Source organism: Bifidobacterium sp. LH_558 (genome assembly GCF_056356295.1).
This window is the reverse complement of sequence record NZ_JBKETZ010000001.1, coordinates 172780-288122: the sequence shown is the minus strand read 5'-3', so window position 1 is coordinate 288122 and position 115343 is coordinate 172780. Positions and strand designations below refer to the sequence as shown.

The window sequence follows — 115343 nt, the reverse complement described above, 5'->3', positions numbered from 1 at the left end:
GATCCCGCTCAGAATCCGTTGTATGGACATTGGGACGCCTACGCGGTGATCTCCTTGATTCTCGCGTTGTTCTTCCCCGTGCCCGTGCTGTCCGCGCTGATGGGCGGGCTGGCGATGTGGCGGTGCCGCACCTTCCATATGAAGGGATTCTGGTTGGGATTCGCCGCCGTGGTGATCAACGTGCTCTACACCATCGCCGTGGTGTGGATGATGGTGAACGGCATCGATGCCATGAGCCTGTACCAGCAGATGCTTGAGCAACTGCAGGGCGGCGGATCGACGCCGGGTAGGGTGACCTATCCCGCCTGACGCGCACGCCACACGCCTGTATGCATAATTATGCATAAGTCTGCATACAAGTGTATACTGAAGCCTGATTTCGTTGTCGTGAAGGACTGATTATGGCGAAGTATACGGTTGCCGTGGCCGGTGCCACGGGATACGCGGGTGGCGAGGCGCTGCGCATTCTCGCCGCGCACCCTGATTTCGAAGTGGCATGCGTGGCCGGGCATTCCTCGGTGGGGGAGTCCATGGCCAAGCATATGCCGCATATTCCCCAGCTGGCCGACATGGTGGTGCAGGACACCACCGCCGAGGTGCTGAACGGATACGACGCGGTCATCCTCGCCCTGCCGCATGGCGCGTCCGGCGCGTTGGCCGCGCAGCTCGACGATAACGCCGTGGTGGTGGATCTGGGCGCCGACCATCGTCTTGAGGAGCGCTCCGCATGGGATGCGTTCTATGGTGGCGACTTCTACGAGCATTGGACCTATGGCATGCCCGAGCTCATCACCGGCAAAGCCGCCGACGGCTCGTACATACGCCAGCGCGCGGCGTTGCCCGGTACCAAGCGCATCGCAGGGCCCGGCTGCAACGTGACCGCCACCACGCTGGCGATGCAGCCCGGCGTGGCCGAAGGACTGGTCGAGCCGAAAAGCATCGTGGCCGATCTGGTGGTCGGCTATTCCGGCGCGGGCAAGGCCCTGAAGCGCACCAACCTGCTGGCTTCGGAGGCTTTGGGCTCCGCCCTGCCCTACGGCGTCGGCGGCACGCACCGCCACATCCCCGAGATTCTGCAGAACTTCGCCCACGCCGCGGGACTGACCGCGGCCGACGCGGACCGGTTCACGCTCGGATTCACGCCGATTCTCGCCCCCATGTCGCGAGGCATCCTCGCCTGCGTGAGCGCGCAGATGACCGACAAGGCGCGTGACCTGAACGATGACGAGATCCGCGCCATCTGGACGAATGCCTACTCGGACGAAGACTTCATGGTGATGCTGCCCGAAGGCGCGCTTCCCGCCACCGGCAATATCGTCGGATCGAACGCCGCGCATCTGCAGGTCGTCACCGACCGCAACGCCGGGCGCATCATCGCCTTCGCCGCTATCGACAACCTCAACCGCGGCACCGCCGGACAGGCGGTGCAGTCCCTGAACATCGCACTTGGCCTGCCCGAAGACGCAGGCCTGACCAAGATTGGAGTAGCACCGTGAGTGTGACATTCGCACAAGGATTCTCCGCCGCCGGCGTCGAGGCGGGCATCTCCGCAGTCGAAGGTAAAAAAGACCTGGCGCTGGTCGTCAACAACGGCCCGCTGGACGCGGCAGCCGGCGTGTTCACCTCGAACCGCTTCTGCGCGGCCCCCGTGCAGTGGACGCGCTCAATCATCGCCGACGGCCACGTCAAAGCCGTGATTCTGAACTCCGGCGGTGCGAACGCCTGCACCGGGCAGGCCGGCTACGAGCAGTCGCAGGCCACCGCGCAACACGTGGCCGAACTGTTGGGCGCCGCGCCCGAAGACATCGCCGTATGCTCCACCGGTCTGATCGGCGAGCTGCTGCCGCTCGACAACGTGCTGGCCGGTGCCAGCGCCGCGTTCGACGCGCTGGCCAGCACCGCCGAAGCCGGAGCGGATGCCTCGCATGCGATCATGACCACCGACACCAAGCCCAAAACCGTCGAACTCGAAGGCAACGGCTATCGCGTGGGCGGCATGGTCAAGGGCTCGGGCATGATCGCCCCGCAGCTGGCCACCATGCTTTCCGTGATCACCACCGACGCGGTCGTCACCGCCGGGCAGGCGCAGGCCGCCCTGCTCGCCGCCGTGGACACCTCGTTCAACCGCATCGACGTGGACGGCTGCCAGTCGACCAACGACACCGTGCTGCTGCTCGCCTCGGGCGCCTCCGGCGTGGAGCCCGACCCGGACGAGTTCAACGCGATGGTCGCCCAGGCGTGCGCTTCGCTCGCCCGCCAGATCATCGGCGACGGCGAGGGCGCCAGCCATGACATCCGCATCAGCGTCACCGGTGCCACCAGCGTGGACGCCGCCCTGGCCTGCGGCCGTGCCGTTGCCGCGTCGAATCTGCTCAAATGCGCCATCTCCGGCAACGATCCGAACTGGGGCCGCATCGTCAGCTCCATCGGCACCGTGCCAGCCAGCGTGGCCCCCTACGACGCCGACAAGGTGACCGTCGACGTCAACGGCGTGCGCATCTGCGAGAACGGCGGCGCGGGCCGCGACCGCTCCGAAGTCGACATGACCCCGCGCGAGGTGCATATCGACATCGACTTGAACGCCGGCGACGCCGAAGCCACGGTGTGGACCGACGACCTCACCCACGAATACGTCCACATCAACGCCGACTACGAAAGCTAAGTAAACCGGGTGTCCGGGGCTGCCGGCCTATATTCATCGTCCGACACGCTCCGGGCCGCTCAGGCCAAGTCTTTACGGTCTGACAATGAATATAGGCCGACAGCCCCTCGTGGCGTCGGTCCGTAAGGTAAAGGGAAAAATGGCAGAGTTAAAGGGACCAGGATTCCATTTCGACGTGCATACCGACCTGCGCGCCGACCAGAAGGCTGAGGTGCTGATCGAGGCGCTTCCGTGGCTGGAGGAGTTCGCCGGGCAGCGCATCGTCGTCAAATACGGCGGCAACGCGATGGTCGATGAGCATTTGAAGCAGTGCTTCGCCGAAGATATGGTGTTCCTGCGCCAGGTGGGATTGCATCCGATCGTCGTGCACGGCGGAGGCCCGCAGATCTCCCACATGCTCAAGGCCCTGAACATCGAATCCGAATTCAAGGGCGGCCTGCGCGTCACCACGCCCGAGGCGATGGATGTGGTGCGCATGGTGCTCACGGGAAAGGTGTCGCGCGAGCTCGTCGGTCTGATCAACTCGCACGGACCTCTGGCCGTGGGCCTGTCTGGAGAGGACGGAGGCCTGTTCTCCGCCATGCAGCGACGCCCGATCATCGACGGCAAACCCACCGACATCGGCCTTGTGGGCGATGTGGTGAGCGTGGACGCTTCGGCGGTCGAGGATCTGGTCGCGGCCGGGCGCATCCCTGTGGTCTCCTCCGTGGCGCCGAACGAGGAGGACGCCACCGAGGTGCTGAACGTCAACGCGGATTCGGCCGCCGCCGCGCTGGCCGCGGCCGTGGGCGCGCACAAGCTCATCATCCTGACCGATGTGGATGGCCTGTACGCCGACTGGCCCGACCGCAATTCGCTGATCGGCCGCATCGGCGTGGAGAACCTGCGCGATATGCTGCCCGACCTCGAATCGGGTATGCGACCGAAGATGGAGGCATGCGTGCGTGCGCTGGATGGCGGCGTCATGCAGGCGCATATTATCGACGGCCGCAAGCCGCATTCCATTCTGAATGAGATTTTCACCACCGCAGGCATCGGCACCATGGTCGTGCCGGACGGTGGCGTCGAGATGAGGAGCTCGTATGGCTACTGAGAACAAGGAAACGTTGGGAGTCGAAGGAACCCGGCTGCTGGGGGAGTACTCCCAGGTGCATATGAACGTGTTCGGCACGCCCCTGCGCGTGATGGACCACGGCGAAGGCGCGCATGTGTGGGACGTCGACGGCAACGAATACCTCGACTTCCTGGCGGGCATCGCCGTCAACTCGCTCGGATACGCGCATCCCGCATGGGTGAAGGCCGTCTCCGAGCAGGCCGCCAAGGTGGCGCATGTGAGCAACTACTTCGCCACCAAGCCGCAGATCGAGCTGGCCGCCAAACTCGTGGAGCTGGCCGGCGCGCCCGAGGGGTCGCACGTGTACTTCGGCAATTCCGGCGCGGAAGCCAATGAGGCGGCGCTGAAGCTCGCCAAGCTCTACGGCCGCACGCTGCCGGGCGCGGCGCCCGCCATGGGAGGCAAGCCTGCCCGCATCATCGCGCTGACCAACAGCTTCCACGGCCGTACGCTGGGTGCGCTTTCCGTCACTTGGAAGCCCGCCATCCGCAAGCCCTTCGACCCGCTGATGCCGAATGTCGAATTCGTGCGCGCCGGCGACCCCCTCGCCCTGTACGAGGCCTTCGCCGCGACCGGACTCGGCCACTACGGCAAGGGGCCGGTGGCCGCGGTGATCCTCGAACTCATCCAAGGCGAGGCCGGCGTCAAGCCGTTGGGCGCGGACTACATTAAGAAGGTGCGTGAGATGTGCGACATCAACCACGCGCTGCTTATCGTCGACGAGGTGCAGACCGGCATCGGCCGCACCGGAGAATGGTTCGCCTTCCAGCGCGAGGACTTGTCCGGCGGCGTGAAGCCGGATATGGTCACCTTCGCCAAGGGCGTGGCCAGCGGCTTCCCGATGGGCGGCATGATCGCCTTCGGCGGAAAGCTCTCCGCCCTGTTCACCCCCGGTTCCCACGGTTCGACCTTCGCGGGCAACTCGCTGGCCGCGGCCGCCGCCCTCGCCACGCTGAATGTGATCGAGGACGAGGGTCTGGTGGCCAACGCCGAGGCCCGCGGCAAGCAGCTGCGCGACGGGCTGATGTCCTGTGGCAATCCGCTGTACGTCTCCGTGCGCGGCCGCGGCCTGCTCGACGCCGTGGAACTCGCCCATCCCTGCTCGCATGCGGTGATGAACTGGGCTCTTGAGCACGGGCTTATCGTCAATGCGGTGCGCCCCGACTCGCTGCGCTTCGCGCCGCCGCTGAACGTCACCGAGCAGGACGTCGACCAAGCGCTCGCCATCCTCGCCCAGGTGCCCACCGACCTGCAGGACGACTGATCTGCCCGCAGGCCGCGACCATACGAAGAACGAACACTGTGCTGAAAGACAAGGAGCCACCAATGACCGGACAATTGCGTCACATGCTGCGTGACGACGATGTGAGCCATGAGGAGCAGAAGCAGATTCTCGAACTCGGTATGAAGTTCCGCGAGAACCGTTTCTACCGGCAGCCGTTCGCCGGGCCGCAGGGCGTCGCCGTGCTGTTCGACAAGCCCAGCACCCGCACCCGCACCAGCTTCTCCATCGGCGTGGCCGAACTCGGCGGCTATCCTCTGGTGATCGACAAGTCCGGCTCCCAGCTGGGCCGCGGCGAGCCGGTGGCCGACACCTCCCGCGTGCTCTCCGGCATGGCCTACGGCATCGTCTGGCGCACCTTCGGCCAGGATCGTGTCGAGGAGATGGCCCGGTACGCCAACTGCCCGGTGGTCAACGCCCTCACCGACCAGTTCCACCCCTGCCAGATCCTCGCCGACTTCCTCACCATCGCCCAGTTCCGTGGTGGAGTGGACGCGCTGGCCGGCAAAACCATCGCCTATCTGGGCGATGCCGCCAACAATATGGCCAACTCGTATCTGCTCGGCGGCGCGGTCGCCGGCATGCATGTGCGCGTGGCTGGCCCCAACGGCTTTCTGCCGGATAAGGCGATCGTGGCCGACGCGGAGCGCATCGCCGCCGAAAACGGCGGCTCGATCCTCGTCACCACCGATCCGAAAGAGGCCGTGGCCGGCGCCGACTGCGTGTTCACCGACACATGGGTGTCGATGGGCGAGGAGGCGGAATACGCGATCCGTTCCAAGCCGTTCTGGCCCTACCAGGTCAACGACGAGCTGATGGCTCTGGCCAAGCCGGACGCGCTGTTCCAGCACTGCCTGCCCGCCTATCGCGGCAAGGAGGTGACCTCTTCGGTGATCGACGGACCTCAATCCGTGGTGTGGGATGAGGCGGAGAACCGTCTGCATGCGCAGAAGGCGTTGCTTACCTGGCTTATCGGCCAGCAGCGCGGCGACGACACGTTGCTCGCCTGATGTCATCCGGATCCATTGACGAGTCTCGCACGAGAAAGACGCGGATGATGAGCGAAACCGGTCCGTCCTTGCAGCGTCCCGCGACGCGGGCCGCGCGATTAAGCGCCATCGAACAGGCGTTGCTGCATCATGTCATCACCTCGCAGTCGCAGCTGTCGCAGATTCTGCTCGACGAGGGATTCGACGTGACGCAGGCGACGCTCAGTCGCGACCTCGATGAGGTGAACGCGGTGAAAACCCGTCTCAAGGACGGTACGGTGGCCTATACGATCGCGGACGCGTCGTCGGGAATTTCGACGGCGGACGCGTCATCCGGCCGCGTCGAGCAGCAGATGTCCCGCGTGCTGTCCGGATTGGTCACCTCCGTGGCCGCCGCGCGCAATCTCGTCGTGGTGCACACGCCTTCTGGAGCCGCGCAGTATGTGGCCAGCGTCATCGACAAGCAGCCGCTTGACGATGTGCTGGGCACCATCGCGGGCGATGACACCGTGATGATGATCTGCTCGGACGACGAACCGGCGAAGCGCCGCGCGCGATGGCTGTTGGACATCGTCTCGAAAACCCAGCAGTAACGCCACGCGCCCGACGCGACGCACCGAAGTGAATACTTATACATACCTTTGCATATACTCGTGCATAACGATGTGACAAGAAAGGCAAACCATGGCAGATAACAATCGTCTTGTGCTGGCGTATTCCGGCGGTCTTGACACCTCCGTCGCCATCTCGTACCTCAAGGAGCGCACCGGCAAGGATGTCGTCGCCGTCTCCCTCGACGTCGGACAGGGCGGCGAGAGCCTGGAGACCATCCGCGAGCGCGCGCTGGCGTGCGGAGCGGTCGAATCCTATGTGGTCGACGCCCGCGACGAGTTCGCCAACGAATACTGCATGATGGCCCTGAAGGCCAACGCCATGTACGAGGGCGTGTACCCGCTGGTCTCCGCCATCTCCCGTCCGCTGATCTCCAAGCATCTGGTGCGCGCCGCCCACCAGTTCGGCGCCGACACCATCTCCCACGGCTGCACCGGCAAGGGCAACGACCAGGTGCGTTTCGAGGTGTCCATCGCCTCCATCGATCCGACCCTGAAGGCCATCAGCCCGATTCGCGATCTTTCCCTGACCCGTGACGTGGAGATCGCGTTCGCCAAGGAGCACAAGCTGCCGATCGTGCAGACCGAGAAGAGCCCGTACTCCATCGACCAGAACGTGTGGGGCCGCGCCATCGAAACCGGCTTCCTCGAGGATCCGTGGAACGGTCCGACCAAGGACTGCTACTCCTACACCGACGATCCCGCGTTCCCGCCCGTCGAGGACGAGGTCGTCATCGAATTCAAGCAGGGCATCCCGGTCAAGATCGACGGCCGCGACGTCACCCCGCTGCAGGCCATCGAGGAGATGAACCGCCGTGCCGGCGCGCAGGGCATCGGCCGCATCGATCTGATCGAGGATCGTCTGGTGGGCATCAAGTCCCGCGAGCTGTACGAGTGCCCGGGCGCCGTGGCGCTGATCACCGCCCATCAGGAGCTGGAGAACTGCTGCCTGGAGCGCGAACAGCACCGCATCAAGCGCGACATCGACAAGCGCTGGGGCGAGCTGGTCTACGATGCGCAGTGGTTCAGCCCGGCCGTCAAGTCGCTTAACGCCTTCATCGAAGACACCCAGCAGTACGTCTCCGGCGAGATCCGCATGATCCTGCACGGCGGCCGCGCCGTCGTGACCGGTCGTCGCTCCGACACCTCGCTGTACGACTACAACCTGGCCACCTACGATTCCGGCGACAGCTTCGACCAGAAGTCCTCCAACGGCTTCATCGACATCTACGGACTGCCCAGCCGTGTGGCCGCGGCCCGCGACGTCAAGTTCGGCAACGGCATCGAAGTGCCGAACAACACCGTCGAATAATCGTCCCTCTCTCGTCATTTCGAGTGAAGCGCGTTCCTTCTCTCGTCATTTCGAGCAGGGCGTAATTCCCTCTCGTCATTTCGAGTGAAGCGTAGCGGAGTCGAGAAATCCCGATACCCTGAAGGGGAGGATTTCCCGGCTCCGTTTTTTCAATCCGCAGCCGAACCGACGGCATCGCTAGACCCAACATAAGGACCACCATGACCGAAACCAATAGCAACGAACATCTCGCCCTGTGGGGCGGGCGCTTCTCGTCCGGCCCTTCGCCCGAGCTTGCCCTTCTGTCCAAATCCACCCAGTTCGACTGGCGTCTTGCCGACGACGACATCGCCGGCTCGCGCGCCCACGCCCGCGCGCTCGGCCGCGCCGGTCTGCTTACCGATGACGAGCTCGAACGCATGGAGGCCGCGCTCGACGAGCTGCAGCGTCAGGTCGATTCGGGCGCGTTCGCGCCGGTCGAGGACGACGAGGACGAGGCCACCGCGCTCGAACGCGGACTGCTGGCCATCGCCGGCGACGAACTCGGCGGCAAACTGCGCGCCGGACGCTCCCGCAACGACCAGATCGCCTGCCTGATCCGCATGTGGCTGCGCCGCCACGCACGGGTTATCGCCGGCGAACTGCTCGCACTCGTCAACGCGCTGATCGAACAGTCCGTCGCGGCTGGTCGCACCGTGATGCCGGGCCGCACCCACATGCAGCACGCGCAGCCTGTGCTGCTCGCCCACCAGCTGATGGCCCACGCCTGGCCGCTGCTGCGCGACGTGCAGCGACTGGTCGACTGGGACGCGCGCATCGACGCCTCCCCGTACGGTTCCGGCGCGCTCGCCGGCAACACGCTCGGCCTCGACCCCGAGGCCGTGGCCCGCGAACTCGGCTTCTCGCGTGTGACCGACAACTCCATCGACGGCACCGCCTCGCGCGATCTGGTCGCCGAATTCGCCTTCGTGGCCGCCATGGCCGGCGTGGACATCTCCCGCCTGAGCGAGGAGATCATCATCTGGAACACGCAGGAATTCGCGTTCGTGCGTCTCGACGACGCCTACTCCACCGGCTCGTCGATTATGCCGCAGAAGAAGAATCCGGACATCGCCGAACTGGCGCGCGGCAAGTCCGGCCGCCTCATCGGCGATCTGACCGGCCTACTGACCACGCTTAAGGGCCTGCCGACCGCCTACGCCCGCGACCTGCAGGAAGACAAGGAGGCCGTGTTCGACCAGGTCGACACGCTCGAGGTGCTGCTGCCCGCCTTCACCGGCATGGTGCGCACCATGGTGTTCGACGCCGAACGTCTTGAGGCCGAAGCTCCCACCGGTTTCGCCCTCGCCACCGACATCGCCGAATGGCTCGTTAAGAACGGCGTGCCGTTCCGCCACGCACACGAGCTTTCCGGCGCATGCGTGAAGATCGCCGAAGGCCGCGGCCAGGAATTGTGGGATCTGACCGACGAGGACTTCGTCGCCACCTTCGACGGCTTCCTGCCCGCCGAACTGGCGCCGCAGGTGCGCGAGGTGCTCTCCAGCCACGGTTCCGTCGATTCGCGCAACGGCAAGGGCGGCACCGCCTACGACCGCGTGGTCGAGCAGCTTGAGGACGCCAAGCGTGCCGTCGCCGAACTGACGGCCTTCGCCGAGTCCACGTCGGACGGTTCCGCCTACAAGGTCCCCGGCACCTTCTGATTGGAGTTTTCGACGCGAACGCCCCGCCATCCAAAACTCAAGGATGGCGAGGCGTTCGCATGTCGTCATCCTGAGCGGAGGCGGAGCCGGAGTCGAAGGATCTCCAGCATTCGGTTGGGATTCTTCGACTCCACTGCGTTCCGCTCAGAATGACGGGTGAGTGGGGTGTTTCGCTCAGAATGACGACGTTTCGGCGGACTGGTGTTTGCGACTGGGAACGAAACCGCGGATCCAATGGTTCTTACCGCGGCTTTTCACATAGATGAAGCCGAATACGCAGAACACGGCGGCACCGATGAAATTCACGATCAGATCGTTCATCGTGTCGCGCAAACCGATGTCGAGATAGCCGTTGATGCCCAAATCCTGTCCGTTGACCATGGTGGAGGTGATGCCGCCGATGGTGACGGTGGCCGAGTTGCGGTCCGGATTGAGCAGCACGGAATGAATCGAAGTCACCACGGAGTCCTTCTGCATATCCCAGCCGAAGAGATTGTCCATCGTGTATTCGAAGAACTCCCACAGCACGCCGATGGTCATCGAGAAGCAGAATGCCACCAGCGACAGATACGACGGCGAAAGACTGAACTTCGCGCTTTCGCGTCGGTTGAGCAGATCCACCAGCGAGAAGCCGATAGCCGCCGCCAAAAAGCCGTTGATCGTGTGCAACACCGTGTCCCAGAAGGGGAACAGTTCATAGAACGAGCTGATCTCGCCCAGAATCTCCGCAGCGAAGATGAACACAAGGATGATGATCTCCAAAGTGGAGGGGAACTCGATTTTGAACGTCACCTGCACGAAACTGGGCGCGGTGAGCAGAATCAGCGTGAGCACGCACAGGAACACGTTCTCGTAGTTGCCGTTGAGGAACTGCAACACCATGGTCACCAGCACCAACGTGCGCAGCACCATATAGACGATGAACGAGCTTTTGTGCTCGCGGATCTCCACTCCCATCGCCTTGCGGGTGGCCCTCATCCTCGCGCGCAGGCCCTCGCGCTTCGTACCGTTGCTATCCATGGCGGTTCCTTTCTCCGCTGACAGTCTATCGGTGGCGCTGACCGCGGAACCACACGACCGTCATCCAAAGGCAGGAAAAGAACATCATTCGACCGGATGAGAGCGACCGCCCACACCGTTGCGTACAATCATGGGCGGGACAATCCGACAACCACCACAAGGCGGCCGCGCAAGCCTAGCCGCACACAAGGGGAAACGACGTGCTGAGCAGACACCAGATCCGCACACTGGTACACCATCATGGACATGACATTCTTGCGCACGAGCGCATGCAGATTCAACGCGACTGCTATCAGCACGGCGCCGTCACCACCTACGCGCATTCCATCCGCGTGGCCTGCCTGGCCGTGTATTTCGCCGACCGGTTGCGCCTGTGGCGCAGGGTCAATCTGCGCTCGCTGATCCGCGCGGCTCTGTTGCACGACTATTTCCTCTACGACTGGCACCGCTGGGACAACGGCGAACACCGCTGGCACGGCTTCACCCACGGCGGCCGCGCGCTCGCCAACGCCATGGAGGATTTCGAGCTCAACCATATCGAACGCGACAGCATCGCCAACCACATGTTCCCTCTGACGCCGCGTCCGCCGCGCTATATCGAGGGGTATCTGGTCACCATGGCCGACAAGATCAGCGCCACGCGCGAGACGGTCAGCCTCGAACGTTTCCGCAAGGCCGAACTGGCCGCGGCCCGTAAGGAGGCCTGATGATCGCCGTCGCACTGTCGCATCTGTTTCTGTGGTTTCTGTTCTACAGTTTCGCCGGCTGGGTGTATGAGACGATTCTCGTCTCCGTGCGCGAACGTCGCTTCGTCAACCGCGGCTTCCTCAACGGCCCGTTGTGCCCGATCTACGGAACCGGTGCGGTGATGGCCATCGTGCTGTTGCGTCAGATCGACAACGCGGCCGTGCTGTTCCTGGTCTCCGCGCTTGGCGCGAGCGTGCTGGAATACGTCACCTCGTGGGGGATGGAGAAACTGTTCCACGCCCGATGGTGGGATTATTCCCACTTCCGCTTCAACATCAACGGCCGCGTATGCCTGCTGGGTGCGGTGGTCTTCGGCATCGCCGGCGTGGCGATCGTCAAGCTCGTGCATCCGTGGGTGGCCTCCGCCACCGACATGCTGCCCCTGCCGGTCGTGCATTGGCTGACCTTCGTGTGTTTCGTATTGGTGGTCATCGACTGTGCGGTCACCGTGGCCGGCGTGATGGACTTCGAACGCCAGATCGCCCTGCTCGCCGAATTCGTGCAGACACATGCCGAGAAGGCCGGGGACTCCTGGGAATGGGGCAAGGACGCGTTCGCCGACAAGCTGCACGACTGGTCCAGCTCGTCGCAGGAGAGGCTGTCCCGTCTGCGCGGTGCCGTCACGTCGGTGCTGGGACGCCAGCAGCAGCGTATGATCCGCTCCTTCCCGCACTTTAGGCCTGTCCGCTACGGGCAGGTGGTCGACACCATCCGTGAGATCATGCGCCGCGGCGAGCGCTGACGCTCACAAGGTCGGTGGGATTCCTCGACTTCGCTCGGAATGACAGTGGGACGCTTATTCCCGTCATGCTGAGCGCAGCGGAGCGAGGCGCAAGCATCTCCATCCGAACGACGGTGTGTCGGAACGGATGCCTCTCAACGCACTGTCTGTGTGTTCTGCGAAACTGTAGGGTGCTGAAAAAGCGGCAGAATATCCAACAATTCGATAGGGAGAAGCGACCAGCTATGGCTCACGTCACCAATTTCAAGGAAGCGGGATTCGACACCCTGCTTGATGAACTGGAATGGCGCGGGTTGGTTTCCCAGTCCACGGACAGGGAACGACTCGCCAGCGCGTTGAACGGTGAGCCGATCACCTATTATTGCGGCTTCGACCCAACCGCCGCCTCCCTGCATATCGGCAATCTCGTGCAGCTCATCAATATGCGCCACCTGCAGCTCGCAGGGCATCATCCGATCGCTCTGGTGGGCGGCGCGACCGGTCTGATCGGAGACCCGCGCCAGTCGGGCGAGCGCACGCTCAACCCGAAGGACGTGGTGGCCGAGTGGGCTGAGCGTCTCAAGCGGCAGATCGGCGGCATTCTCGACACCACCGGCGACAATCCGGTGCGTTTCGTGAGCAACTACGACTGGACCGCCTCGATGAGCGTCATCGACTTCCTGCGCGACGTGGGCAAGAACTTCCGTTTGGGCACCATGCTCGCCAAGGACACGGTGGCCCGCCGACTCAACTCCGAGGAGGGCATCTCCTTCACCGAGTTCAGCTATCAGGTGCTGCAGGGCAACGACTTCCTGCATCTGTACGACGAGTACGGCTGTACGCTGGAACTCGGCGGCTCCGACCAGTGGGGCAACCTCACCTCGGGCCTCGACCTGATCCACAAGATGCGCGGCGAGGACGTGAACGTGTTCACCAGTCCGATCATCACCGACGCGCAGGGCAAGAAGTTCGGCAAGTCCGAGGGCAACGCCGTGTGGATCGACGCCACGATGCTCAGCCCGTACAAGTTCTACCAGTTCTGGATCAACCGCCCGGATGTGGAGATGGAAAGCCTGCTGAAGGCGTTCACCTTCCTGCCCAAGGCCGAGATCGAGCGCTTGGTGGAGGAATCCAAGACGAATCCGGGCGCGCGTGAGGCGCAGAAGACCCTCGCCTGGGAGGTCACCAGCTTCGTGCACGGCGAGCAGGCCACGCAGGCCGCCATCGACGCGTCATCCGCCCTGTTCGGCCGCGGCGGCGCTTTGGAAGACATCGACGCGGACACGCTTGAATCCGTGCTCGACGGCTTCAAGGTGCCGGGGGAGAACGGCGAACATGTGTTCCCGCAGGCCTCGGCCGGCGACCGTCTGATCGACGCGGCGCAGACCGCGGGTCTGTTCAAAACCGCTTCCGAAGCCCGTCGCGCGATCAAGTCCGGCGGCGTGTACCTCAACAACAACCGAGTCGAGGATGAGGAGCTCACCCTCGACGACCATGACTTCCTGCAGGGGCGTTTCGCGTTGATCCGCCGAGGCAAGAAAGCCCTCGGCGCGGTCGAACGCCGCTAAAGCACGGCCCGGTATGTCCTCATCCGGGCATCGACATCGAGACATCAACGGCGCATAGCGCAGACACAACACAAAGGGATGAGTATGACTCAAGACAACAATCACGGATCGCGCGACGGCAAGTCCTACGGCGGCAACGGCCGCGGCCGGTCCTATGGCAACGGCGGCTCCCGCGGCGGCTATGGCAAGTCCGGCTCCCGTGGCGGCAAATCCTACGGTGGTGGCCGCGGCTTCCGCAAGGACGGGCAGCGTTCCGAAGGCGGTTACCGCAAGGACGGCTTCCGCCGGGACCGTGACGACAACCGTGACTTCCGTTCCGAGGGCGGCGAGCGTCGCGAGGGCGGTTACCGCAAGAACTTCCATAACGACGACCGTCGCGGCGGCTACCGCAAGCACGATGGCTACCGTAAGGACGGCTTCCGCAAGGATCGTGACCGCGACTTCCGCCGCGACGGCGAAGGCGGATCCGAGGGCGGCGAGCGTCGCGACTTCAACCGCGGTCCGCGTCGCGATGGCGAGCATGGCGGCTACCGCGGCAACGGCCGTGGCGGCGAGCGCGGCGGTTATCGCGGCAATGGCGGCTACCGTGGCCGTCGTGACGGCGACAATCCGCGCTACCAGCATGGCGACAAGCCGTGGCGCAAGGACGGCGAGGACCGCGGCGAGCGCCGCGATGGCGAACGCCGTGACTATCGTCGCGATGGCGACCGCCGTGATTTCCGTCGTGACGGGGACCGCCGCGACTTCCATCGCGATGGCGAGCGTCGTGACTTCCACCGTGACGGCGACCGCCGTAACGACCGTCGTGACAACCGCTACGGCGGCGACCGTCGCGACAACCGTTACGATCGCGACCGTCGCAATGACCGCCGTGACGACAACCGCCGTGGCGAGCGTCGCGAGTTCACTCCCGAGGAGCGCGCCGAATACCGTGAGCGCAAGAACCGCGAGTATATGGATCGTCCCCGTCGCAATTCCGACGGCACGATGAGCTTCCCCTCGCAGAATCCGTACACCGCGCGCCGTCCCGACGAGCCGAAGATGCCCAAGGGCATGGAATGGTCGATGCTCTCGAAGGATGAGAAGGAGCGTCTGCGCGGTCTGGCCAAGGAGCACGCCGAGAACATCGGCCTGCATATTCTGGCCACCTACGCGCTGATCGATGACGACCCGGCGGCGGCGCTCGAGCATGCCAAGTGGGTGGCGCGTCAGGCGTCCCGCATCGACTTCGCCCGTGAGACGCTCGCCTTCGTGGCCTACCGCATGGGCGACTACAAGCTCGCCCTGCGTGAGTTCCGCACCGCGTTCCGCATGAACGGATATCCGGACTACCTGCCGTTCATCGCCGACTGTGAACGCGGACTCGGCAACCCGAAGAAGGCCATTGAAATGGCCGTCTCCGACGAGGCCAAGATGCTGCGCGGCGATGCCAAGGCCGAGATGTTCCTGGTGTACGCCGGCGCGTTGGGTGATCTGGAACTGTGGGACAAGGCCATCGAAATCGCGCATACGCTGGGCCGTTCCCAGGGCATCTCGGGCGGCTACCGCATGCGTGCGATCCAGGCCGAGCAGCTGTTCCTTGAAGAGGCGGGACGCGACGACGACGCGGCCGCCCTCGACGGTCTGCTCGACAAGCTGGAGATGCAGTACGCCGATGAGGATCTGGATGAGGAATCCGACGACGTGGTGATCGACCATGATCTTCAGGGCCTGACCGATGACTCCGACGTGCTGGAGAAGCTCGGCATCGACCCGTCCATGGCCCAGTACGCGCCCGAACCCGAGTATGAGGACGAGGGCGATTACGAGGACGACTACGACGAGGATGACGACCTCGACGAGTCTGATGAGTCCGACGACAATCTGGACGAGGACGACGAGAACGAGGTCGAATCCTTCGCCGACGACGTCATCGAAGAAGGCGAAGCCACTCCGTCCGACGATGACGAATCCGAACTGCCCGCCGAAGAGGCGCTCGAAGGCGTGGAATCCGACGTCGAACCGGCCGCTCTGGCCGAAGGCGACGAATCCGGCGACATCGAAGGCGACGAATCCGAAGAGGAGTGATGAAACGGTGACGCGCATGCTTCTGGGCACCGACAAACCGTTGGCGCAGGCCTACCAGCTGGCGCTGCTGGATCTGGACGGCGTGGTGTACCGCGGCAAAAACCCGGTCGACCACGCCGCCGAAAGCATCCGCCAGGCCGAGGCGAGCGGCATGACCATCGAATACACGACGAACAACTCGTCGCGGTTCCAACAGGTGGTGGCCGACCAACTCAAAGGATTCGGTTTGGAAGTCGAAGCCTGGCAGGTCATCACCTCATCGGTGGTGGCGGCGCGTATGGTCGCCCGGGCCGTGCCCGCCGGCGCGAAAGTGCTGGTGGTGGGTGCCGAACATCTGCGTCAGGAAGTCGCCGCCCAAGGGCTGACCGTCGTCGAGAAAGCCGCCGACGGGCCCGACGCGGTCATCCAAGGCTGGTATCCCGACATGACCTGGTCGATGCTGGCCGAAGCCTCATACGCTGTCGAGCATGGCGCCACCTATTTCGTCACCAACCGCGACCTGACGATTCCCCGCGAAATGGGCATCGCGCCCGGCTGCGGGTCGATGATCCAAGCCGTGATCAACGCCACCGGCGTCGAACCGGTCGCCTCGGCCGGCAAGCCCGAATCGTTCATGTACGACGAGGCGCGTGCGCTCAACGCGTCCGACGGGCGCGACCTGGTCGACAAGGCGGAGTCCATCGCCATCGGCGACCGTCTGGACACCGACATCGAAGCGGGCAACCGCGGCGGCTACGATTCGCTCGCCGTGCTCACCGGCGTGACCAATCCGAGCGAACTCATGCTGGCCCCCGAACATCTGCGCCCCACCTACATCGCCCGCGATCTGCGCGCGCTGGCCGAGTCGCAGCCCATGCCCGCCCGACAGGCGGACGGCTCATGGCGTTGCGCCGACGCCTCGGCATGGCTGGAGGCCGGCGGTCTGCGCGTCAGCGACGGCGGCGACATCAACGCGCTGCGCGCAGCCGTATGCCTGATGTGGGAGGCGGCCGACCAAGGCATGGACGTCACCGACGTCACCTTGCCGCAGTGGACGTTGTAAACGCTTGTGTCCGATAAGGAGAGTGTGATGACGCAGCCGGAAACGCAGGGCGAGCGTGCCTCGGTGGTTTCGCGTTTCCCCGAACTGGAGCGAATCGACCAGATCCAGCCCGACCAACAGATCGAAACCTTCCGCCATGTGCTTGACGAATTGCAGCGTGAGCTCGATGACGAACGCCGCTGACCCGATCGGCGGCGAACCCCGCAGACTCGACATGCTGCTGGTGGAGCGCGGGTTGGTGCCCAGCAGATCCAAAGCGCAGCGGCTGATCAAAGATGGCGCGGTACTCGTCGACGGTATGCCGGCGGTCAAACCCGCCGCTCTCGTCGCCCCCTCCGCAGTGATCGACGTCGACAAAGGCGACGATTACGTATCCCGCGGCGCCTACAAACTGGTGGGCGCGTTCGACCGGTTCGCCGCGCACGGACTACCCAGCCCGTCGGGTCTGAATTGTCTGGATATCGGCGCTTCGACCGGCGGATTCACGCAAGTGTTGTTGCGTGGCGGTGCCGCGCAGGTGATCGCCTTGGATGTGGGGCATGGCCAGCTTGACCCGCGCATCGCATCCGACGAGCGTGTCATCGAAATGAGCGGCGTCAACATTCGCGACGTCGACGAGGACTTGTTGCCGTTCCGCCCGCAGATGATCGTCTCCGATGTCTCCTTCATCTCCCTGACCTACGTGATGCCGGTGATCGCCCGCATCGCGCGGACGCCCGCGCATATCGTGCTGCTGGTCAAACCGCAGTTCGAAATGGACAACCGTTCCCTGCTGGGCAAGAACGGCGTGGTCGACGACCCGGCGGCGCGTCAGGCCGCGTTGGACCGTGTGACGCGCCGAGCCGGAGAATTGGGACTGCGTGTGGTGGCCACCGCGGACAGTCCGATCGAAGGGACGCATGGCAACCGCGAATACCTGCTGTACGCGGTGCTAGGCGGCGAGTTCGCGACGGGCGATTCTATGGTTGCCGCCGACCAGCAGCAGTGAGGACGAACTGTCCGATGTGAGCGCGCGCTCGCAGGTGACGTTCTCGATGCGGCATCCGTCGATCAATGTGGCCTGTTCGGCATGCAGAGCCCTGCACACCAGCCTATGCGCCTCGATCTCGTCGGCGATCACCTGCTTCGCCGTGTTGTCGCCGTCGAAACCGGACATGCGGAAACGGTCGACCAAGCCGCTGCGCAACGGACGCAGCCTGAGTTGCCTGGCGCGCACGGTGGAGGCTTTCATCATGCCGGAGATGCGCATGACATCCGCATTGACCTGGTGGGAATTGAGCAGCATGCCGTTGATGATCAGCTCACCGGCGCATCGGATGGTTCCCGAACAGCGCACCATGCCATTGAACGTCAACGAATCGCAGATTAGATCGCCGTCCACGTTCAATTGGCCGCTGCCACGCACTTTCCCAACCCGCATGTCATGCGCGCATGTGATGGTGGCGGTTTTCGACACCACCTCATCTCCGGTGATGGAAGGCGCGAACAGAACGTCATGCGCCAGCAGGGTGTCGAAACGTACATGCGCGTCAAAACGGCACGGCATGGCGGCGACGACGGTGTCGTATTCGCCCGTACGGACGAAATCGGTGGCGGAATGGATGGACATGGGACTTCAAACTCCTCTCTCTTGTGGCCCCCGAGGTGGGGGTTTATCGCACGACTCTCTCTTGGAACGCGATATCTCCCATCATGGCGGATATGACGCATTCGGGGGAATATATTGATGATGGGGTTCTGGAAGATGCAAAAACACGCCTAAAACATACGCCTGAGCGACTGAGGGGGTGACTGAAACCCCTGTTGGAGTGTTGCTGGGGGTGTGTCGTTTTCCCTGAAGCCGACGGTGCGGGCGGATGCGGGACGATGGAAGCCGGGCGCGTGTTCGGCGGCTCGATTAGGATAATCGGTAGATATTTCCGGACTCGTGGTGAGGGGCAGACATGGGCAGCAAGCGACAAGCGGTGGTGGTGACGCATAGCCGTCTGCGCGAAAGCGGCACGGTGGTGTCCGAAGCAGTGGAACAGCTGCGCGCGTGTGGTTTCGAGGTTTCCATCATCGACAACGTCGAAGCGCCCGAATTCGGCGTGCAGCCGCCGGTCGTTTCGGACGATACGGAAATCGTTGTGGTGCTCGGCGGCGACGGTACGATTCTGCGTGCTGCGGAACTCGTGCACTGCACGCAGGTGCCGATTCTCGGCGTGAATCTGGGGCATGTGGGCTTCCTCGCCGAATTCGAAAGCTTCCAGATGGAGGAGGCCATCCGCCGTATCGCCACCCATGACTATTCGATTGACGAACGTATGATCGCCCATGTGGATGTGTGGCTGCCGGGGCATTCCACGCCAATCGAGGACTGGGCGTTGAACGACATCACATTGGAGCGCGCCGACCGGGGCAAAATGGTGGAGCTGTCGATTCGCGTCGACGACGTGGAAATGAGCTCCTTCGGTGCGGACGGCGTGATCGTCTCCACGCCCACCGGCTCCACCGCATACGGTTTCTCCGCGGGCGGGCCGATCATCTGGCCGAATGTGAAGGCCCTGCAGTTGGTGCCGCTGGCCGCGCACGCCCTGTTCGCGCGGCCTCTGGTGATCGGCGCGGAATCCACCTTCACGTTGGATATCCTCGACGATTCGATGTCGGGCGGATGGATCTGCTGCGACGGCCGCCGCCAGCGCGCCCTGCCGAAAGGCACCCGCGTCGAAGTGCGCGCCTCCCGCGACACCCTGCGTCTCGCCCGCCTCTCCGGCGTGCCCTTCACCGAACGACTGGTCAGCAAATTCGATCTGCCAGTGGTCGGATGGCGCGAACACGCGCGGGCCACCCATGACGGAATGCGGACGCATCACGGACATGTGTTCCCCGCCAGCGCCGACTCTGCGGATGGTTCCGCACCAGGTGCGGAAGGGAAGGACTGAACGCATGCTGGACGAGCTTGATATCCGCAATCTCGGTCCCATCCGCGAGGCGACGATCGCGCCCGCCCCAGGCATGACCGCGATCACCGGCGAAACCGGTGCCGGCAAATCCATGCTGTTAAGCGCCATCCGTTTGATCTCGGGAGACGCGGCCGAAGCGGGGCGCGTCGCCGCCGGTGCCAGTGAGGCGTGGGCGCAGGGCGTGTTCACGGTGGCGGATGACGCGGCCGCCGCTGCGATCGCGCATGAGGCTGGAGTCGAACCGGAGGATGGCGAACTGTTTCTTACCCGCACGGTGCCCGCGTCGGGCCGTTCTCGCGCGGTACTGTCGGGCCGTTCCGTGCCGCGTTCGGTGCTGTCGGCGCTGGCCAGCGAACTGGTGACCATCCACGGACAGGCCGACCAGCTGCGCATCGCCTCGGCGGCGAAGCAACGCGAATTCGTGGACCGGTACGCGGGCGACGAGCGGGAGCTGGGGGAGTACCGCGCCGCATGGAACGCGCTGCGTCAGATGGACGAGCGGCTCCACGCCCTGACCTCGCAGGAGGCGACGGCGCGCCAGCAGGCCGACTATCTGCGCGAATCCATCGAACGAATCAACCGCGTCGACCCTCAGCCCGGCGAGGACGTGGAACTGCGCGCCAAACGCGAACGCATCGAAAACGCGGCCGAAATCGCCTCCGGCGTGGGGCGGGCGCTGTCGGCTTTGGACGCCTCGCAGATGGGGTCCGACGCGGACGGCATGTCCGCCATCGACCTGATCAATCAGGCCGTGCAATCCCTGCGTTCCATCCGCTTGGACGGCGTGTTCGCCGAACAGGCCGACCGGCTGGACGCCATTGTCAACGACCTGTCCGATGTGGTGTTCACGTTGGCGCAGGAGCTCGACGTCGAAGGCGACGTCGAGGATTTGGACGTGCTTAACGCCCGCATCCACGAGCTGGGGGAGCTGACCCGCCGGTGGGGGCCGGAATTGTCCGACGTGATCGCATGGCGCGACAAGGCCGTGTTCGACGTCGAGGACCTCGACGCCTCGCCGGAGAAGATCGCCGAACTCGAAGCCGAACGTGGGCGTCTGTACGCCGCCGCGTTGGATGCCGCCGCCGCGCTGAGCGAGGCGCGTTCCGCCGCCGCGGCCGAACTCGCCGAGCGGGTCACCGCGGAATTGGACGCGCTGGCCATGCCGGGCGCGCGATTGGACATCACGGTCACGCCGCGCGGAACGGCCGCAGGCGCGGGCGGTTCGACCGATTCCGCCGTCCGTTCCCGCGGGGCGAAAACCGGCAATCGCCGGAACGAAGACCTTGCTGACATGGGCGTCGGGCCTCTTGACGCGCACGGATGGGACGATATCGCCTTCCTGTTCACACCATTCCCCGGATCCGCGCAACTGCCGATGGGCAAAAGCGCGTCCGGCGGCGAACTCAGCCGTCTGATGCTCGCCTTGGAACTTTCGGCCGCCGACAAGCGTGCCGCACGGCGCGCCGATGGGCGGGACGATGAGGCCGGCGACGACATGACCTTCATTTTTGACGAAGTGGATGCCGGCGTTGGCGGTAAAGCCGCCGTCGAGCTCGGCCGCCGTCTGGCGCGGCTCGCGCGGTCTGCCCAGGTGATCGTCGTCACCCACCTGCCGCAGGTAGCCTCCTGGGCCGACGTGCAGTTCGTGGTGAGCAAGGCCGTCGGCGGCGATGAGACGCTTACCACGGTGGGCGAGGTACGCGATGACGGGCGCGTGCGTGAGATCGCCCGCATGCTTTCCGGCAGCGAATCCGACGCCTCGCTCGACCATGCGCGCGAACTGCTCGTGCAGTCCACGCTTGCATAACGCGCGTTTGGTGTGCGAAAGGATTGTCGCCCGTTCGGCCGGCGTATGCCCAGCGAAATACGGCGAAGCCGAGAAGACAAGCGAAGAACTCCCAAGCAAGGATGGTTCGATGAACGGTACCTATGGCGAACCCACCGCCGCCGCTCCCAAAGGGGCGATTTTCGATTTGGACGGCACGCTGCTCGATTCGATGGGCGTATGGGACCAGGTGGACGCGGATTTTCTGAGCAAGCGTGGGTTGCCGGTGCCCGACGATTACGCGACCACCGTCGCGGCCATGCAGTTTCAACAGGTTGCCGAATACACCATCGCGAGATTCAATCTGCCTGACACCGCCGAAGAGGTGATGGAGGAGTGGGATGAGATGGCGCGCGTTATGTACGCCACGGTCGTTCAGGCCAAGCCGGGCGCGGTCGACTATCTCGCGCGGCTTAAGGCGGCCGGCGTGCGGATGGCGGTCGCCACGTCGCTGCCGCCGCAACTGCGCGAGCCTGCGATGGAGCATGTCGGCATCCGCGGATTCTTCGACGAGGTCGTCAGTGTCGACGATGTGGGAGACGTGGGCAAGGACCGGCCGGACGTGTATCTGCATGCCGCGAGACTGCTGGGCGTCGAGCCTGAGGATTGCACCGTGTTCGAAGACCTGCTGGTGGGCATGAAATCGGCCAAGTCCGTCGGCATGGCCGTCTGGGCCATGCACGACGATTCGTCGGCGGGGGATTGGCCCGAAATCTGCGATCTGGCCGACGGCGTGCTTTTCGATTTCCACACTGCGCCGGTCGAGTTGTAGCAGCGGACAAATAAGATTCCGTGCGCAATGCGGTCAAACTGTTATATGACACGCCATAACAGTTCGCCGTAAAGTGTGATACTGTTCTATATGACAGCTAAACAGTTGGCCGTCATGTCGACACTATCCATCCACCAACAGAAAGGACGCGGCGTGAAACTGATCATCTCATCCGTGTCCGGCGAACCCATCTACGAACAGATTAAAACGCAGATCCGCGAAGCCGTGCTCAGCGGCGAGCTCAAAGCGGGAGAGGCGTTGCCCTCCCTGCGCAAACTCGCCAAAGAACTGCGCGTCTCTGTGCTCACCGTCACCAGAGCGTACAACGAACTGGCCGACGAGGGCATCGTGCAGAACGTGCAGGGCAAGGGCAGCTTCGTCATGGACCGAGGCAACGAGGTGATGAGGGAAAGCCTCATCGCCCAGACCAAAGGGCATCTCGACGATGCCGTCACCGCCGCCAAAGCGGCCGACCTGCCGCTGGCCGATCTGCATGACCTGCTCGACGACGCGTATCGCCGTGCAACACATCCCTAAGGAACCATCATGATCACACAACTCTCCGGCGCGGGGCCGATGGCGTTGTCCGTCACCGGTGCGACCAAACACTATGATTCTGGCTTCACGCTCGATGACGTGACCTTCGACCTGCCCGCCGGCTACATCATGGGCCTTATCGGTCCCAACGGCGCCGGCAAGTCCACGCTCATCAAGCTCATTCTCAATATGATCCGCCGTGACGCCGGCCAAATCCAGATCCTTGGACTTGACAACCTCGCTGACGAAGAGGCCGTCAAACAGCAGCTCGGCGTGGTGTTCGACAGTTCGTACTTCGTCGAAACATGGACGGTGAACGACGTCGGACGGGTGATGGCACCCATGTATCCCGCATGGAACAAAACCGCGTTCGCTGATCATCTCGCGAAGTTCAAACTCGAACGCAAGAAGAAGATCAAGGAGCTTTCACGCGGCATGCAGATGAAACTCATGCTCGCGGTCGCCCTAAGCCATGACGCGAAACTGCTGATTCTCGACGAGCCGACCGCCGGCCTCGACGTGCTCTCCCGCGACGAGCTCATGGACACGCTGCACGCCTACATCGAGGACGGCGAGCATGCGGTGCTGTTCTCCACGCATATCACCACCGACCTTGAACGCGCCGCCGACTTCATCACCTACATCAACGGCGGACGCCTCTACTACACCGGCCCCAAGGACGAGTTCGAGGACTCCTTCCGTGTGGTCAAGGGCGGCCCCGACGAACTCGCGGCGGTGAAGGACGTCGCCATGGGATTGCGTCGTTATGGCACCGGTTTCGATGCACTGGTCCGTGCGGAGAACGTCGCCAATCTCGCGGGCGTGGCGCTCGTCATTGAACCCGCTTCGATCGACGACATCATCCGTCTGACCAATACCGGTGAGGTTTTCGATACGAAGGAGGTGCTGTGATGAACACCGCAATGCAGAAGCGATTCCGGAACCATGCGGTTCATCCGATATTGAATGCGTTCCGTCTGGACTGGCAGCGACTGAACAGCGGCGGCAAGTCGTCGATGGCGGTCTATCTGGTTATGCTGCCGGCGCTGGCGTTGCTGTTCGGCTTGCTGTCTGAAGGTGGCGGCTCGTCGGATATGATGCCCGTGCTGGGCGGTATGGCTTCCGGTGTGTTCGCGATGATGCCGGTCTACATGTTCGTCTACGAGACCCAGGGTCTACACCGTTGGATGAACGGTATCATTCCGGTTCGCCGCGGGCATCAGGTGGCGGCCCGTTATCTGATGCTGCTGTCCGTGGGGGCGCTGCTGGCCGTCGAGCTGACGGTGTCCGCCCTGGTCATGGCGGTGGCGTCGGATGCCGGCTCGTGGCGTGCGACGATGGGCGAATACGCCGCCAGCATAGCCGTCATCCTGGTGATTTATCTGTTGATCGAATCACTGCTGTTCCCGTTGATGTATCGCATGTCTTTGCAAAAGGCGATGCTGGCGGTCTTCGGTGTGGCCGCAGGATTGTTCGGCATCGGCTGGATTACGGTGGAACTATGCTCCAACGTGTTGAGCGTCGACCAGATGGCGGTGGTATTCAGTGCGCTCGAGACGCTGGCGAATCTGGAATACGGCTGGCTTGCATTGATCGCGGCCGTCATCGACATCGTCGCCTTGGGCATATCCTACGTCTGCTCGCAGCGCATCTACCGCGCCAAAGAATTGTAAGGAGATGTGATTCTGCCTCACGAGATGCGTCTTGCGCGTCGCGTGATGACGTGGTCTGATAGGACGGGCGGTGCGGTTGGCATCGCCCGTCCGCTATTCATGGAGAAGGGAAGGAAAGCTATGACCGACGGATTGATGCGCGAAGTCGAAGGGGCCTCGTTCGCCGCGAGCCTGTACGAGGCGGCCAAACCCGTGTGGGAGGCTGGATTGCGCCAGCCGTTCCTCACCGAATTGGCCGAGGGTACGCTGGAGCGCGAACGGTTCGCGTTCTATCTGAAGCAGGATTATCTGTATCTCGATGACTACGCCAAAGTGCACGCGCTGGCCTTCGCCAAATGCGATGACGCGCAGATTGGCGAGCGTCTGGCCAACACGATTATGAACGTCGCCCGCGAGAAGGCCGGCATGCACGACTACTATCGCCGTGCCTACGGCATCACGCCCGAAGAGCTGGCCACGGCTCGCCAGTCCGCGTTCGCCCGCGCCTACACCACGAACATCCTCACCACCGCCTACACCAAGCCATTGGTGGACATCCTGATCGCCGTGCTGCCCTGCGCGTGGGTGTACGCCGACTACGGCACCCGACTGTCGGCGGAATACGGCGACAGACTGGAAGGCAATCCGTACCGACAGTGGATCGAAACCTACCGGACCGACGACTTCTGGCAGTCCTCCGTCTGGCTGATCGAAGCGCTCGAACGCCTGACCGCGGGAATGAGCGAAAGCCGCCTGGCCGAGTTGCGCCGCGAATTCGTGGTCGGTGTCGAACACGAATACATGTTCTGGTCCAGCGCCTACGACCTCCAACAGTCCTGGCGCCCCGAATGGAACACCCTGGCATAGGAATGTCCTAGACTAAGCCGGCGGTTTCACTCATACGCAATGAGGCTCCCCACGGGGAGCCTCATTGGTTTACGAACAGTCGAGCGTGCGGTTATGCGCAGCGTACCGCTTACAGGCGGGCGGCGGACTGCTTGACGAAATCGGTCATGCCGGCGATATCGACCACCGCGTCGAAGCGGGTGTCGGCGGTTTCGAGTCCGCGCAGCGCGGCGGGAGCGGTGGTGCCGGTCGCCTCGGCCAGCACATCCATGCACGCGAAGTCGGTGCCGTCGGCGGCCAGTCCCAGCGACTCGTTCACCACGCGCGGGAACTTGTACGGCGAAGCGGTGGCCAGCAGCACGCGCGGGGTCAGCGGATCGCGCGGCATCTGCCGCATCACGAAGTAACCGCAGGCGGTGTGTGGGTCGATCACATACTTGTGCTTCTCCCAGCAGTCGGCGATGGATTCGCGCACCTGGTCCTCGTCGGCCCAGCCGGTGCCGAAGACGCGGCGGATGCGAGCCAGCAGCTCTTCGGGAATCTCATAGCAGCCGTACTCCTTCAGATCGTTCATCAGCATGGCGATCAGACGGGCGTCCTTTTCGGACAAGTAGTAGAGCATGCGTTCCAGATTCGAGGAGATGAGGATATCCATCGAGGGGGAGATGGTCTGGAAGAACGGGCGGTTGCGGTTGTATGAGCCGGTGGTCAGGAAGTCGAACAGCACGTTGTTCTTGTCGGAGGCGACCACCAGGTGCTTCACCGGCAGGCCGAGCAGCTTCGCGTAGTATCCGGCGAGGATATCGCCGAAGTTGCCGGTCGGCACCACGAACTCCACCTCGTCGCCCACGTTGATGACCTGCTGTTCCAGCAGCTGCGCGTACGCGGAGAAATAGTAGACGACCTGCGGCACCAGACGGCCCACGTTGATCGAATTCGCGGAGGAAAGCACCACATGCTCGTCCGCGGCCAGCGATTCGGCCAGCTCACGGTCGGCGAAAATGGATTTGACGGCGGACTGCGCGTCATCGAAGTTGCCGCGCACGGCGGCCACCTGCACGTTGCCGCCCAGCTGCGTGGTCATCTGCAGCTCCTGCACCTGGCTCACCTTGCCTTCCGGATAGAAGACGGTGATCGCGGTGCCGGGCGCGTCCGCGAAACCGGCCAGCGCGGCCTTGCCCGTGTCGCCCGAAGTGGCGGTCAGAATCATGATCTTCTCGTCCGCGTCGCCATCGGCCGGCGTGGTGCGGGCCATAAAGCGGGGGAGGATCTGCAGGGCGACATCCTTGAATGCGGAGGTCGGGCCGTTGAACAGCTCCATCACGAAATCGTCGCCCAGCGGCTTGACGGGGGTGATGCGCTCGTCCGACCACTGCTCGCCATACGCTTCGGCGATGCAGTCGGCCAGTTCGGCCTCGGTGAAGTCGGGCAGCAGCGCGCCGAGCACGCGGGCGGCGATGGCCTGATAGCCCATGCCGGCCAGGTCGTCGATCTGCACCTTGGTCTCGCCCAACGAATCGGAGACGAACAGGCCGCCGTCGTCGGCGATGCCCTTGCGGATCGCCTGCTTCGAGGTGAGCGAATCGGTGGTGCTGCGGGTGCTGTGGAACGTGGTGGTCACGGTCAAATCCTTCACGCTAACGGTCAACGAAACGTCCCTAAGTCTATCGTCAGGACTGGGCAGGGGAGCGGGCCATCCCTCTATGTGGGCGGGCGGTCCGGCAACCGAATCGGATTCCATTCCGTCCACCCCTGTTCCGACTGACGATTCGGCCGTGTTTTCGAGAGTCACGCCCATCGTATGGCTCGCAGCCTTTGTTCCCGTGCAAGGTCATGTTTCACCTGTTCCACCAATTGAGGCATATGTTGCGCCGACGTTTCCTCTTCTGGCATGGTTGCGTTATACATGGCTTGTAGACTCGCGCGTCACAGCCGACCGCACACAGAAAGGCAGGAGCCCGCTATGGCCGAACCCACCCTCGCGCAAACCCCGAACGACATGTTCAACGCGCCCATCGCCGACGCCGATCCCGAAATCGCCGCGATTCTCGACGCCGAACTGCACCGCCAGCAGGATGGTCTGGAGATGATCGCCTCGGAGAACTTCGTGCCGCGCGCCGTGCTGCAGTGCCAGGGATCCGTGCTCACCAACAAGTACGCCGAAGGCTATCCGGGCCGCCGCTACTATGGCGGCTGCGAACAGGTCGACAAAATCGAGACCATCGCGCGCGAACGCGCCAAAGCCCTGTTCGGCGCCGAATACGCCAACGTGCAGCCGCATTCGGGCGCGCAGGCCAACGCCGCCGTCTATCAGGCGCTCGTCAAGCCCGGCGATACCGTGCTCGGCCTCGCGCTCGACCACGGCGGACACCTGACCCACGGCATGAAGATCAACTTCTCCGGCCGCTTCTACCATGCCGAAGCCTACGGCGTGAACCCCGAAACCTTCCGCATCGACCCGGAGATCATCCGCCAGCGCGCGCTTGAGACCCGCCCTGCCATGATCATCGGCGGCTGGAGCGCCTACCCGCGTATCGAGGACTTCAAGGCGATGAAGGAGATCGCCGACGAGGTGGGCGCGAAGTTCTGGGTCGACATGGCCCACTTCGCCGGTCTGGTCGCCGCCGGCCTGCACCCCAGCCCCGTGCCCTACGCGGACGTGGTCAGCTCCACCGCGCATAAGACCTTCGGCGGCCCGCGCTCCGGCTTCATCCTCGCCAAGGAGGAATACGGCAAGAAGCTCAACTCCGCCGTCTTCCCCGGCCAGCAGGGCGGCCCGCTCATGCATGTGATCGCCGGCAAGGCCGTCAGCTTCAAGGTGGCCGGCACCGACGAGTTCAAGAACCGCATGGCCCGCACACTCGAAGGCGCGAAGATCCTCGCCGAACGACTCACCGCCGACGATGTGAAGGCCAACGGCATCAGCGTGCTCACCGGCGGCACCGACGTGCATCTGGTGATGGTGGATCTGCGCAATTCCGAGATGGACGGTCAGCAGGGCGAGAACCTGCTCGCCCAGTGCGGCATCACCATCAACCGCAACACCGTGCCCTTCGACCCGCGCCCGGCCTCGGTCGCCTCCGGTCTGCGCATCGGCACCAGCGCGCTCGCCACCCGCGGTTTCGGAGCGAAGGAATACGAGGAGGTCGCTGACATCATCGGCACCGCGCTCGCAGCCGGCGCTTCGGCCGATGTGGAGGCGCTGAAGGCCCGCGTCGACAAGCTCGCCGAGGACTTCCCGCTGTATCCCGAGCTCGACCAGATCCACTGATCCGGCGTTGGGCGCCGCTACCGCGGCGAGATCCTTCGACTTCGGACTACGCCCTCCGCTCAGGATGACAAACTATAGAGCATCGAAGAGAAGACATGTTCCTCTCTTCTCGTCATCCCGAGCGGAGCGGAGCGAGGCGCAAGGATCTCGGATCGCACATGGAATCATGGGGCGCGAATGCCTTGATTTGCGGTAGGCTAGGGCACATGGAGAATTACGCAGTGTTCCACGCCGTACGCATGCAGGCCGACGCCGCGGCCGCCGCCCAGAAGCGATTGGCCGAAGCGACGGCCGAATCGAAGAACGCGCTATTGCTCGCCATCGCCGACGCTTTGGACGAGCATGCCGGCGAGATTGAATCCGCCAACGCCCAGGACATGGAAGCCTCCCGAGAGGCGGGCATGGACGCGGGCAAACTCGACCGCCTGCTTTTCGACACGCCCCGCGTCAACGCCGCTGCCGAGGGCGTGCGCCATGTGGCCACCCTGCCCGACCCGATCGGGCAGATCGAACGCGGCTACACACTGCCCAACGGCATCCGCCTGCAGCAGACGCGCGTGCCGATCGGCGTGATCGGCATGATTTACGAGGCTCGGCCGAACGTCACCGTCGACGTGGCCAGCCTGTGTCTGAAATCCGGCAATGCGGCCATCCTGCGCGGAGGCCACGCCGCCGAACGCACGAACGCCGCCACCCTGCGCGTGATCGCGCAAGTGCTGGACGCACACGGCTTCGATAAGGCCCTGGTGCAGTCCGTCGACGAATACGGCCGTGACGGCGCCACCGCGATGATGGAGGCACGCGGCTATATCGACGTGCTGGTGCCCCGCGGAGGCAAAGGCCTGATCCAAGCGGTGGTTTCCAAGTCCAAAGTCCCGGTGATCGAAACCGGCGCGGGCAACGTGCATATCTACATGGACGCCACCGGAGACGCGGCCAAAGCCCTGCCGATCATCCTCAACGCGAAAACCCAGCGTGTGGGCGTGTGCAACGCCGCCGAAAAACTGCTGGTGCACAGCGCCGTCGCAGAAGAATTCCTTCCTCAGGCCGCGCGTGTTCTGGCTGAGCGGAACGTGGAACTGCATGCGGACGAACGCGCCTATGCGATCATCGAGGCCGCCGGCATTGAAGGGGTGACGCTGGTTCCCGCAATAGAAGAGGATTGGGACACCGAATATCTGGCGTTGACGATGGGCGTGAAAGTGGTCGATTCTCTGGACGAGGCCATCGACCATATCAACAAGCATTCCACCGGCCACACCGAATCGATTATCGCCGAGGACTATTCGGCGGTCGAAGCCTTCACCAAGCGCATCGATTCGGCGGTGGTGATGGTCAACGCCTCCACACGCTTCACCGATGGCGGCGTGTTCGGATTCGGCGCGGAACTGGGTATCTCCACGCAGAAGATGCACGCCCGCGGACCGATGGGACTTGCGGAGATGACCACCACGAAATGGGTGGGCTACGGCATGGGGCAGGTGCGCGCATGAGCGAGGAAATGACGAACGACATCACCATGGAAGACATGCCGCTGCAGGCCGCGCTGGACGACCAGAAACTGGGATTGGGCATCGCCGCAGAACGGTTGAGCATCGTGCGCTACGTGTTCCTCGTGCAGATCGAGGACGGCATCGCCTCGGCGGCGCAGCGCGCCTCGCTGGAATACGCCGACGCCGTGCTGATCGGCTGGCCCGAAGCGGATTCCGCGGAGGTGGTGGAGCTTACCGCCGACCAACTCGACACCGTGCGCGAGCAGATGACGATGATGGAGGAGTACATCCGCCGTTTCTCGGCGATGGAAAGCAAAGGCGACATCGATGGTATGACCGATACCCTGATCCGCGTCACCGAACGCGTGGCCGAGGTGCGCCGCCTCTACCAGCCCGGCTTCCCCCTGCCCACCTTCGCGGAGATCCGCCGCGTCGTGCAGGACGAATGGGATGAGGATATGGACAAGATCGACCCCGGACAGGGCGAGGTCACCGCCGAGGAGATCAGTCAGGAGGCGCAGGAGCAGGCCTCGGAGGAGCGGTCGTGAGCGCGCCGGCCGAATCCCCGCGCCGCATGTCGGACCTGTCTTCGGATGGGGATGGCGTTATGGTGGTCGCTCCCGGCATCGGACGCCGCTCCGCGCGCGGCAACTGGCATGCGCGCCCGCGCATCGGCATTATGGGCGGCACCTTCGATCCGATCCACAATGGCCACTTGGTCGCGGCCTCCGAAGTCTCCTGGGTGTATGACCTCGACGAGGTGATTTTCGTGCCGACCGGACGGCCGGTGTTCAAACTCGACAAGAACGTCACCAACGCCGAGGACCGGTACTTGATGACCGTGATCGCCACGGCTTCCAACCCGAAATTCACGGTCAGCCGTGTGGATATCGACCGACCCGGCGTGACCTACACCATCGACACGCTGCGGGACATCCGCGCCCAGCATCCGGACGCTGAGCTCTTCTTCATCACCGGTGCGGACGCCGTGGCCGAGATCATGCAGTGGAAGGACGCCGATCAGATGTGGGATCTGGCTCATTTCGTGGCCGTCACCCGCCCCGGATACTCCACTCCCGACGGTGTGCACCTGCCCGAAGGCAAAGTCGACACGTTGGAGATTCCCGCGCTGGCGATCTCGTCGACCGACGTGCGTCTGCGCGCCGAACACGACGAACCGGTGTGGTATCTCGTGCCCGACGGCGTGGTGCAATACATCGGCAAGCACGGGCTCTACCATCGTGCCTAGTCGTGGGAGGGGCCGGCCGTAGCGGTCTCTGACCGTCGGCGGCTGACGATCGTAAGTCAGCCTTCCGTGGCCAGTCCCATCTCGTATTTCAACGTCATCACCCGCTGGGCCGAACGCGTGACCTTATCGGCGAACTGAGGGTCGGAGGCGGTGCGCTGGCGCAGGCCGTCGAGAATCGGCTGCACGTAATCCAGCACACCCACGCAGGCCAGGTCGCCGCCGGCGTCGACCAGACGCACGCCCAACTGGTCGGGGGAGTATCCGCCGAGCGCCGCGGCGGAGAGCGAATCCGAAGTGACCACGCCCTCATATCCCACGGTTCCACGCAGATGCTGGTCGACGATCGCGGATGAGAACACGGCGGGATTGTTCGGATCGATGGCCTGATACGTGGCCAGCGACATCATCACCATACCCGGATCGGATTGCGTGATGGCGGTGTCGAAAGCGCCGATCTCCACCCCATCCAGGGTGGTGGTCGTGTCGAGGATGCCGTCAGCGGTGAAATCGGTATTGCCGTTCACCGAACCCAGACCGGGGTAATGCTTCACCGACGTGGCGACGCCGACGTCGCGCATGCCTTGGATGAACGCGATGCCATGCTGCGCGTTGCCGTCCGCGTCCAAACCGAAATCACGGTAAAGCATGCCAACCGGCTCGTTCGCCATCCTATCGATGGTCACCGTGCCCAGCACCGGCGCCAAATCCACGTTGATGCCCGCCTGCGCGAGTTGGGAGCCCCAGACCGCGGCGGACTGGCGCAACTGGTCGACGCCCATCATGCCCTGTTCGACGGCCGACGGCATGGCATCGAAACCGGGCCCCTGCAAATGCTGCACAAGACCGCCCTCCTGATCGGTGGTCATCAGCAGACGGTTGGATTGCGGCGCATAGCTTTGCAACGCGTCCGTCGCCGCGCGCACGCTGGAGACGCCGTCATTCCAGTTGCCGATGATCAGCACGGAACCGACATGCTGGTTCGCGATCAGATCCCACAGCGCGGACGGGTCGGTTCCCGCGTACAGCGGGGCCATCACCAGCTGTCCCACGCGCTCGTCCATGCTCATGGCGGCCACGGCACGCCTGGCCTTGGCCTCATTGGAGGTGTCGGGCGTGGGGGATTGGTCGCGCGGCAGCTCGTCATGCGAGGGCGCGGCGTCAGTGTCGCTGTGCGCGACGTTCGTGCCGTCCGGCTGCTGCAGCCGCTGCGACACCCGCGGCCATACGATGATGGCGGCGATCACCAAGGCGACGGCGACGAACGCGGCGATAATGGCGAGCGCGATATGCGAGCCGCCACGCTGGGAATTTCGAGACATGGCCACGATTATCCCATGACGCGCGTATCGAGCGCTCCGCAGACCGCACGAATATGCCCCGAACGGGAAGATCGTCGTGGGCGGCCGGTCGGCTCAGGGCGGAATGCATTCCCTACCTGACTGTACGCTGGAAACCATGTCATTCTTTGATTCTTTTGGTTTTATGTTCGACCCCGATGACGATCCGCGACGCCGCGGAACCGGCCGCTCCGCCGCGAACGGACAAGGCGACGATCCGATCATCCTCAACGTCGAAACCGACGGCGACGAGCCCAAGCGCGCGGGCGCTCCCCGAGGGCCGCAAGGTCCCCAAGGGCCTCGTTCGCCGCGTATCGCCAGCCGCCCGAGCGGATCCGGCTCGTCGCGCGGCACCAAAATCCTCATCGGCGTGGTGCTTGCGCTGGCGATTGTGATCGGCCTGTTCTTCGCGCTGTCCCGCTTCATCACCGATCTGATGTGGTACGGACAGCTTGGCTTCCAGTCGGTGGTCTGGACGCAGCTCGGCGTCAAAATCGGCCTATGGGTCGCCTACGCGGTGCTGATGGCGCTTGTCGGCTTCGTCTCCGCCGCGCTCGCCATCCACGCGCGGCCCGACTCGGCCGACGGCTCGACCATCCGCGTGAACGGCGACGTGATTGAAGTGGGCAAGGGCGTGAGCTCGAAAACCGCGCGTCGTGTGGCCGTGGCCATCGCGGCCGTGGTCGGCGTGATGTTCGGCGCGCAGTTCAACGCCAACTGGAGCGAGATTCTGCTCATGTTCAACGCGCAGAGCTTCGGCACCACCGACCCGCAGTTCGGTCTCGACAACGGATTCTACGTGTTCGTGCTGCCCGGTCTGCGTCTTGTGATGACCGCGGTGTCCATGCTGCTGCTCATAGGATTGGTGTTCTCCGTGGTGACGCATGTGATGATGGGCGGCATCCGCCTGACCATGCCCACCAGGGGCCGCGGCATCCTCAACGTCACCAAGCGCGCCCGCCGTCAGATCGCCATCTGGCTGATGATCAACATGTTCGCGTTCGCCGCGCAGATGGTGCTGGGTGTGTTCGGCCACCTCACCTCGCAGGGCAGCCGTATCACCGGCGCCGAATACACCACCGTCAACGCCACCATCCCCGTCACCTTCGTCATGGCCGCTTTGGTCGCCATCCTCGGCGTGGTGCTCGGCGTCTGGGTGATGCGTTCGCATGCGCTCGAAGGCAACGCCCCTGTGGGCGTGCGTGCAGCCGTCGCGCTCAAGGCGTGGCGCACGCCGGTCGTGGCCATCGCCGTCGTGGTCGTGGTTGGGCTTGTGCTCACCGTGGCCTGGCCAATGGTGCTGCAGCGCTTCAAGGTCAACCCGAACGCGCAGGAGATGGAATCCACCTATATCCAGCGCAATATCGACGCCACGCGCGCCGCCTACGGACTCGACAACATCACGGTCGAACAGTACGAGGCCACCACGGAGGGCGAGTCCGGAGCGTTGAGCGAGGAGGCGGAGTCCACCGCGCAGATCCGCTTGCTCGACCCGCAGGTCGTCTCCCCGACGTTCAAGCAGCTGCAGCAGTCGAAGCAGTACTACACCTTCGCCGACACCCTCGCCGTCGACAAATACGAGATCGACGGCGTGAGCCAAGACACGGTGATCGCCGCCCGCGAGCTCAACCTCGACGGCAACGACAACCGCAACTGGGTCAACGACCATACCGTGTACACGCACGGCTACGGCGTCGTGGCCGCGTACGGCAACAAGGTGACCGCCGACGGCCAGCCGGAGTTCTTCGAATACGGCATCCCCACCCAAGGCAAGCTCACCGAATCCCAGCAGTACGAGCCGCGCATCTACTTCTCGCCCAACGCCACGGAATATTCGATCGTCGGCGCTCCCGAAGGCACCGAATCCTGGGAATTCGACTATCCGACCGGCTCCGAGGGCGCGCTGACCACCTTCGACGGCGACGGCGGCCCATCGGTGGGCAACCTGTTCGCCCGCGTGCTGTACGCGATCCGCTTCGGATCCGACCAGATCCTCTTCTCCGACCGCGTGACCAGCGAATCGCAGATCCTCTACGATCGTTCCCCGCGCGAACGCGTCGCCAAGGTCGCTCCGTACCTGACGCTCGACGGCCGCGTGTATCCGGCCGTGGTGGACGGCCGCGTCAAGTGGATCGTCGACGGCTACACCACATCCGACGCCTATCCGTATTCGCAGATGACCGATCTGGGCGAGGCCACCGAGGACTCCACCACCGTCACCTCCGACACCGTGCAGGGACTGGGAAGCCAGGACGCCAACTACATCCGCAACTCGGTCAAGGCCACGGTGGACGCCTACGACGGCTCCGTGGACCTGTACGTGTGGGATGAAAGCGACCCGGTGATCAAGGCGTGGCAGCAGATCTTCCCCGGCCAGTACCACTCGCTTTCCGAGATCTCCGGCGATCTGATGAGCCACCTGCGCTACCCCGAAAGCCTGTTCAAGGTGCAGCGCGAACTGCTCGCAAAATACCATGTGACCTCCGCCAGCCAGTACTATTCGGGCGAGGACTTCTGGCAGACGCCGGTCGACCCCACCGAATCCGAGGCCCAGCAGGAGCAGGACATCCTTCAGCCGCCGTACTATCTGACCCTGCAGACCGGAGGCAGCTCCGAACCTGTGTTCTCGCTGACCTCCACGTATATTCCCGCCGGCACCTCGACGCGAGAGATCCTCACCGGATTCCTTTCGGTCGACTCCGACGCGGGCAACGAGGCGGGCGTGATAGGGGAGAACTACGGCACCCTGCGATTGCAGGAGCTGCCCAAGGACTCCAACGTGCCGGGCCCGGGGCAGGCGCAGAACAACTTCAACGCGAACGCCGACGTCTCCAAGGAGCTCAACCTGCTGCAATCCGGCTCCACACAGGTGGTGCGCGGCAATCTGCTCACCCTGCCGCTCGGCGGCGGACTGGTGTATGTGCAGCCCGTGTACGTCAAGTCGTCGGGTGCGACGAGCTTCCCGCTGCTGAAGAAGACATTGGTCGCCTTCGGCGATCAGGTCGGATTCGCGGACACCTTGGATGAGGCGTTGAACCAGGTGTTCGGCGGCGATTCCGGCGCATCCGCGGGCGACGCGGAGAACGCGGCCGACGATTCCGCATCGTCGTCATCAAGCTCTTCAACTGGCGATGATGGAACTTCCTCTGGAACAACCGATGGCGATGCCGACACGACGGACGGCGACACGAGTGATGGCTCGTCCGGTTCGTCGGAATCCAACAGCGGATCCGGCTCGACCGGCGGCACGGCGCTCCAGCAGGCGTTGCAGGAGGCCGCCCAGGCCATGAAGGATTCCGACGCCGCCATGAAGAACGGCGATTGGAGCGCCTACGGCGAAGCCCAAAAGCAGCTCGAGGAGGCCCTCAACAAGGCGCTCGAACTCGGCGAGTGAGATGCTTCGACTCCGCTCAGCATGACGATAAAGTCGTCCTTGAGCGGAGCGGCGGTTCCTTTTCCGTCATCCTGAGCGGAGCGAAGCGGAGTCGAAGGATCTCTTCGGCTCCGCTTCGCTATACTCATAACCGTTCACTAGGGGAGGAGCGCAGATGAGCATCATCATCCGAAACGTCGATTCCACATCCGACGCCGATATCCAAGCCGTCACCGACATCTACAACGAGGCGGTGCTCGCGCGTTCGTCGTCGGCCGACATCGAACCGCGCACGCTGGAGCAGCGCCGCGCATGGGTGGAGGCGCATGATCCGCGCACGCTCTACCCGGTGGTGGTGCTCGAAGACGAGGAGACCGGACGTATCGCCGGATTCGGCTCCTTGTCGCGCTTCCACGAACGCGCCGGCTACGACGGTGTGGTGGAGCTGAGCTACTACATCGGCGCCGAATGGCGTCGCCAAGGCCTTGGTGCGCGGATGGTGACCTGGCTGCTTGACGCCGCGCGCGAACGCGGCCACCGCATGGCCACCACGCTGATTTTCGGCGACAACGCCGGTTCCAACGCGTTGATGGAACGATTCGGCTTCACCCGATTCGGGCTGCTGCCCGGCGCGGTCCGTCTGCCCGGTTCCACCCACGACGTCGCCTACTGGTACCTCGACCTGTAAGCCGCCAGCCCAATCCGAGGTGGCGGGTAGAATCTTTCCGGCAAGAAACGAGTGGAGGAACGAAACGATGGCATCGGAATTCTGGCTGATCGTAGGGTTGGGCAATCCCGGCAAGAAATACGAGGACACCCGCCACAATATGGGCTTTATGGCGGCCGATCTGCTGGCCGAACGCTGGAGCGTGCATTTCGGCGACCATAAAGGCATCGCCATGCTCGGCAAAAGCGTGATGAACCTTGCGGGCCGCAACGTGAAGTTCTTCCTCGCCAAGCCTCTGACCTACATGAACGATTCCGGCAACGCCGTCTCATCGATCGCCGCCTACTATCAGATCGAACCGGACCATATCATCGTCATCCACGACGATATGGATCTGGACTTCGGCCGCATCAAAGTCAAGTCGGGCGGCTCCGCCGGCGGCCACAACGGCATCAAATCCATCGACCGTTCGCTGGGCACGCCCAAGTACGCGCGCGTGCGCATGGGCGTGGGCCACTCGCGCCGCGGCGGCAACGCGCACGACAACACCATCAACTGGGTGCTCGGCGGCTTCGGCCCCGACCAGCGCAAGCAGCTGCCGGAATTCCTCGCCGACGGCGCGGATGCCACCGAAGACATCATCTTCCAAGGGCTCTCCAAAACCCAGGAGAAATACAATGGCCGTTGATCCCGTCAACGGTTCGCTGGTCGGTATCCTCGCCCAACTCAATGACGATCCGGCCTTCCGCGACCTGATCGCCGGCGAGATCGAACCCGCCGAAGGCGCGGCCGATCCGGCGATCACGGTCGGCGCGGCCGACGGCGTGCGCCCCGCCTTGGCCGCGGCCGCCGCGCAGATGCGCCCCGTGGTCCTCGTCGTCGCCTCCGGACGCGAAGCCGAGGAGACCGTGGACGCGCTGCGCTCCTGGTACGACGGCGATCCGAACGACATCGCCCAGATGGAGGCGTGGGAGACGCTGCCGCACGAACGCCTCTCGCCCCGCTCCGACACGGTGGCCAACCGCATGGCCGTATTCCGCAGGCTCACCCATCCAAGCGACACCGACCCCATGTTCGGTCCCATCCGCATCCTCGTCATGCCGGTGCGTTCGCTTATCCAACCGGTGACCGCGCATTTGGGCGACGTGGAGCCGCTCGTGTTCACCGCAGGGCATGATCTGCCGCTCGACGAGGCCGCGAGCCGACTCGTCGAAAACGCGTACACGCGCGTCGAACTCGTGATGGACCGCGGTGAATTCGCCGTACGCGGCGGCATCCTCGACGTCTTCCCCCCGACCGCGGCGCATCCGGTACGCATCGAATTCTTCGGCGACGAAATCGACACCATCAAGGAATTCCACTCCTCCGACCAGCGCACCTACGGCGAGGGACTGACCACCATTTGGGCCACGCCCTGCCGTGAGATGCAGCTCACCGAAGCGGTGCGCGAACGCGCCCGTTCGCTGATCGGCAGCATTCCCAACGCCGAGGATATGCTCGAATCCATCGCCAACGCGATTCCCGTCGAGGGCATGGAATCCCTGATGCCCGCGTTGGTGGACGATATGGAGCCCGTGATCGGCATGCTGCCCGCAAACGCGCTGGTGATGCTTTCCGATCCCGAGAAACTGCGCCGAGCCGCCGAAGACCTCGGCAAAACGGCCAATGAATTCCTCGCCGCCAGCTGGCATGTGGCCGCGTCCGGGCATGGTGCCGGCGCGCCCATCAGCTTCGATCAGGCGAACTTCCTCGACTTCGAGGAATGCGTGCGCGCGCTCGACTTCTCCAACCACGACGTGTGGAAACTCACCAATTTCGGTGTGGACGGCACGCTCGCCGGGCATGTGCAGATCGGCGCGAAAGCGCCGGAGGAATTCCGCGGCGACGAACACAGGGCCGCCGTGGGCATCGAAGGACTGCTTGACGCGGGCTATCAGGTCACCGTCACCGCGGCCGCGCAAGGTACCCTCGCCAGACTCAAACGCGCCATCAACGAAACCGGCATCACCCGATTCGAGACGATCCGCTCGCGCGCCATCGATGGATTCGTGGACGAAGCCGCGCGCGTCGCCCTGCTCACCGAACGCGACCTGACCGGACGCACCTCCGCCGTGGGACAGGCCAAAACGCCGAAGCGCCGCCGCAAAGCCATCGATTTGATGGAGCTCAAAGCCGGCGACTATGTGGTGCACGAACAGCACGGCATCGGCCGTTTCGTCGAAATGCGCCAGCGTGCCATCGGCGCGGGCGCGAACAAAACCACGCGCGAATACCTCGTCATCGAATACGCGTCCAGCAAACGCGGCGCCCCGCCGGACAAACTCTTCATCCCCACCGACCAGCTGGATCAGGTGAGCAAATACATCGGCGCGGAAGCCCCCAAACTCAACAAGCTCGGCGGCTCCGACTGGGCGGCCACCAAAGCCAAGGCGCGCAAACACGTCAAGGAGATCGCCGACGACCTGGTCAAACTGTATTCGGCGCGCCAACGCACGGCCGGTTTCTCCTTCAGCCCGGACACCCCGTGGCAGAAGGAATTGGAGGACGCGTTCCCCTACCAGGAGACCGCCGACCAGCTCACCACCATCGACGAGGTGAAATCCGATATGGAACGTCCCCGCCCGATGGACCGCCTCATCTGCGGTGACGTGGGCTTCGGCAAAACGGAGATCGCCGTGCGCGCCGCCTTCAAGGCCGTGCAGGACGGCAAGCAGGTGGCCGTGCTTGTGCCGACCACCCTGCTCGTGCAGCAGCATTTCGAAACCTTCGCCGAACGTTACGAGGGATTCCCCGTGAACGTGGCGGCCATGAGCCGTTTCCAAACGACCAAGGAGATCAACGAAACCATCGAAGGATTGCAATCCGGCTCGGTGGACGTGGTCATCGGCACGCATAAGCTGCTCAATCCGAAAATCAAGTTCAAGGATCTCGGCCTCGTCATCATCGACGAGGAGCAGCGTTTCGGCGTGGAGCATAAGGAGACGTTGAAGGCGCTGCGCACCAACGTGGACGTGCTCTCGCTCTCCGCCACGCCTATTCCGCGCACTCTGGAGATGGCCGTCACCGGCATTCGTGAGATGTCGACGTTGGCGACGCCTCCCGAGGACCGTCTGCCCGTGCTCACCTATGTGGGTGCCTACGAGGACGCGCAGGTCACCGCCGCGATCCGGCGCGAGCTGCTGCGCGGCGGCCAGGTGTTCTACGTGCACAACCGCGTCGACTCGATCTCGTCCACCGCGGCGAAATTGCAGGAGCTTGTGCCCGAGGCGCATATCGGCACCGCGCACGGCAAGATGGGGGAGAAACAGCTCGACGGCGTCATCCGCGACTTCTGGCGTCGCGACATCGACGTGCTTGTGTGCACCACGATCGTGGAAACCGGTCTTGACATCTCCAACGCGAACACACTGATCGTCGACCATGCCGACCGTTTCGGACTTTCGCAGCTGCACCAGCTGCGCGGGCGCGTCGGCCGCGGCCGCGAACGCGCCTACGCGTACTTCCTGTACGATCCGAGCAAGCCGATGACCCAGCAGTCGCACGACCGCCTCTCCACCATCGCGCAGAACACGTCGCTCGGTTCCGGCTTCGACGTGGCCATGAAGGACCTCGAGCTGCGCGGCACCGGCAACCTGCTCGGCGACCAGCAGTCCGGCCATATCGAAGGCGTGGGCTTCGACCTGTACGTGCGCATGGTCTCCGAAGCGGTCGAACAGGTCAAGGAGCCGGAACGCAACGAACCGGTCGCCGTGAGCATCGACCTGCCGATCGAGGCGTCGATTCCGGTGGACTACATCGACTCCGACAAGCTGCGGCTCGAAGCGTATCGCAAGCTGGCCGCCGCGCGCGGCGAAGAGGATCTGAGCGAACTGCGCGAGGAGCTCACCGACCGCTACGGCAAACCGCCCGAGGCGTTCGAGACGCTGTTCGACGTGGCGAGGCTGCGCAACAAAGCGCGCGCGTTGGGCATTTCGGAGATCATCGGCCAAAGCGGCAAGGTGCGCGTCTCGAAGATCACGCCGCCCGAATCGGTGCAGATGCGCATCACCCGCATTTACAAAACCGTGCAATACCGGCCGCTCACGCAGACGCTGATCATCAACACCCCGTTCGCGGGCTCGCTGGGCTCCGGCCCGATGAGCTCCACCGAAGTGGTGCGCTGGGCCGACCAGCTCCTCGACGACCTCGCCTGGAAACCCGCGCCGCGCAAATCCTAGATGTCTTGGCGTGCCATGAATGGCGGGAATGTAAGCTATTGGACGGCAAAACCACGAACAACGCATCCGACGACGGAGGACGGACGATGACGACCCCCATCATCAACATCAACGCGCTCACCCCGGCCGAAACCCAAGAGGCCGTCGACAAGGCGGGCGTGCACAAAACCCGCCTGACCGGAGCGAAGGCCTTCGTCTCCGCGATGTTCGCAGGCGCGTTCATCGGCTTCGGCGCGCTGTTCTACCTCATCGTCACCTCCGATCCGGATATGAGCTGGGGACCGAAGCGTTTCGTCGGCGGTCTCGCGTTCTGCATGGGGCTCGTGCTCGTGCTGTGCTGTGGCGCGGAACTGTTCACCGGCAATTCGCTGATGGCCTCCGACCTGGCGTCGCGCCGCATCTCCTGGCCGGCCATGCTGCGCAACTGGGTGATCGTCTGGTTCGGCAATTTCGCGGGCGGACTGATTCTGGTCACGCTGATCACACTCGCCGGCACCATGGGATTGAACGACGGACTTGTGGCAGACTCGGCCGTCGCCACCGCCGTCTCGAAGGTCACGCCCGCTTGGGGCACGCTGTTCGTGCGCGGCATCCTGTGCAATATCCTCGTCTGCCTCGCCGTGCGCGTCGGTTTCTCCGCACGTTCCGTCGGCGACAAGGTGCTCGGCATTCTGCTGCCGATCTCTGGCTTCGTGGCGATGGGCTTCGAACACTGCGTGGCCAACATGTTCTTCCTGCCGGTCGGACTGGTCTGCAAACTGCTCGGCTTCGGCGCGGATGTGGCCGGAGTGGACGCGCTTGACGTGACCGCGATCCTGGTCAACCTCTCCGCCGCGACCTTGGGCAATATCGTCGGCGGCACCGTGTTCGTCGCGCTCGGATACTGGTTCATCAACCGCCGTCCCGGCAAGTGACGCAATCCGTCAGTCGTCGAACTCCTCCCATTTCGGGTGGGGAACCCCTGCTCGTTCGCAAAACGCAAGTGAAGGAAACGCAATGAAGTATCGCAATGTAGGCAAGTCCGGACTCAAGGTCAGCGAGGTGGCGTTGGGCAGTTGGGTGACCGATCTCAAAGATACCGACGCCGAAGACGTCGCCAAAGAGACCGTCGACCTCGCCTTTGACAACGGCGTGAATTTCTTCGACTGTGCGGACGCCTATAGCGGCGGCGCGGCCGAACGCTTCTTCGGAGACGTGCTTTCGCGCTTCCCTCGTCGCGAGCTTGTCGTCTCGTCCAAGGTCTACTTCCCGACCGGGCCAGGCGTCAACGACCGAGGCCTGAGCCGCAAGCATATTTTCGAAAGCTGCGAGCAGAGCCTGAAGAACATGAAGCTCGATTATCTTGATCTCTACTACTGCCATCGTTTCGACGAGACATGCGATCTCGAGGAGACGCTGCGCGCGCTGAGCGACCTCGTGTCTCAAGGCAAGATCCTCTACTATGGCGTGTCCGAGGAGTGGGGAGGCGCCCGTCTGCAGGAGGCCCAGCGCATCATCGAGCGCTTTGGTCTGCATCCGCTCACCGTGGTGCAGCCGCAGTACAATCTCGCCGACCGCTACATCGAACACGAGATCATGGGCGTGTGCGAGCGTCTCGGCATCGGCATCACCACGTTCTCCCCGCTGAGCCAGGGATTGCTCACCGGCAAGTACCGCAAGGGCCAGCCGATTCCGGCGGGCTCCCGCGCCACATGGCAGGCCGACCATCAGATCAACGACATGCTCACCGACCGGAACCTCGACATGGTCGAGGAGCTGATCAAGGTGGCCGACGGGCTGGGAGTCAACCTGGCCATCATGTCGATGGCGTGGATTCTGCAGCACCCGCAGATCAGCTGTGTGATCGCCGGTGCCAGCAAGCCCAGCCAGCTGGAGAACAACATCAAGGCATCCGGCTTCGTCATCCCCGACGACGCGATGGCCGAAATCGACCGTATCACCGGTTTCCAGCGCTTCGAACGCCACGTCGGCTGATCCGAGCTTCCGCTCTTGCGGCCTCCCGCCTTCTTGTGGCGGATGGGAGGCCGCAAGAAGGCGGAGATGGTATTCGCTTCGAAGGCGACGATTTTTCGCGGTCGCCGTTGTTGCGCACGGCTATACGTGGGCCGTTGCGCATGGCGATCGAGCCATGGATGGGCCATGCGCGACATTTTTCCGATACGGTACACTGCGAAGGTATGAGCGAACTAACGATACGCAGGGCCGTCAATGCGGACATCCCCGAACTCAACCGTCTACTGCATCAGGTGTTGGAGGTGCATCACGCAGGCCGCCCGGACCTGTTCAAAGGCGGTGTGACGAAATACACCGACGCCGAACTCGCAGGCCTTATCGCATCGGATGAAACCCCGATTTTCGTGGCCGTCGCCGCGAACCCGGCCGCGGATGACTCGGCGAATCCGTCCGAAGAGGCGCCGCAACCCGTGCTCGGCTACGCGTTCTGCCAGTTCCAGCGCCATCCGAACGACAACATCCTCACCGACATCACCACCCTGTACGTGGACGACATCTGCGTGGATGAGGCGGCGCGCGGCAAGCACGTCGGCAGCGCGCTCTATCATCACGTGCTCGCCTTCGCCAAGGAATCCGGCTGCCACAACCTGACCCTCAACGTCTGGTCCTGCAATCCCGGCGCCCAAGCCTTCTACGAACGCATGGGACTGACCCCCTACCGCATCGGCATGGAGCAGCTCCTCTAACGCGGGCCGACGGCCTCCTACAATAGGGCGGTATGACAGACGGGCGACGGATCGGCGGCGCGGACCATATCGAAATCCGCGGCGCGCGCGTGAACAATCTCAAGAACGTGGATGTGGACATCCCGCTGAACCAACTGGTCGCCGTGGCGGGCGTTTCCGGCTCGGGCAAATCCTCGCTCGCTTTGGACGTGCTCTACGCGGAAGGCTCACGCCGCTACCTCGACGCGCTGTCGACCTACACGCGCCGTCGCATGTCGCAGGCGCAACGGCCACAAATCGACGAAGCCCGCTACCTGCCGCCCGCATTGGCCCTGCGGCAGCGGCCGGGCGTGGGCGGCGTGCGCTCCACCTTCGGCACGATGACCGAACTACTCAACGTGCTGCGCCTCATGTTCTCCCGACTGGCCCACCATCGTTGCCCCAACGGGCATTACCATGCGCCGACCATCGCAGTGGCCGCCGAAACTCCGTTCTTCTGCGACGAATGCGGCGCACGCATCGACGCGCCGGGAGCGGAGATGCTCGCCTTCAACTCCACCGGCGCATGCGCCCGCTGCCAAGGCACCGGCCTGGTGCGCGACGTGGACGACTCGACCTTGGTGCCGGACGATTCGCTCACCATCGACGAAGGCGCGGTGCTGCCGTGGAAGATGTTCGGCTGGCGCGTGCAGAGCGACATCGCCCGCGAATTCGGCGTGCGCACCGACGTGCCCTTCCGCGACCTGACGAGCAAGGAACGCGACATCGTGTTCAACGGGCCGGAAGAGAAGAAACACATCGTCGTCACCTCGATGAAAGGCGTGCACGAACTCGACTTCACCTTCCGCAACGCGCGCCTCACCGTCACTAAAGAGCTGGAACGCGCCGGCGACGAAAAACGCCTCGCCCGCGTGATGCGATTCGTCACCGAACACACCTGCCCCGACTGCGACGGCACGCGACTGAGCGAAGCCGCCCGATGGCCGCTGATCGAAGGCATCAACCTCGCCCAAGCCACCGCCATGACATTGGACGACGCTCTGGCATGGGTGTGCGGCGTGCCCGCCGGCCTGCCGGACGAGATGCGGCCGATGGGACAGGCCCTGGCCGACACATTCGACGATATGGGGCAAAGACTGCTGCAACTCGGCCTCGGATATTTGGGATTGGACCGTTCCGGCGAATCCCTCTCCACCGGCGAACGCCAACGCGCCCAACTCGCCCGCGCCGTACGCAACGAAACCACCGGCGTGCTGTACGTGCTCGACGAACCCTCCACCGGCCTACATCCGGCGAATATGGAAGGCCTGGTCGGCGTGATGCGCGACCTGCTGGGCGACGGCAACTCGGTCGTATTCGTCGACCACGACGTGAACGTGCTGCGCGCCGCCGACCATTTCATCGAAATGGGACCCGGCGCGGGCGTGAACGGCGGGCGCGTCATCGCGCAAGGCTCGCCGGACGAAATCGCCGCCGATCCGAACTCGCGCATCGCGGGATTCATCGCCGGCAGCGAACCCGTGCTCGTACGTGAACGGCGAGCGGCGGATGACGATGACAATGTGCATTGGCTGCGTATGCGTACCGATGCGATTCACACCGTGCGGCCGTTGGACGTGGCGATTCCGGTCGGCCGGCTCACCGCCGTCACCGGCGTCTCCGGCTCGGGCAAAACCACGATGGTACTCGAATCGTTGGTGCCCGCTCTGCAAGCCATGGTCGAAAGGCGTGCGCTGCCGAAGCATGTGAAATCGCTCGATTCCGCGGGCATCGACACGGTACGCATCGTGGACTCCACACCCATCGGCATCAACGTGCGTTCCACCCTCGCCACCTACAGCGGCATCATGGACCTGCTGCGCCGCGCGTTTGCCGCCACCGACGAGGCGCGCGCCCGCGGGCTCGCGCTCGCCGACTTCTCCTACAACACCGGCTCGCTGCGTTGCCCGCAATGCGATGGCGCGGGCCGTGTCAACCTGGACGTGCAGTTCCTGCCGGATGTGACGATCGCCTGTCCCGCCTGCGAAGGCACGCGCTACCGCGACGATGTGAACGGCATACGGCTTGCGGTGGGGGAGCGGCGTATGACCATGCCGCAGATCCTCGCCATGAGCGTCGACGCGCTGCTCGACATATTTGAAGGGCGCGCTCCGCAAAATTCGCAAGCGGTCGCCGACGCGACGCTCAAACGCATCGCCAAAGCGTTGCGCACCCTGCATGATCTGGGGCTCGGCTATCTCACGCTTGGCGAGGACACGCCGTCATTGTCGGGCGGGGAGGCGCAGCGGCTCAAACTCTCCAACGAGCTCGGCAAGAAACAGCGCACCTCGCTGTTCGTGCTCGACGAGCCCACGGTCGGCCTGCATCCGCTGGATGTGCGCACGCTGATCGGCGTGCTGCAACGGCTGCTCGACGGCGGTGCCACCATCGTGGTCATCGAACATGACCTCGACCTGATCGCCAACGCCGACCATGTCATCGACATGGGGCCGGGCGGCGGCGAACAAGGCGGCCGCATCGTCGCCTCCGGCTCGCCCGCCGACGTTGCCGCCACCGTCGAATCGCTGACGGGCCGCTATCTGCGGGCGCAGTTGAACTGACGGCCGGCGTATGCGGCCGATTCGGTGCGTTCTCCTACGACGCGGTGCGCGACGTTGTCGTGAGCTGTTGACGTCGAAGTCGACATTCGTCGCAGGCCTGACGATTCGTGAATCTCAGCTTTTCCGCCTCTTCAAACGCCGCTAACGTCTGCGGCGGGCTTCACGGGGTGGCGGATGACGGTTTTGAGATTTTCGGGCTTGCATTTGCGCGGGTCGCCCAGATAGATCTCGTGATGGTGACGCGAAGCGCTGAAGTCGAGCGCATATCCCTGATCTGCGGCGTAGGCCTCAAGCGTGGTGACGGTGGCGGGCTCGTCATCGTATGGTCCTTTGTGCATAATCTGCGCGACCGTGCCCTCGTCGAAATCGAACAGGAACGCGCGAGAGGCATCCGCTTCGGGGTGTTTAGTAGCGAACTGCTCACGAGCGTGCTCGAACACCTCCGGCGTGACGAATTCAGGCAGTCGAATCATCGCAATCCAGTGAAAATCGGATTTGCGCGAAAAGTCGATGCCGGCCAGCATACCGTCTTCGGCGCTGTCGTCGGTCATCCACCATAGCCCTTCCAACGGCGGCACCACGTAGTCGAAATAGCCGTCGATCCGGTCGTCGGGGTTCTTGGACATCTTGCTCATCTTGATGGTGAACGAAATGCCGTACAACAGCTGCATCGCCGTTTGATAGTCGCCGCTCTCTTCGTTCGGGTCGCCCTCTCCTTCGACCGCCACGAAGCTCATACGAGGCACCTCGACGATTGCCGGCTTGGTTTTCGGCTGATACAGATCTTTGTATTCCTTCTTATAATCGAACGGCATATCTTCTCCTCGAGTGGGCTTCCGTGTCGCACGGCATCGTGCATCCAAGTCCTATTGTATGGAGAGTGCCGGATTCTGTTGGGAAAGTGCCGGATTCTGTTGGAAGAGTGCCGGATTCTGTTGGGAAAGTGCCGGATTCCATAGGGAAAGTGAATGGATTGATATATGCGATAGACATTTGATATGGGAGCGGTGGGGTGCTGTAATACCTGCATATCAGGCCAAATCATATGCAGAAAGTGCAGAAAGACGAGGATCGCAATGGCTGAAGAGTATTACATCGCACCGTTGAGCGACGCCGTGGAACGCAGGCACGTCTCCTACCCCAACCGTTACGGATATACGATCGCGGGCGACCTGTACGTCGCCAAAACGGCCGATCTGACCGGCGAAACCAAACTGCCCGCGATCATCGTCGGCGCGCCCTACGGCGGCGTCAAGGAGCAGGGTCCTTGCGTCTACGCGAACGAGCTCGCCCAGCGCGGCTTCGTGGTGCTCACCTTCGACCCGTGCCATATGGGCGAATCCTCGGGCGAGCCGCGCCACGTCTCCTCGCCCGACCTGTTCACCGAGAACTTCAGCGCCGGCGTCGACTATCTCGGACTGCAAGACTTCGTGGACCGCGAGCGCATCGGCGCGATCGGCATCTGCGGCTCGGGCGGCTTCGCCCTGTCCGCCGCGCAGATGGATCCGCGCATCAAGGCCGTCGCCACCGCAAGCATGTACGATATGACCGCTGCCGCACGTCTCGGTATGGACGCGCAGGCCATCGCCGCGCGCAAGGAGCAGCTGGCCCGCCAGCGTTGGGTGGATGCCGAAAACGGCTATCCCGAATACAATCCGTACTTCCCTGATCAGCCGCTCGACGAGGTGCCGGCCGAACTGGATGAGCTCACCGCCGAATGGTTCCGTTTCTACGCGTTGAAGCGCGGCTTCCACCCGCGTTCCCGCGGCGGCTTCACCACCACCAGCGACATGGCGTTCATGAACTATCGTCTGCTCGACTTCATCGAGGAGATCTCGCCGCGTCCGATCATGTTCATCGTCGGCGACCGCGCCCACTCGCGCTTCTTCAGCGAGAACGCCTTCGCTGCCGCCAAGGAGCCGAAGCGCATGGTCGTGGTGGACGACGCGGAGCACATCGACCTGTACGACCGCACCGACCGCATCCCCTTCGACCAGATTGAGGAGTTCTTCGCCACCAGCCTCAAGTGACGCACAGCGTCATATCGAAGGCGTACCGATGGCCGTCCGAGAGTGACCGATCTCTCGGACGGCCATCCGCGTCGCAACCATCACCTGTCCGCGCAAAGAGAAAGACGCAACACCACAATGAACAGACCGTATATCTTCTGCCATATGATGACCTCGCTTGACGGCAAGATCATGGGCAAATACATGAGCACGCCGGAGGGCGACGAGGCCGGTGCCGTGTTCGATTCGATCACCTTCGGAGACAACCCGTACTACAAGCACCAGGGCTGGCTGTCCGGCCGTGTGACCACCGACGACAACTTCACTTTCTACGCCGAACCCGAACTCGACGAGACGGCCGAGGAAGTCCCGGAAGGCGATTACGTGGCCGAGACGACCGGCATGTATTACGTGTCGGTCGACCCGTCCGGCAGACTCGGCTGGAAGCGCAACAGCCTCACCTACGCGGGCACCACCGCGCAGGTCGTCGAAGTGCTGACCGGCAAAGTCTCCAACGCATATAAAGCGTTCCTGCGCAGGCTCAACATCTCCTACATCATCGCCGGCGACGACGCTCTCGACTATGCGGTGGCGCTCGCCAAGCTCAAGGAATTGTTCGGAGTCGAGACGTTGATGCTTGGCGGTGGCGGCGTGCTCAACTGGTCGTTCATCCAAGCGGGCATGTGCGACGAAGTGAGCATCGTCGTCGCGTCCGCTGCCGACGGATCGAACAGCACTCCCGCCCTGTTCGACACCCGAGAGGGCTTGTCCGATGACACTCCGGTCGGCTTCGAGCTGCAAAGCGCCGAAGTCAAGGACGGCAACACCCTGTGGCTGCGCTATCTGGTCAAGCAAGCGGCTTGAGTTGTGGCGAGTGAATATGACTGAAGGCGGGTGGCGCTATGCCGTCCGCCTTCAGCCTATGATGCGGTCGAGCGTGTGCGAGGGACGTTTGGTGTTGGATCGAAGAGGGTTTCGGCGGCATGCGAACGGCGAACGCCGACGGTGCCGCCTTATCGATGCGAACGCAGGAACGCTTGCGGGTGCAGGTATATGATGATGGCCGAACGGAGTGTGAAATACACGCAGAAATAAAACACGATATGCCAGATGGGCATCGTGGTATGCGTGCAATACCCCACAGCGGCGGTGAGGATTATCTTTCCCGCGAAGAACAGGAACCATGCCCGCACATATGACATGTCATGCCAGATGTAATAGACGCCGTCGATTTGCTCGACCGTCTTCTTGTGCCCCAAATACCACGCTTTCATGAGTGCGATGGCTGTGATCAGCGCCAGATCGAGAATTTCGGCCTTCGTGTGCACGCCGTCGTAGGCCTGCGTCAAACCCCAGAACAGCACGACGATCATGATGACGAAACGGCGTAGTCCGGCCTTCCTTTTGCGCATGCCGCCCAGCATCACATAGGCGAGATACGCGAGATACAGCGCAAGCGCGATAAGCAGTTGGAATAGCGGCAGTTCAAGTAGAAGCTGATCCATTAGTGGGAATCCCCCTTATAAGCGACACTGTTGCATAACGTGACACGCTGAATATAATGAGGAATCCGATGGCCGGCAACCATCACACGAACGACATATGTACGTTGCGCGACAGGTCCGCCTATGTGTTGCGCAAATGATGGGGGCGAGTATGGATTTGCGCACTCGTTACACGTTGGACGCCATCGACAAGGCGTTCTTTCAGCTACTTCGGGAACAGCCCTTGGAGACAATCACCGTTTCGCAGATATGCAAGCTCGCGCAAATCAACCGCTCCACCTTCTACCGGTATTACGGTGGTGCGCATGACCTGGTGGAGCATTGCATCGATGATGTGCTCGATTCCGTGCGTGGGGAGCTTCAATCCAATGCCGATGACATGCGTGCGTGTTTCAACCTGATTTTCGCCACGCTGCATGAGCATAGGGATTTGTTCGCGCTGTTGCGCGAACAGGGGGCGTTGCGCGATCTGTCGGCCTATTTCTTCCGGTATTTCTCCACCCTATCCGAGCAAAATCATTCGACTCTGCGGCATTACTTCCTGTATTACGGATTCGTAGGGGTATTCCGCTACTGGTTGGAGCGCGGCATGGTGGAAAGCCCGGAAGAGATCGCGGCCGAGGCGTATGACCTGTATCGCAAACTCTCGTCGTAGAGGGTCAGCTTCGGGCTGGGGTGATCATGGTGAGCATCATGATCGACGGTTCCTGCGCGACGATGGCATGCGGGATGCGGGTGGGGAAGTAGACCAGTCCACCCGGTGCCAACTCCACGGTCTTTCCGTTGCCGGTGATGGTGAGATGGCCCTTGAGGGTCTGCACGAACACCGGCATCGCGGCGGTGTGCTCGCTGAGCTCCTGTCCTTTGTCGAAACTGAACAGCACCACATTGCCGCCCTCGTGCTCCATCACCGTGCGGGAGACGGTCGCCTCATCCTGCACGCTGACCAGCGGCGTCAGGTCGTCGATGAACCCCATCTCCATCTCGTCATGAACGGCGTTGTTCTCGGTCATGGAAACTCCTTTCGTGAATGGAAGTCGTCGATACGCACCAGCTTACCCGCGTGCGGGGCGGTGCGGGCGCATCAGTCGCGCTCGTATTCGATGAGCATGAAGTGCGGAGTCGAAGGATTTCACCACGCTTGCTGTCAAAATGTTGAGATCCTTCGACTCCGGCCTGCGGCCTGCGCTCAGGATGACGTTGATAATGGTTATTCGTCATGCTGAGCGGAGTGTAACGGAGTCGAAGCATCTCCACAGGATGACGGTGGGGAGGGCTCGGCTTGGGATGGCAGGATGGGGTCGGTCTGGGATGGCGGGATAGGTCGCTTGGAATGACGAAGTCGGCGCAATTGCTGCGTCTGTTTGGGCTGATGTGTACAGTATGGAGCCGATGAACAGCAAGAACCCCCGCCAACTGGTCCCTATGTCGGACCTGTTCGACTGAACCGATTCCGCACGTCCCGCGGCGGACCGACGCATCCCGCGTGCCAGACGCGTCAGACGCGTCAGACGTGCCTGCCGTGCGCATGAAGCCCGCGGCGCGGCCTACGACGCATCAATCGAATTCAGAACAATCTTTCCAAGGGTTTATCCATCATTATGACCAACAATCACACGAACAACTCCGCCCAAACCGCCCCCAACGGCGGCAAACAGGCCGTCGAAGGCAAACTCATCATCGTGGTGGTCGCGCTCGCGATCCTCACCTTCCTCGGCGTGCTCTCCGAGACCAGCCTCAACATCGCCTACTCCGCGCTGATGACGGAATTCTCCATCTCCGCATCCGTGGTGCAATGGCTCACCACCGGCTATCTGCTGCTGCTGTCGGTGTCGATCCCCACTTCGCCGTACCTCGTGCGCACCTTCTCCACCAAAACGCTGTTCGTCACGGCGGTCGCCATCTTCACCGCGGGCACCCTGCTGGGCGCGGTGGCCCTGAACTTTCCGATGCTGCTCGCCGCCAGGCTGATTATGGCGCTCGGCACCGGCATTTCGCTGCCGCTGCTGACCAATATCATCCTCGAAAAAGCGCCGCTCGAACAGCGCGGCATGATGCTCGGCCTCGTCAGTCTCGTCACCTGCGTGGCGCCCGCCATCGGACCCGTGTTCGGAGGCATGGTGATGGCCTATCTCGACTGGCATTGGATCTTCTACGCGATGCTGCCGTTCCTCGTGTTGTCGCTTGTGCTCGGCACGGCCACCGTTCCCGACATCCGCAAGGGGGAGCAGGGCTATATCTCCGTTCCCTCGCTGCTGGTGATCGCCCTCGGCCTGTCCGGACTCATCATGGCGGTGAGCTTCTACAGCGAATGGGGCGGCGACTGGCGTTTCTGGGCCACCCTGGTCGCCAGCGTCATCGTGCTCGCGCTGTTCGCCATGGCGCAGCTGAGGATGGAACATCCGCTGATCGAGGTGCGTGTGTTCTCCTATCCGGGATTCAGCCTTGGCATGCTCATTCTCATCATGAGCTCCGGCGGCGTGCTCGGCCTGAACTTCCTGTTGCCGATTCTGCTGCAGCGCGGCTTCGGCCAGACCAGCATCGCCGCGGCCCTGATCCTGCTGCCGGGCGCGATTATCGGCGCCGTCTCCGCGCCGCTGATCGGAGGTGCGCTGAAGAACCGCTTCCCACCTAAATTCATCATCTGCGGTTTCCTTGGCGTGAGCGTGATGGACGCCGTGCTGATGCTGGGCGGCGGCAACGAAACGGTGGTGGCGGTGGCGTTCGCCTTGTTCATGGCCGCTTCGGGATTCGTGCTCGTGCCCGACCAGACGCATGCGCTCAACCAGCTGCCGGACCGTATGAACGCCGATGGTTCGGCGGCGATGAACACCATCCAGCAGCTGGCCGGCGCGATCGGCACGGCGGTCGCCAGCGCGCTGATCACCGAGGCCAGCGCGGCCAACATGGCTCAGGGCATGAGCCAAGCCGATGCGTACGTCAGCGGATTCTCATCCAGCATGGCGGTGATGTTGGGCGTCGGATTGGCCGGCATCGTGCTCGCCGCGCTCATGTTCCGTTTCTCCACGCGCCGCGCTCCGGAACTCGTTCAGGTGTGACCTCGCTATAGGCGTGCGTTCGCCGCGTTCCTTTCGTCTTGCACCATCCGCCGCGCATGTTGCGGATGGTGTGGGAGCCGGCGCGCGTTATGGTTGGAGGACCAAGGTTGATTCCCGAAGACGGGAACGCCCGGGAACCAGACGACGAGGAAAGCGAGACGCTGATGACCGACGATACGACAACCACGAACGCCCGCGAATCCGCACCGGCAGGCGAACGCAACCAACAGGACCGACTGCCTGACCCGCGCGAGATAACCACCCGACACATGATCACGCTCGACGGACGCGAATGGACGTACGAGGCGACCGTCGGCACATTGAACATCGACACGGCGAAGGTCAAACCCGCCGCCAGCATCTTCTACGCGGCGTTCAACGCCGTCGACTCCGAAAGCGGCAAAACCGACCCGAACCGTCCGGTGACGTTCATCTTCAACGGCGGCCCCGGCTCGTCCTCGACGTTCCTGCTTATGGGATCCATCGCCCCCAAACGCATCAGCGTGCCCGACGCGGCACCCGTGCCCGCCGCGCCTTACGATCTGGTGGACAACGCGCACACGCTGTTGCCCGTTTCCGATCTCGTGTTCATCGACGCCGCGGGTGCCGGATTCTCCACCATCCTCGAGAAGGCCAAAAGCGAACTGTGGAGCGTGGACGGCGATGTGGCCGGTTTCAGCGCGTTCATCCGCCAATACCTGAGCAAATACCGCCGTTGGAATTCCCCCAAGTATGTGCTCGGTGAATCCTACGGCACCACGCGCGGCTCGGCGCTCGCCTACCGTCTGCAGCAGGACGGCGTTGCGCTCAACGGTCTGGTGCTCGTCTCGAACATCCTCGACTACGCGTTCACGCTCGACACCTCCGACCAGTTCTACGTCGGCTATTTCCCGACCTACGCCGCGGTGGCTCACTATCATGGCCGCGCCGGCGAGGGTGTCGACATCGCCGACCATCTGCAGGCCGCCCGCGCCTTCGCCAACGGTCCGCTGCGCCTGGCCCTGTCCGCGGGATCGTCGCTGGACGAGGAGACGAAGCGATCCGTGTCCGAACGCTACGCCGAACTGACCGGATTGGACGCGCGCTACGTCTACGAATCCGATCTGCGCGTGGTCGACATGCGATTCCGCAAGGCGCTGCTGCGCGGGTGGGATATGATCGTGGGCCGATACGACGGCCGTGTGGCCGGGTATGATCTCGACCGCATGAACGACGAGGAGACCTTCGTGGTGGACGATTCCTTCCTCGATCCCGCCTACTCCAGCCTCGCCAACGCGTATCTGCGCGACGAGCTCGGCTGGGATGGCAAGGAGGAGCGTCGCGGATTCGCCGACTTCGACTGGGATTCCACCGAACCCGGCAAGGGATGGGTCTGGTGGCATAAGCAGCCCGCCATGACGAAGTCCTCATGGGGATCGAACATCCCCTTCCCGAACGTGCTGCCCGATCTTGCCGCCGCGATCACGCACCAGCACACGCTGAAGGTGCTGGTGGCCAACGGCGTCTACGATTTGTGCACCCCGTTCGGACAGACCGAATATGACATCGACCATCTGGGATTGCCCGAGGCGTTGCGTGGCAATATCGCGTTCTCCTACTATCCGGCCGGACACATGCTGTACAGCGCCGAGCCGAGTTTGGCCAAATTCACCGCGGACCTGCGGCGCTTCTACGCCGCCGATGCGTCCGGCGTGTCCGCGCTCGACGAGCGTCCGGCACCCGTCGTTCCGAGAATCGCGTAGTGAGGGCGGATTCATTCGTTGGGATGAACCCGCCGGCGCGTGTCGTCTGAGAGAATGGTCGCTATGGGACGTTTTATCGCACAATGGATTACTTTGACGATCGCCGCCGGCGTGATGGTGTGGCTGACTCCGGGCATGCATGAGGTCGGCGGCAACACGCTGTTCGCCGTGGCCGGATTCGCGCTGTTCATGGCGCTAATCAACGCATCGATCAAACCGATCGTGCACCTGCTGGCCCTGCCGTTCTCCATCCTGAGTCTGGGTCTGGTGTCGCTGATCATCAACGTGTTGTTCATGAACCTCGCTTCGTGGCTGTCGGTGTCGATTTTCGGCTTCGGCATCGCGATCGACGGATTCTGGTGGGCGGTGCTCGGCTCGCTGATCATGGCGATCGTCTCCGGCATCGTCGGCGCCATCATCGGCGACTGAATCCGGCCCGAAGGCCCGCGTTATACGTGGCTTTCGGGGGATTGCGGTTGTCGGACTGCATGTTGCGGCCGCATCGGATGTGTCATAGGGCATATCCGGTGCGGCCATTGTATTGTGAGCGCTCACATATATTTTTGGGCGTGTCGTTCACAACGTCCATAAAGCGCACTAGGCTTAGGGTTGTCATCAAAACACAACCGTTTTAAGGAGTAGTTGTGGCAGCAATTGAAAGCGTGTACGCGCGTCAGATTCTCGATTCCCGCGGCAACCCGACCGTTGAGGTCTATCTGGAGACCGAAGACGGCGCTCTGGGCAAGGGCCTGGTTCCGTCCGGCGCCTCCACCGGTGAGGCCGAGGCCTGGGAGCGTCGCGATGGCGACAAGGCCGTCTACAAGGGCAAGGGTGTCCTGGACGCCGTCAAGGCCGTCAACGAGGAGATCGCTCCGAAGATCATCGGCATGGACGCCTCCGACCAGCGCGCCCTCGACGATCTGATGATCGAGCTCGACGGCACCCCGAACAAGGGCCGCCTGGGTGCCAACGCCATCCTCGGCGTGTCCCTCGCCGCCATCTACGCCTCGGCCGAATCCGCCGAGATGCCGCTGTACCGCTACCTCGGCGGCACCAACGGCCACATCCTGCCGGTGCCGAACATGAACATCATGAACGGCGGCGCCCATGCCGACTTCGCCACCGACATCCAGGAGTACATGATCTCCCCGTACGGCTTCGAGACCTACTCCGAGGCCCTGCGCGCCGGTGTCGAGGTGTACCACACCCTCAAGTCCGTCCTGAAGAAGGAAGGCCTGGCCACCGGTCTGGGCGACGAGGGCGGCTTCGCTCCGAAGATGAAGTCCAACAAGGACTCCCTGAACTACATCATGGACGCCATCGCGGCCGCCGGCTACGAGCCGGGCAAGCAGATCGGCATCTCCCTCGACGTCGCCTCCTCCGAGTTCTACAACAAGGAGACCGGCAAGTACCACTTCGAGGGTGAGGATCGCGACGCCTCCTTCATGCTCGACTTCTACGAGGGCCTCGTCAACGAGTACCCGATCGTCTCCATCGAGGATCCGTTCCAGGAAGAAGGCTGGGACGACTGGGCGGCCATCACCGCTCGCCTCGGCGACCGCCTGCAGTTCGTCGGCGACGATCTGCTCGTGACCAACCCGAAGCGTCTGGCCAAGGGCATCGAGCTGGGTGCCGCGAACTCCCTGCTCGTCAAGCTCAACCAGATCGGCACCGTGACCGAGACCCTCGACGCCATCGAGCTGGCCACCGCCAACGGCTTCACCTCCATGGTCTCCCACCGTTCCGGCGAGACCCCGGACACCACCATCTCCGACCTGGCCGTCGCCAAGAACACCGGCCAGATCAAGACCGGTGCCCCGGCCCGTGGCGAGCGCGTTGCCAAGTACAACCGCCTGCTCGAGATCGAGGAGGAGCTCGGCTCCACCGCGAAGTACGCCGGCTACAGCGCCTTCAAGGCCTGCAAGCAGTACATCGCCAAGTGAGTTGTGCGCGCATAGCGTAACCGCATAAGCGAACGAACGGGCGAGGGATCCACTTCATGGATTGCTCGCCCGTTTGTTATGCGCGAAAACAGAAGGGCGGCAAGTCGGCCGCCATCATGTGCGGAAGGGTCGGGCGAGTGTTCCGTTCGTCACGCATGACGGGTATTTTATGCGTATGAGCAAATCGACCCGCACGCGCAAAACCGGAAGCAAACCCACCCGGAACAATCGTGGAGCGGGCCCCATCGCATTCTTCGTCTCCCTGTTCATCGTGGCCTTGGGCACCATCCAACTGGTGTCCACCTTCCATACCTACGCGCTCAATCTCGCCGAACTCAACGGCCTCAAACGTGAGGAATCCGCGCTGTTGGCGCAAAAGCAGGATCTGGAGGACGACATCGCCCGTTGGGACGACAAAGCCTACGTCACCGCGCAGGCGCGCGAACGGCTGGGATTCGTGTTCCCCGGCGAACAAGCGGTGCGTGTGCTGCATCCCGAGGCCGTGACCGGCGACACGCAGGACGAGGACGACTCGAAGTCGACCTCCACCTCCACGGAGCAGAAAAGCCTGCCATGGTACAGCGAACTCGCCTACTCCTTCGAACAGGCGGACGAGCCGACCGACGGCACATCGTCCGGCGGAGCGACGGACAGCACCCAGAACACGCAATCCAATACCGAATAGACCATCATTCACGAACACAGCAACACAGAGGAGAGACCGTGACCGCATCCGACACCCGCGACCTGAAGACGCTGGCGGCCGATTTGGCCGACCGCTGCCTTGCCAACCCGGCGAGCGACGAGGACGTCGCCACCGTGGAACGGCAGTTGGGCCGCTATCCGCGCGGCATGGTCTGCGTGGGTGCCCGCTGCGTATGCGGCCGGCCGTTGGCCGTCGTCACCCGACCGCTGCTGCCCGGAGACATCCCGTTCCCGACCACCTGCTATTTGACCGGTCCTGAGGCGGTCAAAGCCGCCTCGCATGTGGAGGCGGACGGCATCATGCAGGAGTACAACGATCTGCTGGCTTCGGATGAGACCGTCCATGCCGCCTACGAGCGCGCGCACGACCTGTATCTGGCGTTCCGTCACGAATTGGCGGTCCGTTTGGGTGACAGCGAGGAGCATATCGAAGGCATCTCCGCGGGCGGCATGCCCGTGCGCGTCAAATGCCTGCATGCGCTGATGGCGCAGGCCCTGGTGATGGGACCCGGCGCCAATCCGATCGGCGACCTGTTGCTCGAGCGCGTGTCGCAGGAGTTTTCGCCGACGATCTGCCGTTGCGTGCCCGACGAGCAGTAGGCGGAGCACCGCACGCGACCAGACCGGTTGCCATACTGGTCAGTCGCGCGCGTCATACGGCGAACATACGTGGAACAGCAGAGAGTAACGCACAAGACAAGGAAAGAAGGCGGGTATGGACTCGGTGTTGGTGGCAGGCATCGACTGCGGTACGAATTCCATTCGATTGAAGGTCGCCCGTGTCGACGAGCGGGGCATGCAGGAAGTGGTGCCGCGCGTCCTGCGGGTGATTCGCCTTGGCCAAGACGTCGACAAAACCCACCGTTTCGCGGATGAGGCGCTGGAACGCGCCTATGCGGCGGCACGCGAGTTCGCGGACATCCTCGCCCAATACGAGATCGACGGACTGCGCTTCGTGGCCACGTCGGCCACACGAGATGCCGAGAACCGCGAGGAATTCGAATCCACCATGGAGTCGATTCTCGGCGTGCGGCCGGAGGTCATCCCCGGCACGGAGGAGGCCGATCTGAGCTTCCTCGGCGCCACCAGCGTGATCGACCGCAGCGCCTTCGAAGCGCCCTATGTGGTGGTCGATTTGGGTGGCGGATCCACGGAACTGGTGCTCGGCGGCGACGGTGTGGACACGCCCAACACGCAGGTGCAGGCGGCGTTCTCGATGGATATCGGCTCCGTGCGCATGACCGAACGCCATCTGAAAACCGATCCGCCCACCGCCGAACAGATCGCGTCGGCCATCGTCGATATCGACGAGCATATCGACGAGGCGTTCCGTACGGTGCCCGCCGGCAAGGCGCGCACCATCATCGGCGTTTCCGGCACGGTCACCACCATGACCGCATTGGCTATGGGATTGACCGAATACGACCATTCCGTCGTCGACGGTCAGCGCATCGGCTTCGATGATGCCTTCGCCGTGGACGATAAATTCCTCGCCATGACCCGCGAGGAACGCAGCCGGTACAAAACCATCCACCCCGGCCGTGTCGACGTGGTGGGCGGCGGCGCACTGGTGTGGAACCGCGTGCTGGCACGCATTGGACAGGCCGCCGCCGAAGACCACGGCACGCCGATCGATTCGTTCATCGCCAGCGAGCACGGCCTGCTTGACGGCATTGTGCTCGATTATGGGCGTCGTCTGCTCAAAACGCGCTAGAATATCCAAGTCGGCTTCATGTCGACGCCACGCCCCTGTGGCGAAATCGGTAGACGCAGTGGACTTAAAATCCATCGCCTTTGGCTTGCGGGTTCGAGTCCCGCCGGGGGCACATGAAGCAATGGCATCGTCGGGTGGGCGGTGCCATTCGCATATCGGGCGATCGGGCGGATACCGTCGCGCCATCTGGCGGAAACATGGTCGTTGCAAACCGCCGCTAATGTTCCACGCAGTTGAATGAGCACGATGAATGGAGCGTTATGCCTTCGAACTGGATGGATACGGAGAAACCCGCACAAGGCGCGATACCGACGATGCTGGCCCAGGCGGCGATCGTCGCCGCCGCGCTGTGCGTGGGCGAGATCGCCTGCTCGCCGCTGTACTTCAATCTGCTGGCGCAATCCGTGGCGCTGGTGCCTTGGGCGCTGATGGCTTGCCTTATCGCGGTCGCGTTCTCCTACATCATCGGATTCGCGCTGCTGTGGTGCGCGGAATCCTTCACCAACCGCATGCGCGCCAACCTCCAGCCCTTCGCCTATGCGGTGGTTGGGCTGATCGGCTACGGCGTGTGGGGATTATTCGTCGTCTCCGCATCGCTTAACTCCGTGCTCGAACCCCTCGCGCAACCCCTGCTGAGCAACGGGCAGATCATCGCCGTCACAGTGAATAGCGGCGCGCTGGGCGCGGTGGCCTTCTTCCTGGCGCGAATGCTGGGGGAGAAGCTCGCCGTCCGACGCGCGCCGGCTATCGCCCTTATCGTGGCCGAAGCGGTGCTGGCCGTGGCGGGACTGGCTGTTATGGTAATCATGTTCAGGCAGCTGTACTGATTCCGTACGCTGCATGGCATGAAAGCGAGGAAGCCGTGTTCAGTGTGCTCGACATGTTCACCATCGGAGTGGGACCCAGCTCCTCGCATACCGTAGGGCCGATGCGCGCCGCCCACGAGTTCGCCGATGCCCTTGCGGCAGGCGGACTGTTGGAGCGTGTGGAACGCGTGCGGGTCACCCTGTATGGCTCATTGTCGTTGACCGGCATCGGGCACGGCACCGACCGCGCCGTCATGGCCGGACTTGAAGGCAATCTTCCCGACCTCGTCGACACGGAATACATGCTGCGCATTCGAGAGACCGCTGCCCTCGACCATACGTTGAACCTCGCGGGCTGCCGACGCGTCGCCTTCGACTACGACGCGGATATGGTGTTCGAACAGTGGAAGCGTTTGGCCGCCCACCCCAACGGCATGCGTTTCGTCGCCTACGACGAGGCGATGGCTCCGTTGGCGGAACAGGTGTGGTATTCCGTCGGCGGCGGGTTCGTGCGCCTCGGACGCGCCGACGACCCGCTGATCGGCATCCACGACCGGCCTTCGCACGATGACGTGCTGGCCGACGATGCGAACGTCCATGAGAACGATATGGACGGCGTGCCCTATCCCTTCTCGTCCTGCGACGAACTGGTGGCGCTTTGCCAGCGGCATCATGTCAGCATCGCCGAGCTCGTATGGGCCAACGAAACCGCGCAGCGCCCCGAGCGTGAGGTGCGCGAACGCATCGAACGTATCTGGCAGGTGATGCGCGACTGCGTGCACCATGGCTGCGTCTCCGACAAACTCCTGCTGCCGGGCGGGCTCGACGTGCCCCGCCGAGCGCCGAACATGTACTCACGCCTGTCCTCGAACGCCGACGTGCTCGCGCGCAACCGCCGCCGCGTCGACGCCGTGCTGGAATCCTCCGACGCGGCATGGGTGAACCTGTTCGCCCTCGCCGTCTCCGAAGAGAACGCCGGGGGAGGGCGCGTGGTCACCGCCCCGACCAACGGCGCTGCGGGCATCATCCCCGCGGTGCTGCACTACTACTGGCATTTCGTCGACAGCGCCAGCGAACAGGGCGTGGCCGACTTTCTGCTCACCGCCGGCGCGATCGGCTACCTGTTCAAACGCAACGCCTCCATCTCCGGTGCCGAGGTCGGATGCCAAGGCGAGGTGGGGGTCGCCTGTTCGATGGCGGCCGCCGGCTTGGCCGCGGTGATGGGCGGCGACCCCGCCCAGGTGGAGAACGCGGCCGAAATCGGCATCGAACACAATCTGGGCCTGACCTGCGATCCGGTGGGCGGGCTGGTGCAGATCCCTTGCATCGAACGCAACGCGATGGCCGCGAACACGGCGATCAACGCCGTACGCATGGCCATGCTCGGCGACGGCAGCCACATCGTCACCCTCGATCAGGCGATCCGCACCATGAAACAGACCGGCGAAGACATGATGGCGAAATACAAGGAGACCTCCAAAGGCGGCCTCGCCGTCAACGTCGTCGAATGCTAGCGGCCCCTTTCCGACCATCCCTATCGGCTGAACCGTTGGCCTCGGCGGCATGTGGTGCTAATCTGGTTGGCATTGTGTTTTCAAGGAGGTATTGATATGGCAGATACGACCATGCCCGTGGTGAACGCCGAATTCGGCACCGCCCCGGTGATTGAGTTTCCGACCGCCGAAGCCCCCAAGGGCCTCAAGGTCGTGGAGCTGGAGGAAGGCGACGGCCCGATGGTGCGCCGCGGCGACACCGTTACCGTGAATTACCACGGTGTGGTGTGGGGCAAAACCGACCCCTTCGACTCCAGCTTCGACCGCCACCAGCCGGCCAGCTTCGGCATCGGCGTGGGGCAGGTCATCAAGGGTTGGGACCAGACCGTGCCCGGCCACAACGTCGGTTCCCGTTTGGTGGTGTCGATTCCGCCGGAGTACGGCTACGGCTCGCGTGGAGTGCCGCAGGCCGGCATCGGCGGCGGCGATACGCTGGTGTTCGTCATCGACATCATCTCCACCCGCTGAATCCAAGCCTAAGGAGGGTTGCATATGGCCGAGGATAAGGTCTACCTGCTTACGCAGGACGCATACGACAAAATGAAGGAAGAGCTCACCTGGCGTGAGGGCGAATACCGCGACGAGATCACCGAGCGTATCGCCGCCGCGCGCGCCGAGGGCGATCTGTCCGAAAACGGTGGCTATCATGCCGCTCGCGAGGAGCAGAGCAAGAACGAAGGCCGCATCATCGAGCTGACCGTCAAGCTGCGCGACTCGAAGATTCTGGTGGCGCCGCCCGCCGGCACCGTGGGCAACGGCTCCGTGGTGACGATCGACCTCGCCGGTCGTGAGATGACCTACGTGCTGGGTTCGCGTGACCTGACCGTGGCCACCGACTACGACGTAATCAGCCCCGAGTCCCCGATTGGACAGGCCATCGACGGCGCGAAGGTCGGCGACACGGTGAGCTACCAGGCTCCCAACGGCCGCGAGATCTCCGTGACCATCAAGGATTCCCAGCCTCTGCAGTAGTGGTGCTGTTGGGCAAAAACAATTGTGCGGCGTTCGGTGAAACCGACGCCGCACAATTGTAATGTGGCTGTGCTCTACATCCACAGCGCCACGATGACCATGTAGATGGCGACCATGTGGCAGGCGTATCCGGCGACGGTTCCGCAGTGGAAGATCTCGTGGAATCCGAAGATGCGCGGGAACGGGTCCGGCTTGCGCAGAGCGTAGACGATGGCGCCGGCGATATAGCAGGCGCCGCCGGAGGCGAGCAGAATCACCACAGCGGGGCCGGCGGCGGGGGAGGCCCAGAACAGTCCCATGAATCCCACGCCGTAGACGCCGAAGACGATGTACACCACGGTGTAGAGCCAGCGCGGCGCGTTGATCCAGACCACATGGATGCCGATGGCGATCGCGGTGCACACCCACATCGAGGCGATGATGAAGTTGCGCCAGAACGGTTCGAGCGCGAACGACACCGGCGTGTACGTGCCGGCGATGAGCAGGAAGATGTTCACATGGTCGATTCTGCGCAGCACGTCGGTGACTTTGGGGCTCCAATCGCCCAGATGGTAGGCGGCGGAATTGGCGAACAACACCAGCGAGCTGGTCATGAACACCGCGCACGCCCATTTGAGTCCGGCACCCTGCGCCAGGCAGATGAGCACGATGCCCGCGGCCAGAGCCAGCGGGGCCGCGACGGCGTGAATCCAGCCGCGCATGGCCGGTTTCGGCCGCCCGTGCACGTCGAGTCGGATTTTGCGGGGCGGGTCGATGCCCTCGATGCCTTCGATGCGCGCGGCACGGGCCTCGCCCTTGGCCAGGGTCAGTTTGGCGCGCTCCTCGGCCTTAAGGCGGATCGCTTCGGCTTTGTAGGCCGCCTTGGCGCGTACGGCGTCGGCTTTGGCCTGCACGGCGCTGTCACGCGTGTCGAATACCGCCTGCTGCTTGGCCGCTATTTCGATTTCGTCGCGCTGTGTCATATCGCCGCCTTCAGGTTGTTGACGTTTATAAGCCTTACGTTACCGTAACTTACGCTACCGTAACATACTTGTCTCTCACATGCTACCCCGGTATGCGAATATTCGCCGCAGCCCCGTGCCCATACTCTGAGGCGCGGCGCGAAAAAACGCATATGCGCGCCCGGTCGTGCGTATGATGGTCGCATGGCAGATTTCACACATATTCTGGCGACCCGCCCCGATTTTGAAGACGAGGACCGCGAGTGGCTCCACCAGCTCGTGGCCGACTGGCAGGTGGTCGCCGACTTGAGTTTCGCAGATCTGTTGCTGCTGGTGCAGGACGGCGATGGCAGGTACGTGGTGGCCGAACAGTGCCGTCCCTCCACGGTGATGACGCTGCGTACGGAAGACGTCGTCGGCAACATCATGCCCGACGACATGACCGGGGAGTTGGATGCGGCCATGCGTTCCAGCGTGGTGTTCCGCTCCACCGTGCTGCACACCGTCGGCAAATCCACGGTGTGCAACGTATACGCTCCGGTGCGGCACAACGGCAAAACGCTGGGTCTGGTGGTGCGCGAGACGAATATGGCCACGCGCGAATCGAACGGCCGTTACGAGTCGGAGAGCATCATCGCCGGCAAGCGTCTGTATGAGATGATTCCCCGCGGCCAGTTCCCCTTCTCCGACGCGGTGATGAGCCAGCGTCACAACGCGCGTGTGGCGGACGGCTTCATCATCCTCTCCGTGGACGGCATCGTGCGCTACGCAGCTCCGAACGCCATCAGCTGTTTCCGTCGACTGGGCCTGCTCACCACCATGCCGGGCCACTATCTGAGCGAACTCGGCGCGCAGCTGCTGCATGAAAACGATCCCGTTCCCGAGTCCCTGCCGCTGCTGCTCTCGGGCAAGGCCGCGGTCGACGCCGAACTCAACGCCAACCGCTCCACCGTCTCGATGCGTTCGCTGCCGCTGTACGACGTGAACGGACGCACCGGCGGCATCGTGCTGTGCCGCGACGTGACCGAGCTGCGCCGCCGCGAGCAGGAACTGCAGACCAAGGACGCGACGATCTCCGAAATCCACCACCGCGTCAAGAACAACCTGCAATCCGTCTCCGCCCTGCTGCGTCTGCAGGCGCGCAAAACCAAAAGCGAAGAGGTCAAGAAGGAACTGCAGGAGGCCCAGCGGCGCGTGCAGACCATCGCGATGGTGCATGAGGGACTGAGCCAGACCGCCGACGAAGTGGTCGACTTCGACAAGGTGATCGCCAACCTGCTCAATATGGCGGTCGGGCTGGCCACCATGCGCGACCAGCACATCAGTGTGAACTTCATGGGCAAGTTCGGCATGATGCCCGCCCAGGACGCCACTCCGCTGTCGCTGGTGCTCACCGAGCTCATCACCAACTCCATGGAGCATGGTTTCGCCGGGCGCAAGGAAGGCACCATCACGGTGTCGGTCGGCCGTTCGGGCAGCAACCTCAATGTGGTGGTCGAAGACGACGGCACCGGCCTCGACTCCGAGGAGCACGACGGCATGGCGCGTTCCTCCGGATCCGGCTTGGGCACGCAGATCATCAACACCTTCGTGACCAACGACTTCGGCGGCACCGTGCATTGGGAGCCCCGCCGCGAGGGAGGCACGCGCGTGGTGCTCGATATGAAGCTGCGTGCGGCGAAGCCCCACGCCTGACGGCGCACCGCCGCATTCAACGGCACAGCTCAACGGCATAGATAGCGAAAACCCCTTCTGCCATTCATAGGCGGAAGGGGTTTACGCTGTAACGTTTCGTTTTTCGAAAGACGGACGGATGCGCTCAGATCTGCATCTGCATGGCCTGTGAGCGGCGGGCGCGCATGGCGCGGCGCTTTAAGGCGCGACGCTCGTCCTCGCTCAGACCGCCCCACACGCCGTAATCCTGATTGGTGTCAAGCGCGCACTTGAGGCAGGCGTCGATCACCTTGCAGGTGCGGCACACGGCCTTGGCCTCTTCGATCTGCTGGTAGGCGGCACCCGTGTTGCCCACGGGGAAGAACAGCTCCGGATCCTTATCGCGGCATGCGGCCTTCGCTCGCCAGTCAAATGCACTGCTCATATCGTTTCCTCTCGACGCTGTTCGCATACTCTCGTTTTGTCCTGTATTAGGTAATCATGAACCGGACGGTTTTTCAAGAGGTTTCGCGAGAAAAGAAGCGATGTTTTTCTCAAAGGTTCACAAACGCGCACTGCACGACAGCCGCCGAGCCTCCCGAAACCAGCACCGCACGGCCGGGTGTGGCGATGTCGTTCACGTCGAAAGAGGCCAGCAGCGAGGCCGGAATCCCACTGACCAGATCGGCCGTGCGTTCCCCGCAGGGGAATACGATCCGGGTGTCGCAATGCTCCGGCACATGCACATGCCGGGACGAGCGGACGGCGAAGATGACCGTCACGCTCGGATCGGCCAACGCCGTATGGAAGGCTCCCGTCAGTGGATCTGTCGAGAACGGGTCGAGCAACCGGTCCGCGTCGTCGACCAGCCATACCGGATGCCGCGTAGGAGTCGACATGGGAGGCGGCATGGGAGGTGTCAGGGGTGATGACAAGGGTGATGGCAGAAAATCGCTCCCACCCAAGGAACGGGCTGGTGCGTCATCATCGCCGGCAGGCGGCGAGAGACCGACGACCCGCATCGCGCAACACCTTGAGGCGACGAGACGGCGTTCCAACACCCGCAGCAGAGTGCTTTTGCCCCGCCCGTCGAGCCCGATAACGCCGATATTGCCGCGGCCGATGCGCAGGAGCGCGGGATGCAGTCGTACGCCGTCGTCGGACAGGCCGAACGGCACCATAATGGTTCCGTCCATATCAATCGTATGGTCGGCGGCGAGTTGTGAATCACGCAGACGCGCGGGCAACGGCGCGGTGAACAGCGGCGGTGGGGGAGGGACTCCCACCATACGGGCTGCCAGACGAATCGCCTCACAACAGCGTTCGATGTCGTAGGGCGCGGCGCAACGCAGCGCCGTCACCTCATCCGCGTCGTTGCAGTAGGCGGCGCCGGGCAGTGAGTGTGGGATGCGCGCCGCGCGGGAATCGTCGAGCAGTTCGCGTGACTGCATCTCGTCTCGCACGCGAAGGCACAGATTCAGTGAGATGTTCGCCTTCATATCGGCGCTGATCTGGCCCAGAGGATTCTGCGTACAGGCGATAAGATGCATGCCCAAGGATCGTCCCAGCGAGGCGACGCGCACCAGACGCCCCACATAGTCGGGCAGCTGGTCTTTGAGGGCGTGGAACTCATCGACAACGATCACCAGCCGGGGCGGCGGATTCGCCATCGCGGCGAGATCGGCGACATGATGGTCGGCGGCCAGCCGTTCGCGCCGTCGAAGTTCCGATTCCAACGCCTCGAGCGCGCGCACGGCATGCTTGAGGTCGAGATCGCATACGCTGCCCACGGTGTGGGGCATCCCCTCAAGGGGTCGGAAGGCCGAACCGCCTTTGAAATCCAACAGCACGAAGTTGAGACGAAGCGGATCGTTGGCCGCGGCCAGCGCCAGACACCAGCTTTGCAGCAGCACGGATTTGCCTGAACCGGTGGTGCCCGCCACCAACGCGTGCGGACCCTGCGTGCGCAGGTCGATGCGGAAGACCCCATTCACGCCGACACCGACGCATATGCGCATGGTAGGCGGATTCAGCCATGCGCGAACAACATCGCGCCAAGGAAGGCGCCCCCATCCCAGCAGCTGTTCCGTCGAGGCAGCGCTGAGCGCGCGCATGACGGCATTGTCTTCATCGGTGCCGTCCCCATGCGGAACACCGTCGTGCGTGGGGCCTGCGCGCGCAGATTGTCGTGCGTCGGTCCCGGTTTGGGGCGCGGAAGGATCGGTCTGCATGCCGTCTCCGGCGGAAGCCCACGTATACAGCGCAGAGGCCGCGCAGGCGACGATGCCGGGCATCACCATGGCGGCGAGCAGCCATTGCCGCTGCGCGAGCGAGGCCGCGATCATAACGGTTTGCGCCAACAGGGGCGCGCCCAACGCCACGAAAGTCAGCAGCCGACGATGCTGGACGATACGCCGGACACCATGTGACTGGACACCATGTGATCGGGCACCCTGCGGCTGGGTGCCCGGTCGTCGTGCGCCATGCCGGGCGTGGGATCGATGTGTTCCGGACATCTTTCCAGCGTGAACGATGGGGGAGCGGGAGCGCAAGCGGAACAGGGTGATGTGGTTCCAGCCTCGCGGTTATCCACCATATAAGGAGCGGGCGGCTCACATACGGTGTCCTGGAGGTTCGCATTGAAGGCCTTGTGGTCAGAAGATCCGGTGGTCTGACGATCTGAAGGTCCGAAGTTGAAGGTCCGAAGATTCGTGGGCGGCCGTATAGGACCGCATACGACGTGATGGGAGACTCAGCCCTGGCTTTCCGCCAACGTGCCCACGGTTCCCGCGGCATGCGTGCCGTCGGCGAGTTCGGAGAACAACTCAAGGTTTCTGGAGTCGTCGAGCAGCACCGAGGATCCGACCCCGTCGACGTAGTAGTCGGGATTCGTCCAATACACACTGCCGGACACGCCCTCGTCGCCGGTGGCGTTTTTGAACGCCAAGGCCATCATCAGCATGCTGTAGGGGTTGGTGTCCTCGTCCACGGTGATCGAATCCAAACCGGCCTGAGCCACGGACATCACCGTGCCGAGATTCGTCAAAGTCTGACTGCTGGAGGCTTTGGAGACGATGGCCGAGATGACTTGGCGCTGGCGGGCGTTGCGGCCGAAGTCGCCGGTGGCGTCCGCGTATCGCATGCGGGAGAACGCCAATGCGGTGACGCCGTCCGCGGTATGGCATCCGGCCTGCCATTCCAGTCCGGAATACGGGTCGCTGACATCCTCGTCATAACACAGTTCGACGCCTCCCAGCGCGTCCACCACCTGGGTGAGTCCGCCGAACTGAATCTGTGCCACATGGTCGATTTTCTGCCCGGTGATCTGTTCGATTTCGCTCACCAGCGCCTGAGAGCCGAAGAACTCAGCGACGGCGTTGATTTTCATATAGGTGTCCTCCACGACGACCAGTGAGTCACGTGGGATGGAGATCAGCGAACTGGCGCCGTTTTTCGGCTTGGTGAGCACAAGAATCGTGTCCGTGCGAGAGCCTTGCACATCCGATTCGTCGGCGGTGGTGCCGTCGCGTTCGTCGGAGCCGAGGATCAGCCAGGTCGAGGCGGGCGTGTCGGCGGTGTCGGTGAGCCAGGAGGCTTTGTTCAGCCGACCGTCGACCCAATTCCACGCGCCGAACACCGAAAGCGCCATGGCGGCGATCAGCAGCAGCAATACGGTGGCGACGATAAGCAGCGCTTTGGGGCCGCGTCGGCGGGGTATGGACGCGACGTTCGCTCCGGCCGCCGAAGATGGGGTGCCGGTCGCGGAGGGCATCGGCCTCGACACGGACTGCGCAGAGGCCGACGAGACGAGGGGCGACGAGACGTGCGCCGACGAGGCGCGTGAAGTACGTGCCGCGCGCGGAGCGATCGATTCCGGTACCGCCGCGCTGGCGGGGCGTTGCGCGGACGATGGGGTGCCCGATGAGGCCGCGGCCCGCGAGGTGCGGGGCGCGGCGGTGGACCTGCGCGACCGTGAGGCGGCCGGCGGAATGCTTTGGGGTGTTTCAGCGGCGCGTGCGGCGCGCGGCGTGAAGCTGGGGGGAACCGGAGTCTGCCCAGAGGCGGATGTTCCGCTATGGCCGGCCGTGCCAGCGGTGCCGGAGGTGGGACGCTGGCGTCGGGACGCCGAGGGGACGAAGCTCGGCGGAATGTTCCGCGGGTCGGCGCCGCCTGCGTCCTGTGTCATCATGCCTCCATATGTCCGGTGTCTGCCCCACTTTTACACGGCCGAGCCCGCGCATCGGCCGCGCTCGGTTATTCCTGCGCAGTAACGGCACATACGGTCACGTTCAGGTAGCGGTCGGCGATGCCAATGTATTCGCCGGTGGTCGGGTCGGTGATGGACCCGTTCTCCGGATTGACGATGCCGCCGGTGTCCGGATCGACCAGCGTGCCGTCCTCCAAAGTGATCAGGCCGGTGTTCGGATCGACCTGCTGGGTGGTGTCATCGGTGCCGTCGCTGGTATCGCCGGTGCCGTCCGTGCCGTCCGTTCCGTCGGAGGTGTCGGTGCCGTCGGACGAGTCGCCCGTCGTGTCATCGGTGGTGGACGAGTCGGTGGTGTCGTCCGAGACGGTGATCGGCTTGCCTTCGCGCATCTTCGCCCACAGCGTCTCCGCGTCGGCGGTCCACACGCGGCGGTTGGCGTCCAGGGCCCATTCCTGGACCGGCACGGTTTGGGCGTACAGATGGGTCATGTCGAAATCGGCCAGGCTCATGGCCAAGCCGGCGAGCGTGGTGGTGTTGGCCAGGCCGCGGCTGATGTTCAGCGACTGCAGCGCGGACTTCGCCAGCTGGTAGAGCTGGCTGGTCTGGGTGAACAGATTCTTGGACATGGCCTCGCTCAGCAGCTGTTTGATGAGGTACTGCTGCCTTGTGGTGCGCATGATGTCGGTGCCGTCGGTGCCGGTGCCGTGGCGCATGCGCGCGTACTGGGTGGCCGTGGTGCCGTCGAGATGGTGCAGGCCGCGCGTCAGCGACAGGCCGGTGTACGAGTCCTCGGTGTCCACGGGGATGCAGATGTCCACGCCGCCGAGCGAGTCGATCATGGAGCTCAGGCCTTGGAAGTCCACGACGATGAAGTTCTGGATGTCCAGACCGGTCAGCGAATTGATCGCGCTCACCGTGCAGCTGGCGGCCGAGGCGAGGTCTCCGCCGACGGAATAGGCGTTGGGGAAGATCGAGTTGAACATCACGTCGTACTGCGCGGGGATGGTGCCGTTGGAGGTTTCGCAGCTGGGCACGTCCACGATGGAATCGCGGGGGATGGAGACCAGATTGATCCACGAGCGGTCGGCGGCCACCTGCACCACCATCGTGGTGTCGGCGTTGTGCAGATTCGCGGTGTCCTCATCGGAGCCGCCGATGGCCGCGTTGCCGTCGCCTTCGCGCGTGTCCTGACCCAGAACCACGAATTCGATGCTTTGTCCGGCGTTGGGGTCGATGATCTGCGAGGCGGCGCTGTCGCCGTCCTGGGCCAGCATATCGACGGCCCGGTTCTGAATCGTGCCGTCGAGATCGAGCAGCGTCGCCGCAGTGGCGGTTCCCGCGCAGCAGAGCACCGCGATGATGGCGCAGGCGATGGCCGTGCGCACGCGATGGCTGACCCGGTATCCCGTGCTGTGCCGAGGACGGGTGGCGTCCAGATGGTTCAGGTTGGGAATCTCGGCGTCGTCGTTGCTGTACGGTGTCACGCTGTTGCCCTCCTTATAGGGGATGCTCACTGGTCGGGCCGGTGCCCTGTAAACCATTGAATTGTAAGGCATCTACATGAAAACAGCGCCAAGAATGCTGGAAACGGCGTAGATATTCGCGAAACATTCGCGTGGCTCATATACCACAGTATCCTCGAAAGGGGTGCATCGACACAGGGAGATATTTGACAAATGCGAAGTTGCATGTGTGTAATTTAAGCGATGAAAAACACGCTCATGGCAAGGAGGATCGCATGTGGGGTGTGATCGAGGAGCCGGGCGACGAGCCGTTGAGCGACCTGTGGGGGTTGTTCGCACCTGAGGGGGATGTGTTTTGGCAGCACAAAGCCTTGTGCTCGCAGACCGATCCGGAGGCGTTCTTTCCTGAAAAAGGGGGGTCGACGCGCGACGCGAAGCGTGTGTGCGCCAAATGCGAGGTGCGTGAGCAGTGCCTGCAGTGGGCCATCGACCATGACGAACGCTTCGGCATCTGGGGTGGCATGAGCGAGCGCGAACGCCGCCGTTACAAGCGAGAACGCAAGGAGCGGGCGTAGCGTTCGCACGAGTGCGTACACTTAAGGGTTATGAATCCGACAGGCAACAGCGATATCCAACAGGCTCTGGCCGACGCCATGGCCAGCCGTCCGTACACGCATCGTCAGGACGTCGACGCGTCGGTGGCGGCCATCGTCACCGTGGAGGAGGATACGCGGTTCCTCACCTCCACACTTTGCGCGTTGCTGACCCAGACCATACTGCCCGGGGTGATCGTCGTCGCGGACGTGTCCGGCGCGACCTCGCAGCCGGTGCAGGCGAGTTTCGAGGTCATCCACTCGCCCTCGGGTCCCGTGCTGGAGATTCCGGAAAGCAAACATGTGACGATTCGCATCGTGCGGGCCAAAGGCGCCCGCTCCTTCTCGGACGCCGTCGCCAAAGCACTGCCCCACGCGCGTCTGGAATCCTCGATCAAAGCGCTGTGGCTGCTGCACGACGATTCGCGACCGGCCGATGACCGGTGCCTGGAGAATCTGCTGGAGGCCTGGCACAACGCGCCGGGCGCCAGCGTGCTGGGCGCCAAGCAGCTCGACTGGGATGCCGAACGTCTGCATGACGTGGGCTTCTACGCCTCACACCATGGCGTGGAGAGTCTGGTGGTCGAAGGCGAGCCCGACCAGGAGCAGTACGACGGCCGTCAGGATGTGTTCGCCGTCTCGCTCGCCGGCGCGCTGGTGTCGATGGAGCAGTATCGCGCCGTGGAAGGCGTCAACCCATGGTTCACCACCTTCGGCGAGTCGCGTGATTTCTGCCGTCGGGTGTGCCTGAGCGGCGGACGTGTGGTGGTGGTGCCGCAGGCGCGCATCGCGCACGCCCGCGCGCGTTACGAGGGTCTGCGCTCCCGCGACGGCGAGCCGCTGGATTCCGACCATCGCACGAACGCCGCGCTGTCGGTGAGGCGCGCCGCCCAGCGCTACCGGTATACGGATGTTCCCAAGGCGCACTGGATCTGGATGTGGCTGTGGAGCGTTTTGCGCGGACTGGGCATGGCGGTGGCCTGCCTGTTCGGCAAGAAACCTTGGGAGGCCTGGTGCGAGCTGTGTCTGCCGTGGCTGGCGTTGACGTCGGTTCTGTCGGCGCGTCGCGCCCGGCGCACGGTGGCCAGGCAGGCCAAGGTGACGATGTCGAATCTGCGCATGCTCACCGTCGACAAGGAGCAGCGTAAACTGTGGCACGACCGCAGGCAGGCGTTCGAGGACCAGAGCCATGTCGTGCTGCTCAGCCCGTTGGCCAAGGCCCATCTGCGTGCGCGCGCCATCAGACGATGGTCGTTGGCGTTGTCGATGGCGGTGCTGTGCCTGTTGGCCGTGGCCGTGATGCACTGGGATGTGCTGCGCGCGGCTTTCTCCGATGGCTCGCTGTATTCGTCATCGCTGCTCTCCACCGACGCCACGTTCGGCCAGTTGGTGTCCGCGGCGACCACGCCATGGGTATTCGGCGCGGGCGCGGGCATTCCCACGCCGCCCACGCCGTGGCTGCTGGTGCTGATGGTCGCCTCCATATTCACTTTGGGGCATGTGAACGTCGCCTTGACGATGATCTTCTTCTTCGCCGCCCCATTGAGCGTGCTGTCGTTCTGGGCGCTGGCCGGCGTGTTCACCCGTTCGGATGTGGTGCGCGTGCTCGGCGGACTGATGTGGTTCTCGTTGGGATTGAGCATGGGGCTCTACGCCGAGGCCAATCTCGCCATGCTGACCGTGATGGTGTTCCTGCCCGCCGCGTTCGCCTTCGTGTTCCGCGCGGTCGGCATGTATCACACCGAGGATATGGTCAAACCTCGCCCCTCCGTGCAGGCGGCGGCGATATCGGCGCTGTGCTTCATGCCGGTGGTGGCCGCCGAGCCGCAGCTGCTGCTGCCGTTGATCATCTCCTTCCTGGTGTTCCTTATGTTCGTGCCCGCCCGTCGCGTGCGTCTGCTGCTGATTCCCATCCCCGCGGCCTTCGCGGTGGCGCCGACGCTGCTTAACGCGATCCGCTACGCCGACGAGGGCGCATGGCGTCAGATATTCGGCGACATCATGGAGCCGTCCGTGGCGGTCAACGGCTCGCCCGCCGCGTCGTCGTTGGCCGATGTCGTGCAGCGCGCCCTGGGATGGAATATCGCCTCGCTCGCGCCGCTTGACGTGATGTTCACCGCGGTGACCGTGGTGGTCGGTCTGCTGGCGGTCGCCTCGTTGATGCTGCCGTTCGCGTTGCGCGCCTCGCGTCTGATGTGGGTGGTGGCCGTGGCCGGCTCGGCGTTGTGTCTGGTATCGACGCGCGTGACCATTCAGGTCGATGCGGATGGTTCCGTGGCCGGTTCCGCCTTGCCGGGGATGGCGTTGGCCGCTCTGGGATTGTTCTCCTGCGTGTGCCTGGTTGCGGGCGGCGCGGTGAAGCGCTTCTTCGCCCTGCACGCGCGTTCGTCGCAGGTCGAGATCTCCGGCTCATCGCACGCGGTGGCCATTCGTGTGGGCCGCGCCGTGCTGTCGGTGGTGTTGGCCGCATGCGTGGCCGCGCAGTGCGCGTTCGCCGTCGGGCATCTCGGCTCCTCCACCGTTGGTTTCTCCACCACATCGCTGCCTATGGTCGCGGTGGATTATCTGGACAGCGGCTCCGACCATCGTGTGCTGGCGTTACGCGTCCAAGAGACGAACGCCGTCGACTATACGGTGATGCGCACGGGCCGCGGCGACCTGATCGACAGTTCCCCCGCGCAGCGGGTGCGCGAGATCTCCGGCGCGAGCGACCCGGCCAGCCAAACGCTGGCGCAGGCGAGCGCCAGCCTGTTGGCCGACGTCGATTCCGACGCCATCGAGCAGATCAGCGCATTGGGCATCGGCGGCATTTTCGTCGTGGCTTCGGATAGCGAGGACCGTGACGCCTACGACCAGCTCGTTTCGCATCTGACCGCGTCCGAAGGCACCCAGTCTCTGGTGAGTTCCGAAACCGGCACGTATTACCGTCTGACGTTGAACGACAGCGCTGCGCAGAACATCGACACATCCTGGCAGGCGCGCACCCAATCAAGTCCGTGGCGGCTCGCATGGCTGATCTGCCTAGGTTTGGTGAGCGCGCTGTACTGTCTGGTGGCCCTGCCCCGCAGCCGTCGCGTCCGTCTGGAGGAGGAAGCATGAGAAAAGCGGCACGTATCGGTTTCGGTCTGCTGACTATGCTGGTGATCCTCGCCATCGCCGCGGTGTTGGTGTTCCTGCCGGGGCCTTCCTCATGGGTGGACGACACGAGTTCGGAGAGCGGCACCGCCGTGTCGCACACCGCCAGTCCCACGCAGATCTCCTCGTACTGCCCGTCCCCGATGAATCTTTCGGATACGGAATCCTACGGCGACAGCGCCTATCAGGCCTCCGTGGGCAACCAGTCCTCCAACGCCCGATATGCGGCGTTCGGTTCGGTGTACCGTTCCGTGATCATGCCGTTCGGCGCCGATGGCGATGATGGAGATTCGCTGTCGCTGGAGAGCACCGAGCTGTCCGACGCCGATACGGTTCTGGTGGATGGCGAGGAACTCGCGCAGAACGCGGCGAGCCGACTGATGGACACGCGTCTGCTGGAATCCGCCCAAGGTGTGGGTGTGGCCGGCGCGCTGGCGTCCCAAGCCACCGAAGGCGACCTGAAGGGCGTCTCCGCCGCCAGCTGCGTTGCGACCGACCTCAGTCACTCCTTCCTGCTGACGGGCACCGCTACCGGCACCACCCAGCAGCTTATCGTCGCCAACCCCTCGTCGAAGGCGACCACCGTGGATATCCAGGTGTGGGGGAGCGATGCCAGCGGCACACTGACCTTGGCCACCTCATCCACCTTGGCCGTGCCGGCGTCCAGTGAAAGCGCCATGGATCTCGCCGCCGCCGCAAGCGGGCAGGACGGCCTGTATGTGACCGTCTCCAGCGCGCAGACGCCGGTGGCGGCGGTGGTGCGCACGGTGTCGATGGACGGTCTGGACTCCAAAGGCTCCGATTTCGCGATGCCGTTGGGCGAGCCGAGCGCCGCTTCGGTGGTGCCCTCGATCACCCAAGGGGATGAGACCACCGCTTACCTGTTCTCCTCCGAAGACACCACCGTGACGCTGTCATGGGTGAGCGAACAGGGCTTGGAGCGTGCCGAAGAGGTGACGCTTGAGTCGCAGCGCGTCGCGGTCGTCGATTTGGGCGAAGCTCCCCAAGATACGTTGGCATTGGTGGCCGAAGCCGAAGCGGAAGTGAATTTCGCCGTCTCCACCGTGCGTTCGGGCGCAGGCAACCAGGCTGATTTCGCGTTGACCAACGCCGCCCATCCCGTGGAAAGCTCCGCCGTGGCGCTGCCCGACGGTATGAGCGCGCGTGTGACGTTGGCGAACGCCGACGATGACGCGCATACGGTGACGCTGCATGTCTACGATGCCTCGGGCGCGCGTTTGGGCGACCGCGACATCGAAGTGGGAGCGAACGCCGCGGTGTCGCTCACCGCCGACGATCTGACCGATGATGACGAGACGGCGGCCGTGCTGGTGTTGGACGACGAATCTCATGAGGTCGGTTGGGGCGTGCTCCTGTCGAATACCGCCGTGGACGATGCGGATATGGCCGGATTGGCCACGCTGGAGGCCACTTCGCTGATGCCCCAGCAAACGCAGGTGTGGGCCCGCTCCCAGAGCGGAATCGTCCACTAGCGGACAATCTCATATCCATTAGCGTATCCGTCGAATATCCGACGGATACGCTGGCACGGCTCACATTCCCCAGTCGGGATCGATTTCCTCGGGGCGACGGCCATACAGTTGCGCCAAACGGCCCACCAGCTCGTCGCGGATCGCCCACTGCAATTCCATACGAGAAAGCGCATGCGTCTGCAAGGGCAGACGGTAGAGCACGATGCGCGCGGGAATGCCGTGCGAGGCGGCGAAACACTGCGAGGTGGGGCGGGGTTCGATCTCCCAGGGCGCGGGATCGGACGGCGGCACATCCTCCACGGCGAACTGCACAGGGCGCACCAGCTGCGGCCACGCGCCGTTCAAACGGCGGATCTGCGCCGCCACCATATCGTCGAACATGCCCGATCTGGTGCGGTAGCGCGGCAGACGGGTGCCGAACATCGGGGTGCGGGTGCCCCGTCCATGGCGGTTGCGATACACACGTGCGTTCCAAGGCGGTTCAAACATGCCTTCCACCATAGGACAAGGCGGCGGCATTGCGTTACGATACTGTCTATTGGCCGTTGCATGACGACTCAGGAGGAGAGACGTATGGTGGTGGTTGTCTCATCGTGGAGAGAGTGCGATCTGGATGCCGTCTGCGCCCGTGCGAAGGTGTTCGGATTCGACTTGGACAACACCCTTGCCAAATCCAAACAGCCGATGACTGAGGCGATGGCGCGGCGTTTCGCGACGCTTACGCATCTGACCCCCATCGCATTGATTTCCGGCGGCAGCTATGGCGTGGTCTGTCATCAGGTGCTGGACGCCTTGGATGAGACCGCCGAAAAGAAGGATCTGCATGTGATGCCCACCAGCGGCACGCGCTACTACCGTTGGAACGGCGCGGAATGGACGCTGGTGTACGACCATGACCTAAGCGAGGAGGACCGCTCCGCCATCATCGCCAGTCTGGAGCGCCGCGCCCGCGAGCAGGGGGCGTGGGAAAGTCGGGTGTGGGGAGAGCGCATCGAGGATCGCGGCAGCCAGATCACGTTCTCCGCGTTGGGACAGTGGGCGCCGGTGGAAGCCAAACGCGGCTGGGACCCCGACGACACGCGCAAACGCCGCCTGGCGCAGGCCGTGCAGACGGATCTGCCCCATATGCTCGTGCGCACGGGCGGCATGACCAGCGTGGACGTGAGCGAGCCCGGCACGGACAAATCCTATGCGATCACCTCACTGGCCGGCCGGCTCGGCATTGAGCCCGGGCAGATCGCGTTCATCGGCGACCGTATGGATCCGGGCGGTAACGATTATCCGACGGCCGTGGCCGGGGCGATGGCGCTGCGTGTGAGCGATCCGGAGGATACGCTGCTGTTGTGCGACGAGTTGATCAGTCGGCTCGGTGGCTGATCTGATGGAGGGCCTGGGGGAGGCGGCTCGGCGGTTGATGGCCGCGGTGCGCGATCTGCTGCTGCCGCGCGGATGCGCCGGATGCGACCGCCCCGACCACGTGCTATGCGATGACTGCCGTGCGGCGTTCCAAGGATGCGAGCCGCGTGAGCTGCCGGGTTGCGCGATGGGCGGTGCCATGGCGTGCGCGGCGTACCAAGGCACGGCGCGCCATGCGATTCTTGGATGGAAAGACCACGGCGATGAGGAGCTCGACGGCGTGTTCGGCACGCTGCTGGCCGATTTGGCGCAACGCAGCGGTCTGATGGACTGGTGCCGGAGTTTGCCGGCGGCGGATAAGCCGGTGTGGGTGGTGCCGTTGCCGTCATCCGTCCGTTCGATGCGCCGGCGTGGCCGTTGGCATACACTGCCGTTGGCCAAAGCTGTGGCCGCCCGCATGAACGAGCGAGGCATCGAGGCGGTGGTGGTGCCGGCGCTGCGCAGCACCGCGACAGGCGGGCGGAGTGTGGAACAGGGCAATGCCGCCGATCGAGGGCGGCGTATCGGAGGACATATCGTGCTTGACGAGAATTACGAGATAAGTGGGCGTGTGGTGGTGTTGGTGGACGACATCATCACCACCGGCGCCACCATGCGCCAATGCGCGGCCGTGGCGAGCGGCGCCGGCGCGCGGGTGTCGACCCTGCTGGCATTGGCGCAGACGCCGGCCTCGGCTACTCGCTGATGTGGTATTTCGGCAGGATGACCTCGAAATCGGCGCCGCGCGCGTCATCGACCACCCTGACGGTGCCGCCGTGCAATTGGGCGGCCCAACGGGCGATGGACAGGCCCAGTCCGGTGCCTCCCGATTCGGTGCCGGGACCGGTTTTGCCTTTGACGAAACGGCGGAAGATATCCGAACGGTCGGAGACGGGGATCTGCGAGCCGAAATTGACGACGTTCACCACCACGGTGCCGTGCGTCTCGTCCTCGCGGGCCTCGACGAGCACAGCGGTGCCGTCCGCGGAGTGTTTGAGCGCGTTGGCGATGATATTGGTGAACAGCTGGCGCAGGCGGTCCTGATCGCCCTCCATCATGATGTCGCCGTCCACATGCATACGAATGTCATGGGCGTGCCCGGCGTCGGCGATCTCCAGCGGTTCCACCGTCTCATCGAGGAACTCGCCCACATTGAAACGTTCGATGTTCAGACTGGCCGCGCCCGCCTCCATACGGCTCAGATCAAGCAGGAAGGCGATGAGATCGGACAGTCGGCGGGTCTGGTTGAGAATGCTCTCCATATTGGCGGGCGTCGGCTCCACCACGCCGTCTGCCATGTTCTCGACCATCGCTTGCAGCGCCGAGACGGGGGTTCGCAGCTCGTGGCTCACATTGGCCACCATATCGCGGCGCATCTGGTCGGCGTGCTCCAGTTCCTCGGCCATCTCGTTGAAGGAGCGGGCCAACTGACCGACCTCGTCATGCCGTGTCGAATCGAGGTCGACGCGCACGGAATAGTCGCCTTCGGCCATGGCCTCGGCGGCGTCGCGCATCTGGCGCAGGGGAGCGGTGAGACCGCGCGAGAAGTAGTAGGTGAACGACAATGCGACCACCAGCGTCAACGGCATGGCGATCCAGCCGCTCCAACCGAATTTCAGCAGGAACCAGCACATCGCGAAGGCGATGGCCGTGGCGGTGACGATGATGGTGGCGAGCTCGAGCTTAAGCGAGGAGAACAGCCCGAGCGGGCGCACGGGTTTCATCCGTGCGCCCGCTCGGGGAATGCGCCTATCAGATTGTTTGGCCATGGGATTCAGTCGGCCACCGGCGGTTCGAAGGCGTAGCCCACACCATGCACGGTGCGGATCGTGTCGGCGCCGAGCTTATGGCGCAGCGCCTTCACATGCGAATCGACCGTGCGCGTGCCGGAGGCGTCGACCCAATCCCATACCTCTTCCAGCAGCTTCTCGCGGGTGAGCACCGACTTCGGCTTGCGGGCGAGCGTGGCCAGCAGGTCGAATTCGGTGGGTGTCAGATGCACCTGCTCCCCATCCACCGTCACGATGCGCTGCGCGGGGTCGATCACCAAAGAACCGAAATCGAGCAGCTTCTCGTTTTCGGAATTCTTGGCGATCACCTTCGCGCGCTCGACCCGGCGCAGCAGAGCCTTGCATCGGGCGATCAGCTCGCGCATGGAGAACGGCTTGGTCATATAGTCGTCCGCTCCCGCGCCCAAGCCGATCACCTTATCCGCCTCATCGTCACGGGCGGTGAGGATGAGCACGGGAACCGGCCTGTCCGCGACGATGCGCTTCGTGGCCTCTAAACCGTCCATCACCGGCAACATGATGTCCATGATCACCAGGTCGGGGCGGAGCTGGGCCGCCGCCTGCACGGCGCTGGCACCATCACCGGCGACGCGGGCCGTCCAGCCCTCGGCGGTGATGCGCTGCGCGATGGCCGTGGCGAGCGTGGGCTCGTCCTCGACCACCAGCACCGTGCGTGGGGTCGTGTTCTGATGCGCTGTCGTGTTGAGCATATTCATGTCGCCTTTCAGTCTACTGGCTTCAAGAATACCGTTCCCAACGCCGGAATCGTGAGACGTGCCGATGCGGGTCGCGCGTGGTACTCGCCGGCGGTGGCCTCAAAAGTGCCATTATGGATGTCGGAGCCACCGTATTTCAGGTCGTCCGTGGTGAACGCCTCGACCCAACGTCCGCCGTGGGGCAGCGGAACCTGATAGTCCTGCCACGCCTCGCCGGAGAAGTTGGTGACCACCACGACCTCCTCGCCCTGGCTGCCCAGGCGCAGGAAGCTCAGCGTGTTGTGGTCGGCGTCGTCGCTGGTGAGCCACTGGAATCCGTCGGGGGTGAAGTCCTGGCTCCACAGCGCCGGCGTGTCCTTGTAGAAGGCGTTGAGGTCGGCGACCATCTCCTGGATGCCCTGATGCTCACGCCAGTTGAGGCAATCCCAGTCGATGGAGGTGTTGTGGTTCCACTCGCCGTACTGGGCGAACTCGTTGCCCATGAAGGTGAGCTTCTTGCCCGGATGCGCCCACTGGTAGGAGAACAGCGCGCGCACGCCCGCGTAGCGCTGCCAGTCGTTGCCCGGCATCTTGCCGAACAGCGCGCCCTTGCCGTACACGACCTCGTCGTGGCTGATCGGCAGCACGTAGTTCTCGGAGTAGGCGTACACCATCGAGAAGGTGATCTCGTTGTGGTGCCACTTGCGGTTGATCGGCTCCTCATGCAGATAGGCGAGGGTGTCGTGCATCCAGCCCATATTCCACTTGAGGCCGAATCCGATGCCTCCGGCGTTGGTCGGCGCGGTGATGCCCGGATAGGCGGTGGACTCCTCGGCGATCATCATAACGCCGGGGTTGTTCTTGTAGGCCGTGGCGTTCGCCTCCTTGAGGAAGTCGATCGCCTCGAGGTTCTCGCGGCCGCCGTAGATGTTCGGATGCCACTGGCCGTCCTCGCGGCTGTAGTCGAGGTAGAGCATGGAGCTCACCGCGTCCACGCGCAGCGCGTCCACATGGTATTCGCCCAGCCAGAAGCAGGCGTTGGCCACCAGGAAGTTGCGCACCTCGCGACGTCCGAAGTTGAAGATGTAGGTGCCCCAATCGGGATGCTCGCCGCGGGTCGGATCGGGATCCTCATACAGCGGGGTGCCGTCGAAGCGTCCCAGCGCGAAGGCGTCCTTCGGGAAGTGCGCGGGCACCCAGTCCATGATCACGCCGATGCCGGCCTCGTGCAGCTTGTCGACGAGGTACTTGAAGTCGTCGGGCGAGCCCAGGCGCGAGTCGACCGCGTAGTAGCCGGTCACCTGGTATCCCCAGGAGCCGGAGAACGGGTGCTCGGCCAGCGGCATGAACTCCACATGGGTGAAGCCCATCTTCTCGACGTACGGCACCAGCTTGTCGGCCAGCTCGCGATAGTTGGACACGTCGGTGCGCCAGCTGTTGGCGTGCATCTCGTAAATCGAGACGGGGCCGTTGTGCGGATCGGTGGTGCGGCGGCGTTCCATCCACGCGTCATCGCCCCACTCATGCGTCGACTCGGCCACGACGGAGCCGGTCGCCGGCGGGATCTCGTGGCTGCGCTCCATCGGATCGGCCTTCTGGATCCACTCGTAGTTGGCGTTAAGGATCTCGTACTTGTAGACCTCGCCCGCGCCGACGCCGGGGATGAAGATCTCCCACACGCCCGACGAGCCGAGCGCGCGCATGGCGTGGCGGCGGCCGTCCCACGAGTTGAAGTTGCCGATCACGCGCACGGCGTGGGCGTTCGGCGCCCACACGCTGAACGACGTGCCGACGACCTGCTGGCCGGGAGTGCCGTCCGCGCCTCCCATCGGATCGTCATAGCGGATGACGCGCGCGCCCAGAGCCTCCCAGAGGCGTTCGTGGCGGCCCTCACCGAACAGGTAGGTGTCCATCTCGCCAAGCGTGGGCAGATAGCGGTACGGATCGTCCTGGGTGAGGGTGGTGCCGTCCTCGTAGGAGACGCGCACACGGTAGTCGGGCACGCTGAATCCGTATTCGTTGGAGGCGGAGGGAACGACGGCCATGAACACGCCGTTGTATTCATGATTGGCCTCGTATTCTCCGTCTTGGGTCACGATGGTGACGGTTTTCGCCAGAGGACGCAGCACGCGCACCGTGGTCTGGTTCGCATGCTTGCCCTCGGCGAGGTGGCCGCCGAGAATCGCGTGGGGGTCGTAGTACTCGGCGTTGCTGACCGCATCCAGATTGCTCTGGTTGACTGGCACGGCAACGGTATCTTCATTGATTTTCGTGTTTTTTGCCATGCCCCAAAGTCTACGTGGGCATGGGCGGGACACGCGACATTGGCGCGTCGCGACCCGCGTGTTTTCGGTTTTTTCTTGGATATAAAGGAGAGGTCCACACCGTCTGGCAGAATTGTTCGAGTTTTGTGTGTTCTGCAAACCGGAGGATTCATGGGTTACAAGGTCGGCGATATGGTCGTCTATCCGCGTCACGGCGCGGCAAGGGTCGAAGACATCACCGAGCGGACGGTTAAGGGCGTGACCCGCGAGTACCTGCAGCTGTCGGTTCTCTCGTCCGACGGTCTGGTCATCAACGTTCCCGTCGACAACGCCAAGAAGGTGGGCGTGCGTGACATCGTCTCCGCCTCCGAGGTGGCCAAGGTGTTCGAGATTCTGCGTACCCCGATCATCGAGAAAGAGATGAACTGGTCCCGTCGCTACAAGCTGAATGTCGAGAAGATCGCCACCGGTGACGTCAACAAGATTGCCGAAGTGGTGCGCGACCTCGCCCAGCGTGACGTCGACGAGCACGGTCTGTCCGCCGGCGAGAAGCGCATGCTCACCAAGGCTCGCGCGATCCTCACCTCCGAAATTGCGCTTTCGGAGAAACTCGAGGAACCGCAGGCGCAGCGCCTGCTCGACGTGAACCTCGGTTACACGCCCGCCGAGCCCGGCGACGACAAGCACCACACCCAGGCTCCCGAGGAGGGCGCCGCCGACACGCTGGCTCGCATCGAAGCCGAGAAGAAGTCCAAGAAGAAGTGATTTCCCCACCGCACGCAGGCTCACGCCTCGTGCGGTTTTCCATATCATCATCCCCGTCTCTTTGGGGCGCTGCCCCTCCGTCATCCTAGGCGAGATGGACCCGCCTTTCTCCGTGATCCTGAGCGAGACGGACCCAACCTTTCTCCGTCATCCTGAGTGAGGCGGGACCAACCTTTCTCCGTCATCCTGAGCGAGGCGGAGCCGAGTCGAAGGATCTCACATGCGTATAGGCCAAGGATTCGACGCCCACCGTTTCGCCGAGCCGGGCACCGGCCGCGAACTGTGGCTGGCCGGCCTACTCTGGGACGGCGAAGGCATCGAAGGCGATTCCGACGGCGACGTCGCCGCCCACGCGCTGATCGACGCGTTGCTCTCCGCCGCCGGCTTGGGCGATATCGGCTCCCTGTTCGGCGTGGGGTCATTCTCGCGCGGCGTCGGCATGCATGGCGTTCCCATGCTGCGCGAAACCGTCGCTCATTTGCGTGAATCAGGATATTCGCCGGTCAGCGCCTCCGTGGTGGTCGTCGGCAACCGACCGAAAGTGGGTGCGCGCCGGGCCGAAGCCGAAGCCGCGCTTTCCGAAGCCATCGGATGTCCGGTGTCACTCACCGCCACCACCACCGACCATATGGGTTTCACCGGAGCGGGCGAAGGCATCGCCGCCATCGCCAACGCCTTGGTGACCTCGCCGAGCGAAGGCTAACTGCGTTAGCGGTAGTGGATTTGAGGCCTTGCGAACATCGATCTGCGTTAGCGGTAGTGTCTTATCGGCCATACCGCGTCTAACAAGCCCGGTATTCCGCGGCTCATATACGCCGTTGCCTCATAATGGCACTACCGCTAACGCAGATAGACCTCCGCAAAGTCGTAAATCCACTACCGGTAACGCAGTTAGCGGACGACGAATGATTGCGCGGCTTTGATAACCGCCCAAATCAGCGTGGACAGCGCCACGATGATGAAGCTCGGGGGAGCGGGGAACATCGCGGAAAGCACCAGGCCGCCCCAAATGGAGACCAGGCAGATCACGCTGGAGCCGATCATGGCGCGCAACGGCGAGGATGCGATCATATTCGCGCTGGCCGCCGGCGTGATCACCAGCGCGAAAATCAGCAGCGTGCCCACGGCGGGCACGGCGATGGTGATCACGCCGGCCATAATCGCCATGAACGCCACGTTCATCACGCCGATCGGCACGCCTTTGGCCTGCGCCACCTGCTCGTCCAGCGAACTGAACAGCAGTGGACGGTAGATCACCGCCAGCACCAGCACCAGCACCGCGTCGAAGATGGCGAAGCCGATGATCTGCTCGGTGGTGATGGTCAGAATCGAACCGAACAGAATCGACTGCATCTGTGAGGACGCCGAACTTGACAATCTTGCGAAAAACAAGCCCAGACCGGTGGCGAAGGCGAGCACGGTGCCGGTGGCGATCTCACGTTCGGAGACGCGTCGGCCCAGCGCGCCGATCACCAGCGCGCCGCCCAAGGCGAACGCGCCGAGACCCAGCGATACCGGCAATCCGAGCAATACCGCGCCGGTGGCGCCGGGCAGTCCGATATGCGCCAGCGCGTGCGCCGCGAAGGTGGAGCGGCGGGCGATGGTGAAATATCCCATCACGCCGGCCGCCACGGCGATGGCCAAACCGGCCAGGAACGCGTTGGTCATGAACGGGGCGCTCAGCGTGTCCATCCAGTCGGGGTCGAATGAGAAATCGATGGCGCTCATGCCTGTTCCTTCCTTGCCTTGGCGTCCGTCGCGTTCACGGCCGTCGGGGTGTGCGCCGGTCCGCTTGCGGAATCGACGTCGTCAGCGTCGTCGGCGGGGGAGACATGCGTATGGTCGTGCAATCCGACCAGTTCGTGCGCCTCATGCATGTCGGCGGAGGCGGACGCGCCGCCCTCCGGCGACGGGGTGACGAACATGTCGCCCTGCGGGGTGGTGACCACCTGCACCTGCGTGCCGTAGAGGTGCGTGAGCAGATCGGAGTCGAGCACCTCGTTCATCGCGGCGTAGTGGGGATGCCCGTCGAGCAGGTAGACCGCGCCGGTGAGGATCGGCAGCAGCATATTGAGGTCGTGCGCCACCACTTGGATCGTCATGCCGAGCTCGCGGTTGAGTTTGGCGAGCACCTGCACGGTGGCCTGCTGCGAGGCCAGATCGAGATTGGCGAGCGGCTCGTCGAGCATCAACAGCAAGGGATCGCAGACCAGCGCCTGCGCGATGGCGACGCGCTGTCGCAGACCTCCCGAAAGCTGGGAGAGCCTCAGTCGCGCCTTATCGGTCAGACCGACGAAATCCAAAGCCTCCATGGCTTTGACGCGCTGGGCTTTGGTCACGGGATGGATGCCGAATCGGGTGCCGGTGAGTCCCAGCAGCACGGATTGGACCGCGGTGAGGTTCGAATCGATGTCGGAGGTGTAGCTTTGCGGCACATAGCCGATGCGGCGGTTCATCTCGCCGGCCGGCTGCCCGAGCACGGTGAGGGAGCCGGACGCGAGCGGCAGCAGGCCGAGCTCGGCGCGCATCATCGTGGTTTTGCCCGCGCCGTTCGTGCCGACGATGGCCGTGACGGAGCCGGTGGGAATCGAGAAGGTGCCATGTTGCCAGATCGTGGTGCCGCCGCGCCGTACGGAGGCGTCACGGAACACGATGCAATCGCTGGAGGTGTGGGTCATGAGGCGATTATCGCAAATGATGTTGACAATCGTTCTCAATAGTGATGTTCAGGTTTGATTGGGGCTGAACGGGACGTGAAAGAGGCCGAATGACGCCGAATGGCTCTGGTCGGTGTTACTTGCCCGGGTCGGGCTGTCCCTCGCTCGACGTGCCATCGTCTGCATCGCCGTTTTCGTCCGCATCGCTGCTGGATGTATCGTCAGTGCCGCACTCGGATTGGTCCGCGTTGGAATCGCTCGACTCACCGTCGCCCGATTCGCCGTCCTGCGTGCCGCCCTCGTCGGTGCTGGCGACGCACTCCTGCAAACCGCTGTAGTCGGGGTCCACCGCTTCCGCGATCGACTTGACCAACGTGAGAATCCATCCGGTCAGCGTTTCAGAGTCCTCAGGCATCTGCTCGCTGATATCGACCACCGGAACCTCGGAACGGCCCGCCGTGCCGGTGATCATATTCGTCGCGTCCGAAGCCTCCTGCAGGTTGTTGATCAGCACATCGATGCCGCGGCTTTCGATCAGCTCCTGAAAATCCTGCAAGTCGGCCGGTGCCACCTCGCCTTCGTCGGCCGCCGCCTGCGCGTAGCCTTCGGGCGTCAGATCCTCGAATCCCAGATCCGACATGAGATAGTAGGCCAACGGCTCGGTGGCGGCATACGTGGGCTTGTCCGATCCGCTCGTATAACTGGCCATCCAATCCGACATCCAGTCGGCGAGCTCCCGCTCCTGCTCCTTGAACTCCTTGAGACGGGCCGCGAACTCATCCTTCTGCTCGGGGCGCTGCTTGGAGAAGGCGTTGGCCAGCTCCTCGGCCATGGCGATGCGCGCGTCCTTCGAGAACCACAGATGGGGATTGTCGCCCTCCATGGCGCCCACCATCTGCGCCGCCGAAACCAGCGTCGAACTCTTGCCCAGATTTTTCGTGGCCCACGAGTCGTATCCGGCGCCGTTGGCCACCACCACATCCGCCGTGGACAGCTGCGCCATATCCGCGGTCTGCGGTTCGAAATCATGCGCGTCCACCGCGGTCGACGAAAGAATCGACGTGACCTGCACGTCCTCGCCGCCAATCTGTGCGGCCAGCGCGCCCCACTGGTTGACGGACGCCACCACCTGAATCGGACCGTTGGGGGTAGGCACCTCGGAGGCATTGCGGTCGCCCGAGGTCGACGACGGATCGGCTGCCGTCGTGCCGCAAGCCGCACCGCCCACCAACATGGCGGCGGCCGCGACCACGGCCGCGACGCGGGTGAATCCGTTCCTGAACGCTTTCGTCATCTTGATGCCTTCTTATCCACGGGAAACATCGTTGACTTCACTTAACGATAGCCTATCGAGCGGAAGGAATCATCAGCGTCGAAAGGAATGAGCATGTCCATCACACTTGACGGCAAGGCGGTGTCCGCGTCCATCAAAGCCGATCTGGCCGCGCGCGTCGAACGGCTGAAAGCCCGCGGCGTCGAACCGGGACTGGGCACGCTGCTGGTGGGAGAGGATCCCGGCTCGGTCAAATACGTGGCCGGCAAGCACGCCGACTGCGCCGAAGTGGGCATCCGTTCGATCAAACGCGAGCTGCCCGCCGACGCAAGCTTCGACGACATCGCCGCCGCCGTGCGCGAACTCAACGAGGATCCCGCCTGTACCGGCTTCATCGTGCAGCTGCCGTTGCCCAAAGGCATCGACGAGAACGCGATCATCGACCTGATCGACCCCGCCAAAGACGCCGACGGCATGCACCCCTACAATCTCGGCGAACTCGTGCTGCATGTGCGAGGCGATATCGCCACCCCGCTGCCTTGCACGCCGCGCGGCGTCATCGAACTGCTCGCCGCCTACGACATCGACCTCGATGGCAAGGAGGTGTGCGTGCTCGGCCGCGGCATCACCATCGGGCGCACCATCGGACTGATGCTCACCCGCAACGCCGTCAACGCCACCGTCACCCTGTGTCACACCGGCACACGCGACGTGCGCGAACATATGCGCCGCGCCGACGTGATCGTCGCCGCCATGGGCAACGCGGGCTTCGTCAAGCCCGAAGACATCAAAGACGGCGCGATTCTGATGGATGTGGGCGTCTCGCGCGTCTTCGACGAAGAAGCCGGACGCTACCGCATCAAGGGAGACATCGACAAGGCCTGCTATGCCAAAGCCAGCGCCTATTCGCCCAATCCCGGCGGCGTCGGGCCCATGACCCGTGCGATGCTGCTGGCGAACGTCGTAGAAATGGCGGAACGTCAGTAAGACGGCTGTGGGTCGTGGACTGCGGCTGGTATACGTCGCTCGACACACTCAAGGCCGTTCGGCCAAGCCTACGGTCGAGCAACGCATACCAGCCGCAGTCCACTCTTTCGCGTCTCTACCTGCGTTCCGCTGGAAGCGGAGCAGGGGTCGGGGTTTTCTCTTTGGACCGTAAAGACTTGGCCTGAGCGGCCCGGAGCGTGTCCAGAGAGAAAACCCCGACCCCTGCGACCAACGCTGGAACCGGTGCCTAACGCTATACGACACGCCCGAAATTTTTGGGGAATTTTGGGCAGTGATGGCTGTATTGTTGACTTTTGCGTGTCCGTTAGGGCGCGCTCATGATAACTGAACATCGATTAGTATCCATCCAACTATTAGAAACCATATATTTACATGGCAGAGAACAATACTGAAGTCACCAAGGTCGCGATCAACGATATCGGCACCGAAGAGGACTTCATCAAGGCAGTCGATTCCACCATCAAGAACTTCGATGATGGTGATCTGGTTGAGGGCACGGTCGTCAAGATCGATCACGACGAGGTCCTCCTGGACATCGGCTACAAGACCGAGGGTGTGATCCCCTCCCGCGAGCTTTCCATCAAGAAGGACGTTGATCCTGACGAGGTCGTCGAGGTCGGCGACACCATCGAGGCCCTTGTCGTCACCAAGGAAGACAAGGAAGGCCGTCTGATTCTGTCGAAGAAGCGCGCCCAGTACGAGCGCGCCTGGGGCGACATCGAGAAGATCAAGGAAGCCGACGGCATCGTCGAAGGCACCGTCATCGAAGCCGTCAAGGGCGGCCTCATCGTGGACATCGGTCTGCGTGGCTTCCTGCCGGCGTCCTTGGTCGAGATGCGTCGCGTCCGCGACCTCTCCCCGTACATCGGCCAGAAGATCAAGGCCAAGATCCTCGAGCTCGACAAGAACCGCAACAACGTGGTCCTGTCCCGTCGTCAGTACCTCGAGGAGACCCAGTCCGAAGTGCGCGAGACCTTCCTCTCGCAGCTCAAGAAGGGCCAGATCCGCGAAGGCGTCGTGTCCTCCATCGTCAACTTCGGTGCGTTCGTGGACCTCGGCGGCGTCGACGGTCTCATCCACGTCTCCGAGCTGTCCTGGAAGCACATCGACCACCCGTCCGAGGTCGTCAAGGTCGGCGACAAGGTCACCGTCGAGGTGCTGGATGTCGATCTCGATCGCGAGCGCATCTCCCTGTCCCTCAAGGCGACCCAGGAGGATCCGTGGCAGCGCTTCGCCCGCACCCACGTTCCCGGCCAGATCGTCAAGGGCAAGGTCACCAAGATCGTGCAGTTCGGCGTGTTCATCTCCGTCGAGGACGGCATCGAGGGCCTGGTGCACATCTCCGAGCTCGCCAACCGTCACGTCGAGAACCCGGAGACCGTGGTCAAGCCGGGCGAGGCTGTGTTCGTCAAGGTGATCGACGTCGATCTCGATCGTCGCCGCATCTCCCTGTCCCTCAAGCAGGCCAACGACTCCGTCGATCCGGCTTCCGAGGACTTCGATCCGGCTCTGTACGGCATGCCGGCTGAGTACGACGAGCAGGGCAACTACAAGTACCCCGAAGGCTTCGACCCGAACACCAACGAGTGGGTCGCCGGTTACGAGAAGCAGCGCGAGGAATGGGAAGCCCAGTACGCCGCCGCCCACGATCTGTGGGAGGAGCACAAGGAGTTCGTGGCCAAGGAGCTGGAGAACGCGGCCGAGTCCGCCGCCGCCGATGGCCAGGGCCCGAAGGAAGAGAAGGTCGAGGAAGTGTCCAACTACTCCTCCGAGACCGCTTCCACCGGCACGCTTGCCGACTCCGACCAGCTGGCCGCCCTGCGTGATCAGCTCCTCGGCGAGAACAAGTGAGCCCAAAGGCTTACTCAAGCGTCTGACGGCGTGAATCGCTGAAGAAACCCGACCCCGCAAAGGGTCGGGTTTCTTGTATGTTGGAGCGTATGACGGTACGAGTCGGATTGACGGGCGGCATCGCCGCAGGCAAAAGCACGGTGAGTTCGAGATTGCGCCAGCTGGGCGCGTTCGTCATCGACGATGATGCGTTGGCGCGCAAGGTGGTGGAACCGGGCAGTGAGGGACTGGCCCGCATCGTGCGTGAATTCGGCCCTGAGTCCCTTACCCCGGATGGAACCTTGGACCGCGCGTGGATAGCCGACCATGTGTTCGGCGCGCATGCCGAACCGGGCGCGCGGGAGCGGTTGGATGCGATCGAACATCCGCTGATTTTCGCCGAATCGCAGCGCTTGGAACGCGAGGCCATCGCCGCGCATGGGTTCAAGGGCGGCGTGGGCCAGCTGGTGATCGTGCACGACGTGCCATTGCTGGCCGAGGTGATCGACACCATGCCGTTCGATTTCGACCATGTCGTCACGGTGGAAGCGCCCGAGAACTTACGGATCGCACGCATGATGGGGGAGCGCGGCATGACCCGCGAACAGGCCGAGGCGCGCATCCGCCACCAGTCGAGCCGGGAGGAGCGCGAGGCCATCGCCGACGTGGTGATCGACTCCACCCAACCTCTGGAACAAATGTTCGAACAGGTTGATAGTCTGTATACGCGATGGTCGGGTGAATCGTCCGATTGACGGCGAGGGAAGCCCGGCGGGTCCGGCACAGCGGTGGGCCTAACTAGCCGTTGAATGATGCGGAGTCTGCGGCGGCTGTTGCGTCGATAGCGGCGAGATGACAAAGAAGGACATGCATATGGGATTCAATATCGAGCGCACGAACAAGCCGTTCGTCGTCAAATCGCCGTACCGTCCGTCCGGCGACCAGCCGGCCGCCATCGAGGAGCTCGCCGAGCGTCTGGAGAACGGCGAGAACGACGTGGTGCTGATGGGCGCCACCGGCACCGGAAAAACCGCCACCACCGCATGGCTGATTGAAAAACTCCAGCGCCCGACCCTAATCATCGAGCCGAACAAGACGCTGGCCGCGCAGCTGTGCGCCGAATTCCGCGAGCTCATGCCCGACAACGCGGTGAGCTACTTCGTGAGCTACTACGACTACTACCAGCCCGAAGCATATATTCCCCAGACCGACACCTATATCGAAAAAGACTCCAACATCAACGACGACGTGGAGCGTCTACGCCACGCCGCCACCGCGAATCTGCTCACCCGGCGCGACTGCGTGGTCGTGGCCACCGTCTCGTGCATCTACGGCCTCGGCACGCCCGAGGAATACGCCGGACGCATGCTGTTCCTGCGCGAGGGCCAACAGATCGACCGCGACCAGCTGCTGCGGCAATTCGTCGCCATGCAGTACAAGCGCAACGACATCGCCTTCACCCGCGGAACCTTCCGCGTGCGCGGCGACACCGTCGAAATCATCCCCGTCTACGAGGAACTCGCCGTACGCATCGAATTCTTCGGCGACGAGATCGACCGCATCTCCACCTTGCATCCGCTCACCGGCGACGAGATCGCGCATGTGGACGAAGTGCATATCTTCCCCGCCTCGCATTACGTGGCAGGCCCCGCCCGCATGGAGCGCGCGCTCGGCACCATCCGCGAGGAACTCGACGAGCGTGTGGCCGAACTGAAGAAACAAGGCAAGGAGTTGGAGGCGCAGCGTCTGAGCATGCGCACCACCTACGATCTGGAGATGCTCACCCAGGTGGGCGTGTGCTCCGGTGTGGAGAACTACTCACGGCATTTCGACGGGCGCGAGCCGGGCACGCCGCCCCATACGCTGCTCGACTTCTTCCCCGACGATTTTCTGCTCGTCATCGACGAATCGCATGTGACGGTGCCACAGATCGGCGCGATGTACGAGGGTGACGCCTCGCGAAAGCGGACCCTGGTCGAGCATGGCTTCCGCCTGCCCTCCGCGATGGACAACCGGCCCTTGAAATGGCCCGAATTCCTCGATCGCGTCGGCCAGACCGTCTATCTGTCGGCCACGCCGGGCGACTATGAGATGGGATTGAGCGACGGCGTGGTCGAGCAGATCATCCGCCCCACCGGTCTGGTCGATCCGCAGATCGACGTGCGTCCGGTGGAAGGGCAGATCGACGACCTGCTGGCCGAGATCAAGGACCGTGTGACGAGGAACGAACGCGCGCTGGTGACGACGCTGACCAAGAAGATGGCCGAGGATCTGACCGACTATCTGCTCGAACGTGGCATCAAGGTCGAATATCTGCATTCCGACGTGGACACCCTGCGGCGCGTGGAGCTGCTGCGCGAGCTGCGCGAGGGCGTGATCGACGTGATCGTGGGCATCAACCTGCTGCGTGAGGGCCTCGACCTGCCCGAAGTGTCGCTGGTGGCGATTCTCGACGCGGACAAGGAAGGCTTCCTGCGCTCCTATCGTTCCCTGATCCAGACGATCGGCCGCGCGGCCCGCAACGTGGACGGCACGGTGATCATGTACGCCGACGATGTGACCGACGCCATGCGCAAAGCCATCGACGAGACGAACCGCCGCCGCGACCGGCAGATCGCCTACAACACGGAGCACGGCATCGACCCCAAGCCGCTGATCAAGAAGATCAGCGACGTCAACGACATGCTCGCCAAAGAGGATGTGGACACCCAAACCCTGCTGGAGGGCGGCTACCGCAACGCGGGCAAGGCCGGCAACACGCATCTGGGCGTGCCCACGCTCGACAAGGACGAGGCTGGCAAACGCCACGAGGAGATCCTCAAGGCGGGGCTTCCCGCGCAGGATCTGGCCAACCTCATCCGCCAGCTCAGCGAGCAGATGCACACGGCGGCCGAACAGCTCCAGTTCGAACTCGCCGCGCGCCTGCGCGACGAGATCCGCGACCTGAAGAAGGAGCTGCGCCAGCTCACCGACGCGCAGAAGTAGCGGGCATGACGGCGGTTTCGCGCCGCCGTCACATGCTTTCTTTACACTGGTGTCTCATGGCTGAAACCCCTCTTGCATTTGAAATCGTCACCTTTGTGGTGCTCGCGCTGTTCTTCATCGTCGATCTGTTCGTGATCGGCCGCAGACCGCATGTGCCCTCCACCAAGGAATGCGTGCAGCATATCGCGTTCTTTGTGGCGATGGCCCTGATCTTCGGCGGCTGCATCTGGTTCTTCGCCGGGTCCACGCCGGCCATCGAGTTCTATTCCGGCTGGCTGACCGAATACAGTCTGTCCATCGACAACCTGTTCGTGTTCGTCATCATCATGTCGAATTTCGCGGTGCCCAAGCATCTGCAGAAATACGTGCTCAGCGTTGGCATCGCCATCGCGCTGGTGTTCCGCGGCATCTTCATTCTGATCGGCGCCGCGCTGATCTCCCGATTCACCTGGGTGTTTTTCCTGTTCGGCGCGTTCCTTATCTACACGGCCATCAGCTTGGTCACCGGCAAGGACGAGGACGAGGAATACCACGAGAACGGCGTGATTCGCACGCTGCGCAAGGTGATCAAGATCTCCGACGAATACGACGGCGAGAAGCTGCGCACCACCAAGAACGGCGTGCGCTACTGGACTCCGATGCTGATCGTGTTCCTCACCATCGGCACCACCGACGTGATGTTCGCCTTCGATTCGATCCCCGCCATCTTCGGCCTGACCAAGGATCCCTTCCTGGTGTTCACCTCGAACGTGTTCGCCCTGCTGGGCCTGCAGCAGCTGTACTTCCTGCTCGGCGCGCTGCTCGACAAACTCGTCTATCTGCCGCTCGGCCTGGCCGTCGTGCTTGGCTTCATCGGCGTGAAACTCGTGATGGAGGCGCTGCACGGCAACACCCTGCCGTTCATCAACGGCGGCGAGGGCGTCCACTGGGTGCCCGAGGTGCCGACATGGCTGTCTTTGGGTGTGATCGTCGTCGCCATCGGCGGCGCGGCCCTGGCCAGCGTGATCAAGATGAAGTCGCTCGAATCGGCGCCCAAGGCCTGATCGCGTAACCCGTCGGACCGCCTCAATAGCGCCGTTCCATGCGAATGTGAGCGCTCACAACACACCCGGTCAAAGGCGTTGTCTCACTGGGGGACAACGGGTAGACTGAGGACTTGGCAAGTGGGGCGGAAACGCCCCGGAACCAATTCAAGAATAGGCAGGCATGCATGCGTAAAGCCAAGATTGTAGATACCATCGGTCCCGCTACCGAATCTCTCGAGAACCTCACCAAGCTCGTCGAAGCCGGTATGGACGTCGCTCGTCTGAACCGCTCCCACGGCACTCCCGAGGATCACCTCCGCGTCTACAACAACATCCGCGAGGCCTCCAAGTCCACCGGCCGCAACGTGGCCGCCCTGGTCGACTTGCAGGGCCCGAAGATTCGCTGCGGATGGTTCAAGAAGAACGCCGAGGGCGAGGACAAGGTCCAGCTGACCGAAGGCCAGGAGTTCATCATCACCACCGATGACATCGAGGGCGACGAGAACATCTCCTCCACCACCTTCAAGGGTCTGCCGGGCGACTGCCATCCGGGCGACCCGATCCTCATCGACGACGGCAAGGTCCGTCTCGAGGTCACCAAGGTCGAGGGCAACAACGTGCACACCAAGGTCATCGTGGCCGGCCCCGTGTCCAGCCACAAGGGCATCAACCTGCCCGGCGTCGCCGTCTCCCTGCCGGCACTGACCGAGAAGGACGAAGAGGATCTGCGCTGGGCCATCCAGACCGGCGCCGACATCATCGCCATGTCCTTCGTGCGTTTCGCCACCGACATCGACCGCGCCCACGAGATCATGGACGAGGAAGGCCGCCGTATTCCGGTCGTCGCCAAGATCGAGAAGCCCCAGGCCCTCGAGAACCTCGAAGAGATCGTCAAGGCCTTCGATGGCATCATGGTCGCCCGTGGCGATATGGCCGTCGAGTGCCCGCTGGAAGAGGTGCCGCTGGCCACCAAGCGCTGCATCGAGCTGGCCCGTCAGTACGCCAAGCCTGTGATTGTGGCCACCGAGGTGCTCGGCTCCATGGTCAACTCCCCGGTGCCGACCCGCGCCGAGGCCTCCGACTGCGCCAACGCCGTGCTTGACGGCGCCGACGCCACCATGACCTCCAACGAGACCGCCGTCGGCAAGTACCCGGCCGTGACCGTCGACACGATGGGCCGCATCTCCGGCTACGCCACCGAGCACGGCTTCGACCGCATCCCGGAGCTCAAGAACCTCGACATGTCGTCCACCGGCGCCGTGTCCTCCGCCGCCGTCGACCTGGCCGACAAGCTCAACGCCAAGGCCATCGTCGCCTACACCCAGACCGGCGCCACCGTGCACCGCGTCTCCCGCGAGCGTCCGGCCACCCCGATCTTCGGCCTGACCAACCTGGAGCACACCTACCACTGGCTGGCTCTGAGCTGGGGCACCGAGGCCTTCCTGGTCGAGGAGGACTACCACGACAAGTCCCGCAAGGAACTCATGATCTTCACCGACAAGGTCCTGCGCGCCGCCGGCAAGGTGTCCGATGGCGACAAGATCGTCGTGCTGAGCTCCGCCCAGGGCGACCACAAGCCGGGCAGCACCGACTCCATCTACGTGCACACCGTCGGCGCCTGCGACTGATCGCAAACGCCGGTTGACGTGATACGTCCATAACCCTGTGGGCCCCGTCTGATTCGTCAGGCGGGGCCCACACGTATTCGCCGACAGGACCACCGCTGACCGCCGGCATCTGTCAGCCGCCTGCCGCCCTCCGGCGGGGTCGACTGTCAGCTTCGGTCACCCATCGGATACGGGCGGCCGTCGTGGATTTCGCACTTCGACGGATGGTGTGCGAAAACCACGACGTTTCGGAAAAGAAAAACGTCGCCGATTTCGCACACGGTTCGTTGAACTGCGAAATCGACGACGTTCAAGTCGTGCCCCCGGTGGGGAATAGCCAAAGCATGGAAAAAGAAGAGGTGTTGGTACCTCTTCCCGGTATTACGCCCGTTATGGTCGCTGCGATTGCAGGCATTCTTTTGTGTGCCTCATCTGCAAGCGAAGATGCACAGATAAGTGCATCATTCCAAAATTAATCTGCCTTCAACGCACAACAACGTGCGTTTTACAAGGAGGCATAGCTATGGCAGCTCTCAACCAAACACAGTCGCGACGCAGCAAATTTGGCACCATCATTGCCAGATACGACAAGCAAGGCGATCTGATCGGATGGCAGGCGCGCTACACCAGTCCGATTGATAGCCGAAAAGTCCAGAGACAGTTCAAACCAGAGCTTCGCGCCGAGGCACAGCGATGGCTAGACCAGGAACACTGGTTGGTCACCATGCATCGCAAAGGCATCGAGACCTGGGTACATCCGACGGAAAGAGAACAAATAGAGAAGCGCCGACGAATCAAGTTCGGCGATTACGTTGAGATATGGTTCCAAAACTATCGCCTTTCCAATGGGCAGCCGATAGCGGGAAGCACGCGCAGAAACATCCGCGCCGACATCGGGCACTTTCTTCCAGTCTTTCAGGACAAACTGCTTAAAGACATCACGCCGGCGGATATCAAGAAATGGCTTGACTCACCGCACCCGGAGGGGCCCTGGGCATTCCACCGCTCATGCCAGAGACTGAAATCAATTTTCCGATCCGCGACGATGGAGCAGCTGGACGGGACCGCGCCCCTGAGAGAGGATAATCCCTTCATCTTTCCCGTGCCTCCTGCACCGGAATCAAGCAGAGAAGGCATCCCACCTGTCACTCCGCAGGAGTTGCAGGCGCTCTACGACGCCATGCCGGACTATACGCAGCTATCCGTGCTTCTGGCCGCTCTTGTGGGAGGCCTGCGATGGGGCGAGGTCTGCGCTTTGCGAGTCAAAGACATCGATCTCGTCAATCGCAAACTAAATGTTCGACATTCCGTTAACAGAGGGCCTGACGATCTCGGATCGATGCGGCTATCCCCGGCCAAAACAAAATCCAGCGTCAGGACAGTGCCTATCCCCGATAGCCTGGTTTGGGTCATCGAACGGCATCTAAAGACCTTTTGCAATCTCGATAATCCGGATTCCCAGGTGTTCGTGCCGAAGCGGACAAGAGTTCTCGGGCCGAACACTCTACGGAAGCAATTCGATAAAGCGAAAGAGGTTGCCGGCAGGCCGGACATCACTCCGCATACGCTTCGCGCCTCGCATGCCACGATGCTGATGCTCAAAGGGGCGACCTTGCGGGAGGTGATGGAGCAGCTGGGGCATACCAGCGAAAGAGTCGCGATTAAGCATTATCAGCGCCTGGTGGCCGAGCATCGTGATGAGATGGTTAATCTGCTCGCGGCCGATTATATGCGGCCCGCGCAGAATGCCGAGGGCAATCCCTATGAGGATCTGATAAAGAGCACCGAAATCGAAATGCGGAGGCTCCAGACGTTCCTGGTCAAGGTGCGCCATGAAATGAGCATCAGCGCCTGATTTCATAATGCATGATTTCACGCATTATGGATTGCATGAAAGATACGAACAGATTGAAAAATGTACCAAAACGTGACAAAATAGAGGTATGAAGATGGAAAATGCTGTATTAGATGTCGCTAAGAAAAATAACGGTATCGTGACAGTAAAAGATATTAAGGCTTTAGGCTATTCCGAATCGGCCTTACGGCAGTTCGCGCGTCGCAATGATGACATCATTGGCAAACAGGGCGGCGGCGTATACATGGTTTATGATGCCGACGGCGTCGATCCTCGGGATGCGTCGTATGCAGCCGCGCTGGCGATGACGGGAGACGAGTCATATTTGTCCGGATCATCGGTACTTGATTTCTATAATCTTGCGAATGCCAATCCGCGATGGACGACAGTGCGCACGCCGCACCATATATCGCGCAAATTACCGGGATGGCTACGCGTCATCCATGATCGTAGACAGTCGAGGAATGTGGATGTCATTCGAGGAATCAGATTGCAGAACCTTTCTGATGCGTTTTTGGAAGCAAAAGACACGCGTCTGGATTACCGTTTAGAGGCCGTCGATGAAGCGGAACAGCGTAATCTGCTGTCACCGATACAGGCAGACATGTTACGAGACGTGCTTAAGAAAGGTGTGATCGTATGAACCAGGAAAAGAAACTGCCAAGTTCCGGAGGCATCACGGCCAAACTCAACCATCATGCGAATAAGACGGGGATTCCTTTTGCACGACTTCAAAAGATGATCGCCGTCATTATCGTCTCGCAGCTCGTGCCCGAAGGAACCGTCATCAAGGGAGGCAATGCGTTAGGCCTGCGTTTCCCCCTGGAGGATTCTCGAATGTCGAAGGATCTCGATCTGGTCTTCGGTGACAGCTACTTGGAATGGGAGACCGAATTTCGTGCTCGATTGGCAAAAGGAACCAATGGCTTTGACGGTTCCCTGGAAGACCGGGGCAAAGGAGAAACGCAAAAAAACGAGCGTGATCCAGGTCGTCCCAACGTGATCTATAAGAACATCAAACTTCGTTATCTAGGGAAGTCGTTCTCTACTCTTCCGTTGGACATCACCCCTGCTCAAGGCTACGAACGGTCATCATCGTCCTACCGTATCTCCGACGACTCCGTAGCTTTGATGAAGTACCTGGGATTCGAAGAACCGGCAGGAGCCAGGCTATTGGATGTTGAAGCACAATTGGCACAGAAGACCGCAGCGTTGTACTCATCCAAAGATCCTCGGCCGAGCGATCTTACCGACATGGTTCGCTTATTCCCCGTCCTAGACGGCGAGGGAAATCTTGAACTATACCGATCCCTGCTGGCGTTCGAAATGGAAATACGCGAAATCAAACAACCGTATGACATCCCCAATAAGTCCACGCTACAGCAGCTCTTCCGCAATCAGGAAGGGGGCGATGACGAAACCTTCACTCATATCACGGAACGAGCGGAAAAAGAGATATGCGAGGCAAGTCGGAGGACTCCATGGAAACCAGAAGTCAGTCAGAAGAAAACCATACTGGCACAGATAAAATCTCGTGCTCAAAACAGAATCGATGAGCAATCACACACGTCAGACCAAGTACGGAAGAACCGTAACCGAGGAATCTGATTGACATTTCCGCCGGCCCTCAGGTCATGCGCTTCGCGCATGGCCTCTTCTTTTGCCGCTCGCAAGCTCGCGCGGGACGGGCCGAAGCACAAGGGCACTGTCTCGGGCACCACCAGCATGCCACGTCTCCGCTACGGTTCCTCGCCGTGTCTCACGCCGCTCCCGCTCTCCATTCCGATGGCATGAATGATGCCATCTCCATTCCGATCGCAGCGTCGCGATCCACGCCTTCGTCGCCTTCGCTACGACATGGCAGGCGGGTGGTGTCCGAAAAACCGAGACAAGAAAGGAAATCTCATGGACACCAGAAGAACCAGCCCCGATATCGACACCCTCACCATCGAATACCGCAGAGAATGCCGTGAAAACGGCATCAGGAAAACCGACCGCGAATGGATGCACCCAGTCCTCACGCAATGGGCGAGAACACTGGAAACCGGCCATCCGCTCGATGACCACACATCGACCCTGACCGTCATGCTCATGGCCCATTCCCTCCCATTCCGGGACGCGATAATCCTCTCATCCCTCAAACGATTCACCCCGACGCAACTGCTCGACATCGCCACCCGCCAACACAGAAAACAAACGGTGGCGCTCATCACCAAAACACTCGAAGAGGCTTTCGAATCCGCGGACTACCGACTGGACACACCCCGTGTGGAACGAGCAAGCTCCCAACTCTCACGCTTCGCCGCCGACTACGCCGGAGAACAATGGTCCGCGCAACCGATAGCCTCACGAGCCTACCTGTCATGGATACAAGGACACACGCAAGCGGCCTCGGCTGGAGCCTTGGCCGCCCTCAGCGTAGACCCCGAATGCGCCCTAGCGAGCATCGTGTTCTTCGCCGTCGAAGGCAACATCCGACCGATGTACCTCTAACCACCAACCGCCGGCCCTCCCACGGAGGGCCGGCCCCACAACCATCAAGGAGCAACAATGAGCAAGCACTATTTCGATGACTTCCGCACGCAGACCATCGAGAAGATGGCCGGAGCGATGGAGGATATGACCTACGCCTACCAGCAAACCAGAGTGCCGAAAAAACACTACAAAGACTGTCTGAGCAAACCAATCGAAGAAATGATGGAAGCCAGCGTGGAAGTCAATCTAATACAGCCATACATCAACATGATTAAAACGATGCTCGACGAAAACCCGAAGAGCTTCTACAAAGCTCTGCTATGCGTGGACGCGAAAATCAGCATGAGTTCCGTGCGCACAAGCGAGTGGGAGGCCTTGGAAATCATGTGGCATGAAAAACAAAACGATTCGACAAGGAAAACCATCCTACCGAAAACCGAACTCGACCGCTTTCATGACCTCGTGGAACACAGCTACGACGAACTGCCGCCGCTGTGACGACCACCTTCCGTCACCGTCGCGCCCATAGGGCGCGGCGGACGAAACCACCACACGGACCGTGTCCGGCGCGGCGACGGAGGCCGCGCCGAACACGGAGCAAAGCACTTTTGCAAACGGTGCCGGGTATGGCGAATCCGCCGCGCGCGAACAAGTTCGGCGCGTCGGATCTGCGTCGTCGGGGCAGAAAATTATGCCCCTCCTCCTGGCATGCGCAAGCTGAAAACACTTGCGCATGTCGCCATACCCGGCACCGACGGAAACCACACCACGACCGTTAATCGGCATCGGAATAATTCAGCCGCCGCATCTGACGCTCATACGCGCGCCGCTCCAACACGAGATCCAGTTCCATCAAGCCACGATTGGCGAGACCACCGACGAACAAAGCGGCGACGGCCACCCAAAACGTCTCATCGAGCCGCCAGTCAGGCGTCGAGGCGAACCAGACATTGTACGCGTAGACCGCCACGACGATGAGCGCGATCGTCGCGATGACGATGCACAAAGTCGCGACCAATCGGACCACGGCGCGAATCGGATGGGTCACCGCGAACACAAGCGCGTTGACACCGGACACGGCCAAACCGATCAGCCAAAACACCAGGCTTATGCCAAGCAGCATCAATCCAATAATAGGCATCGCTATCACGCCTCCAATCGGAATCCGTCACACCATCACACGGTGATTATCCCGCATAGCCAGGAACAAAACCAGACTCTCCAGACACGGAATAATCAGACTGGCCGTGATCCTGACTCTCCACCTGGTCCGCCGGCGGCTGAGGCTCATCGGAGGCTTCATTCTTCCGTTTTCCCGTCGGAGGCCACACGATATTCATCTCACGTTTATCGATCTTCAACGTGTCCTGCAAATACCTCCGCGTCGAACCGCTCGTTGCGATGAAGTCATCAGCGGCGACACGAAACTGCTCGATCGCCCAACGCAGATCATCCAGCTTCACACCGACCGCGCGCAACGAATCACGCTTGGCGCGCAACGCCTCAATCTCGGCATCCACAGACTCATCGGCAAGCTCACGCATCGCCCTGTTACGTTCACTCGGCTTCGCCATTTTCCAATCCTTTCATTCGAATATCGGTAAATCCACCATATGTCCGATGACTCTTTAGATTGGGCGGACAATGTGCGCGAATATAGAATGAACCTAGTCAACGATGATTACCACATGAGGAGATCTACGTTATGGAAAAAGAAATCGACTCCGATGCAGCGTTCTATGCAGAATTGTCCGATAACCCCGACACCTCACTGTATATCTATCGTGTGGAAGAAGTGGAGGACATTCTGCCTCAACTGGACCAAGGAGCCTTGCGGGGACTTTTGGCAGGTGGACTGTCCGTGACGCACCGAATCAATGGAGTGCGGGACATGGGCGTCACCTATGTCCCATATGTGAAGCAACCGTACGGCGGGTACTTCCGACTTAAAGAGATGGATGTTGAGTCTTTCGAGGACGGAAAGGATCTGACTGACATCAAAGCCGAAAACAGAAGTCCCGCGTTGGTTGGAATTACGGTGGACTACCTCACACGCTACATGCAAGGAACATCGAAAGAGCAAGCCTTTTCAATACCGATAATTGGTGGAGAGAAGGCAAGGAAAAGTGCTGAAAAACTGGGCCTCAAGCCGGAGACCGTCGGAGGAATAGCGGCGCGTGAATCCGAAAAAATACCCGACTATCTGGATCAAATCACGGGATTGGATGACACCTCAATAAAGGCGGCGATGAATCTGGCATCGTTCGACTGCATATACAGAAGAGGCATTGGCGCTTATTTCCCCTTGGACCATCTGCCTGAGATGGACAGTATTACAATCGGGAATATTCGAACTATGATCGAACGCAGCCAACGATTCATGAATCGATACGGGTCAGCGTTCACAGGAATGAACACATTTCACGGCGGATACACAGAAGTCATTGCCTTCGGCGACTGCGATACCGTGATGCAAAACGGCTTATGGGATTTCAAATGCAGCAAAGGGTCTCCCACGGCAAAGCATCGTTTGCAGCTGCTGATGTATTGGCAGTTGGGATTACATTCCAAACATCTCGAATACAAAAACATCGAACTATTAGGAGTGTGGAATCCACGGCTGGGCAAAGCGTGGACATATCCAATCAGCAAGCTCAAGGAGGAAGACATTCTCGATCTACAAAACAGGGTGCTTGTCTTCCAACTACCGCTAAAAACAGATAAAGATGGCAACTCCTTAAACAGGTTCGCACGTGCTCGCGTATGGCGGCATCTAATTCAGCAATGGGAAATGACACATCCGAAAACCCCGTTGTTGGACGGGCCACTGGATCCGTTTATCTTCTAAAACATTGATTCCGAGCCTTTAATTGTCCGCCCAAAAATCCGTCAGTTGGGCGTGAGGATGGATACGGAATGTACTCCATCACTGAAAGGAACGGAACCAATGAGGCTCGTCATCGCGGAGAAAAAATCAGTCGCCGTGGCAATCGCGCAGGCACTGGAAAGCAGCCCAATACCATCCGACGGATATATACAAGCCGGAGATGTCATCGTGTCATGGGCGCAGGGGCATCTCGTGGAACTCGCCACCCCTGACCAATACGACGGTATGCCGTGGGCGGCGGAACGATGGAGCATGGAACAGTTGCCCATCGACCCGCAGCAATGGCTTTGGCAGGTCAGCACCGACAAAGGCGCAAGCCGCAGATACCGAGACCTGGCCGACCTCATCCGACGCCCTGACATCACCGAAATCGTCAACGCCTGCGATCCCGACCGCGAAGGCGAAGCGATATTCCGACGCATCATCGACCGCGCGCAGACCGCCAAACCATCATCAAGGCTATGGGTCGCGAGCCTGGAAGAACAAGCCATCCGCGACGCATGGAACAACATGCTCCCCAGCAGCCAATACAACGGTCTGGCGGCAGCAGCCGATGCCAGGGCGAAGGCCGACTGGCTTGTGGGCATGAACGCCACACGCGCCAACACCATCGCCTACCACCGGCGTCTATCGGTGGGCCGCGTGCAGACGCCGACACTGGCGATGGTGGTGGAACGGGACCGCGCCATCGCCGAGCACAAGCCGACCCCGTTCTGGCGAATCGCCATCGACATGGGCGGATGGAAGCTGCGAAGCAAAGACAAAATCAACATCCGCAGCGAGGCCGAAAGCCTGCTCGCGGAAGCGCAAGGGCGATCGGTCAACATGCTGTCAGTGGAACGCAAACGAGTGAAGACCCACGCACCCACCCTCTATGATCTGACCGGCCTGCAAAAGGATATGTCGCGCTTGCACGGGCTGACGGCGGCGCAGACGCTGGAGGCGTTGGAACGTCTGTATCTCGCCAAGCTGACCACCTATCCACGCACCGACTCATGCCACATCACGCACGACGACCTCGCCGAACTGGAGGCCCTGACGCGCTCTGAATCGTTGGATGAACTGATGCCGGTGACGGTCGCCGAAGCCGTCCGGGAATACCGGAACACAGACAGGCTCAATCCCTCGGCATGCGTCGCGGACGACAAGGTCTCGGGCCACACCGCGATCCTACCGACCAAGCGTCTCACACAGGCAAGCCTGGCATCGATGGGCGAGCATGAACGACTGGTTGCATGCCGTATCGTGCAACGCATGTGGGCGGCCTGCTCGCCGGAATACACACACGACACCACCAGCGTCACGGCATGCTTCGACCACATCACCGAGCACCTGCTGACCGCATCGAGCGATATGCCGGTGGATCCGGGATGGCGTCTCATCGACGGACCGCAAACCGACGAACAAGCCGCCCCCTCCATCCCATCATCCCTGATGGAAGGGCAGAGCATACCGGTGGGCGCGCACGCGATCTCATTGGAGGAAGGCGTCAGCGCGCCGCCGAAACCCTACACCGAAGCTACGTTGCTGGCGGCGATGGAGCACGCCAGCCGCTTCGTCGCAGATAAGGACATGAAGGCCGCGCTCGATGATGACGCATCGCATTCCGGCGGCATCGGCACGCCTGCGACAAGGGCTGAAATCATCGAAAAACTCGTGCGAAACCAGTACCTCCAGCGCAAAGGCAAGCAGCTTGTATCGACGGATGAGGGACGCCTGCTCATCGATGTGGTTTCGCCGGAACTCAAAAGCGTCGAACTCACCGCCAGCATGGAAGCGCAGCTCTCCGACATCGAGCACGGCCGCATACAATCAGCGGTTTTCCTTGATGGAATTCGCGCCATGTGCGCGAGGATACCGCACGACGTGCAAGCCTCGATGCGCACCGAATCCATCAGCACGGGACCACGCCGCGCGAGCCTCGGCGCATGCCCTCGATGCGGAGAAGACGTGATTAAAACCGGCAGTGTCTGGCAATGCTCCAGCAACAAAAGCGAGAAGACCGAAAGCGGACAATGGCAGCAGACCGGCGGATGCGGATTCAAAATCTACTCCACACTCAGCGGCAAGAAACTTACCGATTCCGTCATCGGCAAACTCCTCGCGGGAAAAGCGGTGAAGCTGTCAGGATTCGTCAGCAAACGAACCGGCAAAGCCTTCGCCGCGACGCTCGTCATCGATGAGGAACGCGGCGTACGCATGCAGTTCGACTGATCTCCGCGACGCGTGGAACAACATTTCGGCCGGCCTTCGCCGGCCTTTCTCATATCCAAAACCGTGAAAATGTCCGCCCAAAAACAGCATTGCACGCACGCAAAATCATAACGGGCCATCACACGGACATGCAGGAGGGTCATGACGAAAACCACACCGAACCCATACCCTAATCGCTGCTCGAATCAACGAAAAAACCGTGGATTTCAAACCCCTCCCAGAGGGGAGGTTTTGTCGTAGCGAGCATAGCAGGTGTACGTACACCTGCGCGACCTGACGGACCTGACGGGTCGCCCGGCACGGCCTCGCGGCCATGAGCGGGACACCCGCACCCGATACAAACGAAAGGACATACAGATGGCATCTTGGAAAGGAAACAGAAGCCGTCCTCATCGCAGGTCGGTGACATTCACCGACGAAGAGCTTCGCTGGCTTGAGGACTCACGAAAAATCGAGAACCAACAACGTGCGGCGACGGGACTGCCGACGGTCGGCTGGATGCAGTTCGCCCGACAAAGACTCATAACATCGCGACGCCTATGGATCGCAGCACCACCCGGTGCCAAGGATTTATCCAGCCAGATCTCACGCATCGGCAACAACATCAATCAGATAGCACACAAGGTCAACCTCAAGAACCAAGCGGACAGCGCAGACCTACGCGAATTGCAGGCGGAGCTTGAGGAAATCAAGGGATGCCTCAAGCGTATGGAACGCGACATGCGTATCGGGAATGAGGAGTTGTCGTGGCGTACGTAAAAGTCAAACAAATCAAAACCACGCTGCAAAAAACGATGGCATACATCACCAATCCCGCCAAGACGGAAAACTACCGCCTAGTGAGCACGACGACAGGGGAGCGCGTAAAAAATCCCGACGCGATGGCGCAAGCGTTTCTGATGGCGCTTGACCGTGCCAAAGGCGGAGCCAAAAGGGAGAACGCGGTGTTGGCACATCACATCATCCAAAGTTTTGATCCAAACGATCCCATCACCGCCGACGAAGCGCACAGCCTCGGCGTCCGATTCATCGAGGAGCTGAGCGGCGGCGCGCACGACTACGTGATCGCGACGCATGTGGACAAAGACCACTTGCACAACCACATCCTGCTATGTCCGAACAACAACATCACGCACAAAAACATCAGAGTCCAAAAAGGCTCCCTCAAGCAATGGCGGGAAATCAGCGACAAGCTATGCGCGGAAATCGGGTTGAACGTCATTCCCGCGACCACAAAGGAACGCGCCGAGCCAAGCATGGAGGAAGTGCAGCTAACCGCCAGAGGCGAAAGCTTTAAAGACGCATTGTGCGTGATGATCGACCGTGCATGCGCAACAGCTGGAACGTTCGATGAATTCAAACGAGAACTCGCCGTGAAAGGCATCGAGGTGAACGTTCGCGGCAGCCACCTCACTTACATACTCGCGGACTCGAACCGTCGCATCCGAGACATCCGGTTAGGCATCGGATACAACGAGCTGGGCGTTATGGGCAAAATCGGCAGGGACACATTCAACGTGATTGGCTTCGACCAAAGCATGATCGCCAAACGCGGTGACGGCAAAGTGCGGGTCTGGTTGCCGGGATCGCACCGCAAACTGCTGCTGACCATCCCCATCGACCGCATCGTGCGAGACGGACGCACCTGGCGCGCGTATCTCCCCGAAGACACACGCCAAGTGATTACCGACCCCGAAGGCGGATACAAGCGGACGGTGGAATGCGACGACCTCTACAAGTGGTTCGCGCGCCCCAGTTTCCGCATCGAGGACTACGCGCGGCGGCGTCTCGACCCGTCCGACCTCAGAGGCTTGGGAAGACGCGCCATCGCCCAAGCCATCGCATGCGACCAAATCGAATCCAGCCTGGACGAACTGCGTGCGATCAGCCGCACCTTGCGTGCCGGAGACACACGACAGCAGGCATATGACAAACTCTCCGCGCAAGTCGAATCAGACGGCATCCAGATGCGCGCGCTGATCGCCGCGATCGCGGAAGCGCGGGACCACGGCGACGACACGACACAGCTCGAACTCCAGCTCGTGCAGATCGAGACCCATAGCGCCGAAACCGCGCGCAACGCGATCGCGCTGCGACGCCTCATGCGACGCAGCGACAACGAGCAGCAGCGGAAACAACAGGAAATGTCCGCCCAAAAACACCGGCATCGAGGACGAAGCTAAAAGTAGCGGACAAAAGTCCGCCGAACCGACAGAAAGGAGCATACATGCCGGTGGAAGACCAAGCACAGGAATACGTCATCCGCATCGCGGAAAACGGCACAAAAGCCGTCATGGAACTCGGCAAATGGGGCACGTCAACGCTGTTCCGTTCGCTGGGCCTTTGCGCGAAGACCGCCAAAGACAAAATCGAGGAGCTACGCCGCAGCGGAGGCTTCGCCTTCCTCCGTGACCTGCAACGCGACAGCGGCACACTCAAGGTCGTGGAGATCGAAGCGGACGAATCCCGCAACATCGTCAAGCAGCTCAAGAAAAGCGGCGTCGCGTTCCACATCGAACGCGACCGCGAGACAGGCAAGACGTATCTGCACTTCGCGGCCAAAGACGCCGACGAGGTAAAGCACGCGGTCGATAAAGTGGTCGCCCTGCTCAACCAAAACGCGGAAGAGATCGAACGGTCCACGCCCCTAGGAATTTTTGAGGACACTCCGACGGGTCCCCAGTACACCATCCCCAACGGGCAGGTGCCGTTCAATCCGGACAGTCCGGACAACGGAACGTTCGACTTCGAGACCGTGGAATGGGATCGCGACGCCACAATCGTCTCATCCAACCTCACGGAACTCGGATGCCCATTCAAACAGGAGCAGATCAGCGAAACCACCCAACGATTCACGTATCCCAGGGAATGCTCCAACGCCGTGGCGGAAATGCTCAACGACTTCAACGAATACGTGCCGGGACTTGATTGGAGCCGCATCAACATGCATCCGACGCAGGAACACGACACCGCAAGCCGTGACATGCCCGCGCCCGAACAGGCAGAGGAAAAGCCACGGCATGTGAAAACCAAATCGGAGACCATCAAGGCCATCAAACAGCGCGCGAGGGAGCGCGTCGAAGGCCAGAAGACCTCCGTGCCCAAGAAAACCCACGCCAAAACACGATAAGGAGAAACCATCATGGAACAGACACCCAACATCACGGCGGCCCAACTCTCCGAAGCCGGACTGGCCGACGTGCCCACGACGACGCTGGCCTTCGACACCGTGACGGGAGACACGGTGACCGTCATCATCGGACAAGTGCCGGGCGAGGACCGGTGGCGTCTCTACTCAAGCGTCAACGCGGGCGCGCTCGTCGCGATGGGCGCGGTCACGCCGGTCGAGAACGGCTACCACGCCAGCATCATGCGATCCAACACATTGACCGACCTCGCGACGGTGACAAGCATGAACTTCGCCGTGCAAACCATCGTCAAACAGACATGGAGCGACGCCAATTGGGACGCGCAGACGGCGGAAAAAGTCAACTCGCTCCAACTCTCCCAGGACACCTCGAAGAAACCCAAACGGGAGATCTGGCCCCGCGTCAATTTCCCCAACAGCTTCGTGCATCCGTTCACCCGCACCGCGAGGGACGGACGCGAATGGGAGATGATGCGCGTGAGCATCCCGAAGGGCACGTTCGTCAACGGCATCGACATGGGCGGATGGCAAATCGACCGTTTCATGGGCCGATCATCCAAGGAAGACAAACTCAACGGTAGGCCCGTGACCGTGAGCTTCAAGCCGGGCGAAGCCGTCACCCTATGGCGCGGCGCTGGCGAACAACGCGAGACGCTGACCATCGACGACCCCTGGACCCTATGCCGCGCCGTCAAAGCTCAGCGGGACGAATACATCGCGCACGCCAAGCAAAACAACCAGCAGAAAACGGAGCCGACACCGGAAACGACGCACGAAGCACCGCAGCAGGAGCAGCCAACATCCTCCACGCCTGAACAACAATCATCGGAGCCGGCATTGCAGGCATCTGCCACTGCCATCGATACGCAAGACGATCCCTGGAGCATTGACCCGCTGGATTGGGAATTGAATTCCGACCGAGGCGAATATAGAGGCGACGGTATTCCCAGAACATTCGGTGGGCAACCATACGATCCGCTGGACGGCTATCCCCAGCCGACGACGCAACAGCAGCAGTCGCCGGCGGAGACCGAACCGCACAAGGACAAAGCAAGCGTGCTCGACGGCATCAAGCAACGCGCGGACGCGCGGGTCGAAGGACAATCCGCCACACGCGACAATCCCTCGAAAACCCACACCAAAACACGATAAGGAGAAACCATCATGGAAACGCAGACAAGCCTCGCGGCCGATGAGGCACGAACGTATGCGGACAACGTGGGCGCGATGCTCGCGACGGGCATCGTGTCCGCCACGACCGCGATCAGCGCGACATACTACGCCGCCCGCACCACCGCACCAACCGAAACTGAAATCGAAGCGGCCGCGAAAATCTACGCGGAAGCGGAATACGGCTCTGACCTGGACGACCTACCGGTCGGAAGCAGAAAAACCTGTCTCACAACGGCCAAGAGGATGCTCGAAGCGGCGAACAAGGCGGTGAAGTGACATGGGTGGAAAACACTCGCTGACCGACCTGAAGCGTCGGGCCGCGCGCGTGTCCAAGCATATAGGCGGCGAACTGCTCGTATCCAGAATCGAGACCGGTGAATACCAGATTGCGCTCTCTCCCAAAAACACCTCATCGACGCTCATATGCACGACAAACCGCGACCAAGAGGACATCTGGAAATTTCTAGGGGCTTTCGAGCTGGGCGCGGTTTTCGGCGCTGCACACAGTCCAAACGCCATCGATGAAAGGAAGGAGGTGCCGGCGTGACAGCAAGTCCGATCGAGACCGGTGTGTGGGTCAAGGGCACTCTCAGCAGGGACATCAGAACCGTGACCTACGAGGACGGCAACGAAGTCGCCTACATGTCACTGATCGTCGCGCAGCAGGCCGAAGGCAGCCTCGCCGTCAAAGCCGAAGCGCGCGGCATGGTCAAGGGCTACCTCATGGCGGCGCAAGTGCGTCAAGGCGACAAGCTCGTGCTGTTCGGAGTGCTGCGCAGCAACAAGCACGGCGACTACGTGGCCGTGCGCATCGCCTGCGCCCACACATCCCTCGACGGAGCCGCCTGATGATCCGACTCACCGATCTGCAAGGCATGACGATTCTGGCCGCAGCCGACGGACGCCAGGCGCAGCTGGTCCGCGCAGCCGACTGCCTCGACTCCACAGTGGTGGATCCGGCGACGCCGGCCGGCCGAATCATCTCAGCGATGTGCGGAGGCACGGGCATGATGGCGGCCACGCAAGGAGACCTCACCTGGCTGCTGCCAATCCGCATGCTCGACACCACACGCGACCCGATCCGCGTGATCGGAGAGGACCGGCTGCTGCCGGACAAGGCGGAAGCCATGCCAATCGAACCACCGGCACCCCAATATCCTCCTCAAGCGGAAGAGGAGGAACGGACAGCGGCGGCAACGCAGGCGGCTGAAACCGGCAGACGAATGGCATCGAAACGCCAGGTGCTCGAACTCATCCGCCAGCGCGCGGAAAACCGTGTGGCACGACAGGAAGACGCCCAGCAATCCGGCGAGGAGACCGCACGCGCGGCGGTGCGGGACCGCCGGACAAGGGACGCCATGATGATGGAAAGGAACCACTGATGACCAGGGAACGAATACGGGCCGCATTATGCGCGATCGTCGCGGCGATGCTGCTCTTCTGGCTGGGAGACAAGATCTCCTGGCAGATCCGCACCGACCTCACCGCAGGCATGCAATGGGGAGACCTCGCTGACCGATTCTGGCTCGACCTCATGAATCCCCTGCATCTCAGTCTCGACCGCACCGACATGCTATGGGGGCTAGGCATGGTGGGCGTCGGCTGCTTCGCCTGGATGTACCACATCACCTCGAAGCTCAACACGCGCGCCGGCGAGGAACACGGATCGGCCCGTTGGGGCAACAGAGCCGACATCATGCCGTTCGAGGCAGAGATGGCCGACGCCAACCTGCACTTCACCCAAACCGAGAGGATCGCGCTCGACACGCGCAAAACAATGCGCAACCTCAACGTGCTGCTGCTCGGATCATCCGGATCCGGCAAAACCCGCTACTACGTCAAGCCGAACATCCTATGCGCCGACATGAACTTCTCATGCACGGACCCCAAAGGCGAACTCAAACGCGACACCGAGGAAGGGATGCGCGCGCGTGGATACGAGGTCAGCACGCTCGATCTGATCCATTTGGACCAGTCCGACGGCTTCAATCCGATGCGCTACCTCGATCCGGGTGAACCGGAACCGGCGATACTCCGCCTGGTTGACAACATCGTCACGAACACCACCGGAAATCAGAAAAACTCCGACGACTTTTGGGAAAAAGCCGAAAAAGCCCTGCTCACCGCGCTCATCGATTGGGTCTACTGGACCGAAGAAGGCGAAAGCGACGGGCCTAACGGGCGCAGGATCGACAACCGCAGCCTGAACAAAGTCACCGATATGGTCAGCCTCATGAACGCCAGCGAACAGGACGAGGATAAGGAATTCATCGTTGACGCCTACTTCGCCGAAGCCGCCATCGAGGTCGAAAACGCCGCGCTGAACCCCGACGACTACGACGCCGAAACGAGGCGCATGCTTGACGGACTCCGCTTCGCATGCACCCAGTACAGGACCTTTCTGCAGGGCGCGGGGGAGACCAAGAAAAGCATCATCATCTCGCTCGGCGTGCGCCTGGCACCCATGCAGGTCAGCAACGTGCGCCGCATCCTGGAAACGGACGGCTTCGACCTTGACCGGCTCGATGAAGGCAAGCGCATCATCTATCTGGAACTGTCCGACACGGATTCCACGTTCAGCTTCCTCGCCGCCATGTTCTACCAATCGCTCTTCGAGACGCTGGTGCGCAAAGCGGACATCAACGGGGGAGTGCTGAAACGCGAGGTCCATCTTATGCTGGACGAGTTCGCCAACATCGGCAAAATCCCCAACTTCGTCCGGCTCATCGCCACCATCCGATCCAGACGCATCAGCACGAGCATCATCCTGCAGAACGACAGCCAAGGCAAAGCCCTGTACAAAGACGACTGGGAGACCATCAAGGGAAACTGCGACTCGCAGCTCTTCCTCGGAGGCAACGAACAATCCACCACAGAATACATTTCGAAACGTCTCGGCAACGAGACGATCGACGTGATCGAGACCAGCGAAAGCCGTGGCAGCTCGGGCAGCTGGACCAAAAGCGTCAGAAAAAACGAACGCGCGCTGCTCAACCCCGACGAACTCGGCCGAATCCCCACCGACATGTGCGTGTACATGCTGCGAGGAGTCCCGCCGTTCTACTCGCGCAAACTCCATCCGGATCCAAACCGTCTCGCAGGAAAACACTGAGCTAAGGCCCGCTCATGGCGGGCCTTACTCATAGGTGGTCGGGGAACAGTTCTGGATCCGAAGGCGCGGGCACCTCCCATCCGCTGCTACCACCACCGCTGCTACCACCGCTGTTGGAGCCGCCTGTGGACGCTCCACTGCCGCTGCCACCACCACTATTTCCGCCGCCTGTATAGGCGGGTGTGTAGCTGGGAGTGTAGGACTGTTGCGCTTGCGCGGCGTCCGCCGCTTCGGCGGCCTCTTCCTCGGCTTTTCGCCGGTCCTCCTCGCTCTTCTTGGCGATGGAGGCGTTCACCGCCTCCACGGCCTTTCCCAAGCTGTCCTCGGCGTCCTTGAGGTCCGTTGCATCGCTTGCATCGGCAAGCGTGGCGTCAGCGGCGTCGATCGCGTCCGACAGATCGTCTCTGACCGACCCATCGGCCACTTTACCGTCGCTATCGGCAAGCAATTGGCGTGCGGACGCCAACGCGGCGGACAAAGCGGATTCGGCCGACTCCAGTTCCTTCGCCTGCTGTGAGGCGAGCACAGAGTCGGCGGCCTTACGGATCCGCTTCGCCGCCGTCTCGGTCGATTTGGTGGCGGACGCCGCGCGACTGGCCGTATCGGTCAGGTCTGACACGGTATCGGCGTCGCACTGCCACACCGTCTTTTCCGGTTGGGTGTCCATCGCCTCGGCCAAAGCGTCCACCGTATCCGGGTCGGCCACCATGTCGGCGGTAATCGCGGCCGCGTCCTTCGCGTCGGAAACCGCCTGCTCCCAATCCTCACGAGCGGTTTCGGCATCCGCGACAGCAGAAGCGCAATCCTCGACGGCGACGCCGATCGCGTGGCGACGATACAGCGCCGCTCCTCCCACGGCCATCGACGCGACGGCGATGAGGCAAACCAGGACAATCGCCATAAGACGAACCGGCATCCTATGCGCAGCGGTGGAAACGGCTATGTCGGGAACTTCGGAGACGTTCTGCAGCTCTTCGATCGGATCCGTCGGCAGTCCATCAGAAATCGAATCTTCGGACGGTTCGATGGGCTGATCTCCGTCATCGGCGATCAACGGTTCGTGCCGGCGTCGCGGCAGCAGCCGCCGCTGCTGCTGTTCGGGAGGTTCGGGCGGAGGTCCGGCGGCGAACGGATCCTCCTGGGCCTTCAACGCCCATGCCGTCAGTTCGGGCCATGCCGACGGGTGGTCGGCGATCTGGCCCAGATATTCCCAATTGTCGGATTCGGCCGAGAACGCGGCCAGTTCGGTCGAATCGAGTTTCGGATTCAACCTCACTGCTCCGCCTCCGCACCGGACGGAGACGACACGGCACCATCCAATTCAACGACGCCCTTCGAACGCCATTCGCCATCCTCGCACACGAACGACACAGACCATGCCTCGGAACCATTCTTGACCACACACGTCGCATCCAGGCCGTCATGGCCGGAAGCGAGATAGCCTTGCGCGTCGGCCGACGCCGATCCCACCGCATCGACGGCCAAGATCGAGCACACTTCATCCAACGGCATCACCGACAACGACTCACCCGCACTTGCGGCGCTCCCATCAGATTGCCATGTGCGGGTTTCCGACAGCCAGGCGGACACGACCAACACCGCAGCCACGAACACGATCGCGAACGCCAGAATGACGCGATCTCGCAAACCCAGACTCCTCATATCCGCTCCTTCGCTCCTTAATGGATGAAATCGATGCCCGACAGCGCCGCGTCAAGCTGCGTCTTGGTGAACGTGCGCACGGAGACCACGCCCAGGCCGACGGCGTTCGACTCGCTGATTTCGATGGAACCGTCCGAGTTCACCTTCTCCACCACGGCCACATGCCCGTAATAGCCGTCAGCGCCGAGTATTCCAGCCTGGAACACGATCACATCACCGACCTTGGCGGTCTTGTCCACGCTCATGCCGGCCGCTTTCGCCTGGTCGCGCCAATCCTTCGCGTTGCCCCAACCGGGGATAGGATTGCCGATCTGGGCGCGCCGCGACGCCACCCACCAAGTGCATTGACCCCACGGATACCGGGTGTCGCTGACGGTGCCGGTGGCCTCCATATCTGCCAGCAGATCGGTCTTCATCCGCAGCGCGGGGGAGAGCGTGCCGACGCTCATGCCGGCGGAACAACCGGAGGTGGAGAGCCGCCATCGCGTCGTCATTCCGTCGGGCTGCGACTGGTATACCGCGATCTCGTCACCGGTCTGGTCGCCGCTCTGAGCGCCGGTGATGCCGCCGGTCTCGTCATGCCGAGCGCCGATCCACTCGCCATCGCCAGCGTAGAACTCCACATGGCCGGACGATGAGACGATATCGCCTGCCTCCAGATCGGCCACGGAACCATCCCAATCGGCAGCCGTGAAACCGGCGGCCTGCAAGGGATCCCGCATCGAAGCCGTCGAGAACGGCAATAACGTATCTCCGACCTCAAACCCAGCCGCCCGCAACGCCGTCCACACGAACGAGGAGCAATCGTAATCCGGTCCGGTGCGATGGGTCTGCGAATAGCCATGCGTGTCATCCTCGGCGGTCTCGCGCGCCCAAGCCAGATAGGATTCCACCCGCGCGTCATCACAACCGGTCTCGGTGGAACCGGCGGCCGGAATGAACAGACTCACCAACACCACGACCACGATCGCGACCCCACCGCCGATCAAAAGCATCGGCAGCGACGCCATAGCCGTGGTGCCCGCTACAATCGCAGCCTTGACCTGGGTGACGGCAGCGGCCGTATACCGCGCCGCAGCGGCGGCGGTCCGCGCCACGGCGCGGCCGCCATTGGCGGCCGACTTTCCGGCCGTGCGACCGGCCGTGCGACCGGCCGTGCGACCGGCCGTGCGACCGCCGCGCCGGACCGTACCATGCCCGCCCATATGCGCGGCGGCGCGCCCGCCAGTCGGCCGGACACGCGTGGACGATGCCGAACCGGTTCCTTTGAACCTGATCCGGCTCGAAGCCTTCTCGCCCGAAGACGAAGATGCGGGGGCGTCGCCGGCCTTGGCCGGCGTGGCCTTCCCCGTCTTGGTCTTTCGTCGGGTCACGGCGGGTTTCGCGTGTTTTTGGGCGAAATCCGCCGCCGCGGCATCCACCTGGTCGGCGTCGGAAACACCCTGACGGGCATCCTCGGCGCGCGACATGGACACCAGCCCTTTGCCTCCGCTCAGGGCCTTGTGTCCGACGAAGCCCAAGCCACGCCCCGCCACAAGGGACACGCGCCGCGCCCTGCCTGCGAAATTCGCAATACGTGTCTTCGTGTGGAATTCCTTCGCGGTGGCGTGGGAGTGGTATTCGGACAACGGTCTCGCTTTGCGCATTCTTATTCCTCGCCGAACTTGGTGGAGAACAGGCGATACAGCCTGCTGGACGTGTCGATACGCCCGTCGAACGGGATGTATGATTCAGCGGACTTGAGCATGCCCTGGCCG

Annotated in this window: 105 protein-coding genes and 1 tRNA gene (2 of these 106 only partly in view); 81 read left to right on the top strand and 25 right to left on the bottom strand. The window is 62.7% G+C overall.

Annotation, left to right across the window (positions count from 1 at the left end; all coding sequences use genetic code 11):
* The 9 genes from AC1AV0_RS01330 to argH all read left to right on the top strand — a co-directional run.
* Positions 1-309, top strand: partial view of a hypothetical protein gene (locus tag AC1AV0_RS01330; RefSeq protein ID WP_476570692.1) — the 3' portion only. It extends 363 nt beyond the left edge of the window; only the last 309 of its 672 coding nucleotides appear in the window; its start codon lies off the left edge, out of view; it ends in the stop codon at positions 307-309.
* A gap of 92 nt (positions 310-401) precedes the next feature.
* Positions 402-1496 (top strand): N-acetyl-gamma-glutamyl-phosphate reductase, encoded by a 1095-nt coding sequence (gene argC / locus AC1AV0_RS01325; RefSeq protein ID WP_476570691.1) that lies wholly within the window; start codon positions 402-404, stop codon positions 1494-1496.
* Positions 1493-2662, top strand: a complete 1170-nt coding sequence (argJ, locus tag AC1AV0_RS01320) for a bifunctional glutamate N-acetyltransferase/amino-acid acetyltransferase ArgJ (RefSeq protein ID WP_476570690.1) — start codon at positions 1493-1495, stop codon at positions 2660-2662. The genes argC and argJ overlap by 4 nt, the downstream gene beginning before the upstream one ends.
* A 139-nt stretch (positions 2663-2801) precedes the next feature.
* Complete coding sequence (gene argB, locus AC1AV0_RS01315) at positions 2802-3755, top strand: acetylglutamate kinase (RefSeq protein WP_476570689.1); 954 nt, start codon at positions 2802-2804, stop codon at positions 3753-3755.
* Positions 3745-5040: an acetylornithine transaminase gene (locus tag AC1AV0_RS01310; RefSeq protein WP_476570688.1), complete on the top strand. Its 1296-nt coding sequence runs from the start codon at positions 3745-3747 to the stop codon at positions 5038-5040. The genes argB and AC1AV0_RS01310 overlap by 11 nt, the downstream gene beginning before the upstream one ends.
* 62 nt (positions 5041-5102) lie before the next feature.
* A complete protein-coding gene (gene argF / locus AC1AV0_RS01305; protein ID WP_476570687.1) occupies positions 5103-6068 on the top strand; it encodes an ornithine carbamoyltransferase in 966 nt (321 codons plus the stop codon).
* Between the two features lie 47 nt (positions 6069-6115).
* Positions 6116-6640 carry an arginine repressor gene (gene argR / locus AC1AV0_RS01300; RefSeq protein WP_476570922.1) on the top strand — a complete coding sequence of 175 codons (525 nt, stop codon included), beginning with the start codon at positions 6116-6118 and terminating at the stop codon, positions 6638-6640.
* Positions 6641-6731: 91 nt separating this feature from the next.
* Positions 6732-7970: an argininosuccinate synthase gene (locus AC1AV0_RS01295; protein WP_476570686.1), complete on the top strand. Its 1239-nt coding sequence runs from the start codon at positions 6732-6734 to the stop codon at positions 7968-7970.
* A 200-nt stretch (positions 7971-8170) separates the two neighbouring features.
* Positions 8171-9649: an argininosuccinate lyase gene (gene argH, locus AC1AV0_RS01290; RefSeq protein WP_476570685.1), complete on the top strand. Its 1479-nt coding sequence runs from the start codon at positions 8171-8173 to the stop codon at positions 9647-9649.
* Positions 9650-9823: 174 nt separating this feature from the next.
* Here argH and AC1AV0_RS01285 read toward each other — a convergent pair whose 3' ends face one another.
* On the bottom strand, positions 9824-10669 hold the full coding sequence (locus AC1AV0_RS01285) for a DUF2238 domain-containing protein (RefSeq protein WP_476570684.1): 846 nt from the start codon (positions 10667-10669) through the stop codon (positions 9824-9826).
* 200 nt (positions 10670-10869) lie between these two features.
* On the opposite strand from AC1AV0_RS01285, the gene AC1AV0_RS01280 reads away from it, so the two are divergent.
* The 7 genes from AC1AV0_RS01280 (at position 10870) to AC1AV0_RS01250 (ending at position 17802) form a co-directional block, all read left to right on the top strand.
* The gene (locus AC1AV0_RS01280) at positions 10870-11376 is read left to right on the top strand and encodes an HD domain-containing protein (protein ID WP_476570683.1); all 507 of its coding nucleotides are present in this window, start codon (positions 10870-10872) and stop codon (positions 11374-11376) included.
* 2 nt (positions 11377-11378) lie between these two features.
* Entirely contained in the window at positions 11379-12158 is a 780-nt protein-coding gene (locus AC1AV0_RS01275; protein WP_476570920.1) for a putative ABC transporter permease, read from the top strand.
* A gap of 224 nt (positions 12159-12382) precedes the next feature.
* A complete protein-coding gene (gene tyrS, locus AC1AV0_RS01270) occupies positions 12383-13705 on the top strand; it encodes a tyrosine--tRNA ligase (protein WP_476570682.1) in 1323 nt (440 codons plus the stop codon).
* A gap of 84 nt (positions 13706-13789) precedes the next feature.
* A complete protein-coding gene (locus AC1AV0_RS01265; RefSeq protein WP_476570681.1) occupies positions 13790-15772 on the top strand; it encodes a tetratricopeptide repeat protein in 1983 nt (660 codons plus the stop codon).
* A 7-nt stretch (positions 15773-15779) separates the two neighbouring features.
* Positions 15780-16814, top strand: coding sequence for an HAD-IIA family hydrolase (locus AC1AV0_RS01260; protein ID WP_476570680.1), 1035 nt, complete (start codon positions 15780-15782; stop codon positions 16812-16814).
* A 27-nt stretch (positions 16815-16841) separates the two neighbouring features.
* On the top strand, positions 16842-16997 hold the full coding sequence (locus AC1AV0_RS01255) for a hypothetical protein (RefSeq protein ID WP_476570679.1): 156 nt from the start codon (positions 16842-16844) through the stop codon (positions 16995-16997).
* A complete protein-coding gene (locus AC1AV0_RS01250; RefSeq protein WP_476570678.1) occupies positions 16981-17802 on the top strand; it encodes a TlyA family RNA methyltransferase in 822 nt (273 codons plus the stop codon). Before AC1AV0_RS01255 ends, AC1AV0_RS01250 begins: the two co-directional genes overlap by 17 nt.
* Here the strand turns inward: AC1AV0_RS01250 and AC1AV0_RS01245 are convergent.
* Entirely contained in the window at positions 17746-18423 is a 678-nt protein-coding gene (locus AC1AV0_RS01245; protein WP_476570677.1) for a hypothetical protein, read from the bottom strand. The genes AC1AV0_RS01250 and AC1AV0_RS01245 overlap by 57 nt on opposite strands.
* Positions 18424-18757: 334 nt before the next feature.
* On the opposite strand from AC1AV0_RS01245, the gene AC1AV0_RS01240 reads away from it, so the two are divergent.
* From AC1AV0_RS01240 to tenA, 7 genes are all read left to right on the top strand, one after another.
* Positions 18758-19735, top strand: a complete 978-nt coding sequence (locus tag AC1AV0_RS01240) for an NAD kinase (protein ID WP_476570676.1) — start codon at positions 18758-18760, stop codon at positions 19733-19735.
* 4 nt (positions 19736-19739) lie between these two features.
* Positions 19740-21563: a DNA repair protein RecN gene (recN, locus tag AC1AV0_RS01235; protein WP_476570675.1), complete on the top strand. Its 1824-nt coding sequence runs from the start codon at positions 19740-19742 to the stop codon at positions 21561-21563.
* A gap of 109 nt (positions 21564-21672) precedes the next feature.
* Positions 21673-22353 (top strand): HAD family hydrolase, encoded by a 681-nt coding sequence (locus AC1AV0_RS01230; RefSeq protein ID WP_476570674.1) that lies wholly within the window; start codon positions 21673-21675, stop codon positions 22351-22353.
* A 153-nt stretch (positions 22354-22506) separates the two neighbouring features.
* A complete protein-coding gene (locus tag AC1AV0_RS01225; RefSeq protein WP_476570673.1) occupies positions 22507-22890 on the top strand; it encodes a GntR family transcriptional regulator in 384 nt (127 codons plus the stop codon).
* Positions 22891-22902: 12 nt separating this feature from the next.
* Complete coding sequence (locus AC1AV0_RS01220) at positions 22903-23802, top strand: ABC transporter ATP-binding protein (RefSeq protein WP_476570918.1); 900 nt, start codon at positions 22903-22905, stop codon at positions 23800-23802.
* Positions 23802-24563 carry an ABC-2 transporter permease gene (locus AC1AV0_RS01215; RefSeq protein ID WP_476570672.1) on the top strand — a complete coding sequence of 254 codons (762 nt, stop codon included), beginning with the start codon at positions 23802-23804 and terminating at the stop codon, positions 24561-24563. The genes AC1AV0_RS01220 and AC1AV0_RS01215 overlap by 1 nt, the downstream gene beginning before the upstream one ends.
* Before the next feature lie 120 nt (positions 24564-24683).
* Positions 24684-25409, top strand: a complete 726-nt coding sequence (tenA, locus tag AC1AV0_RS01210; protein ID WP_476570671.1) for a thiaminase II — start codon at positions 24684-24686, stop codon at positions 25407-25409.
* Positions 25410-25518: 109 nt separating this feature from the next.
* Here tenA and thrC read toward each other — a convergent pair whose 3' ends face one another.
* Entirely contained in the window at positions 25519-27009 is a 1491-nt protein-coding gene (gene thrC, locus AC1AV0_RS01205) for a threonine synthase (RefSeq protein WP_476570670.1), read from the bottom strand.
* A gap of 342 nt (positions 27010-27351) precedes the next feature.
* On the opposite strand from thrC, the gene glyA reads away from it, so the two are divergent.
* From glyA to nadD, 4 genes are all read left to right on the top strand, one after another.
* Complete coding sequence (gene glyA / locus AC1AV0_RS01200) at positions 27352-28659, top strand: serine hydroxymethyltransferase (RefSeq protein ID WP_476570669.1); 1308 nt, start codon at positions 27352-27354, stop codon at positions 28657-28659.
* Positions 28660-28865: 206 nt separating this feature from the next.
* Entirely contained in the window at positions 28866-30152 is a 1287-nt protein-coding gene (locus AC1AV0_RS01195; protein WP_476570668.1) for a glutamate-5-semialdehyde dehydrogenase, read from the top strand.
* A complete protein-coding gene (locus tag AC1AV0_RS01190) occupies positions 30149-30700 on the top strand; it encodes a phosphoribosylglycinamide synthetase (protein WP_476570667.1) in 552 nt (183 codons plus the stop codon). Before AC1AV0_RS01195 ends, AC1AV0_RS01190 begins: the two co-directional genes overlap by 4 nt.
* A 26-nt stretch (positions 30701-30726) precedes the next feature.
* Positions 30727-31401, top strand: coding sequence for a nicotinate-nucleotide adenylyltransferase (nadD, locus tag AC1AV0_RS01185; RefSeq protein ID WP_476570916.1), 675 nt, complete (start codon positions 30727-30729; stop codon positions 31399-31401).
* A 56-nt stretch (positions 31402-31457) separates the two neighbouring features.
* On the opposite strand, the gene AC1AV0_RS01180 is transcribed toward nadD, so the two are convergent.
* Positions 31458-32720, bottom strand: coding sequence for a glycoside hydrolase family 3 N-terminal domain-containing protein (locus tag AC1AV0_RS01180; RefSeq protein WP_476570666.1), 1263 nt, complete (start codon positions 32718-32720; stop codon positions 31458-31460).
* 136 nt (positions 32721-32856) lie between these two features.
* Here AC1AV0_RS01180 and AC1AV0_RS01175 point away from each other — a divergent pair, with 136 nt between their 5' ends.
* The 8 genes from AC1AV0_RS01175 to AC1AV0_RS01140 all read left to right on the top strand — a co-directional run bounded on the left by AC1AV0_RS01175 (position 32857) and on the right by AC1AV0_RS01140 (position 46273).
* Entirely contained in the window at positions 32857-36132 is a 3276-nt protein-coding gene (locus AC1AV0_RS01175) for a UPF0182 family membrane protein (protein WP_476570665.1), read from the top strand.
* Positions 36133-36286: 154 nt separating this feature from the next.
* Complete coding sequence (locus tag AC1AV0_RS01170; RefSeq protein ID WP_476570664.1) at positions 36287-36799, top strand: N-acetyltransferase family protein; 513 nt, start codon at positions 36287-36289, stop codon at positions 36797-36799.
* A 67-nt stretch (positions 36800-36866) separates the two neighbouring features.
* The gene (gene pth / locus AC1AV0_RS01165; protein ID WP_476570663.1) at positions 36867-37466 is read left to right on the top strand and encodes an aminoacyl-tRNA hydrolase; all 600 of its coding nucleotides are present in this window, start codon (positions 36867-36869) and stop codon (positions 37464-37466) included.
* Positions 37456-40995, top strand: a complete 3540-nt coding sequence (gene mfd / locus AC1AV0_RS01160) for a transcription-repair coupling factor (protein WP_476570662.1) — start codon at positions 37456-37458, stop codon at positions 40993-40995. Before pth ends, mfd begins: the two co-directional genes overlap by 11 nt.
* Positions 40996-41081: 86 nt before the next feature.
* Complete coding sequence (locus AC1AV0_RS01155; RefSeq protein WP_476570661.1) at positions 41082-41909, top strand: formate/nitrite transporter family protein; 828 nt, start codon at positions 41082-41084, stop codon at positions 41907-41909.
* Positions 41910-41991: 82 nt separating this feature from the next.
* Positions 41992-42969: an aldo/keto reductase family protein gene (locus AC1AV0_RS01150; RefSeq protein ID WP_476570660.1), complete on the top strand. Its 978-nt coding sequence runs from the start codon at positions 41992-41994 to the stop codon at positions 42967-42969.
* A 203-nt stretch (positions 42970-43172) separates the two neighbouring features.
* On the top strand, positions 43173-43694 hold the full coding sequence (locus tag AC1AV0_RS01145) for an N-acetyltransferase family protein (RefSeq protein ID WP_476570659.1): 522 nt from the start codon (positions 43173-43175) through the stop codon (positions 43692-43694).
* Positions 43695-43726: 32 nt separating this feature from the next.
* Positions 43727-46273 carry an excinuclease ABC subunit UvrA gene (locus AC1AV0_RS01140; protein WP_476570658.1) on the top strand — a complete coding sequence of 849 codons (2547 nt, stop codon included), beginning with the start codon at positions 43727-43729 and terminating at the stop codon, positions 46271-46273.
* 131 nt (positions 46274-46404) lie between these two features.
* Here AC1AV0_RS01140 and AC1AV0_RS01135 read toward each other — a convergent pair whose 3' ends face one another.
* Positions 46405-47088, bottom strand: a complete 684-nt coding sequence (locus tag AC1AV0_RS01135; RefSeq protein ID WP_476570657.1) for a GyrI-like domain-containing protein — start codon at positions 47086-47088, stop codon at positions 46405-46407.
* 261 nt (positions 47089-47349) lie between these two features.
* On the opposite strand from AC1AV0_RS01135, the gene AC1AV0_RS01130 reads away from it, so the two are divergent.
* Both AC1AV0_RS01130 and AC1AV0_RS01125 read left to right on the top strand, forming a co-directional pair.
* Entirely contained in the window at positions 47350-48303 is a 954-nt protein-coding gene (locus AC1AV0_RS01130; protein WP_476570656.1) for an alpha/beta hydrolase, read from the top strand.
* Between the two features lie 117 nt (positions 48304-48420).
* On the top strand, positions 48421-49146 hold the full coding sequence (locus AC1AV0_RS01125) for a dihydrofolate reductase family protein (protein WP_476570655.1): 726 nt from the start codon (positions 48421-48423) through the stop codon (positions 49144-49146).
* A gap of 149 nt (positions 49147-49295) precedes the next feature.
* Here AC1AV0_RS01125 and AC1AV0_RS01120 read toward each other — a convergent pair whose 3' ends face one another.
* The gene (locus tag AC1AV0_RS01120) at positions 49296-49787 is read right to left on the bottom strand and encodes a hypothetical protein (RefSeq protein WP_476570654.1); all 492 of its coding nucleotides are present in this window, start codon (positions 49785-49787) and stop codon (positions 49296-49298) included.
* A gap of 151 nt (positions 49788-49938) precedes the next feature.
* On the opposite strand from AC1AV0_RS01120, the gene AC1AV0_RS01115 reads away from it, so the two are divergent.
* Complete coding sequence (locus AC1AV0_RS01115; protein WP_476570653.1) at positions 49939-50442, top strand: TetR/AcrR family transcriptional regulator; 504 nt, start codon at positions 49939-49941, stop codon at positions 50440-50442.
* 4 nt (positions 50443-50446) lie between these two features.
* On the opposite strand, the gene AC1AV0_RS01110 is transcribed toward AC1AV0_RS01115, so the two are convergent.
* Complete coding sequence (locus AC1AV0_RS01110; RefSeq protein ID WP_476570652.1) at positions 50447-50800, bottom strand: cupin domain-containing protein; 354 nt, start codon at positions 50798-50800, stop codon at positions 50447-50449.
* Positions 50801-51388: 588 nt separating this feature from the next.
* On the opposite strand from AC1AV0_RS01110, the gene AC1AV0_RS01105 reads away from it, so the two are divergent.
* From AC1AV0_RS01105 to AC1AV0_RS01050, 12 genes are all read left to right on the top strand, one after another.
* The gene (locus AC1AV0_RS01105) at positions 51389-52846 is read left to right on the top strand and encodes a DHA2 family efflux MFS transporter permease subunit (protein WP_476570651.1); all 1458 of its coding nucleotides are present in this window, start codon (positions 51389-51391) and stop codon (positions 52844-52846) included.
* A gap of 164 nt (positions 52847-53010) precedes the next feature.
* Entirely contained in the window at positions 53011-54588 is a 1578-nt protein-coding gene (locus AC1AV0_RS01100) for a S10 family peptidase (protein WP_476570650.1), read from the top strand.
* A gap of 63 nt (positions 54589-54651) precedes the next feature.
* On the top strand, positions 54652-55017 hold the full coding sequence (locus tag AC1AV0_RS01095) for a phage holin family protein (protein WP_476570649.1): 366 nt from the start codon (positions 54652-54654) through the stop codon (positions 55015-55017).
* 215 nt (positions 55018-55232) lie between these two features.
* A complete protein-coding gene (gene eno, locus AC1AV0_RS01090) occupies positions 55233-56531 on the top strand; it encodes a phosphopyruvate hydratase (RefSeq protein ID WP_476570648.1) in 1299 nt (432 codons plus the stop codon).
* 175 nt (positions 56532-56706) lie between these two features.
* Positions 56707-57216 carry an FtsB family cell division protein gene (locus AC1AV0_RS01085; RefSeq protein ID WP_476570647.1) on the top strand — a complete coding sequence of 170 codons (510 nt, stop codon included), beginning with the start codon at positions 56707-56709 and terminating at the stop codon, positions 57214-57216.
* A 38-nt stretch (positions 57217-57254) separates the two neighbouring features.
* Entirely contained in the window at positions 57255-57836 is a 582-nt protein-coding gene (locus AC1AV0_RS01080) for a DUF501 domain-containing protein (RefSeq protein ID WP_476570646.1), read from the top strand.
* Between the two features lie 115 nt (positions 57837-57951).
* Positions 57952-58950 carry a Ppx/GppA phosphatase family protein gene (locus AC1AV0_RS01075; protein WP_476570645.1) on the top strand — a complete coding sequence of 333 codons (999 nt, stop codon included), beginning with the start codon at positions 57952-57954 and terminating at the stop codon, positions 58948-58950.
* Between the two features lie 31 nt (positions 58951-58981).
* Positions 58982-59062, top strand: a tRNA-Leu gene (locus AC1AV0_RS01070).
* A 148-nt stretch (positions 59063-59210) separates the two neighbouring features.
* Positions 59211-59777 carry a cadmium transporter gene (locus AC1AV0_RS01065; RefSeq protein ID WP_476570644.1) on the top strand — a complete coding sequence of 189 codons (567 nt, stop codon included), beginning with the start codon at positions 59211-59213 and terminating at the stop codon, positions 59775-59777.
* A 35-nt stretch (positions 59778-59812) separates the two neighbouring features.
* Positions 59813-61270 (top strand): L-serine ammonia-lyase, encoded by a 1458-nt coding sequence (locus tag AC1AV0_RS01060; RefSeq protein ID WP_476570643.1) that lies wholly within the window; start codon positions 59813-59815, stop codon positions 61268-61270.
* 96 nt (positions 61271-61366) lie between these two features.
* A complete protein-coding gene (locus tag AC1AV0_RS01055; protein WP_072724002.1) occupies positions 61367-61777 on the top strand; it encodes an FKBP-type peptidyl-prolyl cis-trans isomerase in 411 nt (136 codons plus the stop codon).
* A 24-nt stretch (positions 61778-61801) separates the two neighbouring features.
* A complete protein-coding gene (locus AC1AV0_RS01050; protein ID WP_476570642.1) occupies positions 61802-62281 on the top strand; it encodes a GreA/GreB family elongation factor in 480 nt (159 codons plus the stop codon).
* A 74-nt stretch (positions 62282-62355) separates the two neighbouring features.
* On the opposite strand, the gene trhA is transcribed toward AC1AV0_RS01050, so the two are convergent.
* Positions 62356-63243, bottom strand: coding sequence for a PAQR family membrane homeostasis protein TrhA (gene trhA, locus AC1AV0_RS01045; RefSeq protein WP_476570641.1), 888 nt, complete (start codon positions 63241-63243; stop codon positions 62356-62358).
* A gap of 183 nt (positions 63244-63426) precedes the next feature.
* Here trhA and AC1AV0_RS01040 point away from each other — a divergent pair, with 183 nt between their 5' ends.
* On the top strand, positions 63427-64917 hold the full coding sequence (locus tag AC1AV0_RS01040) for a sensor histidine kinase (protein WP_476570640.1): 1491 nt from the start codon (positions 63427-63429) through the stop codon (positions 64915-64917).
* A 124-nt stretch (positions 64918-65041) separates the two neighbouring features.
* Here AC1AV0_RS01040 and AC1AV0_RS01035 read toward each other — a convergent pair whose 3' ends face one another.
* From AC1AV0_RS01035 to AC1AV0_RS01020, 4 genes are all read right to left on the bottom strand, one after another.
* Entirely contained in the window at positions 65042-65320 is a 279-nt protein-coding gene (locus AC1AV0_RS01035; protein WP_003835265.1) for a WhiB family transcriptional regulator, read from the bottom strand.
* A gap of 109 nt (positions 65321-65429) precedes the next feature.
* Positions 65430-67235, bottom strand: a complete 1806-nt coding sequence (locus tag AC1AV0_RS01030; protein ID WP_476570639.1) for an FtsK/SpoIIIE domain-containing protein — start codon at positions 67233-67235, stop codon at positions 65430-65432.
* Positions 67236-67627: 392 nt separating this feature from the next.
* Entirely contained in the window at positions 67628-69061 is a 1434-nt protein-coding gene (locus tag AC1AV0_RS01025) for an LCP family protein (RefSeq protein WP_476570638.1), read from the bottom strand.
* Between the two features lie 68 nt (positions 69062-69129).
* A complete protein-coding gene (locus tag AC1AV0_RS01020) occupies positions 69130-70566 on the bottom strand; it encodes an LCP family protein (protein ID WP_476570637.1) in 1437 nt (478 codons plus the stop codon).
* A 254-nt stretch (positions 70567-70820) separates the two neighbouring features.
* Here AC1AV0_RS01020 and AC1AV0_RS01015 point away from each other — a divergent pair, with 254 nt between their 5' ends.
* The 3 genes from AC1AV0_RS01015 to AC1AV0_RS01005 are packed head-to-tail and all read left to right on the top strand — an operon-like array spanning position 70821 to position 75766.
* Positions 70821-71120, top strand: a complete 300-nt coding sequence (locus AC1AV0_RS01015; protein WP_476570636.1) for a WhiB family transcriptional regulator — start codon at positions 70821-70823, stop codon at positions 71118-71120.
* A 30-nt stretch (positions 71121-71150) separates the two neighbouring features.
* Complete coding sequence (locus AC1AV0_RS01010) at positions 71151-74237, top strand: glycosyltransferase family 2 protein (protein WP_476570635.1); 3087 nt, start codon at positions 71151-71153, stop codon at positions 74235-74237.
* Positions 74234-75766 (top strand): DUF5719 family protein, encoded by a 1533-nt coding sequence (locus tag AC1AV0_RS01005; RefSeq protein WP_476570634.1) that lies wholly within the window; start codon positions 74234-74236, stop codon positions 75764-75766. The genes AC1AV0_RS01010 and AC1AV0_RS01005 overlap by 4 nt, the downstream gene beginning before the upstream one ends.
* A gap of 60 nt (positions 75767-75826) precedes the next feature.
* On the opposite strand, the gene AC1AV0_RS01000 is transcribed toward AC1AV0_RS01005, so the two are convergent.
* Positions 75827-76255: a metallopeptidase family protein gene (locus AC1AV0_RS01000; RefSeq protein WP_072724146.1), complete on the bottom strand. Its 429-nt coding sequence runs from the start codon at positions 76253-76255 to the stop codon at positions 75827-75829.
* Positions 76256-76345: 90 nt separating this feature from the next.
* Here AC1AV0_RS01000 and AC1AV0_RS00995 point away from each other — a divergent pair, with 90 nt between their 5' ends.
* Positions 76346-77143 (top strand): HAD-IIB family hydrolase, encoded by a 798-nt coding sequence (locus AC1AV0_RS00995; RefSeq protein WP_476570914.1) that lies wholly within the window; start codon positions 76346-76348, stop codon positions 77141-77143.
* A complete protein-coding gene (locus AC1AV0_RS00990) occupies positions 77136-77867 on the top strand; it encodes a ComF family protein (RefSeq protein WP_476570633.1) in 732 nt (243 codons plus the stop codon). Before AC1AV0_RS00995 ends, AC1AV0_RS00990 begins: the two co-directional genes overlap by 8 nt.
* On the opposite strand, the gene AC1AV0_RS00985 is transcribed toward AC1AV0_RS00990, so the two are convergent.
* From AC1AV0_RS00985 to glgB, 3 genes are read right to left on the bottom strand one after another with little or no spacing between them, the layout of a single operon-like run.
* Positions 77857-78885 carry a sensor histidine kinase gene (locus AC1AV0_RS00985; RefSeq protein WP_476570911.1) on the bottom strand — a complete coding sequence of 343 codons (1029 nt, stop codon included), beginning with the start codon at positions 78883-78885 and terminating at the stop codon, positions 77857-77859. The two genes, AC1AV0_RS00990 and AC1AV0_RS00985, sit on opposite strands and share 11 nt — an antisense overlap.
* 50 nt (positions 78886-78935) lie before the next feature.
* A complete protein-coding gene (locus tag AC1AV0_RS00980) occupies positions 78936-79661 on the bottom strand; it encodes a response regulator transcription factor (protein WP_476570632.1) in 726 nt (241 codons plus the stop codon).
* 14 nt (positions 79662-79675) lie between these two features.
* Positions 79676-81931 (bottom strand): 1,4-alpha-glucan branching protein GlgB, encoded by a 2256-nt coding sequence (gene glgB / locus AC1AV0_RS00975; protein WP_476570631.1) that lies wholly within the window; start codon positions 81929-81931, stop codon positions 79676-79678.
* Positions 81932-82081: 150 nt separating this feature from the next.
* On the opposite strand from glgB, the gene AC1AV0_RS00970 reads away from it, so the two are divergent.
* Positions 82082-82675, top strand: a complete 594-nt coding sequence (locus AC1AV0_RS00970; protein WP_476570630.1) for a CarD family transcriptional regulator — start codon at positions 82082-82084, stop codon at positions 82673-82675.
* Positions 82676-82895: 220 nt separating this feature from the next.
* The gene (ispF, locus tag AC1AV0_RS00965; protein ID WP_476570629.1) at positions 82896-83378 is read left to right on the top strand and encodes a 2-C-methyl-D-erythritol 2,4-cyclodiphosphate synthase; all 483 of its coding nucleotides are present in this window, start codon (positions 82896-82898) and stop codon (positions 83376-83378) included.
* Positions 83379-83566: 188 nt separating this feature from the next.
* Here ispF and AC1AV0_RS00960 read toward each other — a convergent pair whose 3' ends face one another.
* From AC1AV0_RS00960 to AC1AV0_RS00950, 3 genes are all read right to left on the bottom strand, one after another.
* Complete coding sequence (locus AC1AV0_RS00960) at positions 83567-84403, bottom strand: metal ABC transporter permease (protein ID WP_476570628.1); 837 nt, start codon at positions 84401-84403, stop codon at positions 83567-83569.
* Positions 84400-85353, bottom strand: coding sequence for an ABC transporter ATP-binding protein (locus tag AC1AV0_RS00955; protein WP_476570627.1), 954 nt, complete (start codon positions 85351-85353; stop codon positions 84400-84402). The genes AC1AV0_RS00960 and AC1AV0_RS00955 overlap by 4 nt, the downstream gene beginning before the upstream one ends.
* Positions 85354-85468: 115 nt before the next feature.
* Positions 85469-86626: a metal ABC transporter solute-binding protein, Zn/Mn family gene (locus AC1AV0_RS00950; RefSeq protein ID WP_476570626.1), complete on the bottom strand. Its 1158-nt coding sequence runs from the start codon at positions 86624-86626 to the stop codon at positions 85469-85471.
* 93 nt (positions 86627-86719) lie between these two features.
* On the opposite strand from AC1AV0_RS00950, the gene AC1AV0_RS00945 reads away from it, so the two are divergent.
* From AC1AV0_RS00945 to AC1AV0_RS00890, 12 genes are all read left to right on the top strand, one after another.
* On the top strand, positions 86720-87592 hold the full coding sequence (locus AC1AV0_RS00945; RefSeq protein WP_476570625.1) for a bifunctional methylenetetrahydrofolate dehydrogenase/methenyltetrahydrofolate cyclohydrolase: 873 nt from the start codon (positions 86720-86722) through the stop codon (positions 87590-87592).
* A 393-nt stretch (positions 87593-87985) separates the two neighbouring features.
* The gene (gene rpsA / locus AC1AV0_RS00940; protein WP_476570624.1) at positions 87986-89464 is read left to right on the top strand and encodes a 30S ribosomal protein S1; all 1479 of its coding nucleotides are present in this window, start codon (positions 87986-87988) and stop codon (positions 89462-89464) included.
* An 89-nt stretch (positions 89465-89553) separates the two neighbouring features.
* Entirely contained in the window at positions 89554-90198 is a 645-nt protein-coding gene (gene coaE / locus AC1AV0_RS00935; RefSeq protein ID WP_476570623.1) for a dephospho-CoA kinase, read from the top strand.
* Between the two features lie 118 nt (positions 90199-90316).
* Complete coding sequence (gene uvrB / locus AC1AV0_RS00930; protein ID WP_476570622.1) at positions 90317-92428, top strand: excinuclease ABC subunit UvrB; 2112 nt, start codon at positions 90317-90319, stop codon at positions 92426-92428.
* Between the two features lie 56 nt (positions 92429-92484).
* On the top strand, positions 92485-93471 hold the full coding sequence (locus tag AC1AV0_RS00925) for a TerC family protein (protein ID WP_476570621.1): 987 nt from the start codon (positions 92485-92487) through the stop codon (positions 93469-93471).
* A 167-nt stretch (positions 93472-93638) separates the two neighbouring features.
* Complete coding sequence (pyk, locus tag AC1AV0_RS00920; RefSeq protein WP_476570620.1) at positions 93639-95081, top strand: pyruvate kinase; 1443 nt, start codon at positions 93639-93641, stop codon at positions 95079-95081.
* A gap of 182 nt (positions 95082-95263) precedes the next feature.
* The gene (locus AC1AV0_RS00915; protein ID WP_476570619.1) at positions 95264-95536 is read left to right on the top strand and encodes a hypothetical protein; all 273 of its coding nucleotides are present in this window, start codon (positions 95264-95266) and stop codon (positions 95534-95536) included.
* Between the two features lie 47 nt (positions 95537-95583).
* Positions 95584-96915, top strand: a complete 1332-nt coding sequence (locus AC1AV0_RS00910) for a tyrosine-type recombinase/integrase (protein WP_072724049.1) — start codon at positions 95584-95586, stop codon at positions 96913-96915.
* A gap of 88 nt (positions 96916-97003) precedes the next feature.
* Entirely contained in the window at positions 97004-97558 is a 555-nt protein-coding gene (locus AC1AV0_RS00905) for a type IV toxin-antitoxin system AbiEi family antitoxin domain-containing protein (protein WP_072724051.1), read from the top strand.
* Positions 97555-98523, top strand: coding sequence for a nucleotidyl transferase AbiEii/AbiGii toxin family protein (locus tag AC1AV0_RS00900; RefSeq protein WP_072724053.1), 969 nt, complete (start codon positions 97555-97557; stop codon positions 98521-98523). The genes AC1AV0_RS00905 and AC1AV0_RS00900 overlap by 4 nt, the downstream gene beginning before the upstream one ends.
* 297 nt (positions 98524-98820) lie before the next feature.
* Positions 98821-99408 carry a DUF4192 family protein gene (locus AC1AV0_RS00895; protein WP_072724055.1) on the top strand — a complete coding sequence of 196 codons (588 nt, stop codon included), beginning with the start codon at positions 98821-98823 and terminating at the stop codon, positions 99406-99408.
* A gap of 57 nt (positions 99409-99465) precedes the next feature.
* Entirely contained in the window at positions 99466-99888 is a 423-nt protein-coding gene (locus AC1AV0_RS00890; protein WP_072724057.1) for a hypothetical protein, read from the top strand.
* A gap of 277 nt (positions 99889-100165) precedes the next feature.
* Here the strand turns inward: AC1AV0_RS00890 and AC1AV0_RS00885 are convergent, their stop codons facing one another.
* Entirely contained in the window at positions 100166-100531 is a 366-nt protein-coding gene (locus tag AC1AV0_RS00885; protein WP_143249262.1) for a hypothetical protein, read from the bottom strand.
* 46 nt (positions 100532-100577) lie between these two features.
* Positions 100578-100964, bottom strand: coding sequence for a hypothetical protein (locus AC1AV0_RS00880; RefSeq protein WP_072724061.1), 387 nt, complete (start codon positions 100962-100964; stop codon positions 100578-100580).
* A 131-nt stretch (positions 100965-101095) separates the two neighbouring features.
* Here AC1AV0_RS00880 and AC1AV0_RS00875 point away from each other — a divergent pair, with 131 nt between their 5' ends.
* The 11 genes from AC1AV0_RS00875 (at position 101096) to AC1AV0_RS00825 (ending at position 111924) form a co-directional block, all read left to right on the top strand.
* A complete protein-coding gene (locus tag AC1AV0_RS00875) occupies positions 101096-102238 on the top strand; it encodes a hypothetical protein (protein WP_072724063.1) in 1143 nt (380 codons plus the stop codon).
* A gap of 99 nt (positions 102239-102337) precedes the next feature.
* Complete coding sequence (locus AC1AV0_RS00870) at positions 102338-104491, top strand: type IA DNA topoisomerase (RefSeq protein WP_072724065.1); 2154 nt, start codon at positions 102338-102340, stop codon at positions 104489-104491.
* Between the two features lie 357 nt (positions 104492-104848).
* Complete coding sequence (locus AC1AV0_RS00865) at positions 104849-105250, top strand: MobC family plasmid mobilization relaxosome protein (protein ID WP_072724066.1); 402 nt, start codon at positions 104849-104851, stop codon at positions 105248-105250.
* The gene (locus AC1AV0_RS00860) at positions 105238-106674 is read left to right on the top strand and encodes a relaxase/mobilization nuclease domain-containing protein (RefSeq protein WP_072724068.1); all 1437 of its coding nucleotides are present in this window, start codon (positions 105238-105240) and stop codon (positions 106672-106674) included. Before AC1AV0_RS00865 ends, AC1AV0_RS00860 begins: the two co-directional genes overlap by 13 nt.
* A 44-nt stretch (positions 106675-106718) precedes the next feature.
* Positions 106719-107621, top strand: a complete 903-nt coding sequence (locus tag AC1AV0_RS00855; RefSeq protein WP_072724070.1) for a PcfB family protein — start codon at positions 106719-106721, stop codon at positions 107619-107621.
* A gap of 12 nt (positions 107622-107633) precedes the next feature.
* Positions 107634-108791 (top strand): hypothetical protein, encoded by a 1158-nt coding sequence (locus AC1AV0_RS00850; protein WP_072724072.1) that lies wholly within the window; start codon positions 107634-107636, stop codon positions 108789-108791.
* Positions 108792-108803: 12 nt separating this feature from the next.
* Positions 108804-109088 carry a hypothetical protein gene (locus AC1AV0_RS00845; RefSeq protein WP_072724074.1) on the top strand — a complete coding sequence of 95 codons (285 nt, stop codon included), beginning with the start codon at positions 108804-108806 and terminating at the stop codon, positions 109086-109088.
* A 1-nt stretch (position 109089) separates the two neighbouring features.
* Complete coding sequence (locus AC1AV0_RS00840; protein ID WP_072724076.1) at positions 109090-109359, top strand: hypothetical protein; 270 nt, start codon at positions 109090-109092, stop codon at positions 109357-109359.
* Positions 109356-109661: a hypothetical protein gene (locus AC1AV0_RS00835; RefSeq protein WP_072724078.1), complete on the top strand. Its 306-nt coding sequence runs from the start codon at positions 109356-109358 to the stop codon at positions 109659-109661. Before AC1AV0_RS00840 ends, AC1AV0_RS00835 begins: the two co-directional genes overlap by 4 nt.
* Complete coding sequence (locus AC1AV0_RS00830) at positions 109661-110194, top strand: hypothetical protein (RefSeq protein WP_072724080.1); 534 nt, start codon at positions 109661-109663, stop codon at positions 110192-110194. Before AC1AV0_RS00835 ends, AC1AV0_RS00830 begins: the two co-directional genes overlap by 1 nt.
* Positions 110194-111924, top strand: coding sequence for a VirD4-like conjugal transfer protein, CD1115 family (locus tag AC1AV0_RS00825; RefSeq protein WP_072724082.1), 1731 nt, complete (start codon positions 110194-110196; stop codon positions 111922-111924). Before AC1AV0_RS00830 ends, AC1AV0_RS00825 begins: the two co-directional genes overlap by 1 nt.
* A 28-nt stretch (positions 111925-111952) precedes the next feature.
* Here the strand turns inward: AC1AV0_RS00825 and AC1AV0_RS00820 are convergent, their stop codons facing one another.
* The 4 genes in view from AC1AV0_RS00820 to AC1AV0_RS00805 are tightly spaced (at most 17 nt apart) and all read right to left on the bottom strand, a layout consistent with a single transcriptional unit that may run on beyond the window.
* The gene (locus tag AC1AV0_RS00820) at positions 111953-113200 is read right to left on the bottom strand and encodes a hypothetical protein (RefSeq protein ID WP_143147946.1); all 1248 of its coding nucleotides are present in this window, start codon (positions 113198-113200) and stop codon (positions 111953-111955) included.
* Positions 113197-113586, bottom strand: a complete 390-nt coding sequence (locus AC1AV0_RS00815) for a hypothetical protein (protein ID WP_072724086.1) — start codon at positions 113584-113586, stop codon at positions 113197-113199. Before AC1AV0_RS00815 ends, AC1AV0_RS00820 begins: the two co-directional genes overlap by 4 nt.
* Positions 113587-113603: 17 nt before the next feature.
* The gene (locus tag AC1AV0_RS00810; RefSeq protein ID WP_072724088.1) at positions 113604-115232 is read right to left on the bottom strand and encodes a CHAP domain-containing protein; all 1629 of its coding nucleotides are present in this window, start codon (positions 115230-115232) and stop codon (positions 113604-113606) included.
* Positions 115233-115234: 2 nt separating this feature from the next.
* Positions 115235-115343, bottom strand: the end of a protein-coding gene (locus tag AC1AV0_RS00805; protein ID WP_094636093.1) for a VirB4-like conjugal transfer ATPase, CD1110 family. The gene runs 2237 nt beyond the window's last position; 109 of the gene's 2346 nt are visible here — the last part of the coding sequence; its start codon lies beyond the right edge, outside the window; the stop codon is at positions 115235-115237.

What these genes read in the sequence shown, in the direction of transcription:
- argC (WP_476570691.1), top strand. Translation starts at nt 402, where the DNA reads ATGGCGAAGTATACGGTTGCCGTGGCCGGTGCCACGGGATACGCGGGT.
- argB (WP_476570689.1), top strand. Translation starts at nt 2,802, where the DNA reads ATGGCAGAGTTAAAGGGACCAGGATTCCATTTCGACGTGCATACCGAC.
- AC1AV0_RS01310 (WP_476570688.1), top strand. Translation starts at nt 3,745, where the DNA reads ATGGCTACTGAGAACAAGGAAACGTTGGGAGTCGAAGGAACCCGGCTG.
- argF (WP_476570687.1), top strand. Translation starts at nt 5,103, where the DNA reads ATGACCGGACAATTGCGTCACATGCTGCGTGACGACGATGTGAGCCAT.
- argR (WP_476570922.1), top strand. Translation starts at nt 6,116, where the DNA reads ATGAGCGAAACCGGTCCGTCCTTGCAGCGTCCCGCGACGCGGGCCGCG.
- AC1AV0_RS01295 (WP_476570686.1), top strand. Translation starts at nt 6,732, where the DNA reads ATGGCAGATAACAATCGTCTTGTGCTGGCGTATTCCGGCGGTCTTGAC.
- argH (WP_476570685.1), top strand. Translation starts at nt 8,171, where the DNA reads ATGACCGAAACCAATAGCAACGAACATCTCGCCCTGTGGGGCGGGCGC.
- AC1AV0_RS01285 (WP_476570684.1), bottom strand. Translation starts at nt 10,669, where the DNA reads ATGGATAGCAACGGTACGAAGCGCGAGGGCCTGCGCGCGAGGATGAGG.
- tyrS (WP_476570682.1), top strand. Translation starts at nt 12,383, where the DNA reads ATGGCTCACGTCACCAATTTCAAGGAAGCGGGATTCGACACCCTGCTT.
- AC1AV0_RS01265 (WP_476570681.1), top strand. Translation starts at nt 13,790, where the DNA reads ATGACTCAAGACAACAATCACGGATCGCGCGACGGCAAGTCCTACGGC.
- AC1AV0_RS01255 (WP_476570679.1), top strand. Translation starts at nt 16,842, where the DNA reads ATGACGCAGCCGGAAACGCAGGGCGAGCGTGCCTCGGTGGTTTCGCGT.
- AC1AV0_RS01250 (WP_476570678.1), top strand. Translation starts at nt 16,981, where the DNA reads ATGACGAACGCCGCTGACCCGATCGGCGGCGAACCCCGCAGACTCGAC.
- AC1AV0_RS01245 (WP_476570677.1), bottom strand. Translation starts at nt 18,423, where the DNA reads ATGTCCATCCATTCCGCCACCGATTTCGTCCGTACGGGCGAATACGAC.
- AC1AV0_RS01240 (WP_476570676.1), top strand. Translation starts at nt 18,758, where the DNA reads ATGGGCAGCAAGCGACAAGCGGTGGTGGTGACGCATAGCCGTCTGCGC.
- recN (WP_476570675.1), top strand. Translation starts at nt 19,740, where the DNA reads ATGCTGGACGAGCTTGATATCCGCAATCTCGGTCCCATCCGCGAGGCG.
- AC1AV0_RS01230 (WP_476570674.1), top strand. Translation starts at nt 21,673, where the DNA reads ATGAACGGTACCTATGGCGAACCCACCGCCGCCGCTCCCAAAGGGGCG.
- AC1AV0_RS01215 (WP_476570672.1), top strand. Translation starts at nt 23,802, where the DNA reads ATGAACACCGCAATGCAGAAGCGATTCCGGAACCATGCGGTTCATCCG.
- tenA (WP_476570671.1), top strand. Translation starts at nt 24,684, where the DNA reads ATGACCGACGGATTGATGCGCGAAGTCGAAGGGGCCTCGTTCGCCGCG.
- glyA (WP_476570669.1), top strand. Translation starts at nt 27,352, where the DNA reads ATGGCCGAACCCACCCTCGCGCAAACCCCGAACGACATGTTCAACGCG.
- AC1AV0_RS01195 (WP_476570668.1), top strand. Translation starts at nt 28,866, where the DNA reads ATGGAGAATTACGCAGTGTTCCACGCCGTACGCATGCAGGCCGACGCC.
- AC1AV0_RS01190 (WP_476570667.1), top strand. Translation starts at nt 30,149, where the DNA reads ATGAGCGAGGAAATGACGAACGACATCACCATGGAAGACATGCCGCTG.
- nadD (WP_476570916.1), top strand. Translation starts at nt 30,727, where the DNA reads ATGTCGGACCTGTCTTCGGATGGGGATGGCGTTATGGTGGTCGCTCCC.
- AC1AV0_RS01180 (WP_476570666.1), bottom strand. Translation starts at nt 32,720, where the DNA reads ATGTCTCGAAATTCCCAGCGTGGCGGCTCGCATATCGCGCTCGCCATT.
- AC1AV0_RS01175 (WP_476570665.1), top strand. Translation starts at nt 32,857, where the DNA reads ATGTCATTCTTTGATTCTTTTGGTTTTATGTTCGACCCCGATGACGAT.
- AC1AV0_RS01170 (WP_476570664.1), top strand. Translation starts at nt 36,287, where the DNA reads ATGAGCATCATCATCCGAAACGTCGATTCCACATCCGACGCCGATATC.
- pth (WP_476570663.1), top strand. Translation starts at nt 36,867, where the DNA reads ATGGCATCGGAATTCTGGCTGATCGTAGGGTTGGGCAATCCCGGCAAG.
- mfd (WP_476570662.1), top strand. Translation starts at nt 37,456, where the DNA reads ATGGCCGTTGATCCCGTCAACGGTTCGCTGGTCGGTATCCTCGCCCAA.
- AC1AV0_RS01155 (WP_476570661.1), top strand. Translation starts at nt 41,082, where the DNA reads ATGACGACCCCCATCATCAACATCAACGCGCTCACCCCGGCCGAAACC.
- AC1AV0_RS01150 (WP_476570660.1), top strand. Translation starts at nt 41,992, where the DNA reads ATGAAGTATCGCAATGTAGGCAAGTCCGGACTCAAGGTCAGCGAGGTG.
- AC1AV0_RS01145 (WP_476570659.1), top strand. Translation starts at nt 43,173, where the DNA reads ATGAGCGAACTAACGATACGCAGGGCCGTCAATGCGGACATCCCCGAA.
- AC1AV0_RS01140 (WP_476570658.1), top strand. Translation starts at nt 43,727, where the DNA reads ATGACAGACGGGCGACGGATCGGCGGCGCGGACCATATCGAAATCCGC.
- AC1AV0_RS01135 (WP_476570657.1), bottom strand. Translation starts at nt 47,088, where the DNA reads ATGCCGTTCGATTATAAGAAGGAATACAAAGATCTGTATCAGCCGAAA.
- AC1AV0_RS01130 (WP_476570656.1), top strand. Translation starts at nt 47,350, where the DNA reads ATGGCTGAAGAGTATTACATCGCACCGTTGAGCGACGCCGTGGAACGC.
- AC1AV0_RS01125 (WP_476570655.1), top strand. Translation starts at nt 48,421, where the DNA reads ATGAACAGACCGTATATCTTCTGCCATATGATGACCTCGCTTGACGGC.
- AC1AV0_RS01120 (WP_476570654.1), bottom strand. Translation starts at nt 49,787, where the DNA reads ATGGATCAGCTTCTACTTGAACTGCCGCTATTCCAACTGCTTATCGCG.
- AC1AV0_RS01115 (WP_476570653.1), top strand. Translation starts at nt 49,939, where the DNA reads ATGGATTTGCGCACTCGTTACACGTTGGACGCCATCGACAAGGCGTTC.
- AC1AV0_RS01110 (WP_476570652.1), bottom strand. Translation starts at nt 50,800, where the DNA reads ATGACCGAGAACAACGCCGTTCATGACGAGATGGAGATGGGGTTCATC.
- AC1AV0_RS01105 (WP_476570651.1), top strand. Translation starts at nt 51,389, where the DNA reads ATGACCAACAATCACACGAACAACTCCGCCCAAACCGCCCCCAACGGC.
- AC1AV0_RS01100 (WP_476570650.1), top strand. Translation starts at nt 53,011, where the DNA reads ATGACCGACGATACGACAACCACGAACGCCCGCGAATCCGCACCGGCA.
- AC1AV0_RS01095 (WP_476570649.1), top strand. Translation starts at nt 54,652, where the DNA reads ATGGGACGTTTTATCGCACAATGGATTACTTTGACGATCGCCGCCGGC.
- AC1AV0_RS01085 (WP_476570647.1), top strand. Translation starts at nt 56,707, where the DNA reads ATGAGCAAATCGACCCGCACGCGCAAAACCGGAAGCAAACCCACCCGG.
- AC1AV0_RS01075 (WP_476570645.1), top strand. Translation starts at nt 57,952, where the DNA reads ATGGACTCGGTGTTGGTGGCAGGCATCGACTGCGGTACGAATTCCATT.
- AC1AV0_RS01065 (WP_476570644.1), top strand. Translation starts at nt 59,211, where the DNA reads ATGCCTTCGAACTGGATGGATACGGAGAAACCCGCACAAGGCGCGATA.
- AC1AV0_RS01055 (WP_072724002.1), top strand. Translation starts at nt 61,367, where the DNA reads ATGGCAGATACGACCATGCCCGTGGTGAACGCCGAATTCGGCACCGCC.
- AC1AV0_RS01050 (WP_476570642.1), top strand. Translation starts at nt 61,802, where the DNA reads ATGGCCGAGGATAAGGTCTACCTGCTTACGCAGGACGCATACGACAAA.
- trhA (WP_476570641.1), bottom strand. Translation starts at nt 63,243, where the DNA reads ATGACACAGCGCGACGAAATCGAAATAGCGGCCAAGCAGCAGGCGGTA.
- AC1AV0_RS01040 (WP_476570640.1), top strand. Translation starts at nt 63,427, where the DNA reads ATGGCAGATTTCACACATATTCTGGCGACCCGCCCCGATTTTGAAGAC.
- AC1AV0_RS01035 (WP_003835265.1), bottom strand. Translation starts at nt 65,320, where the DNA reads ATGAGCAGTGCATTTGACTGGCGAGCGAAGGCCGCATGCCGCGATAAG.
- AC1AV0_RS01025 (WP_476570638.1), bottom strand. Translation starts at nt 69,061, where the DNA reads ATGACACAGGACGCAGGCGGCGCCGACCCGCGGAACATTCCGCCGAGC.
- AC1AV0_RS01015 (WP_476570636.1), top strand. Translation starts at nt 70,821, where the DNA reads ATGTGGGGTGTGATCGAGGAGCCGGGCGACGAGCCGTTGAGCGACCTG.
- AC1AV0_RS01010 (WP_476570635.1), top strand. Translation starts at nt 71,151, where the DNA reads ATGAATCCGACAGGCAACAGCGATATCCAACAGGCTCTGGCCGACGCC.
- AC1AV0_RS01005 (WP_476570634.1), top strand. Translation starts at nt 74,234, where the DNA reads ATGAGAAAAGCGGCACGTATCGGTTTCGGTCTGCTGACTATGCTGGTG.
- AC1AV0_RS01000 (WP_072724146.1), bottom strand. Translation starts at nt 76,255, where the DNA reads ATGTTTGAACCGCCTTGGAACGCACGTGTGTATCGCAACCGCCATGGA.
- AC1AV0_RS00985 (WP_476570911.1), bottom strand. Translation starts at nt 78,885, where the DNA reads ATGAAACCCGTGCGCCCGCTCGGGCTGTTCTCCTCGCTTAAGCTCGAG.
- AC1AV0_RS00980 (WP_476570632.1), bottom strand. Translation starts at nt 79,661, where the DNA reads ATGCTCAACACGACAGCGCATCAGAACACGACCCCACGCACGGTGCTG.
- glgB (WP_476570631.1), bottom strand. Translation starts at nt 81,931, where the DNA reads ATGGCAAAAAACACGAAAATCAATGAAGATACCGTTGCCGTGCCAGTC.
- AC1AV0_RS00970 (WP_476570630.1), top strand. Translation starts at nt 82,082, where the DNA reads ATGGGTTACAAGGTCGGCGATATGGTCGTCTATCCGCGTCACGGCGCG.
- ispF (WP_476570629.1), top strand. Translation starts at nt 82,896, where the DNA reads ATGCGTATAGGCCAAGGATTCGACGCCCACCGTTTCGCCGAGCCGGGC.
- AC1AV0_RS00960 (WP_476570628.1), bottom strand. Translation starts at nt 84,403, where the DNA reads ATGAGCGCCATCGATTTCTCATTCGACCCCGACTGGATGGACACGCTG.
- AC1AV0_RS00955 (WP_476570627.1), bottom strand. Translation starts at nt 85,353, where the DNA reads ATGACCCACACCTCCAGCGATTGCATCGTGTTCCGTGACGCCTCCGTA.
- AC1AV0_RS00950 (WP_476570626.1), bottom strand. Translation starts at nt 86,626, where the DNA reads ATGACGAAAGCGTTCAGGAACGGATTCACCCGCGTCGCGGCCGTGGTC.
- AC1AV0_RS00945 (WP_476570625.1), top strand. Translation starts at nt 86,720, where the DNA reads ATGTCCATCACACTTGACGGCAAGGCGGTGTCCGCGTCCATCAAAGCC.
- rpsA (WP_476570624.1), top strand. Translation starts at nt 87,986, where the DNA reads ATGGCAGAGAACAATACTGAAGTCACCAAGGTCGCGATCAACGATATC.
- coaE (WP_476570623.1), top strand. Translation starts at nt 89,554, where the DNA reads ATGACGGTACGAGTCGGATTGACGGGCGGCATCGCCGCAGGCAAAAGC.
- uvrB (WP_476570622.1), top strand. Translation starts at nt 90,317, where the DNA reads ATGGGATTCAATATCGAGCGCACGAACAAGCCGTTCGTCGTCAAATCG.
- AC1AV0_RS00925 (WP_476570621.1), top strand. Translation starts at nt 92,485, where the DNA reads ATGGCTGAAACCCCTCTTGCATTTGAAATCGTCACCTTTGTGGTGCTC.
- pyk (WP_476570620.1), top strand. Translation starts at nt 93,639, where the DNA reads ATGCGTAAAGCCAAGATTGTAGATACCATCGGTCCCGCTACCGAATCT.
- AC1AV0_RS00910 (WP_072724049.1), top strand. Translation starts at nt 95,584, where the DNA reads ATGGCAGCTCTCAACCAAACACAGTCGCGACGCAGCAAATTTGGCACC.
- AC1AV0_RS00905 (WP_072724051.1), top strand. Translation starts at nt 97,004, where the DNA reads ATGAAGATGGAAAATGCTGTATTAGATGTCGCTAAGAAAAATAACGGT.
- AC1AV0_RS00900 (WP_072724053.1), top strand. Translation starts at nt 97,555, where the DNA reads ATGAACCAGGAAAAGAAACTGCCAAGTTCCGGAGGCATCACGGCCAAA.
- AC1AV0_RS00895 (WP_072724055.1), top strand. Translation starts at nt 98,821, where the DNA reads ATGGACACCAGAAGAACCAGCCCCGATATCGACACCCTCACCATCGAA.
- AC1AV0_RS00890 (WP_072724057.1), top strand. Translation starts at nt 99,466, where the DNA reads ATGAGCAAGCACTATTTCGATGACTTCCGCACGCAGACCATCGAGAAG.
- AC1AV0_RS00885 (WP_143249262.1), bottom strand. Translation starts at nt 100,531, where the DNA reads ATGCCTATTATTGGATTGATGCTGCTTGGCATAAGCCTGGTGTTTTGG.
- AC1AV0_RS00880 (WP_072724061.1), bottom strand. Translation starts at nt 100,964, where the DNA reads ATGGCGAAGCCGAGTGAACGTAACAGGGCGATGCGTGAGCTTGCCGAT.
- AC1AV0_RS00875 (WP_072724063.1), top strand. Translation starts at nt 101,096, where the DNA reads ATGGAAAAAGAAATCGACTCCGATGCAGCGTTCTATGCAGAATTGTCC.
- AC1AV0_RS00870 (WP_072724065.1), top strand. Translation starts at nt 102,338, where the DNA reads ATGAGGCTCGTCATCGCGGAGAAAAAATCAGTCGCCGTGGCAATCGCG.
- AC1AV0_RS00865 (WP_072724066.1), top strand. Translation starts at nt 104,849, where the DNA reads ATGGCATCTTGGAAAGGAAACAGAAGCCGTCCTCATCGCAGGTCGGTG.
- AC1AV0_RS00855 (WP_072724070.1), top strand. Translation starts at nt 106,719, where the DNA reads ATGCCGGTGGAAGACCAAGCACAGGAATACGTCATCCGCATCGCGGAA.
- AC1AV0_RS00850 (WP_072724072.1), top strand. Translation starts at nt 107,634, where the DNA reads ATGGAACAGACACCCAACATCACGGCGGCCCAACTCTCCGAAGCCGGA.
- AC1AV0_RS00845 (WP_072724074.1), top strand. Translation starts at nt 108,804, where the DNA reads ATGGAAACGCAGACAAGCCTCGCGGCCGATGAGGCACGAACGTATGCG.
- AC1AV0_RS00840 (WP_072724076.1), top strand. Translation starts at nt 109,090, where the DNA reads ATGGGTGGAAAACACTCGCTGACCGACCTGAAGCGTCGGGCCGCGCGC.
- AC1AV0_RS00830 (WP_072724080.1), top strand. Translation starts at nt 109,661, where the DNA reads ATGATCCGACTCACCGATCTGCAAGGCATGACGATTCTGGCCGCAGCC.
- AC1AV0_RS00825 (WP_072724082.1), top strand. Translation starts at nt 110,194, where the DNA reads ATGACCAGGGAACGAATACGGGCCGCATTATGCGCGATCGTCGCGGCG.
- AC1AV0_RS00815 (WP_072724086.1), bottom strand. Translation starts at nt 113,586, where the DNA reads ATGAGGAGTCTGGGTTTGCGAGATCGCGTCATTCTGGCGTTCGCGATC.
- AC1AV0_RS00810 (WP_072724088.1), bottom strand. Translation starts at nt 115,232, where the DNA reads ATGCGCAAAGCGAGACCGTTGTCCGAATACCACTCCCACGCCACCGCG.